The organism is Falsiroseomonas selenitidurans (genome assembly GCF_012103215.1).
Lineage (GTDB): Bacteria > Pseudomonadota > Alphaproteobacteria > Acetobacterales > Acetobacteraceae > Falsiroseomonas > Falsiroseomonas selenitidurans.
The window spans coordinates 1-91554 of sequence record NZ_JAAVNE010000020.1; the positions used below are offsets into that span (position 1 = coordinate 1).

Sequence of the window (91554 nt, forward strand, 5' to 3'; positions counted from 1 at the left end):
CCTCGAGCTTGAACTCGCGGCTGAATGTCCTTCGTCCCATGCAAGGGCCTCCGATTGGGTGAAAACCTTATCCAGGTGTCCACCAAACCGGCAGCAGGCCAGAGGTCGATCGGCCTCTGGCGCAATGCCGGCACCTGATCGTTCCGGACGCTCCAGTATAGTGCTGCCTTCGCCTGCACTCCGACCGGCCCGGTCGGCAATATGCCCACCATCACCTGGGTCCCGACACAGCGCTGCTGCAGAACGTCTCTGGGCCAATCCGGAGGCAGGCTGATCGTTGCCCAGAGGCAACCCCAAGGATAGAGACGCGCCAGATGCCCAGGGCGCGCTTGCCAGAACCGAGCATGAGCCCCTGCCGCGACAACCAGAAGGTCGAACTCCTGCTGCGTCCCGTTTGCCATTTGGGCTAACGCCGCGTCGGACAAGGCCGTTACATGCCTGACTTCACAGGCCGACAGAATGCGCGCCCCGGCGGCCGATGCTGCCCCATGGAGGGCGGACCAGATCGCCGGCCGCCCCAGCCCAAGTCCGTGCAACCCTGGCGCCAGATCCGCGTAACGCAGGTCCAACAGGACCCGGCCGTCGCTGGTACGACTATCAAGCCGCGTGATCCGCGCACCGCCTGCGACCAAGGCATCGCGCACACCAAGACGCTGCAGTATAGCCATGCCCGGCGGTTGCAGAAGCAGCCCGGCGCCGACTGGCCGCGGCATGACAGCGCGTTCCAGGACCGTCACACCATGGCCCTTCCTGGCGAGGAAGGCCGCCGCCGCCAACCCGCACAATCCGGCACCGACGATCCCGATCTGCAAGAGCGCTCAGTCCATTCCGTACCAGCAAGGGCGAGCTTGAGCGGAGGCGCTGGGGGAGGGCAAGAGCCTCAGCCACCCCAAATGCACCAAAACCCCTTGCGCGGCTTCCCGGCTTGCGTGACGGTCCCGCCATCTGTGCCGTTCCAGAAGGACCGAATCTTGGCCTATGCGCTGCAGCAACTGATCAACGGGATCAGCCTGGGGATGATCTACGGCCTCATCGCCGTAGGCTACACCATGGTCTATGGCATCATCGGCATGATCAACTTTGCCCATGGCGACATATTCATGGTCGGCGCCTTCATCTCGCTGATCGCCATCCTGATGCTGATTTCAGGTGGGATGATGGAGGGTCCGGCGGCCATCCTCCTGGTCCTGGTGATCTCCATGGCCTTCACCGCCCTGTATGGCTGGACGGTCGAGCGCGTGGCGTATCGCCCGCTGCGCGGCAGTTTCAGGCTGGCGCCGCTGATCTCGGCCATCGGCATGTCCATCGTGCTGCAGAACTTCGTGCAGGTCAGCCAGGGCGCCCGGGTCAAGCCTTTGGAGCCGCAGATCACCGGAGGAGTCGAACTGATGCGGGAGGGCAACTTCGTCGTACAGTTGTCCTACATGCAGATCCTGATCATCGTCTCGACGCTGGCGGTGCTGGCGATCTTTACCTGGCTGGTCACGCAGACGGCGCTTGGACGCGCGATGCGGGCCTGTGAGCAAGACCGCAAGATGGCGGCGCTGCTGGGGATCAATACGGATCGGACCATCAGCCTGGCCTTTGTCATCGGTGCGGCGTTGGCCTCCGTCGCCGGAACCCTCTACCTGCTGCGCTACGGCATCGCCGATTTCTTCATGGGCTTCATCGTCGGGGTCAAGGCGTTCACCGCGGCGGTGCTGGGGGGCATCGGCAGCCTTCCCGGTGCCGTACTGGGCGGGTTGCTGATCGGCCTGATCGAAACCTTCTGGTCCGCCTATTTCTCGGTCCAGTACAAGGACGTGGCCGCCTTCGGCATCCTGGTCCTGGCATTGGTTTTCCTGCCGACGGGCCTGCTCGGCCGGCAGGAGGTCGAGAAGGTATGACCCCCTCCGGGCTCGCCGCCCGCGTCCGCTCCGCCCTTGTGGATGCAGGCAAAGCTGCGCTGGTTGCTTTCGGCCTGTTTATCCTGATGGTTGGCCTGCGTACCGACGTGGCGCCGGCAGGGGAGTTGTTCCTGCGAACCCGATGGGCCGAGGTCGGGATGCTCTGCGCGCTGGTGTTCGGCCTGCGCCTTGCCACGGCGCTCTGGGTGCGGCCGCGGTTGTCGGAGGGCAACACGCAGCGCAGCGCCGCCCTGCTGTCGCAGGCGGGGTTGATGTTCGGCCCGGCGCTGCTTGCGGTCGCGCTGATCCTGCCCTTCGTCCCCGGGATCGGCCGATACGAACTGGATCTGGGCATCCTGGTGCTGACCTACATCATGCTGGGCTGGGGATTGAACATCGTGGTCGGCCTGGCAGGCCTGCTGGACCTCGGATACGTCGCCTTCTACGCGGTCGGTGCCTATTCCTATGCGCTTCTCGCACAGTTCTTTGGCCTGTCATTCTGGATCTGCCTGCCTCTGGCCGGCATTCTCGCCGCCTTCTGGGGCGTTCTGCTGGGCTTTCCCGTGCTGCGCCTGCGGGGCGACTATCTGGCCATCGTTACCCTGGCCTTCGGCGAGATCATTCGGATCGTGCTGCTGAACTGGGTCGAATTGACGGGCGGGCCTAATGGCATCTCCGGCATCCCGCGCCCGACCTTCTTTGGCCTGCCCTTCAGCATGGGGGGCGGACCCGGCAGTTTCGCGCATTTCTTCGGCATCGAGCCGAGCCCGTCGCACCGTGTCATCTTCCTCTACTATCTGATCCTTGGGCTCGCCCTGCTGACCAACTGGGTTGCCGTGCGGATCCGGCGCCAGCCGATCGGCCGTGCGTGGGAAGCGCTGCGGGAAGATGAGGTCGCCTGCCGCGCGTTGGGCATCGACATCACCAACACCAAGCTGACCGCCTTCGCGTTGGGCGCGATGTTCGCCGGCTTTGCAGGGGCCTTCTTCGCCACGCGCCAGGCATTCATCAGCCCGGAGAGCTTCACCTTCATCGAGAGCGCCATCATCCTGGCGATTGTGGTGCTGGGCGGGCTTGGTAGCCAGGTCGGCATCGCCGTCGCCGCCATCGTGATGATCGGCGGGTTCGAACTGTTCCGCGATCTGGATGAGTATCGGATGCTTGTCTTCGGCGGCGCGATGGTAGCGATCATGGTGCTGCGGCCGCGCGGCCTTGTCGGCTCCCGGGCACCCAGCGTGGTGCTTGGTGGGCGCAAGCGCATCGATGCCAGCCTGGTGGGCGAGGGGCGCGGATGAGCGAGGCGGCCATCCCCTCAGGCAGTGGCGCCATCCTGGACGTGGATGGGATCAGCATGCGTTTTGGTGGCTTGCTGGCGGTGGATACCGTGAGCTTCGCGGTGCAGCGTGGCAGCATCACCGCGCTGATCGGGCCAAACGGCGCCGGCAAGACCACGGTCTTCAACTGCATCACCGGCTTCTACCGCCCTACCTCCGGTCGCATCGCATTGCGCCGTGTGGATGGCAGCCTGGCGGCCCTGGAACGGCTGAAGGACCACCGCATCGCCCGCGCCGGTGTCGCCCGCACCTTCCAGAACATCCGGCTCTTCGCCGGCATGACGGCACTGGAGAACCTGCTGGTCGCCCAGCACCTGCCGCTGCAGCGCGCCACCGGCTTCGGCATTGGCGCCATGCTGGGCCTGTCCCGCTACAAGGCTGCGGAAGCCGAGGCGATCGAGCGTGCAGCCTCCTGGCTCCGCGCCATCAACCTGTTGGACCGCGCGGACGATGCTGCCGGCGAACTGCCCTACGGCGCGCAGCGGCGGCTGGAGATTGCCCGAGCCATGTGCACCGGCCCCGCCCTGCTTTGTCTCGATGAGCCCGCAGCCGGCCTGAATCCTCGTGAATCGGAGGAACTGGCCCGGTTGCTGACGACGATTCGCGACGGCACCGCCACTTCCAGCGCACCCACCTCGGTCCTGCTGATCGAGCACGACATGGGCATCGTCATGCGCATCTCGGACCATGTCGTGGTGCTCGACCATGGCAGGAAGATCGCCGAGGGACCACCCGACCTGGTGCGCAACGACCGGCACGTCATCGCGGCCTATCTCGGCGAGGATGAGGAGGCCTGATGGCGCAGACGATGCTGGAGGTGGACAACCTGGCCACTGGCTACGGCGCCGTGCAGGCGCTGAAGGGCGTTTCGCTGCATGTTGACAAGGGGGAGATCGTTACACTGATCGGCGCCAACGGCGCCGGCAAGTCCACCCTGCTGATGAGCATCTGCGGGGAACCACGCGCTCGCGCCGGCCGCGTGTTGCTGGATGGGGAGGACATCACGGCGCGCCCGACGCACGAGATCATGCGCGGGGGCGTGGCGCAGTCCCCGGAAGGCCGCCGCATCTTCCCGCGAATGTCGGTGCTGGAGAACCTGGTGATGGGCGCGCAGGCCGCTGGCCAGGACCCGGCCACGCAATTGCCACGCGTCTACGACCTGTTTCCCCGCCTGAAGGAACGCCAGGCCCAGCGGGGCGGGACGCTTTCGGGTGGCGAGCAGCAGATGCTCGCCATAGGCCGCGCCCTGATGTCCCGCCCGCGCCTGCTGCTGCTGGACGAGCCCTCCCTGGGGCTGGCGCCGCTGATCTCGCGCCAAATCTTTGCTGCGATCCGGGCGCTGAACGAAAGCGAAGGCCTGACGGTGCTGCTGGTGGAGCAGAACGCCAACCAGGCGCTGCGCCTCGCGCATCGGGGCTACGTCCTGGTCACCGGCCGAATCACCATGAGCGGCAGCGGGGCGGAGCTTCTGGCGCGGCCAGAAATCCGCGACGCCTATCTCGGCGGCAGCCACTGAGGATCAGTCAGGCCAGCCGGCCATGGCGCGCACCGCCGACGGGCTGATGCCCTGGGTCCGGAGCGACCGCAGCGCCGGCGCGCCATCGCGCTTCGCCAGACGCCGCCCCAAGGAATCCGCGAGAAGCGCATGGTGCGCATAGACCGGCGCCGGCCAGCCGAGCAACTGCTGTAGAAGGCGATGCAGGTCCGTCGCCGGGAGCAGGTCCGCGCCGCGCGTTACCAGCGTCACCCCATCCCGCGCATCGTCATGCGTGACGCAGAGATGGTAGCTGGCCGGCACCTCCTTTCGCGCCAGCACCGCATCGCCGAAGCGTGCCGGATCACAGCGGATTATGCCCTGCCCTGCCTCCTCGAAATCCAGCGGCGCCGGCAGCGTAGCCAGCGCCCGCGCCATATCCAGGCGCAACGCGAACGGCTCACGCGCCATGCGTGCCGCACGCTCCGGCTTGCCCAAGTGGCGACAGGTACCAGGGTAGAGTGGACCATCCGGCCCATGCGGTGCAGCGGCGCTGGCGGCGATGCCGCGGGCGATGTCGCTACGGGAACAGAAGCAGGGATACAGCAGGCCCTGTGCAGCCAGGTGGTCGAGGCTCACTCGGTAATCCGCCATGTGGCGGGATTGCACCCGCACCGGCCCATCCCAGTCCAACCCCAGCCAGGCCAAATCTTCCTCGATTGCCGAGACGAACTCCGGCCGGCAGCGCGTGGCGTCGATATCCTCGATGCGTAGCAGAAAGCGCCCGCCTGCCGCCCTCGCGCGGCGCCAGCCGGCCAGAGCCGAATGGGCATGGCCCAGATGCAGGAAACCCGTCGGGCTGGGCGCGAAGCGGGTGACGAGGGGCCTTGGCGCGGTCATCCTGCGCGCCCGTAGCCGAAGCGGGGGAGCCGGGGCAAGCATGACCGATTCGCTGGATGGCCCACGGTGGGGACCCGCCGAAGGGAAGCGCTGCGATGCGCTGGTCCTGTTGTTGCACGGGGTGGGCGCCGATGGCTTCGACCTGATTGACCTGGCGCCAGGCTGGGGACGCGCGGTGCCCGGCGCCCTGTTCATCGCACCGCATGCGCCGGAACCCTGCGACCTTGCATCCTATGGCCGGCAGTGGTTCAGCCTGACGGATCGGACACCAGCACGCATGCAGGCTGGCGTCCACGCCGCGACAACCTGGCTTTCGCCGCGAATCGATGCGCTGCTCCAGGAGTTCGGCCTGGACCGAGGTCGGCTGGCAGTGATGGGTTTCAGCCAGGGGGCGATGACCGCCCTGGCACTCGGCCTGGGCGACCGGCGCGGCTGCGCCGCCCTTCTCGCCTTCTCCGGCGCGCTGCTCGCACCACCTCTGCCGGACCTCGCCAATCCACCCCCGATCCTGCTGGTGCATGGCGAGGCCGATTTGGTGGTGCCGGTAGAGGCTGGAAGGCAGGCGGAGCAGACCCTGCGCGCCTCCGGCCATGCGGTGGAGGCGGTCTACCGCCCCATGCTGGCACATGGCATCGACGAGGTCGGCATCAGCCTTGGCGCTCTGGCGCTGCAGCGCGCCCTCGGCCCGCGCTGATGACCGCTGCGTGAAACGTCCCGAACCGCTGGTTGCGCCGCGGGGGCGGCACTGGCATGAAGAACCGGTCAACGCGGCGTTGCCACAGTATATGGGGCTTGCCTTCCGTTCGTGGCCCCAGTTCTGGGTGCGCCGCCATTCATAGGAGTGGCGCTTGCCTGATGGCGGACACTTCCAGATTGGGCAGGCTTTCCCCGCGCTCGTCCTGAACGCGGACTTCCGCCCGTTGTCTTATTTTCCGCTCTCCGTCTGGTCCTGGCAGGACGCGGTGAAGGCGGTGTTTCTCGACCGGGTATCGGTGCTGTCCGAATATGAGACGCTCGTGCACTCTCCGCGTGTGACCATGAGACTGCCGAGTGTCATCGCGCTGAAGGACTACATTCCCTCCGCCCGCCGCCCGGCCTTCACCCGCTTCAACGTGTTTCTGCGCGACAGCTTCGAGTGCAAATATTGCGGCGAGGGTCGGCCGACCCACGAACTGACCTTCGACCACGTCATTCCGAGGAGTCGCGGCGGGCGCACGACGTGGGACAATGTCATCACCGCCTGTGGCCCCTGCAACCTGCGCAAGGGCAACAAGCTGCCACGCGAATGCCGGATGTTTCCACGCCAGGTGCCGCGACAGCCCACGAGTTGGGAATTACAGGAAAACGGGCGCTCCTTCCCGCCAAACTACCTGCATGAGAGCTGGCGCGACTATTTGTATTGGGACAGCGAGCTGGAGAGCTGATCGGGCGCCACGGCGCCCTCTTGCGCCCAGCGTTTGAGGGGCACGAAAGTGAAACCTTCATGCGCCGGCTGTCAGACGCGTTCGCTGGCCTTGATTGCGACCTTGCAACCGGCCTTGATGGCTGCGCTCAGCAGTCGATAGGCTGGCGCCAGTTCCGCTTCGTTCTCCAGACCGATTTCCCGGTGCTCAAGTTCTTCCTGGCGGAAGCGCTCGATATCGGCCCTTAGCGTTGCTTCATCCTCCCCCAGATGGTCCAGTTGCGTGCGGTAGTGCTCGTCGATCGCCTCCTCGACCGCGACCGTGCAGGCCATGGCGCCGCGATGGCCGAGCAGGGCGGTGACGGCTCCGAGCGCGAAACCGGCGACATGCCAGATGGGCAGAAGAGCGGTAGGCCGGACCCTGCGCTTGGAGATCAGGGCCGTGAAGGTATCCAGGTGAACTTGCTCCTGCGCCTTCATGTGCGCCAGAACTGGGCCGTATTTTGTCCGACCAAGCACCGCAAGCTGGCCTTCATAGATACGCCGAGCCCCGTATTCCCCGGCATGGTCCACCCGAATGGTGCGGGCAACATAGGCCCTCGGGGTGGGATCGCCGGGCAGGCGCCCCTCAGCCGTCTCGCGTTTCGTCATCACACCCTCCGTCCGAGATCGCTCCCGCTCTGGCGCAGGGTCCAGACAGAGAGCAGCACCGCGTAGATCAGGTTCATGGCCGCGACGGAAAGGGGCATACCCCCAAACAGATATGCGGCCTCATCGCACGGCTTGGTGGGAGCCGGCGCCAGGCTTCGCAGGAGGTCATCCACGCTCATCGAGGGATCGACGCCGGGCGCCTGGCAAGCCGGCAGGGGCGATGGCCACCACCCCTGCTCCACCCCGACATGCAGCACCGCAATGGCGCCAGAAACGGCAACCGCCAGCGCCGCAGCGCGCAGCGCCCAGCGTCGCGCCGCGGGCGGCAGGGCCGCGGCGAGCAGCGCGATCGCCGCCGCAACCCAATAGGGCCATCGCTGCCACAGGCACAGCGCGCAGGGCGCAAGCCCTGGCCAGCGTTCGAAGCCCATGGCGAGAAGGGGGGCAGCCGCGGACAGGGCCGCGACGAGGAGGGGACCGGCCATGCACATCTTCTTCGGCCACATCGCGCCCGCCGGCAACTGGACCCGCGCCGCGCCGGGACCTACCGTTGCGGTGAAGCGGGAGGAGCTTGCCATGCTGCGGATCTGGGGCCGGGCCAATTCATCGAACGTGATGAAGGTGCTGTGGCTGTGCGAAGAGTTGGGGATTGCGTTCGAACGGATCGACGCGGGCGGTGCCTTCGGGCGGACGCGGGAGCCCGACTACCTGGCCAAGAATCCGAACGCCCTGGTGCCCACCATCGAGGAACCGGACGGCTTCACCCTGTGGGAGAGCAATGCGATCCTGCGCTACCTCGCGCGCAGCAGGGCACCCGGCCACCCGATCTACCCCACCGAGCTGAAGCTGGCCGCCGATTGCGACCGCTGGATGGACTGGCAGCTGGGCACCCTGACCGCGCCGATGACCACCATCTTCTTCACCCATGTCCGAATTCCGGAACCGGACCGCGACTACCCCGCCGCCGAGAAGGCGCGCGCTGCGGCGGAGACGCTGTGGGCCATGCTGGACGCCCACCTGACCGGGCGCCCCTTCATCACCGGCGACCATCTGACGCTCGCGGACATTGCGCTGGGGATCTACGTGCATCGCTGGTTCGTGCTGCCGATCCAGCGGGCCGAAATGCCGGCCCTGCGCGCCTGGTACGACCGCCTTCTGGCCCGCCCTGGCTGCGCAAAGCATGCCTCCGGACCGCTGACCTGACGGAGGGCTACGGTCTCCGCGCTATCGGCTGGCGCCGGGCATCCAGGTGACGTCCCGAGCGCCATTGTCGTTCAGGTGACGTGACAGCACGAACAGGTGGTCCGACAACCGGTTGAGGTAGCGCAGCACCGCCGGGTTCACCGCTTCCTCCCCCATCAGCGCCACCACGTCGCGCTCTGCGCGACGGACGACAGTCCGCGCCAGATGCGCGAAGCTGGCGCCGGGGCTGCCGCCAGGCAGTACGAAGCTGCGCAGCGGCGGCACCAGCGCGTTCATCTCAGCCAGTTCCGCCTCCAGCCGCAGGCATTGCCGATCGCTGACCCGCAACCGGTCCTCGGCCGTCCCAGGCACGCAGAGATCCGCGCCCAGATCGAACAGATCGTTTTGAATACGCACCAACATGGCGTCGGCCGCCGGCGCCTCCGCCAGGCGCAGGCGCAGCACGCCGATGACGGCGTTGGCCTCATCCACCGCGCCATAGGCCGCGACGCGCAGGGCGTCCTTTCTCACGCGCGAACCATCCCCCAGCGAGGTCTCCCCGCCATCGCCGCCACGCGTCATGATCACATCCAACCTTACCATCGTCGGTCTCCTTCAAGCTGGAACGTGATACCGACCAGCGTCGCCGCAAAGGCCGGAACGCCATCGGCCAGTGCGGGCTCGAACCGCCAGCGCCGGACGGCCTCCAAGGCAGCCCGGTCCAGATTCGGATGGCCACTGGAGGTGGCGACGGAGACACCTGCCACCCGACCGGTCGTGTCGATCTCCACCCGCAGGATCACCCGCCCCTGCTCCTGCCGCAGTCGACTGGCGTAGGGATATTCGGGCGGCGGGCTGTGCCGGCCCGACCGTTGTCGTGGCGGCGTAACCGCCCCGCGGGCTTCGCCACCGGATGCGGGAGCCGCCAGCGCCGCAACCTGCCCGGCGGCGCCACCTTCCGGTGCAGGCTCACGCGATCGGGCCTGGTCCACCGCGGCCGCCGCGGCGTTGGAACGCCTGACGGCAGGCGGTCGGTCCGACGGCGTGGTGGCGGCTCGCTGCAACGGGGGCGGCGGCGCCGCTGGGGGGGGCGGTGGCAAGGGTCGGTCCAGCAGTCCGGCCGGCGCGGCGTTGGCCGTCGGCGCCTCCGGCGCAATGTCCGGCTCCGCCTCGTCTGGCGGCGTCTGCGTGGCGGGCGCGGGTGTTGGCGCGGGTGCAGCGGGCTCCCGTCGGGCCGCTTCGGCCGGGGGCGGTCCGGCGATGCCGGCTTCAACCGGCAGGCTTTCCCCGGCGCCGGGAACCTGTTCCGCCCAGACCAGAGCCACCTGACGCTCCGCTGGTGGCGGCAGCGAAGCCCGCAGGTCCAGCAGCGCCCATGCCATCGCGCCGGCATGGAGCAGCACGGACACTGAAAATGCCACCCAGGCCGACACAGCGGCGCCGGCGGCCGGACGCCGCGCCTTCACAGCACCAGCACCCCGCGATGCTTTGCCTTGCCGTCCGGTTCGACATGAATGGTGATGACAGCCGAATCCAGGTGCGCCTTCAGGGCCATCTCGATGCGGTCGCAGATGTCATGCGCCGCGGTCACGGTCATGCTGCCCGGCACGACCAGGTGAAACTCCACGAAGGTGGTCGGCCCGGACCGGCGGGTTCGAAGGTCGTGCGCCTCGATCGCGCCTTCGGCATGAGCCGCGACCAGCGCACGAATTTCGCCGAGTTCTTCCGCCGGTGCGGCTTCGTCCATCAGCCCACCGAAGGATTCCCGGATCAGACGCCAGCCGGACACCAGGATGTTCAGAGCTGTCAGCGCCGCCAGAAGCGGGTCCATCCAGAGCAGGCCGGTCAAGGCCACCAGCAGGACGCCCACCAGCACGCCGCCCGAGGTGACGACATCCGACAGCAGATGCCGCGCATCCGCCAGAAGGGCGGGGGAGCGCAGGCTGCGGCCGCGCCGGAACAGCACCCAGGACCAGCTGCCGTTCAACGCAGTGGCAACGGCAGAGACCAGAACGCCGAGGCCGGGTTGCTCGATCAGCCGCGGGCTCTGCCATGTCTGCCAGGCTTCGCTCAGGATCAGCAGCGCAGCGACGCAGATCAGCACGCCCTCCAGCACGGCGGAGACGTATTCCGCCTTGGCGTGACCATAAGGATGGTCGGCATCCGGCGGCCGGGCCGCGAAGCGGATGGCGAGCAGCGCCGCGATGGCGGCAGCGACGTTCACCACACTTTCCAGCGCATCGGCGTACAGCGCCACGCTGCCCGTCACCCACCAGGCTGCCACCTTCAGGCCGAGCACCACCATCGCCACGCCGACGCTGACGGCGGCAAGGTCCTGTGCGCGACCCATCAGGCGCGCTGGCGGCGGGCGGGACGAGGGATCGGGCACACGGGGCCTCCAATGGCTCGGCGCTTGATGCCCCGCAGGGCAGGCCCGCCGCAACCCCGCGGCGCGGGCCCCGCCAGCCCGGGCCTCCGCCCCGGCACCTACGCGAACCAGGCCTTCAGACCGAGAAGTACTTCGCTCGCGGATGATGCAGGACGATGGCGCTGGTCGACTGCTCCGGGTGCAGTTGCCACTCGTCCGACAGGGAAACCCCGATTCGCTCCGCCTGCAGCAGCCGAAGCAGGCCCTCCTGGTCCTCTAGCCGCGGGCAGGCCGGGTAGCCGAAGGAATAGCGCCCACCGCGATAGCCCTGCTGCAACATGCGGTCCATGTCGCGGTCGTCTTCCTGCGCGAAGCCAAGTTCGGCGCGGATGCGCTTGTGCACATACTCCGCCATCGCCTCCGCCATCTCCACGGACAGGCCGTGCAGGTAAAGGTAGTCCTGGTAGCGGTTCTCCTCGAACCAATTGCGCGCGATGTCCGAGGCCTTCTGCCCCACGGTCACGACCTGCAGGCCGATCACGTCCCTCCCCTCAGGCCCATCGGCCACGTCGCGCACGAAATCGGCGATGCATTCGCCATCCGGCTTCGGCTGGCGCGGCAGGTTGAAGCGGGCCACCTCCGTCTCGCCATCCTCGGCGAAAAGGAGCAGGTCATTGCCCTGGCCGGCGCATTTCCAGTAGCCGTAGATCGCCTGCGGCCTGAGGATCTTCTGCTCCTCCGTCAGCGCCAGCATTCGCTTCAGCACCGGGCGAAGTTCCTGCTTCGCCCAGCCGAGGAATTCCTCCAGCGAGCGCCCGGCCTTCCGGAATCCCCACTGGAATTGATAGAGGCTGCGCTCGTTGATGAAGGGGATGATCGCCTTCGGCGGCGCCTCCACCACGCGGGCGCCCCAGAAGGGCGGCGTCGGCACGGCGCCTTCGGCGGCGACGCGTCGGCGGCGTTCCTGCGCATAGGCGAGGTCCACCGGCGCGAAGCCGCGCGGGTCCGCCTGGCCGAGGGTGCGCTTCTCGTTCTTCGCCTTTCCGGCGCGCTTGGCCTGCAACGCGGCCAGATAGTCCTCGAAGCCATTGCCCATCACCTTGTCCATCAGGTGCAGGCCGTCGAAGGCATCGCGCGCATAGGCGACGCGACCGCAGGCATAGGCGCGCACGCAGTCATCCTCGACATAGTTCCGGGTCAGTGCGGCGCCCCCCAACATCACCGGGATGTCGATGCCCTGGCGGCTCATCTCCTCCAGGTTCTCACGCATCACCACCGTCGACTTCACCAGCAGCCCGGACATGCCGATGGCATGTGCCTTGTGCTCCTTGGCGGCGGCGACGATGTCGAGAAGCGGCACCTTGATGCCGAGGTTCACCACCTTGTAGCCATTGTTGGTCAGGATGATGTCGACGAGATTCTTGCCGATATCGTGCACGTCGCCCTTCACCGTGCCGAGCACGATCGTGCCCTTCTCCTGGCCCTCCACCTTCTCCATGAAGGGTTCGAGATAGGCGACGGCCGCCTTCATCGTCTCCGCCGATTGCAGCACGAAGGGCAGCTGCATCTTGCCAGCGCCAAACAGCTCCCCCACCACCTTCATGCCGTCCAGCAGCACGTCATTGATGATGGAAAGCGGCGTGTTGCCCTGGTCCAACGCGACTTGCAGCTCCTCGCCCAGCCCCTTGCGGTCGCCATCGACGATGCGGTCCTTGAGCCGCCCCTCGACCGTCTCGGCACGAACCTTCTTGACGTTGTCGGCCGCCTTACGGCCGGAAAAGATCTCCAGAACCTTCTGCAGCGGATCGTAGCCTTCCCGGCGACGGTCGAAGATCAGGTCCTCAACGACCTCAACCTCCTCCGCCGGAATCTGGTGCAGCGGCTTGATCTTGGACACATGCACGATGGCGCCGGTCATGCCGGCCTTCACCGCATGGTCCAGGAACACGCTGTTCAGGACGTGCCGCGCCGCCGGGTTGAGGCCGAAGGAGATATTGGACAGGCCAAGGATGATCTGGATGTCCGGAAACTTCTCCCGGATCATGCGGATGCCATCCAGGGTCCAGACACCCAGCTTCCGGTCGTCCTCGTTGCCGGTGGCGATGGTGAAGGTCAGCGGGTCGATCAGCAGGTCGGATTGCGGCAGCCCGTATTTGGTGCAGGCGAAGTCCACCAGGCGCTCGGCAATGCGCAGCTTGTCCTCCGCCGTCTTCGCCATGCCGACCTCGTCGATGGTCAGCGCGATGACGGCGGCGCCAAACTTCCGTGCCAGCTTCAACCGGTCATGCGCTGCGCCCTCGCCGTCCTCGAAGTTGATCGAGTTGATGATGGGCTTGCCGCCATGCAGCTTCAGCGCTGCCTCGATCACTGGTGTCTCGGTCGAGTCGATCACCAGGGGCGCGTTCACGCTGCTGGTGAAGCGGCGGATCACCTCGTTCATCTCCGCCATCTCGTCCCGGCCGACAAAGGCCGTGCAGACATCGAGGCTGTTCGACCCCTCCCCCACCTGTTCGCGCCCGATGGCAACACAGCCGTCCCAGTCATGCGCCGCCTGGCGCTCACGCCAGGCCTTGGATCCATTGGCGTTGCAGCGCTCGCCGATCGAGAAGTAGCTGTTCTCCTGCCGCAGCGGGGTTGCGCCGTAGAGGCTGGCGACGGACGGCACCCAGATGGGGCGCCGCGCCACCGGTGCCGGACGGTGCCGCGCGCCGCCCAACTTGCGCAGCAGACTGTCCAGCGCCTGGATATGCGGAGTGGAGGTGCCGCAGCAGCCGCCGATCAGGTTCAGCCCATCCTCCTGGATGAAGCGCTCCATCCAGGACGCCAACTCGTTCGGACCAAGCGGGTAATGGGTCTTCCCATCGACCAGTTCCGGCAGTCCGGCATTGGGCTGCACGCTAATCAGCCCGGGCCAGTTCTGCGACAGCCAGCGGACATGCTCGGCCATCTCCTGCGGTCCGGTGGCGCAGTTCAGCCCCATCAGCGGCACATCCAGCCCATGGACCACCGTCGTGGCGGCGGCGATGTCCGGACCGACGAGCAGCGTGCCGGTGGTTTCCACCGTCACCTGAACGAAGATCGGGATGTCGGACTTTGCCTGCGCCCGCGCGATCTTGGCGGCATTGACCGCCGCCTTGATGAACAGCGTGTCCTGGTTGGTCTCGGTCAACAGGGCGTCGGCGCCGCCGGCTATCAGGCCCTGGCACTGCAACACCAGCGCAGCTTCCAGCGTGTCGTAGTCGATGTTGCCTAGGCTCGGCAGCTTTGTGCCCGGCCCGATATCGCCGATCACCCAGCGATGCCGCCCATCCGAGAAGCTCTCCGCCGCTTCGCGCGCCAGTTCCACCGCCAGGCGGTTGATCTCGAAGGCGCGGTCTTCCAGTTCGAATTCGGCCAGGGTGACGGGGGACCCGCCGAAGCTGTTGGTCAGCACCATGTCCGACCCGGCCTCGTAGTAGCCGCGATGGATTTCGCGGACCAGATCGGGGCGGGAAAGGTTCAGGACCTCGGTGCAGTTCTCCTTGCCCCAGAAATCGCGGTCCGTGTCCAGGGTCAGAGCCTGAACCCGGCTGCCCATGCCACCGTCGCAGAGCAGCACCTGGTCCTTGAGCGCGTCGAGAAGATGCGGACGAGACATTTTCGGAATTCCCCTAGCGGGCCAGGACGGATCAGCGGGACGGGATCGAAGCGGCGATTGGCTGGCGCTGGGCCTGCCAGACCCGGACGGCAAGCGGACCGTCGATGCTGTGCCCCGGACGAAGCGCGCAGCCAGCGGCCCCAAGCCAGCCGGCGAGTTGCGCATCGTCAAAGCCCGGCCATCGATGGGCGAAGCGGCCCAGCAAGTCGGCACGCGCATGCGGCGCCAGATCGACCACAACCAGAACGCCACCGGGCCGCAGCACGCGCGCCGCCTCGGCCAGGGCTGCGGCGGGATCCTCGGCGTAGTGCAGCACCATCTGCAGTGTCACGGCGTCAAAGCCCTGGTCGGGAAGCGGCAGGCGGTACATGTCCGCCTGCCGTACCGCGCAATGGCTGAGGCCGCGCTCCGCCAGCCGGGCACGGGCCAGCGCCAGCATCTCCCGGCTGGCGTCCACGCCAAGCGCACTGCTGCAGCGTGGGGCCAGCACCTCAAGCAGCCGACCGGTACCGCTGCCTATATCAAGCAGACGATCCACCCGCTCCGGCAGGGCAGACAGCAGCGCTGCCTCGATCGCCGAGGCGGGAAGGTCCAGCGCGCGCATCTCGTCCCAATCCGCGCCGTGGCGCCGAAACGCGTCGGAGGCGACACGTGCCCGATCTGCCGCCAACCGCGCAGCGGCGCGTCGGTCTGCTGCCAACAGCGGGTCGTCCTCGTTCAGCCGCGCCAGAATCTGTCGGGCCAGGTCCGCGCCAGCGGGAAGCTGGAAAAATACATTGGCGCCTTCCGGCATCCGCTCCAGCAGCCCCGCCTCAACCAGAAGCTTCAGATGGCGTGAGAGGCGTGGCTGGGACTGGCCGAGAATTCCGCACAGGTCAGACACGCAGAAGGACCCGCGCCCACACAACGCCAAGAGGCGCAGCCGGGTCGGTTCGGCAGCAGCACGGAGCTGGGCCAGAAGGTCATCCATGGGTTGCAAATGACATAAAGATATCCTTATGTCTAGGCATGAGGTGGTCCCTGGATGCCCGAATCCCCCTGCGCCTCGTCAGACCAGCAGACTTGTTGGCGGCAATGCCGGCATCGGGCGCAGCGCTGCTGTTGGAGGCGCCGCTGGCCGTGCCGCCCGGGGCTGGAATCTCCGCCAGCTTTGACGGCAGAGGCGCGGCGCATCTGGCCGGCTGTGCCTGCTGCACAGGCCGATCCGCGGCGGCGCAGGCGCTGGACCAGCTGTTCCAGGCCCGCGTGCGCAACGCCGGCGCCTGGTTCGACTGCGTCCTGGCTGTGACGACCACCGACTCCGGGCGCGCCCAACTACACCTCGCCCTCGCGGAGGACAGCCTGACCCGTGCGCGCTTTCGTCCCGCCTGAGACGCCCCTTCAGGCGCAGCGTGCCTCCACCCGGCCGAGCGGACCGAGTGAGGCTGCCAGCGTGCCTTCTGCCGCGACCTCTGCCGTCAGCCCTGCCAGAACCAGCACGGCACCCTGCGGAAGGCCGCCGAGACGCCTGGCCGCCTGCGCTGCCTCCCCAAAACGGGCGGCTAGGTTGCAGGAGAGGGAGGGGCGGCGCGCTCCCTTCGGGCCTAATGCCGCTCGCACCAGACCCGGCGCCAGGGCCTTCGCACGGCCAACGACGACGAGCCCCAGTCGAGCCAGATCTGCCGAAACAACTGCATCATCCGATGGATCGTCGGCGAAGCGTGTTGCCGAGACGTCGATGGCGGCATGAAGGGCGGCAAGCACCGGCGCGACATCGGAATTCGGCAGCAGCGGCGCACCCAGCACCCCGACCACCGCCGCCGTGGCTCGCGGATGGCGCAGCGCATCCAGCGCAACCGGGAGGCCCGGATTGAGCAATCTTGCCTCCAACATGGGCCCGACCAATGGCGGCCTCGTCTCGCCACGAAACAGCAGTCGAAGACCGCAGGGGATAAGGCCCAATTCTTCCAGCACGGCGAGGGCGGTTTCCTCCCCTTCCGCCATGTCGCGCGGCGTCATGGTGCTCGGTAGCGGGGCCAGCGGATTTCCGCTTTCCAGCGCTTCCGCCAGCCAGCGCGCGGCCTGGGCCGGGCGATCGACCGTCTCGGGTTCGGACATGCTCAATTCAACGGCGGCAGGTCGGGCATTTCCGGCACAGCGAAGCCACCCTCCGGAATGGACATCAGATCCTGGACCGGGCCGCCCAGTGGCGTGTCGTAGAGATAGCTGGGCAGCCAAGTCGCGATGCCCGGAAAAATATAGAGCAACGCCATTGCCAGTACGACCAATCCCACGAAAGGCAAACAACCGGCGAATATCTGCGTCAGGCGCACCTGGGGTGGCGCCACGCCCTTAAGATAATAGGCTGCCATCGCCACCGGCGGTGTCATGAAACTTGTCTGCAAATTCAACGCCACCAGCACGCCGAAGAAGATGGGATCGACCCCGAAGGTGTCCAGCAATGGAAGGAAGATCGGCACGAAAATCAATACAATCTCCGACCATTCCAGCGGCCACCCCAACAGAAAGATGATGAACTGCGTCAATATGAGGAAGGTGACGGTGTTAAGGCTCAACTGCTCAACGAACAAATTTTCGATGATGTGGTGACCGCCTAGGTATCCGAACACTGATGTAAAGATATAGGCACCAACGAATAGCCAGCAAACCATCGCCGTGGTTCGGGCTGTTAGGAAGACACTTTCCTTCAGCTTTCCGAAGTCAAGCGCGCGATACAGTAGTGCCAGGAGGATGGCCCCCAGCGCGCCCATGGCAGCAGCCTCGGAGGGCGTGGCAAGGCCGAACAGGATGGCGCCAAGTACGGCACCAATCAGTGCCGCGAGCGGAACGAATGAGGTGACGAGGGACCACAGGATGGTCATGACCGGAACGTTGCGCTCTTCGACCGGCAGCCTCGGGGCCATTGCAGGCCGCAGCGTCGCGACAGCCAGGACGTAGAGCATGTAGAGCAGCGCCAGCCCGAGTCCCGGGAAGAAGGCGGCGGCATAGAGACGGGCAACCGAGGTGCCGGACGTCGCGCCATAGAGGATCAGCATAATCGAAGGCGGAATCAAAATGCCAAGGCACCCGCCAGCACAAGTCACGCCCGCTGCCAGCCGCGGATCGTAGCCCGCTCGCAGCATCGCCGGGAAGGCCAGCAGCCCCATCAGCGTCACCACTGCGCCGACGATGCCGGTTGCGGTCGCAAAAAGGGCGCAGGTCGCGAGCGTCGCCAATGCCAGCGCGCCGGGCAGCCCACCCGAGGCCATCTGCAAGGATCGGAACAACCGGTCGAGGATGTTCGCGCGCTCAATCACATAGCCCATGAAGATGAACAGGGGCACGGAGATCAGCACATCGTTCGCCATGACGGCATAGGTGCGCTGCACCAGCAGGTCGAAGATCCGCATCTCCAGAGTGAGATAGCCGAAGCCGATGCCCATGGCCATCAGCGTGAAAGCAACGGGAAAACCAAGCAGAATAATGAAGATGAAACTGCCCAGCATCACCATCCCAAGAACGGGGTCGCTCATCCTGCTGCTCGCTCCTGCGCCCGCCTGGCCTGTTCCAACGCGAGGACTTCCATCTCTTCGACATCGTTCAACTTCTGCGGCCAGTCTCCGTCCCGAATGCAAATCCAGCAGCGAACGATCTCCGCAACGCCCTGCAGGAGCACCACCGCAGCGGCGAAGGGGATGATGAATTTAAACGGCCACACCAGGGGCCCATCGGGGCTGACGGAGGATTGCTCGTTCTGCCCATAGGAAATCACGAAGAAGTCCCAGCCAAAGATGATCAGTCCGATCATCGCGGGAATGAAAAATATCACATAAAGAATCAGGTCGAGCATCGCCTGCCGGCGGGGCGTTTGCAGGCGGTAGGCAAAGTCGGCGCGGACATGCCCACCACGTGAGAGTGTATAGGCACCCGCCATCATGAATAGCGTTCCGTACATCATGTACGAGGCATCGAAAACCCAGGTCGTTGGAGCGCGAAACAGGTAACGCGCGAAGACCTCATAGCAAATCGACAAAGTGAGGGCCAAAATCAGCCAAGCGAAAAGCTTGCCGATGAAGGCACTGAGCTTGTCGATCCCGATCAGTATGGGCTGCACCATGCGCTCCTTCGGAGGCAAACCCGGTGGTTGGATGACGATGCCAAGCGGCGCCCGGCAGTCGACGGGATAGCGAAATCGGCCCCGGAGGGCCGATCCTAAGAGTCATGGTCCCTGCGGAAAGCTGCTGGCAACCGCTGGCCGGGGAGAGCCGATGCCGACCTCCCCGGCGTAGGCGCCTATCGCTGCGCGAAGAAATGCGTGAAGGACAGCGCGGCCGGGGCCTCATAGCGCAGGTAGAAGTTACCCACGCGGCGGCACCATTCGCGCTGACTGTCACAGACCTTCTTGAAGAAGGCATCGCCTTCCAGATTGCGGATCACCTGGTCCCAGGCCCGCAGCTGCGCCTCCAGCACCGGACGAGGGGTGGTGACCACCTGGACGCCCTGGCGCTGCGTCATCTCGATCAGGTCCTTGGAGTAGCGATCCTGCTGCTTCCAGGACATGTCGGCCGACGCCGCTTCGGATGCGTGGCGAATGATGGCCTTCACCTCATCCGCCATGCCGTCGTAGCGGGTCTTGTTGAACAGTATCTCAAAGCATTCCGTGTTCTGGTGGAAGCTTTGGATCATGTAAGTCTTCGAAACGTCCGGAAAACCCAGGACACGGTCGGAGGACGGGTTGTTGAATTCGGCACCGTCGATCACGCCGCGCTCCAGCGCCGGCACGATCTCGCCGCCAGGCAGCGCCGTCACGGCCGCGCCCATCACGTTGAACAGGTCGGTCGCCAGGCCAACAGTGCGGTAACGCAGGCCGCGGATCGCCGCCACGTCGCGCACTGGCTGCTTGAACCAGCCCAGCGGCTGTGTCGGCATCGGGCCAGACATGAAGCCGACCACGTTGACCTTGAGAATGTCCCGGATCAACTCGTTGTAAAGGGCCTCACCGCCGCCGTAGTAGAACCAGCCGAGCAGCTGGTGGGCGTTGCCGAACCAGGGCGGGGAGGTGCCGAACAGGCTGAACGCCTTGTTCTTGCCGAACCAATAGGCCGAGACGCCATGGCCGCCATCGAGGGTACCGGCCGCCACGGCATCGAGCAGCTGAAACGCGCCCACCACGGCGCCTGCCGGCAGCAGTTCCAGCCGCACCCGATTGCCGGCCATGGCATTGACCCGGCCGGTGAAATCCTGGGCAAACTCGTGGAAGATATCGCGCTGCGGCCAGGTGGATTGAAACCGCAGGACCAGCGTCTGAGCCCGGCTAACATTCGGAGTCGCCAGGACAGCCGTGCCCGCGGTACCCACTGCGGCAGCCTTGAGCAAGCCGCGACGGCCCGCTTGACGCGTCTCGATCTCGGTCATTTTTTCCCTCCCGACGCGTCGCCGTTCCCGCGATCGTGGACCGCCCGACGCCCTATCGGCGAAGGATATCGTTGGGGCTTATGGAAGCGCAATGCCTCGTTCAGCCGCTGGCCGAGGCGCCCTATTTCGTCACGAAAGCCTTCTCAACCACATAGGTTGCAGGCCGATTGTTGGCGCCTTCGCTGAAGCCGCGCGCCTCCAGCAAGGCGCGCATGTCGGCGTTCATCGCCTCGCTCCCGCACAGCATGGCCCGATCGGCCGCAGGCGACATGGGTGGCAGGCCGAGATCGGCGAAGATGCGCCCCGTCTCCACGAGGGTGGTCACCCTGCCCTGGGTCGCAAAGGGCTCACGCGTCACGCTAGGATAGTACAGCAGCTTGTCGCGCACCAATTCGCCCAGCAAATCGTGTTCCGGCAGGCTGCTGCTGATCAGTTCGCGATAGGCCAGTTCCGCAACCTGGCGCACCGTATGTGCCACCACCACACGGTCGAACCGGTCATAGGTCTCCGGCTCACGGATCAGGCTAAGGAAGGGCGCAAGACCCGTCCCCGTGGCAAATAGCCAAAGCGTGCCGCCCGGCACCAAATTCTCGGTCACCAAGGTGCCGGTCGCCTTGCGGCCAATCAGCACGCCGTCGCCGGGCACGATATGCTGGAGTCGCGACGTCAGTGGTCCATCCTGTACCTTAATCGAGAGAAACTCGAGATGCTCCTCCCAGGGTGCGCTTACCAGGGAATAGGCACGGACCAGAGGTTTGCCTTCCACCATAAGCCCGATCATCACGAACTGTCCGGCGACGAAGCGGAAATGCGGGTCACGGGTGCAGGTGAAAGAGAACAGCCGGTCGGTCCAATGATGGACCGACAAAACCCGTTCCAGGAAGAAACCGGGCGGCGGGGCGGCCTGGGCGGCAGGGGCGGAAGGGCTGGACATACGCGTCCTATGCGACATCAGCGCCCCTGCTGCAACGCGGTTGCGCAGCGCCGCGTCCTGCTCAGTCTCGTCGCACTGGCCAGGGTGCGGCATGCTGCCCGCCACGCCACCCAGCCCCCCCCGAAGCCACGGAGCCTCCACCCCGATGACCGCGCCCCCTGCGACAGACCTTCCCCTGGGCGGGCCTGTCGATACCACGCCCCGTCCCCTGCCCGCGCGCATCCCGCATCGCGGCCGATCGGTGACGCTGGAACCGCTTGCAGTGCGTCACGCGGCCGAGTTGTGGGATGCAGCGCAGGCCGATCGGCTGGGCACCGGCTGGACCTATCTGGGCTATGGCCCTTTCCCGGATGCGGAGGCGATGCGCCGCCACGTGGCTTCCTTCGCCGCACAGCACGACCCAATGGCGTGGGCGATTCGCCCCCATGTCAGCGGCACCGTCTCCGGCTGGCTGACGCTGATGGAGATCCAGCCGGCCAACGCGGCGATCGAACTGGGCCACATCTGGTTCGCGCCGGCGCTTCAACGCAGCCGGGCGGCCACGGAGGCCATGTTCCTGCTGATGCGTCACGCCATGGACGACCTTGGCTACCGCCGACTGGTGTGGAAGTGCAATGCGCTGAATGCGCCATCCCGCCGTGCGGCGGAACGTCTGGGCTTCCGCTTCGAGGGCGAGTTGCGCGCCCACATGGTGGTCAAGGGGCGTCGGCGGGACACCGCCTTCTACGCAATGCTGGCGGAGGAATGGCCGGCGCAGCGAGACCTGATCGCGGCTTGGCTGGACGATGCCAACTGGGACCACGCGCAGCGGCCGCGCCGTCCGCTTCGTGGACCGGGTTGATGCGCCATCGACAGACATGGTTGTCATTCGTCTCATCATGACGCAGGGTGCCGCCAATTCGGGATGGTAACGGAGGCATTGCCATGCCGCGTGCTTTTGAAGACCGGGTCGGCGCCTTCATGCCAGGCCCAAGGGTGGAACTCCTCGGGACGCCGGGTGGAGCGCTTTCCGGGCTGGATTTCGCGGTGAAGGACCTGTTCGACGTGGCCGGCGCCATGACAGGCTACGGCAACCCGGACTGGGCGCGTACCCATGCGGTGGCCGCGGCGACCGCACCCTGTGTCCTCTCGCTGGTCCAGGCAGGTGCCAACCTCCGCGGCAAGACCAAGACGGTCGAACTGGCCTACGGGTTGACGGGCGAAAACGTCTGGTATGGCACGCCGATCAACCCTGCGGCGCCGGACCGCTTCCCTGGCGGGTCATCCTGCGGCTCGGCATCCGCCGTTGCAGCCGGACTTGTCGACTTCGCCCTTGGATCCGATACGGGCGGCTCGGTTCGCATCCCCGCCAGTTACTGTGGCATCTTCGGGATCCGTCCCTCCTGGGGCGCCGTGAACCTGACGGGCGCCTGCCCGCTTGGCCCGAGCTTCGATACGGCCGGTTGGTTCGCCTCCCGTGCCTCCGTGCTGCGCAGGGTGGGTGATGTGTTGTTGCCGGCCGGTGGCGAAGGCCTTCTCGGGCCCTTGCTGAAGGTCCAGGAGGCCTGGGTGAACGCCGTGCCGCAAACGGCTACGGCACTGGTCGGCGCGCTTTCGAAGGTTGAGCGCGTGCTGGGACCGAGTCTGTCCATGCACCTGGCTCCCGAGGGGCTGGACCACCTCTTCGAGCATTTCCGCGCGGCCCAGGCCGAGGAGGCCTGGGCCAGCCTCGGTTCGTGGGTTGAGGCGATCCGCCCCAAATTTGGTCCGGGCGTGGCCGAGCGTTTCGCCGCTGCCAAGGCGAGTGACCCGGCCCGCGCTGCCGCGGCGCGCGCCTTCCGGGAAGTCTTCCGGCAGCGGGCGCGGGCACTCGTCGCAGGCGGCGCCGTGCTGGTCTACCCGACATCGCCGGTCCCGGCGCCGAAACTCGACATCAGTCTGGAGGCACAGCAGGCGGTGCGCGAACGGACAATGGGTGTCACCGCGGTCGCCGGACTGGCGGGCCTCTGCGAGGTGACACTGCCGGCTGCGCGAGTCGACGGTGCCCCGGTGGGCCTTTCCTTGGCAGCCGCCCCTGGCCGCGACCGCGCTCTCCTGGCGGTGGCGGAACGGGTGGCCGCGGAGCTTCGCCTGCCGGCCTAGCGGTCCATCGGAGCCACCGCCTTCGCATCAGATTTGTGCGCCTTGTTGGCACAGAATAGGCTGGTGGTGTCGACGAGACGTGACGGTCGGCACGGAAGCAAGTCCCTGGATCGGCGCCGAACAGCCCCCCAGCGGGCCGACCAAAGCGCTGCGACGTCCGCCGGTTAGGCTCATCTGCGGTTCCTGAAGCGGCCGTTCTTGTTGCCGGTCTCCACAATTTCACAGCGGTGCGTCAGGCAATCGAGCAGGCCATGGTCATCTTGGCGTTGCCTCGACACGCTCGGCCATTCACCAATGCCCGTTCTGGTGGTCACCAGCACCAAGGCCGGCTTGGAGAGACGGCTGACCAGGTGGAACAGCAGGTGCCCGCCCGACCGAGCGAGCACCAGGCAGCCGAGATCGCCGAGCACGACCGAATCAGTCCGATACGGATGGTCCGCCAGCCGTTCCCGGCGCCTGCTTCGGCTCTTCGCCCCGAGCCGGCTCATCAGATCCACCACAGTGTAGAACCACCCGCGCGCGCCGCTGCGGATCGGCACCCAGTGCCCGACCAAGGCCGACCGCGGTGGCCGCCCGTGGCGCTTCGCCGGGGGCTTTCGCTACGCGCACACCAGTTCAGGGGGCACCAAACTGGCCCGGAACAGGCATTGCTGGCCGCGCCAGCCGACCAAATCGCCACAACTCCTCGACGGGCGAACTGCGCCGCCGATCGGCCCACCGACCCAAGCGCGCGACGATTGACCGGTCCGTGGAAACGTTTCACCATATCAAGGCAGGTGCCCGAACGGGCTGCAAAGGGAGTGAGGGGCCTTGAAGCGCATCGGCATAGACGTCGGTGGGACCTTCACCGATGTCGTCCTTGTGGACGAGGCGGGGCGGGTTCACACCGCCAAGGTTCCAACCACGCCCCATAACCGCGTGATCGGCGCCCTCAACGGTTTTCGTCGCATCCTGGCAATCGCGGGATGCGGCGCGGCGGAGATCGGGTTCATCGGTCATGGCTCGACCATGGCAACCAACATGGTTGTGGAGCGCACCGGTGCGCGCACCGCCCTCGTCACCACGCAGGGCTTCCGGGATGTGCTTGAACTGCGCCGCATCGCCCGGCACGACCGCGCCGATCTGTATGACCTGCAGTTCGACAATCCGGACCCGCTGGTGCCGCGGCGCTGGCGCCACGAGGTGGCGGAGCGGATGGATTGGCGCGGCCAGGTGGACACGCCACTCGACGAAGCCGCGCTGCACGCCATCGCGGATCGCATCGCGGAAAGCCCGGTGGAGGCGGTCGCCATCGCCTTCCTGCACGCCGCGGCCAATCCGGCGCATGAAAGGCGCGCGGCGGACATCCTGGCACAGCGCCTGCCAGGCCACTTCATCAGCGCCTCGCACGAGGTCAACCCCGAAGTGGGCGAATACGAGCGCACCAGCACCACGGTGATGAACGCGATGCTCGGCCCACTCTGCGCGCGCTACATCGCCGCGCTGCAGGACGGGCTGCGCCAGGAAGGCTTTGCCGGCGAGCTGCTGTTCATGGGCTCCAATGGTGGCCTGGCGGATGCCGCGCTGGTCGCGGCACGGCCGGTGCTGCTGCTGGAATCGGGCCCGGCCGGCGGCGTCAGTGCGGCGATACGCCTGGGTGACCGGCATGGCTGGCCGGACGCGATCCTCGGCGACATGGGCGGCACCACCTTCGACGTCTCACTGGTGCGCGGCAGCCGCGCGGAGCTGCGCAGCCAGGTGCTGCTGCACAGCTATGCCGTGCGCGCACCAAGCATCGATATCGAGAGCATCGGCGCCGGCGGCGGCTCCATCGCCTGGGTCGATGCCGGCGGCGGCGTCCGCATCGGGCCGCAGAGCGCCGGCGCCGATCCCGGCCCGGCCTGCTACGGCCGCGGCGGCACCCGGCCGACCGTCACCGATTGCAACCTGCTGCTGGGCTATATCGATCCGGACACCTTCCTCGATGGCGGCTTCAAGCTGGATCGCGCGGCGGCGCAGCGGGCGGTGGAATTGCACCTGGCGCAACCGCTGGGCCTCGATACGCTGGCGGCGGCGCATGCCGTGCGCGCGGTGGCGAATGCGCTGATGGCGCAGGCGATCCGCCTGATGACGGTGGAGCGCGGGCATGACCCGCGCGGCTTCGATTATCTGTGCTTCGGCGGCGCCGGGCCGGTGCATGCGCTGGACCTGGCGCGATCGCTGGAGATGGCGCGCGTGCTGGTGCCGCCGGTGCCGGGCCTCTTCAGCGCGCTTGGCATGGTGTTGGCCGATCGGCAGGCGGATCTGCAGGCCGCGGTGGACCGCCCGCTCTCGGCCTGCGACGGCACGGAGCTCGAGGCCCGCTATGCGGAGATGGAAGGCGCGGCACGCGGCCGCCTGCCGGCCGACGCGGCGCAGTCCATCCGCCGGCGGGCCGATTGCCGCTACGCCGGGCAGCCCGATTCCATCATGGTCGACGTGGTCGATTGTGCACCGGTGGCGATCCGCGCAGCGTTCGAGGCCGCGCATCGGCATCTGTGGAATTTCACCAAGCCGGACCAGCCCGTGCTGCTCAACAATATCCGCGTCGAGGCCCGTGCCGCGACCGGGTGGCGGGGCGCGCTGCGCTTCGCCAAAGGCGACCCCGCACCGGCACCCTCCCGCACCCGACGCGTCCAGTTCGGCGGCGGCCAGGACACGGCGCGCGACCTGCCGGTCTGGCGTCGCGACGACCTGCCCGAGGGCCACAGGGTGGAAGGGCCGGCGGTGATCGAGGAAGCCAGCAGCAGCCTGACGCTCGGCCCGGGCGACGTCGCGCGGATCGAGGCGGGGGGCGTGCTCGCCATCACCCTGGCGGTGGAACCGCGGCCCGCACCCAGGCTCGAGGAGGCGCTGGCATGATGGATATCGTCACCTACGAGATCCTGCGCTCCAGCCTGTTCGCCACGGCGCGGGAGATGAAGCTGGCGATGATGCGCACCGCCGGCAGCCCCATCGTGCATTCCGGCGGCGATGCCTCTGCCGCAGTGTTCGATGCGGAGATGCAGCTTGTCGCGCAGGGCAACGACATCCCGACCATGCTGGGCTCCGCCGTCATCTCCACCCGCGCCTCAGTCGAGGCGATCGGGCGCGACCGGCTGCGGCGCGGCGATGTGATCGTCAGCAACGACGTCTATCTCGGCGGCGGCAACCACCAGCCGGACGTCCAGTTCACGCGGCCGGTCTTCCTGGATGGCGAGATCATCGCCTTCGTGATGACCCGCGGCCATTGGAGCGACATCGGCGGCCAATTGCCCGGCAGTTACACGACGCTGACCTGGGATGTCTTCGCCGAGGGCATCCGCATCCCGCCCGTGCTGCTGTACCGCGATGATCGGCCGGTAGAGGATCTGGTCACGCTGATCCTGCAGAACACCCGCGACCCGGCGGTGCGGCTTCTGGACATGCAGGCACAGTATGCTGGCTGCGTGGTCGGCGACCGCCGCATCGCGGAGATCGCGCGGCGCTACGGAAAGGAGGCGCTGGCAGCGGCAATGCGCCGCGCGCTGGACCATTCCGAGCGGCTGATGCGCGCTGCGCTGCGGGCCATCCCCGATGGCGTGTACGAGGCCGAGGACGCGATCGAGCCGGTGACCGGCCCCGCCGGCTGGTCGCGCGAACCGGTGCCGATCCGCGTGAAGATCACCAAGCAGGGCGACGGAATCCATTTCGACTATGCGGGCAGCGGCACGCAGGCGCGCGGCGGCATCAACTGCCCCTTCTCCGTCACCTGCAACAGCACCTGGTTCACGGTGAAGGCCATCACGGACGTCACCATCCCGATCAACCAGGGCTGCTACCGCCCGGTGACGATCAGCGCACCCGAAGGCAGCATCCTGAATTGCACCTTCCCCGCCCCCGTCGTCGCCGGCAATACCGAGACATCGCCCCGCATCATCGACCTGCTGCTGAAGGCGCTGTCCGCAGCGGTGCCGGAACGCGTGGTGGGGCAGAGCAATTGCGGCGCCTTCTCCGGCGTGTTCGGCGGCATGGACCCTGATGCGGCGCGCGTTGCCACCACCGGACGTCGCTTCGTCGGCATGATCGACCCGCATGCCGGCGGCATGGGCGCCCGCGCCACCAAGGACGGCGTGAATGGCGTGCGTGTCTATGTTGGCAATGCCGGCAGTTCCGCCGTCGAGATTATCGAGCAGACCTCCCCCGTGCGGGTCGAGGAATGGTCGCTGGTGCCGGACACCGGCGGCGCCGGCACCTGGCGCGGCGGGCTTACGTCCCGCCGCGTCTATCGCGTGGCCTATGACGAAGCGACCTTTACCGTCTGCGGCGAGCGCGGCATTCACCCGCCACTCGGCCAGTTCGGCGGCGCCGCCGGCGCCACCTTCCGTTGCGAGGTGACGCGCGATAGCCAGGTGACGCAGGTGCCGGCCAAAGGCGGGCACGAGATCGTCCACGCCGGGGACCGGGTGATGCTGCAACCAGCCGGCAGCGGCGGCTATGGGGATCCCGCTGGCCGCGACCGCGTGCGGCTGCGCGACGACCTGCTGGATGGCTATGTCAGCCCCGAGGCGCTGACGCGGGACTACGGGCTCAGCGGGGAAGCGGCCGCCGCGCTGCTGGCGGACCTGCCGCATGGCTGATGCCCTGCCCCTGGCCGGCCGCTTCGCGGTCGAGATCAGCCACAGCCTGGCGGGGCCCTTTGCCGGCGCCATACTGGCCGATCTCGGTGCCACGGTGCTGAAGGTGGAGGCAGCCGGCAAGGGTGACCACGCCCGCGACTGGGGCCCGCCCTTCGTCGATGGCGATGCCGCGCTGTTCCATGCCGTCAATCGCGGCAAGCTGAGCATCGCGGCCGATTTGCGCGATCCCGCCACGGTGGCGGCCCTGCGCCGCATCATCCTGGACCGCGCCGACATCGTGCTGCAGAACCTGCGCCTCGGCGCCATGGAAGCGGCCGGGCTGGGTGCGGAAGGGTTGCTGGCGGAAAAGCCCGGCCTCGTCATCTGCAACATCGGCGCCTTCGGTCGCACCGGCCCGAAAAGCGGCGCCCCGGGCTACGACCCTCTGGTGCAGGCAGCCTGCGGGCTGATGTCGATCAACGGCCATCCCGGCGCGCCACCCGCGCGGGTGCCGGTGGCCTTGAACGACCTCGGCACCGGCGTCTGGGCCGCGCTCGGCATCTGTACCGCGCTGCTGCGGCGCGAACGGGACGGGCGCGGCGGCGTGGTCGACGTGTCACTGTACGAAACCGCGCTGGCCTGGATGACGGTGCCGCTGTCCGACCACATGGCCGGCGGGCCGTTGCCGCGCCGCTACGGATCCGGCGTGTCCAACATCGTGCCCTACCAGACCTTCGATGCCGCGGATGGCACGCTGCTGATCGCCGCCGGGAACGACCTGCTGTTCCGTCGACTCTGCGCCGTGCTCGATGCGGCGGAGGTCGCGGCGGATCCCCGCTTCGCCACCAACGGTGAACGCGCCACGCACCGCGACGCGCTGATTCCGCTGCTGCAGGCCCGCATAGCGCAGCGCCAGGTGACCCAGCTTTCCGCGGCGCTGGAGGCGGCGGGCATTCCCTGCGGTCCGGTTGCCGACATCGCCCAGGCGCTGGAGGACCCGCAACTCGCAGCCCTTGGCATCATCGGCGAATTGCCGGGCCGCGCCATGCGTACCGTCGGCCTTCCGCTGAGCTTCGACGGCCAGCGGCCACCGCTTGCCGGCCCCGCGCCAAGGCTGGGCGAGCACCAGCATCTTCTCGAGCCGAGCCCGAAGGACGTTCCATGACCACGACCCTGACAGCCACGCCGTGGGAGACGCTGCTGGTCCGACAGCCGGAGGAGGGCGTGCTGCTGGTCACGCTCAACCGGCCGGAGCGGGCGAATGCCATGAGCACGCGGATGGGCGAGGAGATCATCGCCGTATTCGGGGCGCTGGAGGCGGACCTCGACCTGATGCGCGCCGTTGTCCTGACCGGCGCCGGTGACCGCGCCTTCTGTGCCGGCGCGGACCTGAAACAGCGCGACGGCATGGATGATGCGGCCTTCGCGCGCCAGCACTACCTGTTCGAACGCATGATGCGCACGCTGCTGGCCTGCCCGGTGCCGCTGATCGCGGCCATCAACGGCGCCGCCTATGCCGGTGGACTGGAAATGGCGATGTGCTGCGACTTTTCCTATGCGGCCGAAGGCGCGCGCTTCGCGCTGACCGAGGTGACGCGCGGCATCATGCCGGGCGGCGGCGGCACGCAGCTTCTGCCGCGGACCATCGGCGCCCGGCGCGCCAAGGAAGTGATCTTCACCGGTGAGCCCTTTTCCGCGGATCAGGCGCTGGCCTGGGGCGTGGTCAACCGGCTTTGCCCGCCGGGCACCGTGGTGGACCAGGCGCTGGCGACGGCGCGGCGCATCCGGGCCAATGCGCCGATCTCGATCCGCCAGGCCAAGAAGTCGATCGACTTTGGCGCCGGCACGGATCTGCGCACGGGCATGCAGATGGAGATCGAGGCCTACTACCAGCTCATCCCGACCCAGGACCGGCGGGAGGGAATCGCCGCCTTCAACGAAAAACGGACGCCCGAATTCAAGGGGCGCTGAAGTCCCATCCAGGGGAGGAAGACCATGAAGAAGAACCAGACCACCATCGGCCGCCGCGGCTTGCTGGCGGCCGGCACGCTGCTGCCGCCCGCCCTCGCCATGCCTGCCTTGTCCACGCCGGCGCTGGCCCAGGGCGCCTGGCGCGCCAGCCACGCCGTGCGCATCATCGTGCCCTTCCCGCCCGGTGGCGCGACCGACATGCTGGCGCGCCTCGTCGCCAGCGGTCTCGGCGAATCGCTGGGCCAGTCGCTGGTGGTGGAGAACCGCCCCGGCGCCAATGGCGTGGTCGCCACCCAGGCGCTGCTGAATTCCCCGGCTGATGGCCACGCGCTGATCCTGGCAACGGCGGACACGCATACCGTGCTGCCCGCCGCCAATCCCCGCCTGCCCTACAAGGTGGCGGATTTCGTCCCGGTCTCCGGCATGGCCAGCGTGGTTTTCGCGCTGGCGGTGCGCCCCGGCCTTCCGGCGGCAAATGTCGGCCAGTTCGTCGAACTCGCCCGCAGCGCCCGCCAGCCGCTTACCTACGCCTCCTACGGCTATGCCAGCGTCTCCCACGCCGCCGGCGAGATGTTCCGCGCCGCGATCGGGGCGGAGATGACGCATGTGCCCTATCTCGGCGCCGGTCCGGGCGTGCTGGCGGTCACCGCGGATCAGGTTGACATGATGATGGTGCCGGTCGCCGTCGCCAACCCACAGCGTTCCCGGCTCAAAATGCTGGCGGTGGCGAATGCCGAGCGGTTCGCGCTGGTACCGGATGTCCCGACGCTGCGCGAACAGGGCTTCGACCTGACGGCCGATGCCTGGATCGGTCTGCTCGGCGCACCCGGCACGCCGCGCCATGTGGCAGAGGCCATCCACGCCGCAGTCTCGCGGGTACAGCAGACGGACTCCTTCCAGCAGACGCTCCGGACCAACGGCTTCAGCAGCCTCGGCCTGGATCCCGCCCGCTTCGCCAGCTTCCTCGCCGCCGAATCGGAACGCTGGGGCCAGGTGGTGCGGCGCGGCAATATTCGCGTGGAGAGCTAGGGCCTGTGGCTTGCGTGGGCGAAGCGGCCATCCCTAAAGTCCCGGCGCCGGCTCCCTGCCGGACCGGGACCGGAGACTGCCATGGCTCGCCCACGCGCGGCGGAAGGACGCGCGCCGACGATCCGCGACGTGGCGGAAGCCGCCGGCGTCGGCCTCGGCACCGTCAGCCGCGTCATCAACGGCCATCCGAATGTGGGGGAGGCACTGCGCGCGCGGGTGCAGGCGGCGGTGGCGCAGCTCGGCTTCTCGCCGGATGCAGCGGCGCAATCGCTACGCAGCGGGCAGTCGCGCACCTTCGCCTGCGTGGTGCGCGACCTGACGGTGCCGGTGCTGGCCAGCTTCGCCGAGGGCATGCAGCAGGAGTTGGACCAGCGCGGCTATGGCCTGCTCATCGCCTCCTCCTACCACGCCCTGGCGCGGGAGCGGGATCTGCTGGCCAGCTTCGCGCGGCGCCGCGTGGATGGGCTGGTGATCGCCACCTCCTCCGAACGCGATCGGGCGCTGCTCAAGCTGCTGCGCGATGCGCCGATGCCCGTGGTGCTGCTGGACCGCGGCAGCCCCACCACGCTGGACAGCGTGCGGGTGGACCATGCCAGCGGAACGCAGCGGGCGATCGCCCACCTGCTGGCGCTCGGCCATCGGCGCATCGCAGTCATTTCCGGCGAGAACACCGTCAGCCCGGTGCGGGAAAGGCTGCGCGGGGTGGAACGGGCCTTCGCCGAGATCGGGCTGCAGCCCGACCCGGCCTTGGTGCGCCTGGGTTCCTTCTCCACTGGCTATGCGGCGCAGGCCGCAGCGGCGCTGCTGCAGCAGGCGCCGCGGCCCACCGCCTTCTTCGTCGCGGGAACGGCGCTGCTGCCAGGTCTGCTGCGAGCCCTGCAGGAACGCGGGCTTTCGGTGCCGCGCGACGTCTCGGTGATCGCTGGCGCGGAAAGCGAGTTGGCGGCCTTCCACTCCCCGCCCATCTCGGTGGTGCGCTGGGACCATGGCGCATTGGGGGCCGCTGCCGCACGGTTCCTGTTGGCGCGCATCGAACATCAGGACCTGGACCCGCAGCGCGCCGTGGGCGCGACGGACTACGTCCCGCGCGGCTCCTGCGCGCCACCACGCTGATGGATCGAGGCGCGCCCGCATGGCGTTGATGGTTTTCCTCAACCGCATCCAGTTCGCCGAGGGGGCGCTGACCGAATTGCCGGCTGAACTCGCGCTGGCAGCCATCCGTCGTCCGCTGGTGGTCACCGATGCGGGCGTGGTCGCGGCGGGGCTGCTGGCGCGCCTGCGGGCCGCGTTGCCTGCCGACATGCCCTTCGCGGTGTTCGATGCCACGCCGCCCAACCCCACCGAGGCCTCGGTCCGCGCCGGCTGCGCGGCCTTCGCCGCGCATGGGGCGGATGGGTTGATAGGCCTGGGTGGCGGATCGCCGCTGGACCTGGCCAAGGCCGTGGCCCTGGCGGCAACCCATCCGGCCGGGTCGCTTTCCCGCTATGCGGTGGTGGAGGGCGGGCTGGCGCGCATCACCGCCGCCGCAGCACCGCTGGTGGCGGTGCCGACGACGGCCGGCACCGGGAGCGAAGTCAGCCGCGGTGCGCTGATCGTGCTGGATGACGGGCGCAAGGTTTCCCTCGGCAGCCCGCACCTGATCCCGCGCACGGCGATCTGCGACCCGCTGCTGACACTCGGCCTGCCGCCGCGCCTGACCGCCGCCACCGGCATGGATGCGCTGGCGCATTGCATCGAGACGCTGTGCTCGCCGCGGGAGAACCCGATCGCGGATGCCATCGCGCTGGACGGGCTGCGGCGCGGCTGGCGGGCGCTGCCGATGGCCGTGGCGGAGGGCGGCGACCGTCCGGCACGCGCGGCGATGATGCTGGCTTCGGTGCAGGGTGCGCTCGCCTTCCAGAAGGGGCTGGGCGCGGTGCACGCGCTGTCCCACGCGCTGGGCGCCCTGCCCGTCTCACCGCACCACGGCACGCTCAACGCCGTGCTGCTGCCGCATGTGCTGCGCTTCAACGCGCCGGAGATCGCGGGCGTGCTGCCGGTGCTGGCCGATGCGATGGGCATGTCGGACGGCGCGGCCGTGGCGGGTGCCATCACCGCGCGCAACGCCGCCATCGGCCTGCCTGCCGGCCTGGCGCAGATGGGCATTGGCGCGGATGTGCTGCCCGCCATCGCCGCCGCCGCGATGCGCGACCATCACCACCTGACCAATCCGCGCCGCGCGACGGAGGCGGAGTACCTACGCCTGCTGCGCGACGCCCATCCGGGAGGCGCCGCATGAGCGACGAGCCGCGCACGATGTTCGAGAAGGTCTGGGACCGCCACCGCGTGCTGGAGCGGGAGGACGGCCAGACCCTGCTCTATGTGGACCGCCACCTGCTGCATGACGGCACCGCGCCGGCCTTCGAGATGCTGCGGGTGCGCGGCCAGAAGATGCGCGCTCCCGGGCGCACCTTCGCCACGCCCGATCACTACATGCCGACGAACACCCGCATCGCGGCCGAGATCCCGGACCCGGCGCTGCGCGAGATGGTGCTGTCGCTGGAACGCAACGCGGCGGCGGAAGGCTTCGCGCTGTACGGCCTGGACGACCCGCGGCAGGGCATCGTGCATGTGGTGGGGCCGGAGCTCGGCCTCAGCCAGCCCGGCATGATCATCGTCTGCGGCGACAGCCATACCTCGACCCATGGCGCACTCGGCGCGCTGGCCTTTGGCATCGGCATGACGGAGGTGGCGCATGTGCTGGCAACGCAATGCCTGTGGCAGCGCAAGCCGAAGACCATGCGGATCGGTATCGAGGGTGCGCTCGGCGCCGGCGTGACGGCGAAGGATGTGATCCTGCACGTCATCGCCACCATCGGCACTGCCGGCGCGACGGGCCATGTCATCGAATATGCAGGCTCCGCCGTGCGCGGCCTGTCGATGGAAGGCCGGCTGACGCTCTGCAACATGACCATTGAGGCCGGCGCACGGGCCGGCATGGTGGCGCCGGACGAAACCACCTTCGGTTTCCTCGAAGGCCGCGAGAACGTGCCGACGGGTGCCGCCTGGGATGCCGCCGTGGCGCGCTGGCGCAGCCTCGCCAGTGATCCTGGTGCATTGTTCGATCGCGTCGTGGAAATCGACGCCGCGGCGATCGCGCCGACCGTCACCTGGGGCACCTCGCCGCAGGAAGCGGTGGCGGTGGATGGCCGCGTCCCCGACCCGGCCACGGCCCCCAGCGCCGGCCGGCGGGCGGAGATGCAGGAGATGCTGGACTATATGGGGCTTTCGCCCGGCCAGTTGCTGGCGGAGGTTGCGGTGGACCGCGTCTTCATCGGCTCCTGCACCAATGGCCGCATCGAGGATCTGCGCGCCGCCGCCGGCGTCGCGCGCGGCCGCCAGGTGGCGGCGGGCGTCACCGCCTGGGTCGTGCCGGGCTCGGCGCAGGTGAAGCGGCAGGCGGAGGCCGAGGGGCTGGACCGCATCTTCCGCGACGCCGGCTTCGCCTGGCGGGAGGCCGGCTGTTCCATGTGCCTCGGCACCAATGGTGAGATCGGCGCGCCGGGCGAACGCATCGCCTCCACCTCCAACCGCAATTTCCGCGGTCGCCAGGGGCCTGGAGTGCGCACCCACCTGATGAACCCGGCGATGGCCGCCGCCGCGGCGGTGACCGGACACATCACCGATGTGCGCCGCCTGATGGAGGCCGGATGATGGAGCCCTTTCCCCGCCTGCGCTCCATCGCGGTGCCCTTCGCCCGCGACAACATCGACACCGACCAGATCCTGCCTGCGCGATTCCTGCATCTGGCGCGGGACGCCGACCACGGCGCCTGCCTCTTTCGGGATCTGCGCTACCGCGGCGATGGCAGCGAGGTGGAGGATTTTCCGCTGAACCGACCCGCCTGGCGCAGCGGGCGCATCGCGCTGGGTGGCGAGAACTTCGCCTGTGGATCGTCTCGGGAAAATGCGGTCTGGGCCATGCATGGGCATGGCTTCCGCGCCGTCATCGCACCCTCCTTCGGCGACATCTTCGCCCAGAACGGGCTGAAGAACGGCCTGCTGCCGGTGCGCCTGCCGGCGGCGACCGTCGCCGCCATGATCGCGCAGGCGGAAGCCATGCCGGATGGCGAGGTGACGGTCGATCTCGAAGCCCAGACCGTGACGGCGGCCGACGGCACCATCCATCCCTTCGAGATCGATCCCTTCGCGCGCAAATGCCTGCTCGAAGGCATCGACGAGATGAGCTTCACCCTCTCGCACAACGAGGACATCGCCGCCTTCGAGCGTCGCCTCGGGCGCGAGAACTTCTGAGGACAGCTAACATGCATATCGCGGTGCTCGCCGGCGACGGCATCGGCCCGGAGGTCACCACCCAGGCGATGAAGGCGCTGCGCGCGCTGGCCGCCAATGGGCCGCAATTCACCTTCACGGAAGCGCCGATCGGCGATGCCGGCTACGATCAGACTGGCGACCCGTTGCCGGAGGCCACCGCCGAATTGGCGGAGCGCGCCGATGCCGTGCTGTTCGGCGCTGCCGGCACCTATGAGAGCGACCTGCGCCCGCCCGAGGCGCGCGGCGGCCATGCGCTGCTGAGGCTGCGCAAGCGCATGGACCTGTTCGCCAATTTCCGCCCCGTCTTCGCCTTCCCCGAGCTGATCGGCGCTTCGACCCTGCGGCGGGAGGTGATCGAGGGCGTCGACCTCGTGGTGCTGCGCGAACTGACCGGCGACATCTATTTCGGCCAGCCGCGCGGTATCGTGACGGAGGACGGCGAGCGTGTCGGCATCAACACCATGCGCTACACGGAAGGCGAGATCCGCCGCGTGGCCCATGCCGGCTTCAAGGCGGCGCAGCAGCGGCGGCGCAAGCTGTGCTCCGTCGACAAGGCGAATGTGCTGGAGACCAGCGCGCTGTGGCGCGAGGTGGTGATCGAGGTGGCGCGCGACTACCCCGACGTCGAGTTGACGCACCAGTATGTCGATGCCGCCTGCATGCTGCTGATCCGGCGCCCGCTCGATTTCGACGTCATCGTCACCGGCAACATCTTCGGCGACATCCTGTCCGACGCGGCGGCCATGCTGACGGGCTCGATCGGCATGCTACCCTCGGCGTCGCTGAACGCGCGCGGCCAGGGGCTGTTCGAGCCGGTGCACGGCTCCGCCCCCGATATTGCGGGCAAGGACCTGGCGAACCCGCTGGCCTCCATCCTCTCCGCCGCCATGATGCTGCGCCACTCGCTTGGCCAGCCGGAGGCGGCGACGCGGCTGGAACAGGCTGTGCGCCGCGTGCTGGCCGAAGGGCTGCGCACGCCGGACATCATGGAACCCGGTGCGACGCTGGTCGGCACCGAGGCCATGGGCGACGCGGTGGCGCGGGAGCTTGCGCGCATGGCGGACTGACCATCGCGACCGATGACAACAAAAGACAGGAGAGGAAACGACAATGACAATGACACCGACCCGCCGCACCCTGCTGGCTGCGGCCCTGGCCACGCCCGCCCTTGCGCGGAGCGCGCTGGCGCAGGGCGCCTGGCCGACGCGCCCGATCCGCTGGATCGTGCCCTTCGGCGCCGGCGGCGCCGCTGATACCGCGGCGCGCTCCATCGCCGCGACGATGCAAGACCTGCTGGGCCAGAACATCGTCATCGAGAACCGCACCGGCGGCAACGCGGTGATCGCCGCCAATGCGCTGCTGCAGGCGCCGCGGGACGGCTACACCTTCCTGATCGATGCCGCGAACCAGCTGACCAACCCGGCGCTGATGCGCGACCTGCCCTTCGACTACGCCACCGCCTTCATTCCGGTGACGCAGATCTCCGCCTTCCCGCAGGTGATCGCGGTGAAGACAGATTTCCCGGCGCAGGACATCGCCGGCTTCGTCGCGCAGGCCAAGGCGCGGCCGAATACCATCACCATCGGCACGCCGCCGGCCGCCGGCATGGCGCATCTGGCCTTGGCCTCCTTTGAGAAGCGGGCTGGTATCAAGCTCGTGCATGCGGCCTATCGCGGCGGCGCCGATGCGGCACGGGATATCATGGCGGGCAGCGTCGACTCCGTGCTGATCACCACCTCCTCCATCCGGCCGCCGGTTGTCTCCGGCAAGGCGCGGGTGCTGGCGGTGACCAGCCTGGAGCGGCCGCCTTCGCTGCCCGATGTGCCGACCCTGGCGCAGTCCGGCTTTCCCGGCTTCGACCTGAACGACTGGAATGGCTTGTTCGCAGCGGAAGGCACCCCGCGCATCGCGATCGACCGCATCGCCGCCGCTGCCGCCACAGCGGCCAAGGCGCCAGCAGTTCGTGCCCGCATGGATCCCGCCGGCGCAATCATGATCGGCAACAGCCCCGCTGCCTTCGGGGAATGGCTGGCAGGTCAGCGCAGCCAGGTCCTGGACCTGATCCGCGAGGCGAACATCACGCTCGGCTGAGCGCCGCCAAGGCTGGACAGGATCTCACATCCTCTCCTTACGCCACGCTCTTTCCCAAGGGCGTGGCTTCCCATGGTCATTGCCCTGTCTTCCAGGCTGCCGGCAGGCAGGATGTACCGTTGGCAAGTCTGTCAGACGTGGAAGCTCTCGCCGCAGCCGCAGCGGCCCTTCTCGTTCGGATTGGTGAAGGTGAAGCCGGCGGACATCGCCTTCACCTCGTAATCCATCACCGTGCCAATCAGGAACAGCGTCGCCTTGCGGTCCACGACCACGGTGACGCCCTTATCCGTCACGACCTCATCCCCCGGCCCCGGCCCATCGACCCAGGACAGGTCATAGGCCATGCCGGAACAGCCCTTGGTCTTCACTGCGATGCGTAGCGTCTTGCCCTCCTCCCCGCCGGCATAGAGCGCGCGCAGGCGCTCCGCGGCGGCGTCCGACAGCCCCATCAGCTGCGGCAAGGCGCGGCGCGGGCGGGTTTCGGTGGTGGTGCTCATCGCCAGGGCCTCCCTCAGTACATGTTCAACGCAAGGCGCGCGTCTTCGCTCATCCGGCTCTGGTCCCAGGGCGGATCCCAGACGACCTCGACGGTCACGTCGGTGACGCCCGGCACGGCGCGCACCGCTTCCTCCGCCTGCACCGGCAATTCCTGCGCCGAGGGGCAGGAGGGGGTGGTGAGCGTCATCTCCACCTTCACATGGCCATCATCGCCGATCTCGACGGCGTAGATCAGGCCGAGCTCGTAGATATCGACCGGGATTTCCGGGTCGAAGACGGTCTTGAGGACGGAGATCACCGCATCCTCATTCACCCGCACCGGCGGCTCCGTGCCGCCATCGGGGGTCCAGCTGCCGTGGACGGGGGCTGTCGGGGTCTCACTCACTGCTCGCCTCCTTCGCGCCGCCATCCAGCGCCGCGTTCAGCGTGTGCCAGGCCAGGGTCGCGCATTTCACGCGGCTGGGGAAATCATGCACGCCGGACAGGGGCGCCAGGCGTTCCATGTCCTCCGCGATCTCGCCGCCGCAATCCGGGCAGATGCCGGTCATGGCCAGCGCCCGGAAGTTCTCGCCCATCTGCCGTGCCTGCGCCTGCGTCTTGCCCTTGACCGTATCGGTCATGAGCGAGGCGCTGGCCATGGAGATGGCGCAGCCGCGGCCTTGGAAGGCCGCATCCTCGATATGGCCCTCCGGGGCGAGCTTGACGAACAATTCCATGCGGTCGCCGCACATCGGATTGTCACCGCGCGCCGTGCGATCCGCGTCATCGAGTCGCTTGAAGTTGCGCGGCTTGCGGCCGTGATCGAGGATCACTTCCTGGTACAGGTCGCGCAGGTCATCGAACAAGCCACCACTCATCGGAAGAACTCCCGCGCCTGGTGCAGCGCATCGGCCAGCAGATCGACCTCCGCCGGCGTGGTGTAGAGGCCGAAGGAGGCGCGGCAGGTGCTTTCCACGCCGAAGCGTTCATGCAGCGGCTCCGCGCAATGGCGGCCGGAACGCACAGCAATGCCGGCGCGGTCCAGCAGCGTCGCCACGTCATGCGCATGGGCCGTGTCGAGGGCGAAGGCGAAGACGCCGCCGCGGTCCTGCGCGCGGCCGAGCAGGGTCACGCCCTCGATCTGCGGCAGGCGGGCCATGGCGCGATCGACCAAGGCGCGCTCATGCGCCTCGATCGCGGCCATGCCGATAGATTCGACATAGTCGATGGCGGCGTGCAGGCCGATGGCCTCGATGATCGGCGGGGTGCCGGCCTCAAACTTTGCGGGGTAAGGCGCCCAGACGGAGCGTTCGAAGGACACTTCCGCGATCATGTCGCCGCCGCCCAGGAAGGGCGGCATCGCCTCCTGCAACGCGCCCTTGGCGTAGAGCACGCCGATCCCGGTCGGGCCGTAGAGCTTGTGGCCGGTGAAGACGTAGAAATCCGCATCGATCTCCCGCACATCGACGCGGCGATGCACGGCGGCCTGGCTGCCATCGAACAGCACCTTGGCCCCGGCCTCATGCGCCATGCGCGCGATCTGCGCGGCAGGCGTGACCGTGCCGAGCACATTGGACATGTGGGTGACGGCAACAAGCCCGACCTTGCCATCGGCAAGCTTCGCTGCGAGATCGTCGAGGTCCAGCTCGCCGGCATCGGTGATGCGGCAGACACGCAGCTCAATGCCATGCGCGTCGCGCGCCATCTGCCAGGGCACGATGTTGGCGTGGTGCTCCATCTCGGAAATCACCACCGCCTGGCTAGGCTGCATCACGCCGCGGCCGTAGCTGTGCGCCACCAGGTTGATGGCGTTGGTGCTGCTGCCGGTGAAGATGATCTCCCGCACATCGCCGGCGTTCAGGAAGCGCGCCACGGCGGCGCGGGCGGCCTCATAGGCCTCGGTCGCCTGCTCGCTCATATGGTAGGCGCCGCGATGGACGTTGGCATAGGCCGTCTCCATCATCCGCACCATCGCGCCAATCACCTGGCGCGGCTTCTGGGCGGAGGCGCCGCTGTCGAGGAAGGTGAAGGTCTTGCCGCGCACCTTCTCCGACAGGATCGGGAAATCTGCCCGAATCGCGTCCAGGTTCAGCGTGGGTGCGACATGCCCGTCCATCACGCGGCCTCGATCCCGCCCTGGATGCCCTGGCGCTGCCACCAGCCGGTGACGGCGCGCGACAACGCATCGCGGATCGCCTCATCCGCCACGGCTTCCACCGCCTCCGTCAGGAACGCCTCGACCAGGATAGCCTTCGCCTGTTCCAGCGGAATGCCGCGGGAGCGAAGGAAGAAGATCTGCTCGGCATCCAGCTCGCCGACCGTGGCGCCGTGGCTGCACTTCACGTCGTCGGCGTAGATTTCCAGCTGCGGCTTGCTGTCGATCTCGGCATCCGGCGACAGCAGCAGCGCCTGGTTCATCTGGTAGCCATCGGTCTTCTGCGCGATCTGCCGCACCAGGATCTTGCCCTGGAACACGCCACGCGACTTGCCGGACAGCACCGTCTTGTAGGTCTGGCGGGACGAGCAATCCGGCGCCGCATGATCGAGCGCCGTGGTGGTATCCGCATGCTGGCCATCGGCCAGAAGCTGCACGCCATTCATGTGGCATTCGGCCTTGGGGCCGCAGAGCGCCACATGGATCTCGTTGCGCGCCAGGCGCGAGCCGGCGTTCATCGTGAAGTTGTCGTAGGTGCCGCCCGCCTGCACGCGGGCATAGACAGTGGAGAGGAAGAAGGCGTCGCGGCCTTCCTGCTGCAGCCGCCCGTGGTTCATCCGCGCGCCCTCTGCCACCTCGATCTCGAAGACCGGGTTGTGCAGGTAGCGCGCGGTGGCGGGGCCAGCGGCGGTCTCCACCAGGGTCAGCGAGGCACCGGCGCCGAGCCGCACCAGGTGGCGCGGGTGGAAGGCGGGGGCGCGTTCGCTTTCGGTGGCGAAGGAGAACAGCTCCAGCACGCCGGCCTCGACGCTCTCCGGCACCGTCACCACCAGGCCATCCTCGAACAGCATGCCGTTCAGCGCGGCGAGCGACTGCTCCTCCGGCCGCGCCAACGCACCCAGGCGGGATTCCAGGCGCGGCAGCGCGCTGGCCAGATTCTCCACCGTGAAGGGCAGACCTTCCAGCGCGGAGAGATCGGCGCGGAAGCGGCCATCGATGAAGACGGCACGCGGGCCGGCAGCCGGCGGCAGGGCCAGCGCATCATCCACGGCGGTCAGCGGCTCGCCGAAGACCGAGGCGTTCACCACGGCGAGGTCGGTGTATTTCCACGCCTCGACGCGCCGCGTCGGGAAGCCCTGGGCGCGGAAGGCGGCGGCGCTGCGATCGCGCAGCGCCTCCACCCAGGGAAGCTGCGCGCCGGGTAGCCGCCCGCGCAGCCCCTCATGCCGGCCGAGGAAGGCGGCGGGGCCGGTGCTGCTGATCGCCGTCATGCAGCGGCGTCCTGGATGGCGCCGTAGCCGGAGGCTTCCAGCTCATGCGCCAGCTCGGGGCCGCCCGACTTCACGATCCGGCCGGCGGACAGCACATGCACGCGGTCCGGCACGATGTGGGTCAGCAGGCGCTGGTAGTGCGTGATGACGAGCGCGGAAAAGTCGGGGCCACGCAGGCTGTTCACCGTATCCGAGACCAGCTTCAGCGCATCAATGTCGAGCCCGCTATCAGTCTCGTCCAGCAGCGCCAGCTTCGGCGAGAGCAGAGCCATCTGCAGCATCTCGTTGCGCTTCTTCTCGCCGCCGGAGAAGCCGACATTCACTGGGCGCTTGAGCATGTCGTCCGGCATGTTCAGCACCTTCATGCGGGCGCGCGCCAGCTTGAGGAACTGGATGGCGTCGATCTCCGCCTCGCCCTTGGCGCGGCGCACCGCGTTCAGCGCCGTGCGCAGGAAGTTGGCGTTGCCGACGCCGGGCAGTTCGACGGGCGCCTGGAAGGCCAGGAACACGCCGGCCACGGCGCGCTCCTCCGGCTCCATCGCCAGCAGGTCGACCTCGCCGAAGGTGACGGAGCCTTCCGTCACCTCATAGCCCTCGCGCCCCGCCAGGACGTAGGACAGGGTGGACTTGCCGGAGCCGTTCGGCCCCATGATGGCGTGGATCTCGCCCGACGGAATCGTCAGGTTCAGCCCGTTCAGGATCTGCTTGCCGTCGACGGTGGCGTGCAGGTTTTCGATCTTCAGCATCATCAACCTCAAAAAGAGCCGGCCGATTCGGACCTCCGGGGCCTTGCGGCCCCTCCGGTCATCGGACGGCGTTAACCCACCGAACCTTCAAGACTGATCTGCAGCAGCTTCTGTGCTTCCACGGCGAATTCCATCGGCAGTTCCTTCAGCACCTCGCGGCAGAAGCCGTTGACGATCATGCCAACCGCGTCTTCCTGCGTCAGGCCGCGGGAGCGGCAGTAGAAGAGCTGGTCCTCCGCAATGCGGCTGGTGGTGGCTTCGTGTTCCACCTTCGCCGTCATGCAGCGATTCTCGATGTAGGGCACCGTATGCGCGCCGCACTGGTCGCCGATCAGCAGGCTGTCGCACTGCGTGAAGTTGCGCGCGCCGGATGCCTTCGGGCTGATCTTCACCAGGCCGCGATAGGTGTTCTGGCCATGGCCGGCGCTGATGCCCTTGCTGACGATCGTGCTGCGCGTGCGCTGACCGATATGGAACATCTTGGTGCCGGTATCGGCCTGCTGGCGGTTATTGGTAATGGCGACTGAGTAGAACTCACCCACGCTGTCGTCACCGATCAGGATGCACGACGGGTACTTCCAGGTGATGGCGGAACCCGTCTCCACCTGCGTCCAGGACACCTTGCTGCGCTTGCCGCGGCAGGCTGCGCGCTTGGTGACGAAGTTGTAGATGCCGCCCTTGCCCTCCGCATCGCCCGGATACCAGTTCTGCACCGTGCTGTACTTGATGCTGGCATCATCCAGCGCGACCAATTCGACAACGGCCGCATGCAGCTGGTTCTCGTCGCGCATCGGCGCCGTGCAGCCCTCGAGGTAGCTGACCGTGCTGCCCTCATCGGCGATGATCAGCGTCCGCTCGAACTGCCCCGTGCTCTTCGCATTGATGCGGAAATAGGTGGACAGCTCCATCGGGCATTTCACGCCCTTCGGGATGTAAACGAAACTGCCGTCGGTGAAGACAGCGCTGTTCAGCGCGGCGTAGAAGTTGTCGCCCTGCGGCACGACGGAACCGAGATACTGCTGCACCAGCTCGGGATGCGTCTGCACCGCCTCGCTGATCGCGCAGAACACGATGCCGTCCTTCGCCAGGCGCTCCTTGTAGGAGGTGGCGACGGAGACGCTGTCGAAGACCGCATCGACGGCGATCGGCATGCGGCCGCCCTCGGAGGGGCTGTCGCCCGCCCCCTCGACGCCCGCCAGGATGGCCTGTTCCTTCAGCGGAATACCAAGCTTGGCGTAGGTCTTCAGCAGTTCCGGATCGACCTCATCCAGCGACTTCGGGCCCTGCTTCGGGGCAGCGTAGTAGAAGGCGTCCTGGAAATCGATCGGCGGATGGCTGACGGCGGCCCAATGCGGCACTTCCATGGTCAGCCAATGGCGATACGCCTTCAGCCGCCATTCCAGCAGCCAGGCCGGCTCCTTCTTCTTCGCGCTAATGAAGCGAACGATGTCCTCGTTCAGGCCCTTGGGCGCGAAGTCCATCTCAATATCGGTCTCAAAGCCCCACTTGTAGCCGGATTCGGTGACCGACTGGACGGCTTCGATGGTTTCGGTGACGGCGGCCATCTGATCGTTTCCTACTCGGCGGCGTAAGCGGGCATGGGGGTGGCGGCAGCGGTCCGGGGGGCGGCGGGCGGCGAGGCGATTTCGCTGACCATGATGGCGGAGAGCGCACCACGGATCGCGGCATTCACCGGGTCCCACCGCCCGCGGACGGGGCAGGTATGCTCGGCCTCGCACAGGCCGAAGCCGCCATCGACGCAGGCGGTCAGAGCGATCGGACCATCCATCGCCACAATCACCTCCGACAGCGCAACGGAAGCCAGCGGCCGGAGCAGGCGGTAGCCACCCCGGGCCCCACGCAACCCCTCCACCAGCCCGGACTGGGCCAGCATCTTCAATACCTTGGCCACCGTCGGCTCGGCAATGCCGGTGCCGGAAGCCAGGCCGGGCGCGGTCTGCACCCCGCCCTCGGCCTCCAGCCGCGACAGCACCACCACGGCGTAGTCGGTGAATTTCGAGACCCGCAGCACGGCGGTTCACTCTCCTGCCCATTCAAAGGGGACCTTTTGGGTCCGGATTGCAGATGCGCTTGGCCCCCTGCCCTGTCAAGGCGCCCCCCGGCTTGCCGCGCGCGGATTCGGCCGGCACGATCCCGGCCGGGAAACTGGGATACCGACACCATGCCGACGCTGCAGACCGATGACGGGGTGAACCTGCACTACGAGGAGGCCGGCACCGGCACGCCTATGGTCTTCGTGCATGAATATGCAGGCGACCATCGGTCGTGGGAGGCGCAGATGCGCTTCTTCTCGCGCCGCTATCGCTGCATCGCCTATGCCGCGCGCGGCTACACGCCCTCGGACGTGCCGACGGACCCGTCGCAATACAGCCAGGACCGGGCGACGGACGACATCGCGGCCGTGATCATGGGGCTGGGCCTGGGGCCGACCCATGTGGTGGGGCTTTCCATGGGCGGCTTCGCGACGCTGCATTTGGGCCTGCGCCATCCCACGCTGGCCCGCAGCCTGGTCGCCGCCGGCGTCGGCTACGGCGCAGCGCCGGGCAAGACGGCGCAGTTCCATGCGGAGACAGACGCCGCCATCGCCCGCATCCGCGCGGAGGGGATGGACCGCTTCGGCCTGACCTACAGCCGCGGCCCCACCCGCCTAGTCTTCGAGGAGAAGGACCCGCGCGGCTATGCGGAATTCCAGGCCCAACTCTGCGAACACAGCACGGAAGGCTCCGCGCTGACCATGAACGGCGTGCAGCGCCGCCGGCCCAGCCTGTTCGACCTGGAAGCGCAGTTCCGCGCCATGACGGTGCCGACGCTGGTGATTGCCGGCGACGAGGACGACCCGACGCTGGAGGCCAGCCTCTACCTGAAGCGCACCATCCGCAGCAGCGCGCTGCTGGTGATGCCGAAATGCGGGCACACAATGAATCTTGAGGACCCGGACGCCTTCAACCGCGCGGTACTGGAGTTCGTGACCCAGGTGGATTGTGGCCGCTGGACCAACCGCATCCCGGCCAGCCTGGCCGGCGGCATCATCGCGGCGTCGGAGAAGTAGACACGGCGTGACCCCGGCCGAGGCTCACACCGCGCTGAACCGGCTGCCCCTGTTGGAAGGGGTACCGGCGGCGGTGCGCGCCCGCCTGGCCGCCTGCGCCCGGCCAGCGCGCTACGCCACCGGCGCCGTGGTGTTCCGCCGCGGCGACCCGGGCGCGGATGGCATGCTGGTGGTGCTGGACGGTCTGGTGCGGCTGCACCTGGCCACCGGCGCAGGGCGCGAACTGACCCTGGGCTTGGCCGGACCGGGCGAGCCGGTGGGAGAGGTTGCGCTGATCGATGGTGGGCCGCGCAGCGCGGATGCCACGGCGCTGACCCCGGTGCGCGGGCTGATGCTGCGCCATGCGGAGGCAATGGCGGTAGTGGCAGGCGATGCCGCCACGGCGCTCGCCCTGCTGCGGACGCTGGCCGCGCGGCTGCGGCGGACGACCGACCAGGTGGAGGCGGTGGGGCTACAACACCTGCCGCAGCGCCTGGCTTCGGCGCTGCTGGCTCTGGCGGCTGCCGATCCTTCCGGCCTGGTGCGGCTGCCGCAGGGCCAGGTGGCGGCGCTGGTCGTGGCATCCCGCCCCAAGGTGAACGCCGCGCTGAGCGTATTGCGCCTGCGTGGGATGGTGGAGCCGGTGCGCGCCGGGCTGCGCATCACCGACCCCACCGCCCTGCGCTTGGTGGCCGAGGGCGGCTAGATCCGCACGCGATCCGGCGCGACGGCGGCCAGCGGGTCCTTCCAGATCACCTGGGCCGGCGTGACCTCCTTCGACAGCTTGCCCATGCCGCGGAGTTGGTCGATGGCGAGCTGGAAATTGCCGACGCTGTCCGGCGTCAGGTTCATCTTGTACTCAACCTTGGTCATCAGCTCCGCGATGAAGGCGCGATCCTGCCGCAGGAAGCGGGCGACATGGCGGGCGGCTTCCGCCGGGCTGGCCGCGATGAATTCCTGTGCCTGCACCAGGGACCGCATCAGCCGCGTGGTGGCTTCCGCATTCGCCAGGCCCCAGGCCTTGTTCATGTAGACGAAGTTTCGGACGATCTGAATCTGGTCGTTGGAGACCAGGATCTTGGTGTTCGGGATGGCGCGCATGGCGCGCGTCGGCCAGGGCTCCCACACCGCGAAGGCGTCGATGTTGCCGCGCTCCAGCGCCGCCACCATCTCCGGCGCCTCGACATTCACGATGGTGTAGTCGGCCGGGTTCAGGTTGAGCTTGGAGACGACCGACAGCCAGAAGGTCTCGCTGCCGGTGCCGCGGGCAACACCGACGCGCTTGCCCTTCAGCCCTTCCATGTTCTCGATGTTGCGGCCGAGCACGCTGATCCAGCGCAGCAGCGCCGTGCCTTCGCACACCGCGACCACGTTCGGGTCCACGAGATGCGCGGAGACGCCGGCCTGTTCGGCGCCATAGGCCGAGTTGATCTGGTTGCCGATCAGGAAGGCCACCATGGCCGAGCCGGAGGGGCCGGTGTTGACCGTGCAGTCCAGCCCATTGCGCTCGAAGAAGCCGCCTTCCTTGGCGACGTAGTAGGGCGCGAAGGACGGATCCACGCCGGTCGCGATGGTCAGCTTGATCGGCGCGTTCTGGGCGAAGGCGGGCGCGGCCAGGGCGGCGCCACTGGCGGCGAGAAGGGTTCGGCGAAGCATGTTCTGATTCTCCCTGTTTGTCACATGGTCGGGTTGAAGCGGCCCGCGAAGGCGCGGATCAGCAGGCGGAAGGTGCGGTCCGTCGCGAAGCCCAGCAGGCCGAGCGAGATCAGGGCCACGAAGATGTCCTCCACCTGCATGAACAGCCTGGCGTCCCACAGCATCTTGCCGAGGCCGTCATTGCTGGCGACAAGCTCGGCGGCGACGATGGTGACGAAGGCGTTGGACATCGCCAGCCGCATCCCGGTCAGGATGTAGGGCACCGTCGCCGGCAGGGCGACGAGGGCGAAGACCTGAAAGCGGTTGGCGCCGAGGCATTGCGCGGCGCGGATCTTGTCCCGCCCCACCGCGCCGACGCCCGCCGCCGTCGCGATCACCACCACGAAGATGGTGGTGTAGGCGATGAGGAAGATCTTGCTCTCCTCCCCGATGCCGAACCAGATGACGGAGACGGTGATCATCGCCACGGCGGGGATGAAGCGGAAGAACTCCGTCCAGGGTTCCAGCAGCAGCCGCACCGGGCGGAAGCTGCCGATGGCCAGGCCGACCGGAATGCCGATGGCGCTGCCCAGCAGGAAGCCCTGGAGAATGCGGCGCATGGAGGCGATGACTGCTTCCTGCAGCAGCTGGTCCTCGATCAGCGCCCAGCCGCGGATGAAGACCGGGATGGGCGAGGGGAAAAGCACGGACCGCACCAGGTACTGGGAGGCGAGGTGCCAGATGGCGAACAGCAGCGCGAAGCCCAGCACATAGCCGGCGACGGTGGCGGTGCGGCTGTTCATCATGCCATCGTTCATTGGGGGTGGATCTCCGCATGGATCAGCTCATGCACCCGGCGGAAGCTGGCCATGAAGGCGTCGGAGGTGCGTTCGCGCGGGTAGGGCAGGTCGAGCGGCACCACCGCTTTCAGCGTGCCGCCCGGGCCGCGCTTCATCACGCCGACACGGGTGGCCAGCGCGCAGGCTTCCTCGATGTCATGCGTGATGAACAGCACGGTCTTCCGGTTCTCCGACCAGATGCGGGAAAGCTCGCCCTGCAGCACCGCGCGCGTCATCGCGTCCAGCGCGCCGAAGGGCTCGTCCATCAGCAGCATGCGCGGGTCGTTCGCCAGCGCGCGGGCGATCTGGATGCGCTGCTTCATGCCGCCGGAAAGCTCCGAAGGGTGCTTCCCGCCCTGCCCGGCCAGCCCCACCATGTTCAGGAAGCGATCGGCGATGGACCGCCGCTCTGCCCGGCCCATGCCGCGCAGGCGCAGGCCAAAGGCGATGTTGTCGCGCGCCGTCAGCCAGTCATACAGGCTGTCATGCCCCTGGAAGACCACGCCGCGATCCGCGCCGGGGCCGCGCACGGGGCGGCCTTCCAGGCGGATCTGCCCTTCCGTTGGCGCATCGAAGCCGGCCAGCATGTTCATCACCGTGGTCTTGCCACAGCCGGATGTGCCGAGAAGGCAAAAGAATTCGCCCTCGGACAACTCCAGGTTGAAATCCCGAACGGCCTGATAGGCACCGGTGCGGCCACGAAAGGTCATGCCGACCCCGTCCAGCTCCACGAAGGCCACCTCGTCCCCCACTTGTATCCAGGCTTGAGTTTAGGGCACTGCCGTGATGCGGCAACCCGGCTTCACGCCCTGGCGGCACCGGACTAGAACCGGGCTGCGCATTCAGGAGGCAACGGGATGATGCTGGAGGGCAAGGTGGCGATCGTCACCGGGGCCGGCGGCGGGATCGGGCGGGAAATCGCCCTCGCCATGGCGCTGGCCGGCGCGAGGGTGGTGGTGAACGACATCGGCGCAAGCCTGACGGGCGAAGGCCCGACCAGCGCCACGCCCGGCGAGCAGACGGTGGCCATCATCCATCAGCGTGGCGGCCAGGCGGTGGCCAATACCGACAGCGTGGCGGATTGGGCCAGTGCGCAGCGCATCGTGGCGCAGGCGATGGATGCCTTCGGCGGCATCGACATCGTGGTGAACAACGCCGGCATTCTACGCGATCAGATCTTCCACAAGATGACGCCCGAGGAGTGGCTCGCGGTCATCAATGTGCATCTGAACGGCAGCTTCTTCGTCAGCCGCGCCGCCGCCGAGCAGTTCCGCAAGCAGGGCCGTGGTGCCTATGTGCACATGACCTCCACATCGGGGCTGATCGGCAATTTCGGCCAGGCCAATTATTCCGCGGCGAAGCTGGGCGTGGCGGCATTGTCAAAATCCATTGCGCTGGACATGCAGCGCTTCGGCGTGCGGTCCAACTGCATCGCACCCTTCGCCTGGTCGCGCATGACCAGCTCCATCCCCTCCTCCACCGAGGCCGAGAAGGCCCGGGTGGCGCGGCTGCAGCAGATGACGCCGGACAAGAACGCGCCGCTGGCCGTGTTCCTCGCCTCCGGCGCCGCGAAGGACGTGACGGGGCAGATCTTCGCCGCGCGGCACAACGAGTTGTTCCTGTTCAGCCAGCCGCGGCCGATCCGCAGCACGCATCGCGGCGAGGGCTGGACGCCGGAAGCCATTGCCGAGACCGCCCTGCCCGCGCTGCGCAGTCACTTCCTGCCGCTCGATCGCTCCGGCGACGTGTTTTCCTGGGATCCGGTCTGATGGATTTCTCGCTCTCCGAGGAACAGGTCGCGTTCCAGGATTCGGTCCGCCGCTTTGCCGAACAGCACCTGGCGAAGGACGCGCTGGCGCGGGCGCATGATGAGCGCTTCCCCTGGGATGTCGCGAAGCTGATGGCCGAGAACGGTCTGTTCGGCATCATGGTGCCGGAAGCAGATGGTGGTCAGGGCGGCACGCTGTTCGACGCCATCCTGGCGATGGAACAGATCGCCTATGTCTGCCCGCGCAGCGCCGATGTGCTGCAGGCCGGCAATTTCGGTGCCTTCCGTACCTTTGCGGAATACGCCACGCCGGATCAGAAGAAGCGCTTCTTCGAACCGCTGCTGCGCGGCGAGACCATTGCCGCGGTCGGCATGACGGAGCCGGATGCGGGTTCGGCGCTGACCGACCTCAAGACCACCGCCACCAGGGTGCAGGGTGGCTATGTGCTGAACGGCGGCAAGGTGTTCACCTCGAACACGGAAGACGCAAATGTCTTCGTCATCTACTGCCGCTTTGCGCCCGGCGTGAACGGCATCGGCTCGGTCCTGCTGGAACGCGGGATGGAGGGTTTCCGCCTCGGCCAGCCCAGCCGCTACATGAATGGCGAGACCTGGTGCGCGCTGTATTTCGACGATGTCTTCGTGCCGGAGGAGAATCTCCTGCTCGGCGAGGGCGGATTCCGCAAGCAGATCTCGGGCTTCAACGTGGAACGCGCCGGCAACACCACCCGCGCCCTGGCGCTTGGCGAGTATTGCTTCCGCCAGGCCAAGGCGCATGCCGAGCAGAGGAAGCAGTTCGGCCGGCCCTTGATGGAATTCCAGGGCCTGCAATGGAAGTTCTCCGAGATGCGCGTCGCGCTCGATAGCGCGCAGCTGCTGCTCTACCGCGCTGCCGTGCGCGCCAAGGGCGGGCTGCCGGACCCGCAGGACGTTGCACTCGCAAAATACGCCTGCAACCAGGCGGGCTGGATGTGCGCCAATGAATCCATGCAGATCATGGGCGGCACCGGCTACAGCCAGGACCTGCTGATCGAATACTGCGTGCGCAAGACGCGCGGCTGGATGATCGCGGGCGGCAGCCTGGAAATGATGAAGAACCGCATCGCCGAGGGCATCTTCGGCCGCAGTTTCTCGCAGAGGCCGCCGAAGTGACGCCGCTGGCGCAGGCGCTTCTCAACCCGCGCCGCATCGCGCTGATCGGCGCCTCCGCCGATGACCAGCGGCTGACGGCGCGGCCGCAGCGCTATCTGCGCCGTCACGGTTTTGCGGGCGAGTTGTTCCCGGTGAATCCGCGCGCGGCGGAGGTGCTGGGCGAGCGCGCCTTCGGCTCGCTCGTCGACATCCCGGGCGAGATCGATTTTGCCTACATCCTGCTTGGCACCGACAATGTCGAAGCGCAGGTCGCCGCCTGCGCAGCGCGGAAGATTCCCGTGGCCTGCGTGCTGGCCGACGGTTTCGCCGAGGCGGGCCCTGAAGGCGCCGCGCTGCAGGCGCGCATACTGGCTGCCGCGCAGGGCAGCGGGATGCGTTTGCTCGGGCCCAATTCCATGGGCATCGTCAACCTGAATGCTCGCACCGCGCTCACCACCAATGCGGCGCTGGAAGCCGAGAACCTGCCGGCCGGGCGCGTGGCGCTGGTCTCGCAATCCGGCTCCATGATGGGCGCGCTGCTGTCGCGCGGCGCGGCGCGGGGCCTCGGCTTCTCGCATCTCATCGGCACGGGCAACGAGGCAGACCTGACGGCGGGGGAGATCGCATCCCTGCTGCTGGAAGATGCGGATGTGGATGTCGTCGCGCTTTTCCTGGAAGCCATCCGCGCGCCGGCCCAACTGGCGGCGGCGGCAGCCAAGGCGCGGTCGCTGCGCAAACCGATCGTGGCGTTGAAGCTCGGCCGCAGCCCCTTCGGCGCGGAACTGGCGACAAGCCACACCGGCGCACTGGCCGGCAGCGATGCGGCGGCAGATGCGTTCTTCCGGGCGCATGGGATCCTGCGCGTCTCCATGATGGAATCACTGCTGGAACTGCCGCTGCTGGTCGCTGGCCGCAGCCCGCCCGCCCGCGCGCATCGCGCCGTCGGCGTGATGACGACGACGGGCGGCGGCGGCGCGCTGGCGGTCGACGCGCTGGGCGTGCTGGGCATCGAGGCGCGCAAGCCGGATGCGGCAGCCGCGGGCCGGCTGGAAGCGGCGAAGCTGAACGCACATGGCCGGCTGCTGGACATGACGCTGGCCGGCACGCGGCCGGACCGCATCATGGCGGGGCTGGATGCGTTGCGCGCGGCCGAGGATACGGACCTGGTTCTGGCGGTTGTCGGTTCCTCGGCGCAGTTCCGCCCGAAGGATGCGGTGGGCGGGATCATTGAGGGCGCCAAGCTTGCCGGCAAGCCGGTGGCCACCTTCCTGGCGCCGCAGGCCGAGGCATCCCTGCGCCTGCTGGCGGAAGCCGGCATCGCCGCCTTCCGCACGGCCGACACCGCCGCCGACTCCATCGCCGCCTACTGCGCCTGGCGCGCGCCGCGCGAGACAGCGGACATTGCTGCGCCCACCATCGCCCTGCCGGCGCGGCCGGACGAGGCCGATGCGCGCGGCGTCTTCGCGGCACTCGGTCTCGATTCACCCTTTGCCGTGATGCAGGACACACCGCCGGGGGACATGCGCTATCCGGTGGCGTTGAAGATCCTGTCGCCGGACCTGGCGCACAAGACGGAAGTCGGCGGCGTGGCGTTGAACATCGCCGATGCGGCGGCGCTGCGCGAGGCGGCGGCGGCGATGCGCGCGCGCGTTGCCGCCGCCGCACCACAGGCGAAGCTCACCGGCATGCTGGTTCAGCCCATGGCGAAGGGGCTGGCGGAGGCCATTCTCGGCTTCCGGCGGGACCCGGAGGTGGGGCCGGTGGTGCTGCTGGGTGCCGGCGGCGTGCTGTCCGAATTGCACCGCGACATCGCGCTGCGGATGGCGCCCGTCGACCTGGAGACGGCGCGGGAGATGATCGCGGAAGTGCGGGCGCTGAAGCCGCTTTCCGGCTGGCGCAACCTGCCGCTGGGTGACCTGGAGGCGCTGGCGCGGGCGGTGGTCGCGGCGTCGCGCCTCGCCGGCGTGGCGCAGGTGGCGGAGGCGGAGATCAACCCGCTGATCGTCGGCCGGCCCGGCGAGGGCGTGACGGTCGCCGATGCCTGGGTGGTATTGCGGTAAACTGCGTGAGAGGCTGCGGGACATGGACACCGAGACCCTGATCCGCGCCCGCTTCGGCGCGCTGCCCTTCACCCCGCCCGCCGACATCCCCGCCGGCCTGGCGTTGCTGCTGGACCGGCGCGTGACCCGCGCCTACCGGCCCGACCCGGTGCCGGAGGCGCTGCTGGATTTGGTGCTGGCCGGCGCACAATCGGCGCCCGCCAAGTCCGACCTGCAGCAATTCTCCATCCTGGTGACGCGGGACGCGGCGAAGATCGCGCAGGTGGCGGATGCGATCGGCACGATGCCCTGGATCAAGCAGGCGCCGGTGCTGCTGCTGTTCTGCGGCGACATCCGCCGCGGCCGGCAGGTCTGCGCGGCGCAGGGCCGTGCCCACGCCAATGATAGCATCGACACCTTCCTGAACGCTTCCGCCGACGCCGCGCTGGCCATGGGGTTCTGCATCATGGCGGCAGAGGCGGCGGGGCTCGGCACCTGCCCGATTTCCTATGTCCGCAACAATCTGGCGCTGGTGCAGGGGTTGTTCGGGCTGCCGGAGGGGGTGTTCCCGCTGGCCGGGCTGACGCTGGGCTTCCCCGCGAAGCGCAACGAGACCTCGCCACGGCTGCCGCCTTCCGTGGTGGTGCATCGGGAGACCTATGACGACAGCGGCCTCGCCGCCGCCCTGCCCGCCTATGATGCGCTGCGCCCGCCGGGCAAGCCGCGCTACCCCGAGGTGCATGGGCCCAAGCCGGAAGGCTGCACCTGGTCCGAAAATGCGGCACGGCAGCTCTCCGTGCCGGAACGCGCGAATTTCCGCGCCTGGCTGGCGACGAGGGGCATCAACCTTGGCTGACGCAACCGCCGACAACCCCGGCGGCGCCGGCGACCTGGTCCCGGCACCGCGCAAGCGCACGGTGGTGCCACGCCACGCCGCCAGCCTGATCGTCTGGCGACAGGGTGCGGGCGAGCCCGAGATCCTGATGGGCATGCGCCATGCCAAGCACAAATTCATGCCGAGCATCCTGGTGTTCCCGGGCGGCCGCGTGGACCGCGGCGACCACGGCGTGAAGGCGCTGTCCGAGATGAAGCCGGAGACCTTCGGGCTGCTGGCACACCGGGCGAAGCCTTCCCTGGCGCGCGCCTTGGGGGTGGCGGCGGCGCGGGAATTGTATGAGGAAACCGGGCTGCTGTTGGGGGAGATGAAGGGCACGCGGCTGCTCGCCGACCTCGCACCACTGGACTACCTCTGCCGCGCCGTCACGCCGACGACGCGCAGCATGCGCTTTAATGCGCGCTTCCTGATCGCCCCCGCCGAGGCGGTGCGCGGCGAGATCGGCGGGTCGGGCGAGTTGGAAGGGCTGGCCTGGTATCCGCTGAGCCAGGCGCGGGCGGCGAAGCTGGCGGATATCACCGGCAAGATCCTGACCGAATTTTCGGAATGGCTGGAGGTGCCTGCGGCAAGGCGGGCAGAACGGCCGCGGATCGTATTTCGCGGGCAGGACAACCGGATGAGCGATGGGTAGACACCGGATCGTGTTTTGATGGCGCTCTGCTTCGGCTTTACGTCAAGGTAAACGCCGGGGGCAAGGTGCAACGATGGAACCTCTTGAGGCGTTTGAACCTCTTGCTGCGCAGGACCCAGGGCCGATGATCGTGCGCGACCCCATCAGCGGGCTTATCGACTACGAATGGATGCCTTTTTTCGGCGATAACGCGGTTTTTGTCGCTTCTGCCACGGATTATGATCTTGCAGGCGAGCATCCCTGGGCCGCCTACAGCATCAGGAACGATTTTTATGTCAGCGGTACCGTTGACACCTTTCGGCTTTACGACGTCGACATGTTGATGGATGACGGGAGTCGTTTCATCCTGAATTTACGGTACCTCAACGATCGGCTCGATTTCCGTCCCGATCTTCCAAGCAGTGTGACCTACACCCATCTCGATCCTCTTGGCCGCACCCTTTCGATCGACCATACTAACCTGAAAACCATTGCCGAGTTCGTCTTTGAGGAACAATACGACTTCCGCCAGCAGGGCACCGTCTACGATCCCGCCAGCGGCCAGGTCGATTATATCTCGACGCTGCATCACGATGGGCGTCGGGAATCCATCGATTACGATGTGAGCACAGGCCAGCGCGATTACCTGTTCACCCAGTGGGAAGATGGCAGCATGCTGGGCGAGGACTACAACCCGGCCAATGGCGTGCTCGACTACCGGCGATACGTCGGCACGGATGGCAGCAGCCTGGACGAGGATTACGACAGCCAGGGCCGGCTGAACTATGTCGTGGAGCGCCTGGCGGACGGCCAGATGCGGGTGACGGACTACGACCTGCTGAACGAGCACGCCTGGGCCAGCTACAGCATCCTTTACGCCGCCGGCGGCCAGATCGTGTCTGTCGCGGTTCTGTAGCCTCAGCGCGGCTCGAAGCTTTCGCCATCCCGCGCGGCCTGGCCTTCGGCCACCAGCTTCAGCAGATGCGCCAGCAGGCTGCGCGCCGCCGCCGGCACCAGACGCGGCTCCAGCACCGGGCCATAGACCGGCGGCACCAGGGCCAGCGCCGTCGCGCGGCGGGCCGCCCGCAGGGCGTCCAGAACCTTCGCCTCCCGCTCCAGCCGATGCGCGGCCAGCGCCGCGACGAAGGGCGCGGGGTTCGGCAGGGGCGGGCCGTGGCCGGGCAGGTACAGGCTGGCATCCTGTGCCGCCAATTTGGACAGGGAGGCCATGTAGGCCGCCATGTCGCCATCCGGCGGGCTGACCACGGTGGTGGACCAACTCATCACATGGTCGGCGCTGAACACCACGCCGTCGTCGCGCGCGAAGCACAGGTGGTTGGCGCAGTGGCCGGGCGTGTGGATCGCGGTCAGGCGGAATTCATCACCCTCCACCACCGCGCCATCGGCCAGCCTCACATCGGGGGTAAAGGAATGGTCGCCGCCCTCCCCGCCCTGGTCGGGCGGCGTCAGATGCGGGCCGAAGCCATGGCTCCGTGCGCCCGTGGCCGCCTGCAGCGCGGCGACGCCGGGGGAATGGTCGCGATGCGTGTGGCTGACCAGGATATGGGTGATGGTCTCGCCTTCCGTGGCGCGCAGGATGGCGGCGAGCTGCGCCGCATCCGCCGGCCCGGGGTCCAGGACCGCCACCCGGCCCTGGCCGATCAGCCAGGTGTTGGTGCCGCGCCAGGTGAAAGGCCCGGGATTGTCGCACAGGATGCGCCGCACGCCCGGTGCCACCGGCACCGCCTCCCCGGGCTTCACCGGATCGTCGCGCAGGAAGGGGATGCTCATCGTCTCGTCCCTCGGCGCACCATCTCCCGGTGCATGATGTAGAGGCTGGCCAGCACGATGGCGGCAGCGCCTGCCAGCGTCGAGAGGCCGGGCACGTCGCCGAAAACCGCCCAGCCGAACAGCACCGCCCAGAGCAGGGAGGAATAGGAATAGGGCGCGAGGAAGCTGACCTGCGCGCTGGCCCAGGCTTCCGTCAGCAGCACCTGTGCCAGCCCGCCGATCAGGCCGATGGCGATCAGCAGCGCCAGGTCGAAGGGGCCGGGGGTGACCCAGACGAAGGGCAGCCAGAACAGGCTGAACAGTGTCATCAGCAGCGACTGCCACAGCACGATGGTGCCGGAGGATTCGGTGTCCGACAGCGTGCGCACCAGCATGGTGGTGCCGGCCGAGAACATCCCATGCGCCAGCGCCGCCACCATGCCCCAATGCGCCGCACCGCTGTAGTCGCCGGTGAAGGCCCCCTGCCCCAGGGCGATGACCAGGATGCCGAGGAAGCCCGCTACCACCGCGCCGCTGCGGTGGATGCCGACCTTCTCCCCCAGCAGCGGGATCGACAGCAGGGTGACGAACAGCGGCGTGGTGTTGGTCAGCGCCGTGTGCTCGGCCAGCGGCAGCAGGCCCAGCGCGTAGAAGGAACAGCCCTGCGCCGCGGTGCCGGAGAGCGCCCGCAGCACATGGCCGGGGAAGCGCTTCGTGCGCAGCGTGCCGGCCAGGTCGCCGCGCAGGCCGATGCGGCGCAGCACGATCAGCATCACCACCGGCAGGGCAAAGGCGCTGCGGAAGAACATTTGCTCAAGGAAGGAGACGCGGCCGGCCAGCTCCTTCACCAGCACGCCCATGGCGGTGAACAGGGCGCAGGCCGCCAGCATGAAGATCACGCCGCGCTTCGGGTCGTGGCGAAGCGCCATCAGGCACGCCCCGCCGCGGCGCGATCCTCGCGTCGGCGAACCTGCTCGCGGTGCAGGTTGTAGAGGCCCGCGGCGATCACCACGCTGGCGCCGGCCAAGGTGTTCCAGGCCGGCACCTCCGCCCAGACCAGGAACCCGAAGACACCGCCCCACAGCAGCGTGGTGTATTCATAGGGCGCGAGCGCGGAGACCGGCGCGATGGCGAAGGCGCGGGAAAACAGCAGGTGAGCGAAGCCGTTCGCCATGCCCAGGAAGGCCAAGGACAGCACGATGTCCCAGGCCGGCAGCAGCGGCCCCAGCGGCGGGAAAATCGGCAGCAGAAGAAGGCCCACCGGCACATGCGCGGCCAGCAGCCAGAAGGCGATGGTCTGCGGCGTATCCGTGGCCGCCAGCACGCGGGTCCAGATCCGCGTCAGACCGAGCGTCGCCGCGCCGGCCAGCAGCATCCCCGCTTCCCAGCGCCACAACTCGCCGCCCGGCTGCAGGATGATCATCACGCCGGCGAAGCCGACGCAGGTGCTGGTCCAGCGCCGCCAGCCCACCTTCTCCCCCAGCAGGGGAATGGCCAGGATGGTCATGATGAGCGGCGCGGCGGCGCTGACGGCATAGGAGGCGCCGAGTGGGAAGGCGTTGAACCAGGCCAGGTAGAAGGCCACCGTCACCACGCAATGCAGGGCGGAGCGCAGCGCCAGCAGCGGCATGCGCACCGGGCGCAGGCCCTGGAAGCGCACCAACAGCGCGATCGCCAGCATGCCGAAGACGCCGCGCCAGATCATGGCCACCGCGACGCCGACCTCCGGCAGGGCCCATTTCACCGCCGCATCGGCAGCCGAGATCACCGTATAGCCGGTGACGATGATGGCAATGCCGCGCAGCGTGTCCTGCGCCAGAAGCGGGCGCAGCCGCGGGCCTTTTCCCGCCGCCACGCCCTGGGGTTGTTCAGGCAAGGGCGTCGGCCAACTCGGCTTCCGCCTGCATGCAGGTGGCGCCGGACTCGTCACGCGTTTCCAGCTTCACCTGCTCGCCTTCCGCCAGGGCCAGCACTGTCAGCGCCCGGCCGTCGAAGGCGGGGCGGCGGCCGCGGAAGGCGAAGCGGTGCAGGCGCCTGGTGCCGCCGGCCTGGTCCAGCGCCTGCTGCGCCATCAGCGTCGCCTGCAGCGGCCCATGCACCACCAGCCCGGGATAGCCCTCCTCCCCGGTCACATAGGGGTGGTCGTAGTGGATGCGGTGGCCATTGCCCGTTAGGGCGGAGTAGCGGAACAGCATCACCGGGTCCGGCACCAGGGTGGAGGTGGTGGCGCCGGGCCAGGCGGGCGCGGCGGGGGCGGGCTTCACGGCGGCGCCTTCCGCCCCGCGATAGACGATGTCCTGCTCCTCCTCTACCGCCAGGCCCGCAGGGCCGTGCAGCAGGTGGCCAACGGTGACGAAGACCAGCTGGCCGGACCCGCCGGACTTCGCCTCCACCTTCAGGATAGTGCTGGTGCGGGTCACCGTGTCATCGGCGCGCAGCGGCACCGGGTGGAAGCGCAGGCGGCCGCCGGCCCACATCCGGCGCGGCAGGTGGTGCACCGGGGGTAGGAATCCGCCGCGCTTCGGGTGGCCATCAGGGCCGATGCCGTCCGGCATCACCCAGTCCTGGAAGAACATCCAGTGCCACAGCGGCGGCAGGTCCGCCGGCACGGGGCGGCCCAGCGTCGCGGCCATGCCACGCAGCAGGCGGGGGTCCAGCCGGTCCTCGCGGGTTTCGGTGCGGCCGACATAGTCCTGGTACGACATCAATCCTCACGCAGATACAGGAGGTAGGTGTCCATGTGGACCACCCTTGTGTAGTGCCGCCAGCCCTCGGCGAAAGCCGGATGACGGGAGAAATAGGCGATCGGGTCGAAATCCTCCGCCCCGCATCGCGGGATGCCGGAATTCTTCGCCACCAGCACGCCGGCCGGCGGGGCGCGCGCGAAATCCTCCGCCACTGTGCGATAGACCAGGAATTCCGGGCGCGACATCTCCCACGGCTCGCGATAGCGGGGCGCGCCCTCGGGGCAGCCGGGATAGGCGCCCACCAGCAGCCAAAGATTCATCGTCCGCAGGGTGGAGCGTGCACGGGCGTAGTTCAGCGCCGGATAGACCGGGTAGATGTCGGGGGAGAGCACCAGCAGGCGCTCCCCGGCAACTTCCCGCTTGAGCGTCGCGGTCAGCCGGCCCTCGGCCAACACCCCGTACCAAATCTGCCGCCACGGGCTTTCGCCGCGCAGATGCACGGCGGAGACCGCCAGCACCAGGGCCAGCGCGATGCCCGGCGCGGCCGCCGCCGCGCGCCCGGCGGGCAGCATGCGGTCCAGCCAGCGCGCGGCCAGCCAGCCGGCCATCAGCGCGGTGGGCATGGCCATCGGCACCACGTGGTAGGACCAGCCCTTGTGCTGCACCCAGGCGGAGAGGAAGGCGCCGAGGCCCACCGCCCCCAGCATCCGCGGCGCCCAGCCGGCGCCGCGCCAGGCCAGCAGCGGCAGCAGCACAACGAGGGCGAACAGCGCCGGGCCCAGCTGGTTGGTCAGCAGCACGCCGAACAGGCCGATGCCGCCATTGGCCAGGTAGTAGTCCATCACCAGCGGCACGACGAAGCCGAGGTAGTCCGCGAAGAACACCGGCAGGCTGGCCAGATACAGAAGCCAGACGCCCAGCATCACCCACGGCAGGCGGTCCCGCAGCGCCGCCGCCGGCCCGACCCGCAGCAACACCAGCGCCTCCACCAGCGCCGGCACGGCCAGGAAATGCGGCTTCAGCGCGAAGCCCAGCGCCGCGGCGATGGTGACGGCCAGCGCAAGGCCGGTCGGCGTGGCCATGCGTTCGGCCCGCCGTGCCGCCAGCAGGGCATAGGGCAGCGCGAACAGGCCCATCAGGTGTTCCCGCTGGCCGACATCGTAGGCGACCATGACGATCACCAGCGGCACCAGCGCATCCAGCGCCGTGCGTTCCGCCACGCCCTCGCCGAAACCCTCCCGCAGCCGCAGGCACATCCGCCAGGCCAGGGCGCAGCACAGCACCACGCAGAGCAGCCACGCCTGCACGATGTCCAGCGGCGCGACACGGGCGATCAGTGCCGGGATGGCGGCCAGGGCGAAGATCAGCGGCGGGTTGACATCGATCAGTTCGCGGAACAGGGATTCCCCTGCCACCCAGCGCTCGGCGAAGTTCAGGATGGCGGCGACGTCGTGGTTCAGCGGCGGGGTCAGCGCCATCAGCAGAAAGCCCAGCGCCGGCAGCAGCGCCAGCGCCCGCAGCAGCCGCACGCGCAGCGCGGTGCCGGCCGCGGCGCGCGGCAAGGGCTCGGTCTCGGCCATCGGGCGTGCCGGTGGGGGGGCTCGGTGCGGGGTCATGGCGTCGGGGGCATGGCGGGGCGCATCCTCGGCGCGCTGGCTACAGGGTGCAACCGCATTGCGGCGGGGATGCGGCAAGGCTCCGCCCGCGGGCATCCCGCCGGCCCTGCCTTGGCTTCGCCGCAAGCCTGCCTTGCCCTCGCCCCGCGGGTTGTTCACAAGGGCGTGGTGGAACCCGCAGAATACGCATTGATGGACGCTGCCGAGGACGGCATGTGGTGGTTCCGGGCCGCGCATGCCCGGGTGCTGGACGCGTTGCGCGCCCGCCCCGGCGCGGAGGGCCCGGTGCTGGATGCCGGCTGCGGCACCGGTGGCTTCCTGCAACGGCTGGCGCAGGGCCTGCCGGGCCGCGGTGCCGTCGGGTTGGAATATGTGGCGGATGCCGCCCGCCGCGCGGCGCAGAAATCCGGCTGGCCGGTTGCGGCCGGGGATGCCAACCGGCTGCCTTTCGCCGATGCCAGCTTCGGCGCCGCCGTCTCCATCGACGTGATCTGCCATGCCGGGGTGGAACCCGCCCGCGGCATGGCGGAGCTGCAGCGTGTGCTGCGGCCAGGCGGCACCGTGGTGCTGAACCTGCCGGCCTATGAATGGCTGCGCAGCGCGCATGACGCCCGCGTGCACACCGCCCGCCGCTACACCGCGCGCAATGCGCGGCAGATGGCGGAGGCGGCCGGCTTCACCCGCGTCACCGCGCGCTACTGGAACGGCCTGCTGCTGCCGCTGATGGCGCTGCAGCGCAAGGTGCTGCATCGCAAGCCGGACGCACCCAGCGATGTCGGCGACTTCCCCCCCTGGATCGACACCACCCTGCATGCCGTCTCGGAGATCGAGCGGCGGATCGGCCGGGCGGGCATTGCCATGCCCGGCGGCGGATCCGTGCTGCTGATCGCCACGCGGCCCTGACGGAGAACGCGACGTGACCGAACATTTGGCCCGCCAGACCGCGCCCGTCACCGGGTTGGCCAGCTTCCTGCCACAGCCCGGCGGCACCGCCATCGGCCTGTCCATCGTCGTGCCGGTCTATCGCGGCGCCGCGACGGTGGGTGCGCTGGTGCAGGCCCTGTCCGCGCTGCGCCCGGTCGGCGGGCTTGAGATCGTGCTGGTGAACGACGGCAGCCCGGACAATTCGGCCGAGGTCTGCCGCGCCCTGGCCCGCAATGCCACCGTACCGCTGACCTACATCGAGCATGCACGCAACTTCGGCGAGCACAACGCCGTCATGTCCGGCCTGCGCCAGGCCCGCGGCGCCTACGTCATCACCATGGATGACGACCTGCAGAACCCGCCGGAGGAGGTGGTGCGGCTATACGACCATGCGCGCCTCGGCGGGTGGGACGTGGTCTACACACGCTACGCCAAGAAGGAGCATGAGGGCTGGCGCAACCTGGGCAGCCGCTTCGCCAATGGCGTGGCGGATTTGCTGCTGGACAAGCCGAAGGGCCTGTACCTGTCCTCCTTCCGCTGCATGTCGGCGCTGGCGGTGCGGGAAGTGGCGAAGTACAGCGGCCCCTACCCCTATGTGGACGGGCTGCTGATGCAGGTGACGCAGCGGCTGGATTCCATCGAGGTGAAGCACCTGCCGCGTGCCGAGGGCCGGTCCAACTATACGCTGAAGCGCCTGGTGCTGCTGTGGCTGAACCTCGCCACCAACTTCTCCGTGCTGCCGCTGCGCATGGCGATCCTGGCCGGCGCCGCCATGGGCGTGCTGGGCCTGATCGCCGCCGCCGTGGTGGTCTTCGAGGGCCTGAGCGGGGAGACCCCCTCCGGCTGGGCCTCCATGATGACGGTGACGCTGCTGGTCGCGGGCGTGCAATTCCTGATCCTGGGCGTGCTGGGCGAGTATGTCGGCCGCGCCTTCCTCTCTGCCAACGGCAAGCCGCAGGGCGTGGTGCGGGAGGTGGTGACGGCGCGGCCGGATGCCGCCGAGGCCGCGCCGATGCGCGCGGCATCCTGAGCATGATCGCCGCCTGGGTCACGCTGGCCGCCGCCATCACCACCTCGCTCATTGGGCAGATCCTGCTGAAGGCGGGGGCCAGCGGGTCCGTCGCGGCGGAGGCCGGATTCCTGGACCAGCTGTTCCGCTGGCAGACGATCGTGGGGCTCGGCTGCTACGGTGGCGCGGCGCTGCTGTACATCATCGCACTGCGGAAGATCCCGATGTCGGTCGCCTTGCCCTGCACGGCCGCCAGCTACGTGGTGATCGCGCTGATCGGCTGGGGCATGTTCGGCGAGAGCCTGGGCATGGCGAAGATCGCCGCCATCGGGCTGATCTCCGCCGGCGTGGTGCTGCTGGCGACCACCGCCTGAGCGCCAGCCGGAAAGGGGCGGCGCCGCCGCCCTGGCTGGTGCTGGCCGCGCTGGGCATCACCCAGATCCTCGGCTGGGGCACGGCCTATTTCCTGCCCGGCGTGCTGGGCGCGGCGATCGAGGCCGATCTCGGCCTGCCCGCCGGCACCGCCTTCGCCGGCATCGCCATCCTGCTGGGCCTGGCCGGGGCGCTGGCGCCGCGCGTCGGCCGCGCGATCGACCGCCATGGCGCCCGCCCCGCCATGGCCACCGGATCCTGCGCCTTCGCCGCTGGGCTGGTGCTGCTGGCCTTCGCGCAGGGGCCGGCGCAGGCGGTGGCGGCCAGCCTGGTCATGGGCGTGGCCGGTGCGCTGGCGCTGACCGAAGCCGCCAATGCCGCGCTCGCCGCCCTGGGGGCGGAGGGCGCGCGGCGCCGACTGGGCTTCCTCGCCCTGGCTTCCGGCCTGAGTTCCGCCGTCACCTGGCCCGGCCTGGCGGCGCTGGAGGCGCTGTGGGGCTGGCGCGGTGCGGTGCTGGCGGCGGCGGCGATCCACCTGGCGGTGGCGCTGCCGCTGCACCTGCTGTGCATCCCGGCCGCACCGCGCGGCGCCCGCCCTGCGCGGGCGCCGGCCACGGGGCCGCTGCCGGTGCGGCTGCGCTGGCTCTCCGCCGCGCTCACCCTGCAGGTGCTGGTGGGCAGCGCCGTGCTGGCGAACATGGTGGCACTGGTGCAGGCGCTGGGGCTGGAACGCGGCAGCGCCATCTGGTGGGCGGCGCTGATCGGCCCGGCGCAGGTGGCGGCAAGGCTGCTGGACGTGCTGGGCGGTGGGCGGTTCCGGGCGGTGACCACCGCCTCCGCCGCGCTGCTGCTGATGCCGGCGGCGCTGCTGCTGCCGCTGGTCGTCGCCGGCTCGGCGCCGGCCTTCGTCCTCGCCTATGGGCTGGCCTCCGGCGTCATGTCCGTGATGCGGCCGGCCTGCCTGATCGAGTTGCATGGGACAGAGGGCTACGCCACGGTGGCCGGCCGGGTGATGGCGCCGGTGACCACCGCCATGGCCCTGGCGCCGGCCGCCTTCGCGCCGCTGCTGGCGGCGCTGGGGGCGGAGGTGGCGCTGGCGGTCGCCGGCCTGGGGTCGGTGGGCGCCTTCCTGCTGCTTCGCATGGCAGCGCGGTCGACGTAGGCTTGTCGGATGAAGCGCCTCACCATCCTGCTTGCCGCCCTGCTCGCCGCCGGCTGCGCCGCCGGGCCGCCGGATTCGTGCCCGGCCGGGCTGACGCCGGGGGTGCGGGCGGAAGCCTTCTTCGGGCGTAGCGCGGCAGGGGTGCAGGTTGTGGACGATGCCGGCTGGGCTGCCTTCCTGGACCAGGTCGTGACGCCGGCCTTCCCGGATGGGCTGACCGTGCTGGACGCGGCCGGGCAATGGCGCGGCAGCACCGGCCAGGTGGCGCGGGAAGCCGCCAAGCTGCTGGTGGTGGTGCTGCCCGGCGCCGATGCGGCGCAGGCGGCGGACCGCCTGGCGCCGGTGGCGTCCGAGTATCGCGAGCGCTTTGGGCAGGAGAGCGTGCTGTTGCTGGCGGCGCCGACCTGCCTGCGGTTCTAGGCCGCGCCACGCGGCGGGTGGGCACCGGCCTTCATTGCCTCCCCCGACCCTCACCCCCCCTGTGGGTGGAGAGGGTTCTTGGGCGGGGCTATTCCGGCAGGCGTGTGGCGTAGTCCGCCTTCAGGCGCTGCCAGCCGCTCCAGAAATCCGGGGCCGGGCGGCCCGTCGCGCGTGCCTCCAGCATGTCCAGGTGTCGGTGCCAGCCGGCGCTGACGTTCAGCAGGCTGGCGCGGTCCGGCAGGCGCTGGTGCAGGATGGTCAGCAGCACCTGGTCGCCCTGCGCCGCCAGGGTGAAGCGGACGGCGCTGGCCGTGCCCCAGGTGATGTCGAGCCGCCGCGGCGCGTCCACCGCCGTCACCTGGCCGCGCATCCGGTGCTCCGCCGGGAAGCCCTCCGGGCGCTGGCCGGGGGTCTCGTTCAGTTCGTCATTGCGCCAGACCAGTTCGAACCCGGTGCCGGGCTCCAGCACCATCTCGCCGGCCGCCAGCCATTGGCGGCGCAACGCGCTTTCGGTGAGATACGCCCAGACCCGCTCGATCGGGCCGGGCAGCAGCCGGGCGATGCGCAGGGTGTCGGGGCCGGTCAGCTCGCCGTGGTCGGCCAGCATCGTCGCAAGCGCGGTCATGTGTGCTCTCCTCCTTCGGGGGTGGTTGGCGGGTCCGCCTGGCGCAGCAGGCGGTCGAGGACATCGAGGCGGCGGGTCCAGAAGGCCTCGTAGAAGGCCAGCCAGTGATGCGCGCCAGCCAGCGGAGTGGGCTCCAGCCGGCACAGATGGGTGCGGCCGCGCACCTCCCGCCGGATCAGCCCGGCGGCCTCCAGCGTGCGGATGTGCTTGGAGGCGGCGGCCAGCGACATGGCGCAGGGCTCGGCGAGCTGCCCGACACTGCGCGGCCCCTCCGCCAGGCTGCGCAGCATCCGGCGGCGCGTGGCATCGCCAAGCGCATGGAAGACGCTGTCGAGATCGGCGGCCATGCATTGTGATTCAACCATATGGTTGAACATCAGGCGCAGCGGCCGGAATGTCAACTGAAAGGTTAAACATTGGTCCGGGATGCCGAATGGTTGAACCGGCCCGGCGGCGGCTGGCCGCAGCCTGGCCAATCGCGCTAGCGTGGCGTGCCAGGACAAGGGAACGGATCCGCCATGCCGACCACGGTCAAGGAGATGCTCGCCGCCGCCAACGACGCCGTGCCGCGGATTGCGCCGGCCGAGGCGAGGGCGATGGCCGAGCAGCCGCAGGTGGTGCTGCTGGATGTGCGCGACGCGGCGGAGGTGAAGGCCTCGGGCAAGGCCAAGGGCGCCGTCGCCGTCTCTCGCGGCCTGCTGGAGTTCCGCGCCGACCCGGAAAGCCCGCTGCACGACGCCGCCTTCGACCGCGCCAAGACCATCATCGTCTACTGCGCCTCGGGCGGCCGCTCCGCCCTGGCGGGCAAGACGCTGCGGGACATGGGCTACAAGGACGTGCGCAACCTGGGCGGCTTCAAGGACTGGGTTGAGGCGGGCGGCGAGGTGGAGAACGCCTGACGCGGCAAGCCGCGCTCAGGGCATCCGCGGCGGCAGGCCCGGCGCGGATGCCGGGCTCGGGCTGCGCTCGATCTCCGCCACCAGGGCGCGCATCTCGGCGATCTCGCGCAGCTGGGTGGCGATGATCTGGTCCGCCAGGTGGCGCACCCGCTGGTCCTGAAGGGTGGCCCGCGCGCTGGTCAGCACCGCGATGGAGTGGTGCGGGATCATCGCCTTCATCCAGGCCACCTGCCCCACCGTCGCCTGGCTGCGTACCAGCCACAGCGAGCCGCCGAAGACCAGCAGGCTGGCGGCCAGGATGGCGCCGTTGGCACGGCGATTCGGATACATGCCCAGCATGAACAGCATCATGATGAAGGCCATGGTGGCCCCCATCAGCAGCGCCATCCACAGCCTGGTCTGGCTGAAGAACACATGTTCCACCGCCCAGGTGTTCAGGTACATCAGCCCGAACATGACGATCGTGGAGGTGGCGATCATCGCCGCGAAGCGCCCGTAGCCCATGGTCCTGCCCCTTCCGGTCCTGGGCAGAACGGCAGGCAGCGGCGCGGGTTCAGCCGAAGGCGCCGACCTCGTGCACGATCACGGCGGAGCATTCCCGCACCAGGGCGAACAGCCGGGCCATGGGTGTGAACAGCGCCGCGTGCTCGGCGGCGTAGGAAGCCCCGCCGCGGCCCGGCGCGGGTTCGTGGAAATCCAGCCCGGTGGCGGGGTCCGGCCGGGCAGGGAAGACATCGGCCAGCAGCGACAGGGCGCGTTCCACGTCCAGTTGCAGGATGCCGCGCACCAGCGCCTCCCGCGTCGCGCCGTGGCGCGGGCTGAATTCCGGGATCTGCACGGCCAGCAGCCAGATGCGATGGATCAGCGCCAGCCGCAACGCATGCAGCAGCACAAGCCGGTCCGCCATGCGCGGCAGCGCCGGCCAGGCAGCGCGCAGCGCCAAGTGGTCCGCTTGCAGGCGGCGGAACATGCGCCGCACATCCGCTGAAAGGCCCAGCCTTTCCAGCGCCGCGGCCACGTCCATCAGCTCCTCCCGCCGCCCGGGGCGGGTGGTGGCGCCGGCGCGGTCCAGCCAGGGGCCGGGGTCCAGCGTGTCCACCCCCGCGCGCAGCACGCCGAGGTCCGAATACGCCGCGGCGCGGGCGGCCATGGCAACGGCGCGGGCGAAGCGCGGGCTTTTCGCCAGCATGTCGGCGAAGCCGTCCGGATTGGCGGCCACCGCCGCGCCCAGCCCGTGCAGCGTGTTCGCCAGCCAGCCCATCTGGTGCAGGATGGCGTTGTTGGGGATGGCCCGCAGCTGCGACGGGTGGCTGATGCGCGCCGGCCCGCCCATGTCCGACTGCCGTGCCGCGGGGCGCGACCCGGTGCGGTCCAGCAGGCCGGGGCCGAAAGCGCCCAGCAGCGCGGCGTAGCCGGGATCCTCCACCAGCACCTGCATCTCGCGCCGGATGGTGGCGAAGAAGTCGGCGCCGTAGTCGCTTTCGGCATAGATCGGGTCCGGCTCCGCCGGTGGGGCGGCAAAGGCGTGCTCGGCGATGCGGGCGATGGTGGCGATGGCCAGCGCCGGGGTGCCGAACAGCAGGTAGCCGTCGCCGCCCTGGAAGCTGCTCTCCTCCCGCAGCTTCAGCCCGGCACGGCCCAGTGCGGCGCGGGCCTGGGGCGGGGAGAGGTAGGCCAGCCGATCCGCGAGGCTGTCCGGATGCCCGCCGCGGCCGATGCTCTCGCCATGCGTGTCGAACAGCACCAGCTCGATGTCCGAGAGCCCGTGCCGGCGCAGCTGGTCCGCCAGGCGCAGCTTCAGGCGCTCCGCCAGGTAGCTGGCGGGCAGCTGGCCGACATAGCGGCCGGAATCGGAATAGCCGAATTGCAGGCACAACCGGCCATGGGCGCGCAGATAGTCGCGGAAGACGGGGCTGCGCAACGCCTCCTCCACCACCTTGTCGCCGCGCTCCAGCGCTTCTGCCGTCTCGAACAGGGGCGAGATCTCGATGTGCTGGTCGATGCCCAGGCGCTTGGCCAGCCAAAGGGCGCCGAGCAGCGTGTAGCCGCTTTCGGTCTCCGCGATCAGGAAGCGCACGGGCTGGCTGGCATCCACATGCTTGACGATCTGCGCCACTGTCATCATCAGCCGCACGGCGGAAGCCTGTTCCGCCATCAGCGCGCCGAAATCCACCGGCTGCGCCTGCACCTCGCCCAGCGCCGCATTCATCGCCGCCAGCAGGCCGCGGCGGCTGGCCATGTCGTCCGGGCTGGCGGTCAGCCCCAGGCGCTGGCGCAGCGCGTTGTGGATCTGGCTGGCGTTGAGCCGCGTATGCGTATGCGCCAGCGCCAGGCCATGCGCCGCCAGTCCCGCCCGGGCCACGGCCAGCGCCCGGCAGGCGGCCTCGTCCGCCGCCGCCGCCATGGCGGCGGGGAACAGGCCGAGCAGCGGCCCGGGATCGGTCAGCGCCGCCGCCCGTTCGCCGATCAGCACCGCAGCGAAGCCCTGCACCGCCTCCGGAACCGGGGTCTGCGGCAGGGCTTCCAGCTGCCGCGCCACCGCGGCCTCGGCCTCGGCCACCCGGCGGGCAATCGGCGCGGCGCAAGGGCCGATGGCGGCCAGTTGCGCCGCCAGCCGCTGCAATTGCAGACGCTTCATGGTCAGCCGCAGGCCAATCGTGTCCCACCAGCCGATATCGGTGCGGCCATCCGTGTCGTAGCCGACCCAGGAGGTCAGCAGGATCGGCGCCGGCAGCAGCGCCTGCCAGCGGTCGCCCCAGATGCCGCCCGCCGCGCGCAGCAGCGCATCGTTCAGCGCATCCAGGGCATCCCGCCCGCGCTGGATGGCGGAAGCGGCCTGAACGAATTCCTCGGTCAGCGTCGGCGCTGCCGGGCGATGCGACAGGCCGCCGGGGAAATTGGCGCCGGAGGCCGAAGCCGCCACCGCCGCGCCAGTGGCCGGCGGCAGGGAGAAGGTGGGATGCGCGGTGAAGACGGCGGCGAAGCGCGGCCGCTCCACCATCTCCCGGAAGGTGGCGAAGGGCACCGGGCTGTCCTGCGGATCCGGCCGCACCAGCCGCGCCGCAAGCGCTTCCAGCGCCGGGCCGCCGCGGTCCAGCCCGACATAGGCGGCAAGGCGCCGGGCGCGTTCCGCCGCGGCACCATCGGCCAGCCGCGCGAGGATGACGGCGACCGCCTCCGCATCGAGGCGACCATCATCCAGTCGCCGGCTGATCGCCAGCGCGATCAGCAGGACCGGGTCGCCAAAGGGGTCGGTGGCCGCAGCCTCCCGCGCCTCACGCAGGCGCAGCAGCAGCTCGGCGATGGTGTCGCGGGCGGGATCCGCCGGGGGGGCGTCGTTCATGGCCAGCCCATGCTGCATCTGCGAAGGGTGCTTTCGCCAGCGGATTTTGCAGCGCGGCAGACGGCGGCACGAAGGCACCCTCAGCGCGGTTCAGGCGGTGGCTGGCGAGGCCGGGCGCAGCGCCGCGACGATCCAGGCCAGGCCGATCGCCACCAGCCATGCCTCCCACGCCATGAAGGCGATGGGCGCGGCTTCCACAACCGGCAGGGCGGGCAGGCCGGCGGCCAGCGGTTCGCTCAGCCCCAGCAGCCACAGCGGCAGCAGCAGCAGGCCGAAGGCGGCCAGCCAGGGCTGGCGCGGGGCCAGGGCCAGGGAAAGCCGCAGCGTCCAGGCACAGAGCAGCACCTGACCCAGCACCTCCCCCACCCCGGCGCCGGCGAACTGGTGCAGCGCGATATAGGCGGCTGCCATGGCCACCTGCGTCACCTCCGTCGCGCCCGGCGCCTGGTGCGCGGCGGCCAGCACCGGCACGGCGACCACCCAGCGCAGCAGGCCCGCTGCCATGGCCAGGGCGGCGGCGGGGGCGAGCCAGCCCTGGCCCGAAAGGCCGGCGCGGCGTTCTGCCATCGGCCCGATCCAGGCAAAGGCCAAGGCGCCGGCGGCAAAGGCGATCCAGGCCACCACCAGCGCCGGACCGGCGGCGTGGAAGCGGGCCATCACCTCGCCCGGCGGCAGGCGCAGCACGTCGTCATAGCCGAACAGGACGGACAGCACAGTGAAGGCGGCGTTCAGCACCAGGACGAGGAGGATCAGCGCAAGGCCGGGGATCATGGCGCGTCCTCCGGCGCCGGCCCGTAGGCACGGTCCACCAGGAAGGCCAGCGCCGCGTCCAGCCGCGCCTGGCCCTCCGGAGTCGCCAGGTCGAGGCCCGCGAAGCGGCCCATGCTGCGTCTCGCGAGCGTCATGTAATGCAGTGCCGCCAGCAGCACGGCGTTGACGGCCGGCGCGTCGACGCCTGCCGGCGGGCTGCTGCCGCGCAGCATCCCGCCCACCCATTGGCCGAAGGCGGCGCTGCGGGCGGCGTCCAGCTTGCGCAGCGGGGCGCCGGTCTCGGCCAGCTCCCAGGCCAGCAGCCGCTGCAGGGCGAGGTCGCCGCGCAGGCCCTCGGCATAGGCCGAGAGCAGCGTGCCGATGCGGTTGCCGTAGGCAGCGCCTTCCGGCAGTTCGGGCGGCGGGCCGGCGAGCCAGAGGGCAATGTCCTCGCCCAGCGACTCCAGCAGCCCGTCCATGCCGCCGAAATAGCGGTAGATCAGCTTCTTGTCGCAACCGGCCTCGGCGGCGACGGCGTTCGGGCCGAGCGCGGTGAAGCCGTCCCGCGCCAGGACTCGGATTGCGGCCTGCATCAGGCCGCGGGCGGTGGCATCGCGGTCGCGCGACCGCGGGGTGGCGGCGTCGCGCGGCCGCGGGGTGGGTGCCGGGCTCATCGGGCGTCGGCCCAGTTCTGCGGGCGGCGCGGCAGCTGGGCAGCCAGGGCGGCGGCGTGGCGGGCCAGCGCGGCGCGCGCATGGCCATGTGCGCGATAGTAGTTCAGCGGCCCGCCGAGCCAGGGCGTCGCGTTGCCATGGGTGGACAGCGCCGCCAGGCGCTCGCCGGTGGTGGCGTCCACCACCTCGGCCTCGGAAGCCGCGCCGCCGCCGGTGACCGGGCCGATGAGCAGCGTGGTCGCCAGGTTCAGCCTGACATTGGCCCGCTCGTAGCCGGTGATGGCGGCGCGCACGCGCAGCGACTCTGCCGGATTGGCCGGCGCGGCGTCCAGCAGGAGGTAGTTGCGGGCGGCGAAGGCCTCCCGCAGCGCGGCGCGGTAGCTGGCGCGCAGCGCCGCGAGCTCGGCCGCATCCGGGGCCTCCGGCGCGCCGGCGCCGGGGCTGAAGGCGACCTCCTCCACCCAGACGCTGCGATAGCCGCGCAGGCGGTCCGGCACGGCGGTGAAGGCGCGGCTGCCATCCTCGGCCGCGGGCGGCGGGGCGGCGAGGAAGCCGGTGGCGGTGGTCTGCTGGCCGGCGCAGGCGGCGAGGAGCAGCAAGGCGGCCAGGGTGGCGGAACGGCGCGGGATCATCGGGGGTCTCCAGGAATTGTCACTGTGTGGAGACATTCATAAGTCACCGATTGGGGACATGCAAGCCCCTTTTCGCCGCCCGCGGTTCAGGGCAATCAGGTCCGCACAGGATCCGGAGGATGACCCGTGGCTGAGACCGACACCCCGCATGACCGTCAGGTCCATGTCGACCGCAACCTGGCGCTGGAGCTGGTGCGCGTGACCGAGGCGGCGGGGCTGGCGGCCAGCCGCTGGATGGGCCGCGGCGACAAGAACGCCGCCGACGGCGCCGCCGTGGAAGCCATGCGCCGCGCCTTCGACACCGTCGCCATCTCCGGCACCGTGGTGATCGGCGAGGGCGAGATGGATGAGGCGCCGATGCTCTATATCGGCGAGAAGGTCGGCCTCTATGCCAAGGCGGGCGGCGGGCCGGAGGTGGACATCGCGGTGGACCCGCTGGAAGGCACCACCATCACCGCCAAGGGCGGCCCCAACGCCATGGCCTGCGTGGCGCTCGCCCAGAAGGGCGGCTTCCTGCACGCGCCCGACATCTACATGGACAAGATCGCCGTCGGCCCCGGCCTGCCGGACGGCGTGGTGGACCTCGATGCCTCGGTGGAGGAAAACCTCCGGAACCTGGCCCGCGCCAAGGGCCGCAGCGTCACCGATCTCGTCGTCTGCCTGCTGGACCGCGACCGGCACAAGGAGATCGTCAAGCGCTGCCGCGCCGCCGGCGCGCGCATCATGATGATCCCCGATGGCGACGTCTCCGGCGTCGTCGCCGTCTCCCAGATCGATACGGGCGTCGACATCTACCTCGGCTCCGGCGGGGCGCCGGAAGGCGTGCTGGCGGCCGCGGCGCTGCGCTGCATCGGCGGGCAGATGCAGGGCCGCCTGATCTTCGAGAACGAGGACCAGGTGCTGCGCGCCAAGGAAATGGGCATCACCGACCCGCAGCGCGTCTATTCCATGACCGACATGGCCAGGGGCGACGTGATGTTCGCCGCCACCGGCGTCACCACCGGCCCGATGCTGCGCGGCGTGCGCGACTTCGGCAAGGGCGCCATCACCCATTCCATCGTCATGCGCTCCAAGTCCGGCACGGTCCGGTACGTCGAAGGGCACCACAATTTCGCGCTGAAGCCCGCGGCCTTCGCCGGTTGAACGACGCCGCCACCCCACCCGCTGACAACCTCGCGCCCGGCGTCGCCCGCAGCGCCAGGGCGTCGGGCCGCGCCGTGGTGACCGAACGGGCCGTGCTGGCCCGCATGGAGCGCTCGATAGGGTGGTCGAGGCGGCTGCGGTCATTCTCCGCCTCGAACACCTGCAACAGGCGCGCAACCATGTGACGACGGTTGCACGGCGCCGATAGGCCGCGCAGCAAACGCCGCACGGGGCGGCATCCGCCCGTAACGCCGCCGAACGAGATTGCCGTCCGTCATCAGGACGCACGGAGATCCCGCCATGCCCATCATCCTCAACCTCGGCTATTCGAAGCCAAAACTGAACGACACGCTGGACGGCGGCGCGCTCGACGATCTGCTGGATGGCGGGGCCGGCCACGACCTGCTCAACGGCCTTGAAGGGGCTGATACGCTGATCGGCGGCACCGGCCGCGACACGCTCCTCGGCGGCGAGGGCAACGACCGGCTCGACCTCACCCACGCCGCCACCGGCGACACCCTCGAGCGCGCCGAAGGTGGCGCCGGCAACGACCTGCTGATGGGCCATGCGACCGCGGTGGCCACGGCGAACGTGTTCCTGATCGGCGGCGCCGGCAACGACACGATCCAGGGCTTCGGCGTGCGGGACAACATCGCCGACTACGCCGACCGCACGCAGGCCATCAACGCCCGGCTCGGCAATGCCAGCTCCACCAGCGGCACGGCGAAGATCGGCACCGAGACCGACGTGCTCGACAACGTCGTGCGCATCCGCGCCACCGCCTTCAACGACACGCTCTATGGTGGCTGGCAGGACGAGACCTTCATGCCCGGCCACGGCGCGGATACGATCAGCGGCGGCAACGGCCAGGACTGGCTCGACTATTCCGACGAGACCGTCGCCGTCACCGTGAACATCGCCACCGGCAAGGCGGTGGACGGCAGCGGCGCGACCGACGCCTTCAGCGGCATCGACGCCGCCTCCGGCGGCATGGGCAACGACACGCTGACCGGCAATTCTAAGGGCAACGTCTTCCGCGGCCTCGGCGGCAACGACAGCATCGACGGCGGCGGCAGCTGGGACTCCGTCCGCTACGACGGCAGCCACCTCGCGCCGATGGCCGCCACGGGCATCGTTGCCAATCTGCAGACCGGCATCGTCTCCCAGGACGGCTACGGCGGCACCGATACGCTGGCCAATATCGAGGAGATCGCAGGCTCGCGCCTGAACGACGACATCACCGGGCGCGACACCGGCAGCAACACCCACATCAAGGGCCTGGAAGGCAACGACACGCTGCGCGCGCCCTTCGCCGACAGCCGCGTCCTCGCCGACTACCGGGAGAGCCCCGGCGCGATCGAGATCAACCTCTCCGCGGTGGACGCCGTCTCCTCCTTCGGCAACCTGATCGAGGCGGGCACCGGCCGCGACGGGCACGGCTACGTGGACAGCTTCGACAAGATCCAGGGCATCATCGGCACCAACCAGGGCGACTGGATCCAGGGCGGCGACCAGCCCTGGGAATATGGCGAGCGCCTGCTCGGCTGGGCCGGCGACGACACGATCATCGGCGGCTGGGGCGACGACACCATCTTCGGCGGCCAGGGCGTGGACGTGCTGGTCGGCAGCAAGGGCATGGATTTCCTCTCCTTCGCCGCCTATGCGGAGAGCGAGGGCGTGCAGACCCAGGGCGCCGTGGCCAGCCTGCTGACCGGCGTCATCGCCAATGATGGCTGGGGAAATGTCGAATTCCTCGGCATCGGGCCCGACAACGAATTCGAGGTGCTGTTCGGCACCGCCTTCGGCGACGATTTCGAGGGCAAGAAGATCGACGATGCCGGGGTGATCAGCGAGCAGATGGAATGCCAGCTTCGCGGCAGCCAGGGCGCCGACACGCTGCGTGCCGCCGAGGGTGACGAGCGCTGGGTCTCGGCCGACTACCTGACGGACGCGGATCTGGACGGCGACGGCTACGGCGTCACCGTCGACCTGGTTGCCCAGACCGGCATCGATGGCTGGGGCACCACCGACACGCTGGTGAACATCGGCGCCACCCGCGGCAGCCAGTTCCGCGATCTCCTGCTCGGCAACGACGGCGACAACTGGTTCCGCGGCGAAGGCGGCAACGACACCTTCCATGGCGGCGAGGGGGTGGACCTGGCGAGCTGGTTCAGCAGCACGACCGGCGCGGTGGTGGACCTCGCCGCCGGCACGGCGCAGGACGGGCTCGGCGGCACCGACACCTTCACCTCGATCGAGCAGGTGGTCGGCTCGAAGGCGATGTCGGACACGATCTACGGCTCGGATGTCGCGAACCGGATTTCGGGCTATGGCGGGAACGACCTGCTGGACGGCCGGGCCGGGCAGGACACGCTGTATGGCAATGACGGCGCCGACACGCTGATCGGCGGCGACGGCGCCGACAAGCTCACCGGCGGGGCGGGGGCGGACCGCTTCCTCTGGGGCAATGCCTTGCAGGGCGGCGACACCGTGGCCGATTTCACGGCTGGCGACCGCCTCGCCTTCTCCAGCGCCGGCTTCGACCCGACGCTCTCGCTGGGGGCGCTCGACGCATCCCGCTTCGTGGCGGGGAACGGGGCGGTCGGGACCGGCAATCTGGGGCAGTTCGTCTACGACACCGCCAACGGCCAGCTTGCCTGGGACGCGGACGGCGCCGGGGCGGCGGCGGAGGTGCTCATCTGCACGCTCACCGGCGCCCCGGGCCTCGCGGCGAGCGACCTGCTGATCATCGGGTAGGCCCGGGGCATCGCCACCCGTCGGGAACGGCGTGGCGATCCTCCCAGGTGGGACGGCATCCGACCTGATGCTGGCGGCCAGGGGTCGGAGGGGCGGCTCCGGCCGGGGGTGCCCTTCCACCGGTCAGGGTGCTGCTATAAGTCATGGCGAAGGCGTGGAGGATGAGACATGGCCGAGCATGACCGTCAGGTCCATGTCGACCGCAACCTGGCGCTGGAGCTGGTGCGCGTGACCGAGGCGGCGGGGCTGGCGGCCAGCCGTTGGATGGGCCGCGGCGACAAGAACGCCGCCGACGGCGCCGCCGTGGAAGCCATGCGCCGCGCCTTCGACACCGTCGCCATCTCCGGCACCGTGGTGATCGGCGAGGGCGAGATGGACGAGGCGCCGATGCTCTATATCGGCGAGAAGGTCGGCCTCTATGCCAAGGCGGGCGGCGGGCCGGAGGTGGACATCGCGGTGGACCCGCTGGAAGGCACCACCATCACCGCCAAGGGCGGCCCCAACGCCATGGCCTGCGTGGCGCTCGCCCAGAAGGGCGGCTTCCTGCACGCGCCCGACATCTACATGGACAAGATCGCCGTCGGCCCCGGCCTGCCGGACGGCGTGGTGGACCTCGATGCCTCGGTGGAGGAAAATCTCCGGAACCTGGCCCGCGCCAAGGGCCGCAGCGTCACCGATCTCGTCGTCTGCCTGCTGGACCGCGACCGGCACAAGGAGATCGTCAAGCGCTGCCGCGCCGCCGGCGCGCGCATCATGATGATCCCCGATGGCGACGTCTCCGGCGTCGTCGCCGTCTCCCAGATCGATACGGGCGTCGACATCTACCTCGGCTCCGGCGGGGCGCCGGAAGGCGTGCTGGCGGCCGCGGCGCTGCGCTGCATCGGCGGGCAGATGCAGGGCCGCCTGATCTTCGAGAACGATGACCAGGTGCTGCGCGCCAAGGAAATGGGCATCACCGACCCGCAGCGCGTCTATTCCATGACCGACATGGCCAGGGGCGACGTGATGTTCGCCGCCACCGGCGTCACCACCGGCCCGATGCTGCGCGGCGTGCGCGACTTCGGCAAGGGCGCCATCACCCATTCCATCGTCATGCGCTCCAAGTCCGGCACGGTCCGGTACGTCGAAGGGCACCACAATTTCGCGCTGAAGCCCGCGGCCTTCGCCGGTTGAACGACGCCGCCACCCCACCCGCTGACAACCTCGCGCTCGGCGTCGCCCGCAGCGCGCTCGGCCGCCGCTGGACCTGGCGCCAGGGCGATGCGCGCATCGGCCTTGGCATCGCCCAGCGCCTGGGGCTGCCGGAGCTGGTGGGGCGGCTGCTGGCCGCCCGCGGCGTGGGGGTGGAGGCGGCGGCGGATTTCCTGGAACCGACGCTGCGCGCCCTGCTGCCGGACCCCTCCTCGCTGCGCGACATGGATGCCGCCGCCGCCCGGCTGGCCGATGCGGCGCAGGCGCAGGAACAGGTGGTGGTGTTCGGCGACTACGACGTGGACGGCGCCTGTTCCGGCGCGCTGACCGTGCGCTTCCTGCGCGAGATCGGCTGCCGCGTCACCCACTACGTGCCGGACCGGATCAATGAGGGCTACGGCCCCAATACCCGCGCCATCGCCACCATCTGCGACCGCGGCGCGACGCTGATCGTCACGGTGGACTGCGGCATCGCCGCGGCGGTGGCGCTGGAGGCCGCGCGCGGCCGGGCGGACATCGTCATCCTGGACCACCACAAGGCGGAAGGCCCGGTGCCGATGGTGCGCGCCGCGGTCAATCCCAACCGGCTGGATTGCCGCAGCGGCCTTGGCCATCTTTGCGCCGCCGGCGTCGCCTTCCTGGCTGCCGTCGCCACGGTGCGGGAAATGCGGCGCCGCGGCGCCTTCGCCAGCCGGCCGGAACCGCGACTGCTGGACCTGCTGGACCTGGTGGCGCTGGCCACCGTCTGCGACGTGATGCCGCTGACCGGGCTGAACCGCGCCCTGGTGGCGCAGGGTCTGAAGGTGATGGCCCGCCGTGGCCGGGCCGGCATCGCCGCGCTGCTGGATGTGGCATTGGCCAAGGATGCGCCCAGCGCGCACACCCTGGGCTTCCTCCTGGGCCCGCGAATAAATGCCTCCGGCCGCATCGACGAAAGCGACCTCGGCCTGCGGCTGCTGCTGGAGGATGACGCGATCGAGGCCCGTGCCATGGCGGAGCGCCTGGACCTCGTGAACAAGCGGCGGCAGGAGGTGGAGGCGGATGTGCTGGCCGCCGCCATGGCGGAGGCGGAACGCCAGGCCGGCCATGGCCATCCGGTGCTGCTGGTGGTGGGCCAGGGCTGGCACCCCGGCGTGGTGGGCATCGTCGCCGGGCGGATGAAGGAACGCTTCAACCGCCCAGCCTGCGTCGCCGGGCTCAATGAGGGGCTGGCCAAGGGATCCGGCCGTTCCGTCGCCGGGGTGGATCTGGGGGCGGCCATCATCGCCGCGCGCCAGGCCGGGCTGCTGGAGACCGGCGGCGGCCACGCCATGGCCGCGGGCTTCAGCTTTCAGGCAGCGCGGGAGGGGGAGTTCCACGCCTTCCTCGACGAACGCCTTTCCCACGCCGCGGAACTGCCCGGTGCGGCGGACCTGTGGGTGGAAGGGGCGCTGACGGTGCCCGGCGCGACGGTGGAGGTGGCCAGCCAGATCGCGCGCCTGGCCCCCTTCGGCGCCGGGAACGAGGAACCGGTCTTCGTGCTGTCCCGTGCCCGGGTGGTCCGGGCCGACCGCGTCGGCAAGGAGGGCGGGACCATCCGCGCCTTCCTCGAGGGCGAGGGCGGCGGGCCGCGGCTGAAGGCCATCTGCTTTCGGGCGAAGGAGGGTCCGCTGGCCGCCGCGCTGCTTGGTGGCGGTGTGTTGCACCTCGCCGGGCATCTCAGGGCGGAAAGCTGGAACGACACGGTGAGCGTCGGCTTCCATGTGGTGGATGCGGCGCCCGCCGGGTGACGACCGCCGGGGTCGTGACGCGCCGTAACTTTGCCGGACCCTTGAATGGAAACCCGGGCCGGGCAACATCATGGTCCATGGAAACGCACCGAACCCCGCCCGTCCTGGACATGACGCCCGAGGGGGAGTTCCGGCACCCGCCGGCCCCGCCCCAGCCGGGCTGGCTGGACCGCACCCTGGCGCGCGTCGGCGGCGTGGCGCTGCTGATCGCCCTCATTGCCGGCGGCCTCGTTCTGGCGTCGCTGGCCGTGGTCTTCGTCGGCCTGATCCTGCCGGTGCTGCTGGTGGCCGGGCTGATCGGTGCCGGGTCCATCTGGTGGCGGCTGCGCCGTGCCCGCCAGCAGGGCCGGCCGGTCTTCGTGGTGATGCGCCGCTGACGGAGAAGCCGTTCCGGGTCGCCACGGACCGGCTCTATGAGGTTTCCCCCCGCGGCACCCCCTGGACCGAGGGCGATGCCGGCGCGGCCGCGGCAAGGCAGCGGCGGATGCGCTGGCTGTTCGGCATCGGGGTGGCGGTGAATGCGCTGACCTGGACCGGCGCCGGTGCCGCGCTGGTGCTGGGCGGGCCGGCATGGGGCGCGGGGGCTGGCCTGCTGGCGGTGCTGACGGCGCCGCTGCTGGGCCTTCCGGCGCTGGGCGAGGCCGTGGGCCGACACCGCGCGCGGCAACGCCACCGTCGACGCCCGGCCCGCTTCGATGCGCCGCGCGATGCGTCGGGCGATGGCGCCTGACCGGGTGCGGCGCCGGTGCTGTTCAACCTGGCGTGTCGGATTCGCCGGCGAAGGGATTGGCATAGGCCAGGATCACCGCGTCGCCATAGTTGTAGTGCTCGATCTCGCGGTCCACGAAGCGGCCGGTGCGCCGGCCATTGGCGCCGGGGAAGGGAAAATACGGCTCCATCGCGATGACCCTTCCCGGCCCGTTCGGCCAGATCACGTTCATATGGGCGAAGCCGGTCAGGTGCTTGAAGGCGATGCAGACCGGCGTGGGGCCGATCGGCAGGCGGTCCAGCGTGGCGTGGGGGGTCTTGAACACCATGGTGCCCATCTTCAGCCGCTTGTCCCGCGACCAGGCGGTGACGAGGTATTGCGGCTGCATCGCGCCGTTGTCGTCCACGCTGCGCCAGTAGATGTCGATGATCTCGCGCTGCGTCCAGCTCGGCCGGCCGCCGGCCACCGCCTTCAGCCACCAGGCAAGGCAGGCGGCCCAGCAGGAATTCTCATGCAACTGGCCCATGCTGGGCGTGGTGCGATAGCTCATCGGTGGACCTCCGGCCGTCGCCGAGGGGCGCCGGTGGCGCAGCAGGCGCCGGGCGGCGTCGGAGGGTCAATGAGCCGGCACGTGGCGTGAAGCGCCGCGAAACCGTGTTGCGTTCAGGCCGCCTCGGCGACCCGCAATGTTGCAACCGCCGCCGCCAACAGGCGGTAGCTTTCCTGCCGCGCGGCCGCGTCGTGGCAGGGGCTGAGCACGGCGATCTCCTCCACCCCATGCGCCTCGGCCAGCGCGGCCAGGCGTGTCGCCACCTGTTCGGGGGCGCCGACCAGGGCGCGGGCGCGCATCCGGGCCACCCGCGCCGCCTCCTCCGCCGTGTAGGGATAGGCCTCGGCCTCCTCCACGCTGGGCAGCGGGGCGAAAACGCCCTGGTCGCGCCACAGCCGCGACAGGGCGCGGGACTGGAACAGGCGGAACGCCTCCGCCTCCGTGCCCGCGGTCAGGGCGAAGACGGCCAGCGCGCCCTGCGGTCTCGCCAGCCGGCCCGCCACGCCGGGATGCGGGCGGAATCCCTCCCGGTACAGTGCCATGGCGCCCTCACTGCCGCGCCCATCGGTGATGAAATGCGCGAAGCAGTAGGGCAGGCCGAAATAGGCGGCGAGCTGGGCGCCGAAATCCGAGCTGCCGAGGATCCACAGCTCCGGCCGCGTCGGGATCGCCGGGTTGGCGGCGACCATGCGGAAGGGGTGGCTATCCGGCAGCCCGTCGCCGAGCCAGCCCATCAGGTCCTGCACCTGCTGCGGAAAGCGGTCCGCCGCGGCCGCCGCATCCGGGTTCAGCGCATAGGCGGTGCGGCCATCCGAGCCGGGGGCGCGGCCGACACCGAGGTCGATGCGGCCAGGCGCGATCGCCTCCAGCACCCGGAACTGCTCCGCCACCTTCAGGGCGGAATAGTGCGGCAGCATCACGCCGGCGGTGCCGATCCGGATGCGCTGGGTGGTGGCGGCGATGGCCGCGGCCAGCACCTCCGGCGCCGTGCCGGCATGGGCCTCGCTGTTGTGGTGTTCGGCCAGCCAGTAGCGGCGATAGCCCAGGCCATCCGCCAGCCGGGCCAGCGCCAGCGTCTCCCGGATCGCCGCATCGGCGCCGCGGCCGGAGGCGATGGTGGACTGGTCGAGAATGGACAGAGCAAGCGGCATCGGGAACCCTCCACCTTCGCAAGGTGGGGCCTTCGCCCCGCCACGTCGAGGGACCGCCATGACGGACGAGGCAGCGCACGCGGTGACGGACGAGGATTTCATGCGCCAGGCCATCGCCCTGTCGCGGCGCGGCATGGAAGGCGGCGCGGGCGGGCCCTTCGGCGCGCTGGTGGTGGCGGAAGGGCGGGTCGTGGCGGAAGGCTGGAACCAGGTGACCAGCACCAACGACCCCACCGCGCATGCGGAAATCGTCGCGATCCGCCGCGCCTGCACCGCGCTCGGCCGGTTCGACCTGCGCGGCGCCACGGTGTTCACCAGCTGCGAGCCCTGCCCGATGTGTCTGGCCGCGCTGTACTGGTCGCGCTGCGACCGCGTGGTCTACGCCAATGGCCGGGCGCAGGCCGCGGCGATCGGCTTCGACGACGACGTCCTGTACCGCGAGGTGGCGCTGCCCATCGATTCCCGCCACCTGCCGATGCGCCGCCTGCTGGCGGCCGAGGCGCTGGAGGTCTTCGCCGAGTGGGCGGCGAAGCCGGACCGCATTGCCTATTGAGGCTAGTGCCATTTCACCGACGGCGAGGACGGTGAAATGGCTCTACCTTTTTGTTCCGACGCATTTTCCGAGTCGCCTTGCGAAGCCGCAAGGCTCGAAAATGCTTTAAATCACCGATCGCCGGCGCGCAGCCGCCGCATAACGGCGAGGTAGACGCTGTCAATCAGGGCCAGCAGGGGATCGCGGGAGGGTGTGGTCATGTTCCTGTGTTTCCTTGGACGCGAGACCAGGATCATGCAGGTCAATCCCCTATCAGCGACTTAAAGTGGTTTTTGATTTGGACGAGATCCCACGCGATGGAACATGAGTCGCCGCAGTTGACACCCCTGCCGGTTTTGCGGCGAAACGGTAAAGGAATCATTCAGAATCAATAGGGTTCCCGCCTGGCACGGCGGTTGCTGTCTGTCTGCCCGCAGCGCTCCTGCTGCCAGACAAGGGATCGACAGCCATGTTCAAGAACATTCTCGGCGCCGCGGTCGGCGCCATGGCCCTGATGGGCGTTTCCGCGGCACAGGCCGGCCCGGTGAGCTTCAGCATCCTCTCCGGCGGCTTCGATATCGGCTCCGGCTACGGCACGGGCAACGGGCAGCTCGACGCGACCTTCACGGACCTGGTCACCCCGCAATCCTTCAGCCTGAATCTCGGCGAGACGGAGTCCTTCCTGTTCGGCCGCGTGACGCTGAACGAGACCTGCATCAACCCGACGCTGTTCTGCGGCAGCTTCCCGTCGAACCTGCTCTCCAACGAGACCAACAATCTCGACGTCGTCGCCAACCTGACCTTCACCAGCCCGCTGTCGGAACTGGTGCAGGTGGTGGCCGCCACCGGCGCCTTCAGCGGCCCGGTCGATGACCTGCTGGAGAACATCCCCGGCGTCAGCATCACCGACTTCTTCATCGACTTCGATCCGGTGGCGGTGAACTTCGGCGATGGCGGCAGCTTCGTGGTCGATGTCGGCGACATGTACTTCGCGGAGAACGGCTCCATCACCAACGGCGCCAATGTGACGCTGACGGCGGTGCCGGTGCCGGAGCCCGCCTCCCTCGCCCTGTTCGGTGCCGGCCTGCTGGGCCTGGGCATGGTGCGTCGGCGGCAGAACCGCGCCGCCTGAGCGATGCGGCTGAAGCGGCCGAACCCCGTGGTCCCGGGTTCGGCCGCGCTCCGTTTCCGCTACACGGCGACGCGGCCGAACAGGGCCGTCAGCAGGGCGAACAGGGTGCCGCCGACCAGGAAGCCCACCAGCGTCCCGTTCATCCGCACATATTGCAGGTCGCGCCCGACGCGCAGTTCGATGCGCTCCGTCACCGTCGCGGTGTCCCAGCCCCGCACCACGCTGGCGATGAACTCCGAAAGCTGGGTTCGGGCGCGCGGCAGCAGGGCGATCAGGGCGCGCTCCGCCGCGCGATTCAGCCTTTCCCGCGCCGCCGGGTCCTCGGCCAGCATGGTGCCGAGATTGCCCAGCGCCCCGGCCAGCGCCTGCACGGTGCGGCCTTCCGGATTGGTGGCATCGGCCTCCAGCGCCGCGCGCAGCCGACCCCAGATATCGCCCAGCCAGGCGGCGACGGCGGGATGCGCCAGGGCGTCGCGCAACGCGCGGCCGACGGCGGCGGCGCGTTCCGGATCCGTCTCCAGCCGCGCGATCTCGCCACGGATCCAGGCCTCGAAGGCGGCGCGCAGGTCGCTGTCGCCGGGCTGCACCCGGTCCAGCTCCGCATTCAGGGCCGACAGCACGCGCCGCGCAATGCCGGCGCCGGCGATCCAGCCAACCAGCGCGCCGCCTTCCGCCCGCACCCGCGCGGCGATCGCGGCCTGCAACTGGTCCTCCTTCGCCACCAGAACGGTCTTGAGCTGGCCGATCGCCAGGTCGAACACCTCCTGGTGCCGGCCGCCCTCGATCAGCGCGGTCAGCGCGCGGGCCAGGACGCGGGCGGCCCCGGGGCCGCCGGCGATGCGCGGCAGCAGCCGGCCGAGCAGGCGGCGCGCGCGGCCATCCTCCAGGCTCGCCAGGATGCGCGGCATGGCACGGGACAGGGCCGCGGCGGCCGGTTGCACCGCATCGGGGTCAGAGAACCAGTCGCGCAGCACGCTGGCGAGATCCAGCCGCGCCAGCACCCGCGCCACCTCGGCCTCGGTGAAGACATGGTTGGCAACGAAGCGGCCGAGCCCGGCGCCCAGCCTTTCCTTCTGCATCGGGATGATGGCGGTGTGCGGGATGGGCAGGCCGAGCGGGTGGCGGAACAGCGCCGTCACCGCAAACCAGTCGGCGATGCCGCCCACCACGCCGGCCTTGGCGGCCGCCTGCAGCAGGTCCGTGGCATAGGAGGGCGGCAGCGCGTAGCTGCCCAGCAGCAACCCGCCCATGCCGGCCAGCAGGCCGGTGGCGGCCGCGCGATGCCGGCGCAGGCCGCGCCGCAGCGCGATCTCGGGGTCCTCGGCTTGGGGAAGGCGGGGCGGATGTGGCAAATGGGCGGGTCTGTCCTGCATCGCCTGCGCAGGTAGTCCGCCGCAGGGGCTTTGCCCAGGGCGACGCCGAACGCTATAGAGGGTGTGACGTTATAAGGTAACCATGCGCCTCCCCCTCCCCCAGTTGCCGCGCGACCCGCTCGACCTGTCCTCCGGCGCCGCTGCGCGGCTGCTGCTGGCGGCCGGCGTGCTGGCGGCGCTGTGGGCCGCGGTAGCCTGGGCCTTCGCCGCATGAGCGCCGCGCCGCGCGGGCCGGCGGTGGAGCTGGCCAACCTGACGGCGACGCATCAGCGCCACCCGGCGGTGCATCACGTCACCGCGCGCTTCGCGCCGGGGTCTCTGGCGGCGATCGTCGGGCCGAACGGGGCGGGCAAGACCACTCTGCTGCGCAGCATCGCCGGGCTGCACCGGGTGGATGAGGGGCGTGTGGTGCTCTCGGGCAGCCGGGCGCGTGTCGCCCTGCTGCCGCAGCAATCCGGCATGGACCGCAGCTTTCCCATCCTGTGCCTGGACGTGGTGCTGCAGGGGTTGTGGTCGCGGCTGGGTGCCTTCCGTGCCGCCGGCGGGGCGGAGCGCGACCGCGCCCAGGCGGCGCTGGAGGCCGTGGGGCTTGGCGGCTTCGCCAGGCGCCCGGTCGCCGCGATGTCCGCCGGCCAGTTCCAGCGCCTGCTGTTTGCCCGGCTGCTGGTGCAGGATGCCGACCTGATCCTGCTGGATGAGCCGTTCAACGCCGTGGATGCCCGCACCGCCGCCGACCTCCTGGCCGTGCTGCGCCGCTGGCATGGCGAGGGCCGGACCGTGCTGGCGGTGCTGCACGACCTGGACCTGGTGCAGCGTGAATTCCCCGATTGCCTGCTGCTGGCGCGGGAGGCGATTGCCTGCGGCCCGACGGCCGAGGTGCTGTCCGCCGCCAACCGCCTGCGCGCGCGGCGGATGGCGGAAGCCTGGGACGAGGCGGCGCCGGCCTGCGCGGCCTGACGCGGTGGAGTTCCTGTTCGGCCCCTTCCTAGAATTCGGCTTCATGCGCCGCGCCCTGGTGGGATGCCTGGCGCTGGCCGTGGCGGCGCCGCTGCTCGGCGTGTTCCTCATGTTGCGGCGCACCAGCCTGACGGCCGAAGTGCTGGCGCATGGCGTGACGCCGGGCATCGCCGCCGGATTCCTGATCGCCGGCCTGTCGGTGCCGGCCATGTCGCTGGGCGGGCTGGTGGCGGGATTGCTGGTGGCGGTCGGCGCCGGCGCGCTGTCCCGCGCCACGGGGGGGCGGGAGGATGCGGCGCTGACGGCGCTGTACCTGATTGCGCTGGCGCTCGGCGTCACCCTGGTGTCGCTGCGCGGCGGGGCGGGGGATCTGACGCATCTGCTGTTCGGCCAGGTGCTCGGGGTGGATGACCAGGCCCTGCTGCTGATGGCCGGCGTCGCCACCCTGACCCTTCCGGCCCTGGCGCTCGCCTGGCGGCCCCTGGCGCTGGAGTGCTTCGACCCCGGCTTCGCCCAGGCCGAGGGCGTGCGCGGCGGGCTGTGGCACGGGCTGTTCCTGGTGCTGGTGGTGCTGAACGTCCTGGCCGCCTTCCAGGCCATGGGCACGCTGATGGCGGTGGGGCTGATGATGCTGCCGGCCGTCGCCGCGCGGCACTGGTCGCGCGAATTGTCCGGCATGGCCTATGCCGCGGTGGGGCTGGCGGTGGCCGCCGCCGGCGCCGGGCTGCTGGCCAGCTTCCACCTGGACCTGCCCTCCGGCCCCGCCATCGTGCTGGCGGCCGGGCTGTTCTGGGCGGTGTCCGTGGTGGCGGGCCCGGTGGACGGGCTTTGGGCGCGGCTGGCGCGGCGGCCGCACCTGGCGGGCTGATCACGTCGGCCAATCAGGTTGGGCGGATCTCGAACCAGGTCTTGGCGTCGCGGGTGAAGCCGGCGGATTCGTAGAAGCGCAATGTCGATTCCTGCCGCGAGCCGGTCGCGAGGCCGATCCTGTAGCAGCCTGCCGCCCGCGCCTGCGCCACCGCCGCATCCAGCACGGCGCGGCCCAGCCCCTGACGGCGGTGCGCCTCATGCGTCACCACATTCTCGATCAGCGCATAGGGCCGCGCGCCCCGCGTCAGGTTCGGCACGATCACCAGGGTGCAGCTGGCGACCAGCGCCCCCGCCTGCTCCGCCACCAGGATGTGGATCAGCTCCGAGGCCAGCAAGGCCGCCCACGCCGCCTCCGCCGCTGCCGGCGCCGGGGTCGGGTCCGCCGGGCTCAGATGGCGGAGGAGCGCCAGAAGGCCAGGCAGATCCTCCGCGCATGCGGCTCTGACGATAGCCATGCTCACGCCCTCTTCGTCAGCCGGTCCAGCACGCCCAGCGCCACGGCGCCGGCCACGAACATGCCATGGATGGCCAAGCCCCAGGCCACCTGCCGGTCCTCGTAATTCTGCACCTCCATGAAGATCTGCAGCAGGTGGATGGAGGAGATGGCGATCAGCGCCGAGGCCAGCTTGATCTTCAGGTTTCCGGCATCGACCTTGGCCGCCCGGCCGCCACCCTCCGGCTCCTCCGACCGGTCGAGGCGGGAGACGAGGCTATCGTAGGAGGAGATGGCGACGGTGACGACCAGGGAAGCCACCAGCGCCGCGTCCAGCAGGTGCAACAGGTCCAGCAATTGCTGCGTGTCCCGCCCGGCCAGGGAATTCGAGGCGAAGCTCCACAGTTTCTTCAGGAATCCCACGGCATAGGCCGCCAGGGCCACGGCCATGCCAAGGAAGAACACCACCAGCAGCCAACGGCTGGCCAGGACGGCTTTGTCGATCAGGGCCTGCATGTCACCCTCCGCGCAGGCCCCGGTCATGCCCGGTGCCGCGTCGGTTTGGAAGGGGAAGGATCGCGCATGATCACGCGGATGGCGGAGGAACAGCGGCTTTCGGGCGCGGTGGCGGGGGGCGGCCTGGTGTGGCTGGCCGGCCAGGTGGCGGATGACGCCAGCCTGGATGCGGAAGGCCAGACGGCGGATATCCTGGCGCAGATCGACGCATTGCTGGCGGAAGCCGGCACCGACAAGCGGGCGCTGCTGAGCGTGACCGTGGTGCTGGCCGATATCCGGGACGCCCCGGCGATGAACCGCGCCTGGGATGCCTGGATGGACCCCGCCGCCAAGCCGGCGCGCATGACCATCCAGGCCGCTCTGGTCGATCCGCGCTGGAAGGTGGAGATCACCGGGGTGGCGCTGGCGCCGGGCTGAACGCTTCATTCGCCGGGTCCCGCGACGGTCGATTTTCACCATTCGCCATCGCGGGGCCTGGACGGGGCCGCCGGACTGCCGCAATCCGGCGCGACAACGCCACAGACGGCTCGGGACTGGGACGCAGGAAGATGGATGGCTGGCGCGGCAAGCGCGTTTTGGTGACCGGCGGCGCCGGCTTCCTGGGCAGCGGGCTGTGCCACGCCCTGGCGGCGGAGGGGGCGCGCGTCGTCGCCCTCGATGCGATGGAGCCGGATGGCGGCGCCAATCCGCTCAACCTCGAAGGCAGCAACGTGATGCTGGTGCGCGGCGATATCCGCGACGCCGAGCTGCATAGCCTGTGCAACGGCATTGACGTGCTGTTCAACATGGCGGCGCAGACCAGCCACATGGGCGGCCAACGCGACCCGGTCTCCGACATCGCCATCAACGCGGTGGCGCAGGTGCGGCTGATCGGCGTGATGCGCGAAGCGGCGCCGAAGGCGACCGTGGTGCACGCCTCCACCCGGCAATTCTACGGCCGCCCGCAATACCTGCCGGTGGATGAGAAGCACACGGTGAACCCGCCGGATGCCAACGGCGTCTCCAAATGGGCGGGGGAGCAGTACTGGCTGCTGGAAAGCCGGGTGCATCACCGGCCGGTTGTCTCCCTGCGCCTGACCAATTGCTACGGCCCGCGGCTGCGCATCAAGGATGCCAAGCAGACCTTCCTCGGCATCTGGATCCGCCGGGTGCTGGAGGGCGAGCCCTTCGAGGTGTGGGGCGGGGAGCAGCTGCGCGACCTGACCTATCTGGACGACGTGACGGACGCCTTCCTGCGCGCCGGGCTGCAGGCGGCGCGGCCGGAGGTGAATGGCCGTGTCTTCAACCTGGGCGGCCCGCCACCGCTGTCCCTGAAGGAGCTGGCGGAGCGGCTGATCGCCGCCAATGGCGGCCAGGGCAGCTATGTGAACAAGACCTTCCCCGCCGACCGGGCGCAGATCGACATCGGCAGCTACGCCGCCGACGACCGCGCCTTCCGCGCCGCCACCGGCTGGTGGCCGCGGGTGGATGTGGATGAAGGGCTGCGACGCTCACTGGACTGGTATCGCCCGCGACTCGCCGAATATATCGCCTGACACGCGCCAGAGAATTGTTTGCCTGAGCAGGAGGCATGTCCATGAACGCCACCACCATCACCGTGCCCCAGGCCGACCCGGGCGCCGGCTACCGCGCCCAGAAGGCCGAGATCGACGCCGCCGTGGCGCGCGCCCTGTCCTCCGGCTGGTACATCCTGGGCCAGGAAGGCGCGAGCTTCGAGAAGGAGTTCGCCGCCTGGCAGGGCGCGGGTCGCGCCCCCGGCGCGCGGGACATGCGCGCCGTGGGCTGCGCCAATGGCACGGATGCGCTGATGCTGACGCTGCGCGGCATGGGCATCGGCGCCGGCTGCACCGTGGTCACCGTCTCCCACACTGCCGTGGCCACCGTCGCCGCGATCGAGATGGTGGGTGCGACGCCGCTGCTGGTCGATATCGACCCGGATACCTTCACCATGGATGCGGAGGAGCTGGTGGCGGTGCTGGCGGACCCGCCGCCGGGCCTGCCGCCGATCCGCGCCATCATCCCGGTGCATCTCTACGGCCAGGCCTGCGACATGGACCCGATGCTGGCCGCCTGCCGCGAACACGGCGTGATGGTGATCGAAGATTGCAGCCAGGCGCATGGCGCGACGCTGGGCGGCCGCAAGGTGGGCACCATGGGCGATGCTGCCTGCTTCTCGCTGTACCCGACCAAGAACCTGGGTGCGCTGGGCGATGCCGGGGTGATGAGCACGGAAGACGCGGCGCTGGCCGACCGCATCGGCGCCATCCGGCAATATGGCTGGAAGGAACGCTACATCAGCGACGGCGTCGGCGTGAACAGCCGGCTGGACGAGGTGCAGGCGGCGATCCTGCGGGTGCGGCTGCCGCTGCTGGACGCGGCCAATGCCCGGCGCGGCCAGGTGGCCGCGGCCTATGACGCGGCGCTGACCCAGGGCGGGCGCATCGCCCCGCCGGCGCGGCGGATCGATGCCGGCCATGTCTTCCACCAATATGTGCTGCGGGTGCCGGATCGGGCGGCGCTGATGGCGCGGCTGCGGGCGGAGGGCATCGCCAGCGCCATCCACTACCCGGCACCGGTGCATCTGCAGCCGGCCTATCGCGGCCGCACCCCGCTGGGCCCGGCCGGCTGCGCCGAGACCGCCCGCGCCGTGGGCGAGGTGATGAGCCTGCCGATGTTCCCCGAGCTGACGGACCAGCAGGTGGAACATGTCTGCGGCGTGCTGCGCCGGCTGTAGCCCCCTCGCCCCGGCCCACTCCCCGGGGGGGAGTGGGCCATGCAGGTCTACAGGGTTTCAATCCGGATCATCGCCGGCTTTTCCAGCACCGCTTCCAGCGCCTCGATCCGCGCGATGGCCGCCAGCATCTGCGATTCCTGGCAATCATGGGTGGTCACCACCACCGGCACCGCCTCGCCGGGCGCACGGCCGCGTTGCAGCATGCTCTCCAGGCTGATGGCGTGGTCGCGCAGCGCGGCGGTCACGTCGGCGATGACGCCGGGGCGGTCCAGCACCATCAGCCGCAGGTAGTAGGCACCCACCCGGCTGTCCATCGGGACGGAGGGCGCCTGCGAGAGGTCGCGCCCGGCCACGCCCCAGACCGGCGTGGCCCGGCCGCGGGCGATGTCGATCAGGTCCGCGGCGATGGCGCTCGCCGTCGGGCCGGCGCCGGCGCCGCGGCCTTCCAGCACCACCCGGCCGACGAAATCGCCTTCCGCCACCACGGCATTGAACACGCCGTCGACGCGCGCGATGGGATGCGCCACCGGCACCATGCAGGGATGCATCCGCGCCTCGATCCCCGCTTCGGTGCGCCGGGCGATGCCGAGCAGCTTGATGCGGTAGCCGAGTTCCTCGGCCAGCCGGATGTCGAGGGCGGAGACGCTGCGGATGCCTTCCACATGCACGGCGGCAAAATCCACCGGCCGGCCGAAGGCCAGCGCCGCCAGAATGGCCAGCTTGTGCGCGGCATCGATGCCGTCCACGTCGAAGGCCGGGTCGGCCTCCGCATAGCCCAGCTTCTGCGCCTCGCTCAGCGCCTGGGCGAATTCGATCCCGCGCTCCCGCATCTGCGTCAGGATGTAGTTGCAGGTGCCGTTCAGGATGCCCATCACGCGGCTGATGTCGTTCGCCGCCAGGCCTTCCCGCAGCGCCTTGATGGCGGGGATCCCGCCGGCCACCGCGGCCTCGTAGGACAAGACGACGCCCTTGGCCTCGGCCAGTTGCGCCAGCGCCGCGCCGTGCACCGCGAGCAGCGCCTTGTTGGCGGTGACCACGGGCTTGCCGGCGGCAAGCGCCGCGCGCACGAGGTCGGCAGCCTGGCCCTCGGTGCCGCCGATCGCCTCCACCACCACATCCACATGCGGGTCGTGGGCCAGCGCCACCGGGTCGTCGTACCAGCGCAGCCCGGCGATGGAGACGCCGCGGTCGCGGTTGCGGTCGCGCGCGGAAACGGCGGTGACGGCGATGGGCCGGCCGGCGCGGGCCGCGATGGTCGCCGCATTGTCGCGCAGCAGCGTCAACAGGCCGGCGCCGACCGTGCCGAGGCCGGCGACCGCGACGGAAAGCGGCTTGGTCATGTGCGAGATTCCAATCAAGCGATCAGGCCGCGTCGGGGGTCTCGATGGGGACCTCGACGGGGCCGGCATTGTCGGCGGTGAGGAAGCTGCGGATGCCGCGCATCGCCTGGCGGATGCGCTGGCTGTTCTCCACCAGGGCGATGCGGACATGGCCGTCGCCATGCTCGCCGAAGCCGATGCCGGGGGCGACCGCGACCTTTGCCTTGGCCAGCAGCAGCTTGGAGAAATCGACGCTGCCCAGGTGGCGGAAGCGATCGGGGATCGGTGCCCAGAGGAACATGGAACCGTCCGGAGAGGGCACCTTCCAGCCGGCCGAGGCCAGGCCCTTCACCATCACGTCGCGGCGTTCGCGGTAGAGTTCGCGCATCTCCGCCACGCAGTCCTGCGGGCCGTTCAGCGCCGCGGCGGCGGCGATCTGGATGGGGGCGAAGGCGCCGTAGTCCAGGTAGGACTTCACCCGCGTCAGCGCCGAGATCAGCCGCGGATTGCCGGCGGCGAAGCCCATGCGCCAGCCGGGCATGTTGTAGGTCTTGGACATGGAGGTGAATTCCACCGCCACATCCTTCGCCCCCGGCACTTCCAGGATGGAAGGCGGCACCAGCGTGCCGAAATAGATCTCGGAATAGGCCAGATCCGAGAGAATGAAGATCTCATGCTTGCGGGCGAAATCGACGATCTGCCGGTAGAAATACAGATCCGCCAGCATCGCCGTGGGATTCGACGGAAAATTCACGATCAGCGCGGTCGGCTTCGGCACGGAATGGCGCACGGCGCGGTCCAGCGCCGCCAGCATCTCGTCATCCGGGGTGCAGGGGATGGAGCGAACCGAAGCGCCGGCCAGCACGAAGCCGAACTGGTGGATGGGATAGGACGGGTTGGGCACCAGGATGGTGTCGCCCGGGCTGGTGATGGCGGCAGCCAGATTGGCCAGGCCTTCCTTGCTGCCCAGCGTCGCCACCACCTCCGTCTCCGGGTCCAGCTTCACGTTGAAGCGGCGGGCATAATAGCCGGCCAGCGCCTTGCGCAGGCCGGGGATGCCCTTGGAGGCGGAGTAGCGATGGGTGCGCGGGTCGGCCACCGCTTCGACCAGCTTGGCCACGATATGCGGCGGCGTCGGGCTGTCCGGGTTGCCCATGCCGAGATCCACGATGTCCTCGGCGGCTGCGCGGGCCTTGGCCTTGGCCGAGTTCACCTCGGCGAAGACATAGGGCGGCAGGCGCCGGATGCGGTGGAACTCCTCGGTCATCTTCGTACGGGTCCGTGGGTGGTCGGTTGGCCAGGATAGCGGAAGGGTTCAGTCCGCGCGAGGCGCAAGCAGGTCGGCGGGGGGCGGCGCCGGGGGGGCCAGCAGGTCCGGCGTCGGTGCCGCCGGCGGGCCGGAAAGCGGCGGCGGCGCAGCCTGGGAGGCGGCAAGCGGCGTGGCTGGAGCGGCAGCAGGCGGGGCAGCAGCAGGCGGAGCGGCCGGCGGCCTTGCGGCGGCGGGTTCGGCCGGCGGCAGCGGGCGTGGCTCGGCCATCAGCGCGCCCCCCACCCCCACCACCCTCCCCTCCCCCCCCGACAGCGCCCCGGCCCCATTGCCCACCACCCGCGCCACCTTCAGCCGCGCCGCCACGGCCT

The 91554-nt window shown here is 69.4% G+C and carries 95 protein-coding genes; 49 read left to right on the plus strand and 46 right to left on the minus strand.

Annotation, left to right across the window (positions count from 1 at the left end; all coding sequences use genetic code 11):
* A partial coding sequence (locus HEQ75_RS13490) for an FAD-dependent oxidoreductase (protein WP_168031362.1) occupies window positions 1-812 on the minus strand: 812 nt, incomplete at its 3' end.
* Between the two features lie 159 nt (window positions 813-971).
* Here HEQ75_RS13490 and HEQ75_RS13495 point away from each other — a divergent pair.
* Genes HEQ75_RS13495 through HEQ75_RS13510 form a run of 4 tightly spaced genes read left to right on the plus strand, consistent with a single transcriptional unit; the run spans window position 972 to window position 4736 of the window.
* Window positions 972-1886 (plus strand): branched-chain amino acid ABC transporter permease, encoded by a 915-nt coding sequence (locus HEQ75_RS13495; RefSeq protein ID WP_168031364.1) that lies wholly within the window; start codon window positions 972-974, stop codon window positions 1884-1886.
* Window positions 1883-3181 carry a high-affinity branched-chain amino acid ABC transporter permease LivM gene (gene livM / locus HEQ75_RS13500; RefSeq protein WP_168031366.1) on the plus strand — a complete coding sequence of 433 codons (1299 nt, stop codon included), beginning with the start codon at window positions 1883-1885 and terminating at the stop codon, window positions 3179-3181. Before HEQ75_RS13495 ends, livM begins: the two co-directional genes overlap by 4 nt.
* Before the next feature lie 56 nt (window positions 3182-3237).
* A complete protein-coding gene (locus tag HEQ75_RS13505; RefSeq protein WP_328733895.1) occupies window positions 3238-4017 on the plus strand; it encodes an ABC transporter ATP-binding protein in 780 nt (259 codons plus the stop codon).
* On the plus strand, window positions 4017-4736 hold the full coding sequence (locus HEQ75_RS13510) for an ABC transporter ATP-binding protein (protein WP_168031370.1): 720 nt from the start codon (window positions 4017-4019) through the stop codon (window positions 4734-4736). Before HEQ75_RS13505 ends, HEQ75_RS13510 begins: the two co-directional genes overlap by 1 nt.
* A 3-nt stretch (window positions 4737-4739) precedes the next feature.
* On the opposite strand, the gene gluQRS is transcribed toward HEQ75_RS13510, so the two are convergent.
* Complete coding sequence (gene gluQRS / locus HEQ75_RS13515) at window positions 4740-5594, minus strand: tRNA glutamyl-Q(34) synthetase GluQRS (protein WP_168031532.1); 855 nt, start codon at window positions 5592-5594, stop codon at window positions 4740-4742.
* 40 nt (window positions 5595-5634) lie between these two features.
* Here gluQRS and HEQ75_RS13520 point away from each other — a divergent pair, with 40 nt between their 5' ends.
* Entirely contained in the window at window positions 5635-6288 is a 654-nt protein-coding gene (locus tag HEQ75_RS13520) for an alpha/beta hydrolase (RefSeq protein WP_168031372.1), read from the plus strand.
* Between the two features lie 154 nt (window positions 6289-6442).
* Window positions 6443-7018, plus strand: a complete 576-nt coding sequence (locus HEQ75_RS13525) for an HNH endonuclease (RefSeq protein WP_209318533.1) — start codon at window positions 6443-6445, stop codon at window positions 7016-7018.
* Between the two features lie 71 nt (window positions 7019-7089).
* Here HEQ75_RS13525 and HEQ75_RS13530 read toward each other — a convergent pair whose 3' ends face one another.
* Both HEQ75_RS13530 and HEQ75_RS13535 read right to left on the minus strand, forming a co-directional pair.
* Complete coding sequence (locus tag HEQ75_RS13530) at window positions 7090-7647, minus strand: demethoxyubiquinone hydroxylase family protein (protein WP_168031374.1); 558 nt, start codon at window positions 7645-7647, stop codon at window positions 7090-7092.
* Window positions 7647-8132 (minus strand): disulfide bond formation protein B, encoded by a 486-nt coding sequence (locus HEQ75_RS13535; RefSeq protein ID WP_168031376.1) that lies wholly within the window; start codon window positions 8130-8132, stop codon window positions 7647-7649. Before HEQ75_RS13535 ends, HEQ75_RS13530 begins: the two co-directional genes overlap by 1 nt.
* On the opposite strand from HEQ75_RS13535, the gene HEQ75_RS13540 reads away from it, so the two are divergent.
* Window positions 8131-8850 (plus strand): glutathione S-transferase family protein, encoded by a 720-nt coding sequence (locus HEQ75_RS13540; RefSeq protein ID WP_235961595.1) that lies wholly within the window; start codon window positions 8131-8133, stop codon window positions 8848-8850. The genes HEQ75_RS13535 and HEQ75_RS13540 overlap by 2 nt on opposite strands.
* Before the next feature lie 21 nt (window positions 8851-8871).
* Here the strand turns inward: HEQ75_RS13540 and HEQ75_RS13545 are convergent, their stop codons facing one another.
* The 5 genes from HEQ75_RS13545 to HEQ75_RS13565 form a co-directional block, all read right to left on the minus strand.
* Entirely contained in the window at window positions 8872-9432 is a 561-nt protein-coding gene (locus HEQ75_RS13545) for a cob(I)yrinic acid a,c-diamide adenosyltransferase (protein ID WP_168031378.1), read from the minus strand.
* Window positions 9426-10238: an energy transducer TonB gene (locus HEQ75_RS13550; RefSeq protein WP_168031380.1), complete on the minus strand. Its 813-nt coding sequence runs from the start codon at window positions 10236-10238 to the stop codon at window positions 9426-9428. Before HEQ75_RS13550 ends, HEQ75_RS13545 begins: the two co-directional genes overlap by 7 nt.
* Window positions 10239-10291: 53 nt before the next feature.
* Complete coding sequence (locus tag HEQ75_RS13555) at window positions 10292-11179, minus strand: cation diffusion facilitator family transporter (protein ID WP_168031382.1); 888 nt, start codon at window positions 11177-11179, stop codon at window positions 10292-10294.
* A 154-nt stretch (window positions 11180-11333) separates the two neighbouring features.
* Complete coding sequence (metH, locus tag HEQ75_RS13560; protein WP_168031384.1) at window positions 11334-14834, minus strand: methionine synthase; 3501 nt, start codon at window positions 14832-14834, stop codon at window positions 11334-11336.
* Window positions 14835-14865: 31 nt separating this feature from the next.
* Entirely contained in the window at window positions 14866-15804 is a 939-nt protein-coding gene (locus tag HEQ75_RS13565; protein ID WP_168031386.1) for an ArsR/SmtB family transcription factor, read from the minus strand.
* 104 nt (window positions 15805-15908) lie between these two features.
* Here HEQ75_RS13565 and HEQ75_RS13570 point away from each other — a divergent pair, with 104 nt between their 5' ends.
* Window positions 15909-16205, plus strand: a complete 297-nt coding sequence (locus HEQ75_RS13570; RefSeq protein WP_168031388.1) for a hypothetical protein — start codon at window positions 15909-15911, stop codon at window positions 16203-16205.
* A 9-nt stretch (window positions 16206-16214) separates the two neighbouring features.
* Here HEQ75_RS13570 and HEQ75_RS13575 read toward each other — a convergent pair whose 3' ends face one another.
* From HEQ75_RS13575 to HEQ75_RS13595, 5 genes are all read right to left on the minus strand, one after another.
* Complete coding sequence (locus HEQ75_RS13575) at window positions 16215-16931, minus strand: hypothetical protein (RefSeq protein WP_168031390.1); 717 nt, start codon at window positions 16929-16931, stop codon at window positions 16215-16217.
* A 2-nt stretch (window positions 16932-16933) separates the two neighbouring features.
* The gene (locus tag HEQ75_RS13580; protein ID WP_168031392.1) at window positions 16934-18346 is read right to left on the minus strand and encodes a TRAP transporter large permease; all 1413 of its coding nucleotides are present in this window, start codon (window positions 18344-18346) and stop codon (window positions 16934-16936) included.
* Window positions 18343-18927, minus strand: coding sequence for a TRAP transporter small permease subunit (locus tag HEQ75_RS13585; RefSeq protein WP_168031539.1), 585 nt, complete (start codon window positions 18925-18927; stop codon window positions 18343-18345). Before HEQ75_RS13585 ends, HEQ75_RS13580 begins: the two co-directional genes overlap by 4 nt.
* A 179-nt stretch (window positions 18928-19106) precedes the next feature.
* Window positions 19107-20228: a TRAP transporter substrate-binding protein gene (locus HEQ75_RS13590; RefSeq protein WP_168031394.1), complete on the minus strand. Its 1122-nt coding sequence runs from the start codon at window positions 20226-20228 to the stop codon at window positions 19107-19109.
* 121 nt (window positions 20229-20349) lie between these two features.
* Window positions 20350-21162: a ferredoxin--NADP reductase gene (locus HEQ75_RS13595; protein WP_235961613.1), complete on the minus strand. Its 813-nt coding sequence runs from the start codon at window positions 21160-21162 to the stop codon at window positions 20350-20352.
* Window positions 21163-21307: 145 nt separating this feature from the next.
* Between HEQ75_RS13595 and HEQ75_RS13600 the strand changes: the two genes are divergently transcribed.
* Both HEQ75_RS13600 and HEQ75_RS13605 read left to right on the plus strand, forming a co-directional pair.
* On the plus strand, window positions 21308-22003 hold the full coding sequence (locus HEQ75_RS13600; RefSeq protein WP_168031396.1) for a GNAT family N-acetyltransferase: 696 nt from the start codon (window positions 21308-21310) through the stop codon (window positions 22001-22003).
* Between the two features lie 83 nt (window positions 22004-22086).
* Window positions 22087-23283, plus strand: a complete 1197-nt coding sequence (locus HEQ75_RS13605; protein WP_168031398.1) for an amidase — start codon at window positions 22087-22089, stop codon at window positions 23281-23283.
* Window positions 23284-23453: 170 nt separating this feature from the next.
* Here the strand turns inward: HEQ75_RS13605 and HEQ75_RS13610 are convergent, their stop codons facing one another.
* Window positions 23454-23822, minus strand: coding sequence for an ATP-binding protein (locus tag HEQ75_RS13610; RefSeq protein WP_168031400.1), 369 nt, complete (start codon window positions 23820-23822; stop codon window positions 23454-23456).
* Window positions 23823-24144: 322 nt separating this feature from the next.
* Between HEQ75_RS13610 and HEQ75_RS13615 the strand changes: the two genes are divergently transcribed.
* The 11 genes from HEQ75_RS13615 (at window position 24145) to HEQ75_RS13665 (ending at window position 37282) form a co-directional block, all read left to right on the plus strand.
* Entirely contained in the window at window positions 24145-26163 is a 2019-nt protein-coding gene (locus HEQ75_RS13615; protein ID WP_328733939.1) for a hydantoinase/oxoprolinase family protein, read from the plus strand.
* Entirely contained in the window at window positions 26160-27899 is a 1740-nt protein-coding gene (locus tag HEQ75_RS13620) for a hydantoinase B/oxoprolinase family protein (protein WP_209318535.1), read from the plus strand. Before HEQ75_RS13615 ends, HEQ75_RS13620 begins: the two co-directional genes overlap by 4 nt.
* A complete protein-coding gene (locus HEQ75_RS13625) occupies window positions 27892-29043 on the plus strand; it encodes a CaiB/BaiF CoA transferase family protein (RefSeq protein ID WP_168031404.1) in 1152 nt (383 codons plus the stop codon). The genes HEQ75_RS13620 and HEQ75_RS13625 overlap by 8 nt, the downstream gene beginning before the upstream one ends.
* The gene (locus HEQ75_RS13630; RefSeq protein ID WP_168031406.1) at window positions 29040-29849 is read left to right on the plus strand and encodes an enoyl-CoA hydratase/isomerase family protein; all 810 of its coding nucleotides are present in this window, start codon (window positions 29040-29042) and stop codon (window positions 29847-29849) included. The genes HEQ75_RS13625 and HEQ75_RS13630 overlap by 4 nt, the downstream gene beginning before the upstream one ends.
* 24 nt (window positions 29850-29873) lie before the next feature.
* A complete protein-coding gene (locus HEQ75_RS13635) occupies window positions 29874-30878 on the plus strand; it encodes a Bug family tripartite tricarboxylate transporter substrate binding protein (protein WP_168031408.1) in 1005 nt (334 codons plus the stop codon).
* Window positions 30879-30959: 81 nt separating this feature from the next.
* Window positions 30960-31991, plus strand: a complete 1032-nt coding sequence (locus tag HEQ75_RS13640; protein WP_168031410.1) for a LacI family DNA-binding transcriptional regulator — start codon at window positions 30960-30962, stop codon at window positions 31989-31991.
* A 19-nt stretch (window positions 31992-32010) separates the two neighbouring features.
* Window positions 32011-33156 carry an iron-containing alcohol dehydrogenase gene (locus HEQ75_RS13645; RefSeq protein ID WP_168031412.1) on the plus strand — a complete coding sequence of 382 codons (1146 nt, stop codon included), beginning with the start codon at window positions 32011-32013 and terminating at the stop codon, window positions 33154-33156.
* Entirely contained in the window at window positions 33153-34571 is a 1419-nt protein-coding gene (gene leuC / locus HEQ75_RS13650; protein ID WP_168031414.1) for a 3-isopropylmalate dehydratase large subunit, read from the plus strand. Before HEQ75_RS13645 ends, leuC begins: the two co-directional genes overlap by 4 nt.
* Complete coding sequence (gene leuD / locus HEQ75_RS13655) at window positions 34571-35170, plus strand: 3-isopropylmalate dehydratase small subunit (RefSeq protein ID WP_168031417.1); 600 nt, start codon at window positions 34571-34573, stop codon at window positions 35168-35170. The genes leuC and leuD overlap by 1 nt, the downstream gene beginning before the upstream one ends.
* An 11-nt stretch (window positions 35171-35181) precedes the next feature.
* A complete protein-coding gene (gene leuB / locus HEQ75_RS13660) occupies window positions 35182-36258 on the plus strand; it encodes a 3-isopropylmalate dehydrogenase (RefSeq protein ID WP_168031419.1) in 1077 nt (358 codons plus the stop codon).
* Window positions 36259-36301: 43 nt separating this feature from the next.
* Window positions 36302-37282 carry a Bug family tripartite tricarboxylate transporter substrate binding protein gene (locus tag HEQ75_RS13665; RefSeq protein ID WP_168031421.1) on the plus strand — a complete coding sequence of 327 codons (981 nt, stop codon included), beginning with the start codon at window positions 36302-36304 and terminating at the stop codon, window positions 37280-37282.
* Between the two features lie 131 nt (window positions 37283-37413).
* Here the strand turns inward: HEQ75_RS13665 and HEQ75_RS13670 are convergent, their stop codons facing one another.
* From HEQ75_RS13670 to HEQ75_RS13705, 8 genes are all read right to left on the minus strand, one after another.
* Window positions 37414-37779, minus strand: a complete 366-nt coding sequence (locus HEQ75_RS13670) for a HesB/IscA family protein (protein ID WP_168031423.1) — start codon at window positions 37777-37779, stop codon at window positions 37414-37416.
* Between the two features lie 14 nt (window positions 37780-37793).
* Window positions 37794-38189 carry an SUF system Fe-S cluster assembly protein gene (locus tag HEQ75_RS13675; protein WP_168031425.1) on the minus strand — a complete coding sequence of 132 codons (396 nt, stop codon included), beginning with the start codon at window positions 38187-38189 and terminating at the stop codon, window positions 37794-37796.
* Window positions 38158-38637 carry a Fe-S cluster assembly sulfur transfer protein SufU gene (gene sufU / locus HEQ75_RS13680; protein WP_456237391.1) on the minus strand — a complete coding sequence of 160 codons (480 nt, stop codon included), beginning with the start codon at window positions 38635-38637 and terminating at the stop codon, window positions 38158-38160. The genes HEQ75_RS13675 and sufU overlap by 32 nt, the downstream gene beginning before the upstream one ends.
* A complete protein-coding gene (locus tag HEQ75_RS13685; RefSeq protein WP_168031427.1) occupies window positions 38634-39875 on the minus strand; it encodes an aminotransferase class V-fold PLP-dependent enzyme in 1242 nt (413 codons plus the stop codon). Before HEQ75_RS13685 ends, sufU begins: the two co-directional genes overlap by 4 nt.
* Window positions 39875-41185, minus strand: coding sequence for a Fe-S cluster assembly protein SufD (sufD, locus tag HEQ75_RS13690; protein ID WP_168031429.1), 1311 nt, complete (start codon window positions 41183-41185; stop codon window positions 39875-39877). Before sufD ends, HEQ75_RS13685 begins: the two co-directional genes overlap by 1 nt.
* On the minus strand, window positions 41182-41931 hold the full coding sequence (gene sufC / locus HEQ75_RS13695) for a Fe-S cluster assembly ATPase SufC (protein WP_168031432.1): 750 nt from the start codon (window positions 41929-41931) through the stop codon (window positions 41182-41184). Before sufC ends, sufD begins: the two co-directional genes overlap by 4 nt.
* A 71-nt stretch (window positions 41932-42002) precedes the next feature.
* Window positions 42003-43496: a Fe-S cluster assembly protein SufB gene (gene sufB, locus HEQ75_RS13700; protein ID WP_168031434.1), complete on the minus strand. Its 1494-nt coding sequence runs from the start codon at window positions 43494-43496 to the stop codon at window positions 42003-42005.
* A gap of 11 nt (window positions 43497-43507) precedes the next feature.
* Complete coding sequence (locus HEQ75_RS13705) at window positions 43508-43963, minus strand: Rrf2 family transcriptional regulator (RefSeq protein WP_168031436.1); 456 nt, start codon at window positions 43961-43963, stop codon at window positions 43508-43510.
* Between the two features lie 150 nt (window positions 43964-44113).
* Between HEQ75_RS13705 and HEQ75_RS13710 the strand changes: the two genes are divergently transcribed.
* Both HEQ75_RS13710 and HEQ75_RS13715 read left to right on the plus strand, forming a co-directional pair.
* On the plus strand, window positions 44114-45001 hold the full coding sequence (locus HEQ75_RS13710; protein ID WP_168031438.1) for an alpha/beta fold hydrolase: 888 nt from the start codon (window positions 44114-44116) through the stop codon (window positions 44999-45001).
* Window positions 45002-45008: 7 nt separating this feature from the next.
* Window positions 45009-45686 (plus strand): Crp/Fnr family transcriptional regulator, encoded by a 678-nt coding sequence (locus HEQ75_RS13715; RefSeq protein WP_168031440.1) that lies wholly within the window; start codon window positions 45009-45011, stop codon window positions 45684-45686.
* Here the strand turns inward: HEQ75_RS13715 and HEQ75_RS13720 are convergent.
* The 3 genes from HEQ75_RS13720 to HEQ75_RS13730 are packed head-to-tail and all read right to left on the minus strand — an operon-like array spanning window position 45683 to window position 48206.
* On the minus strand, window positions 45683-46636 hold the full coding sequence (locus HEQ75_RS13720; RefSeq protein WP_168031442.1) for an ABC transporter substrate-binding protein: 954 nt from the start codon (window positions 46634-46636) through the stop codon (window positions 45683-45685). The genes HEQ75_RS13715 and HEQ75_RS13720 overlap by 4 nt on opposite strands.
* A gap of 20 nt (window positions 46637-46656) precedes the next feature.
* Window positions 46657-47418, minus strand: a complete 762-nt coding sequence (locus HEQ75_RS13725; RefSeq protein ID WP_209318536.1) for an ABC transporter permease — start codon at window positions 47416-47418, stop codon at window positions 46657-46659.
* A gap of 11 nt (window positions 47419-47429) precedes the next feature.
* Window positions 47430-48206 carry an ABC transporter ATP-binding protein gene (locus HEQ75_RS13730; protein ID WP_168031446.1) on the minus strand — a complete coding sequence of 259 codons (777 nt, stop codon included), beginning with the start codon at window positions 48204-48206 and terminating at the stop codon, window positions 47430-47432.
* A 105-nt stretch (window positions 48207-48311) separates the two neighbouring features.
* On the opposite strand from HEQ75_RS13730, the gene HEQ75_RS13735 reads away from it, so the two are divergent.
* From HEQ75_RS13735 to HEQ75_RS13760, 6 genes are all read left to right on the plus strand, one after another.
* On the plus strand, window positions 48312-49223 hold the full coding sequence (locus tag HEQ75_RS13735) for an SDR family NAD(P)-dependent oxidoreductase (RefSeq protein ID WP_168031448.1): 912 nt from the start codon (window positions 48312-48314) through the stop codon (window positions 49221-49223).
* Entirely contained in the window at window positions 49223-50374 is a 1152-nt protein-coding gene (locus HEQ75_RS13740; RefSeq protein WP_168031450.1) for an acyl-CoA dehydrogenase family protein, read from the plus strand. Before HEQ75_RS13735 ends, HEQ75_RS13740 begins: the two co-directional genes overlap by 1 nt.
* On the plus strand, window positions 50371-52413 hold the full coding sequence (locus HEQ75_RS13745; protein WP_168031452.1) for an acetate--CoA ligase family protein: 2043 nt from the start codon (window positions 50371-50373) through the stop codon (window positions 52411-52413). Before HEQ75_RS13740 ends, HEQ75_RS13745 begins: the two co-directional genes overlap by 4 nt.
* A 22-nt stretch (window positions 52414-52435) precedes the next feature.
* Window positions 52436-53248 carry a nitroreductase family protein gene (locus HEQ75_RS13750; protein ID WP_168031454.1) on the plus strand — a complete coding sequence of 271 codons (813 nt, stop codon included), beginning with the start codon at window positions 52436-52438 and terminating at the stop codon, window positions 53246-53248.
* Window positions 53241-53918 carry an NUDIX hydrolase gene (locus HEQ75_RS13755; protein WP_235961598.1) on the plus strand — a complete coding sequence of 226 codons (678 nt, stop codon included), beginning with the start codon at window positions 53241-53243 and terminating at the stop codon, window positions 53916-53918. The genes HEQ75_RS13750 and HEQ75_RS13755 overlap by 8 nt, the downstream gene beginning before the upstream one ends.
* A gap of 124 nt (window positions 53919-54042) precedes the next feature.
* Complete coding sequence (locus tag HEQ75_RS13760) at window positions 54043-54813, plus strand: hypothetical protein (protein ID WP_168031457.1); 771 nt, start codon at window positions 54043-54045, stop codon at window positions 54811-54813.
* A gap of 2 nt (window positions 54814-54815) precedes the next feature.
* Here HEQ75_RS13760 and HEQ75_RS13765 read toward each other — a convergent pair whose 3' ends face one another.
* The 5 genes from HEQ75_RS13765 to HEQ75_RS13785 are packed head-to-tail and all read right to left on the minus strand — an operon-like array spanning window position 54816 to window position 59934.
* A complete protein-coding gene (locus tag HEQ75_RS13765; RefSeq protein WP_168031459.1) occupies window positions 54816-55688 on the minus strand; it encodes an MBL fold metallo-hydrolase in 873 nt (290 codons plus the stop codon).
* Window positions 55685-56596, minus strand: a complete 912-nt coding sequence (locus HEQ75_RS13770) for a DMT family transporter (protein ID WP_168031461.1) — start codon at window positions 56594-56596, stop codon at window positions 55685-55687. Before HEQ75_RS13770 ends, HEQ75_RS13765 begins: the two co-directional genes overlap by 4 nt.
* Window positions 56596-57543: a DMT family transporter gene (locus tag HEQ75_RS13775; RefSeq protein WP_235961601.1), complete on the minus strand. Its 948-nt coding sequence runs from the start codon at window positions 57541-57543 to the stop codon at window positions 56596-56598. The genes HEQ75_RS13770 and HEQ75_RS13775 overlap by 1 nt, the downstream gene beginning before the upstream one ends.
* A complete protein-coding gene (locus HEQ75_RS13780) occupies window positions 57536-58372 on the minus strand; it encodes an FAS1-like dehydratase domain-containing protein (protein ID WP_168031463.1) in 837 nt (278 codons plus the stop codon). Before HEQ75_RS13780 ends, HEQ75_RS13775 begins: the two co-directional genes overlap by 8 nt.
* Window positions 58372-59934: a hypothetical protein gene (locus tag HEQ75_RS13785; protein WP_168031465.1), complete on the minus strand. Its 1563-nt coding sequence runs from the start codon at window positions 59932-59934 to the stop codon at window positions 58372-58374. Before HEQ75_RS13785 ends, HEQ75_RS13780 begins: the two co-directional genes overlap by 1 nt.
* A 228-nt stretch (window positions 59935-60162) precedes the next feature.
* Between HEQ75_RS13785 and HEQ75_RS13790 the strand changes: the two genes are divergently transcribed.
* From HEQ75_RS13790 to HEQ75_RS13810, 5 genes are read left to right on the plus strand one after another with little or no spacing between them, the layout of a single operon-like run.
* Entirely contained in the window at window positions 60163-60873 is a 711-nt protein-coding gene (locus HEQ75_RS13790; RefSeq protein ID WP_209318537.1) for a class I SAM-dependent methyltransferase, read from the plus strand.
* Between the two features lie 13 nt (window positions 60874-60886).
* Entirely contained in the window at window positions 60887-61924 is a 1038-nt protein-coding gene (locus HEQ75_RS13795) for a glycosyltransferase family 2 protein (protein WP_328733922.1), read from the plus strand.
* Window positions 61925-61926: 2 nt separating this feature from the next.
* A complete protein-coding gene (locus HEQ75_RS13800; protein WP_168031467.1) occupies window positions 61927-62277 on the plus strand; it encodes a DMT family transporter in 351 nt (116 codons plus the stop codon).
* Between the two features lie 38 nt (window positions 62278-62315).
* Window positions 62316-63437 carry an MFS transporter gene (locus HEQ75_RS13805; RefSeq protein ID WP_168031469.1) on the plus strand — a complete coding sequence of 374 codons (1122 nt, stop codon included), beginning with the start codon at window positions 62316-62318 and terminating at the stop codon, window positions 63435-63437.
* A gap of 9 nt (window positions 63438-63446) precedes the next feature.
* Window positions 63447-63857 carry a DUF3574 domain-containing protein gene (locus HEQ75_RS13810; protein ID WP_168031471.1) on the plus strand — a complete coding sequence of 137 codons (411 nt, stop codon included), beginning with the start codon at window positions 63447-63449 and terminating at the stop codon, window positions 63855-63857.
* Window positions 63858-63945: 88 nt separating this feature from the next.
* Here HEQ75_RS13810 and HEQ75_RS13815 read toward each other — a convergent pair whose 3' ends face one another.
* The gene (locus HEQ75_RS13815; RefSeq protein ID WP_168031473.1) at window positions 63946-64482 is read right to left on the minus strand and encodes an SRPBCC family protein; all 537 of its coding nucleotides are present in this window, start codon (window positions 64480-64482) and stop codon (window positions 63946-63948) included.
* Window positions 64479-64829 (minus strand): ArsR/SmtB family transcription factor, encoded by a 351-nt coding sequence (locus HEQ75_RS13820; protein ID WP_209318538.1) that lies wholly within the window; start codon window positions 64827-64829, stop codon window positions 64479-64481. Before HEQ75_RS13820 ends, HEQ75_RS13815 begins: the two co-directional genes overlap by 4 nt.
* Before the next feature lie 171 nt (window positions 64830-65000).
* On the opposite strand from HEQ75_RS13820, the gene HEQ75_RS13825 reads away from it, so the two are divergent.
* Window positions 65001-65381, plus strand: a complete 381-nt coding sequence (locus HEQ75_RS13825; protein ID WP_168031477.1) for a rhodanese-like domain-containing protein — start codon at window positions 65001-65003, stop codon at window positions 65379-65381.
* Window positions 65382-65396: 15 nt separating this feature from the next.
* On the opposite strand, the gene HEQ75_RS13830 is transcribed toward HEQ75_RS13825, so the two are convergent.
* From HEQ75_RS13830 to HEQ75_RS13850, 5 genes are all read right to left on the minus strand, one after another.
* Entirely contained in the window at window positions 65397-65885 is a 489-nt protein-coding gene (locus tag HEQ75_RS13830) for a DUF305 domain-containing protein (RefSeq protein WP_168031479.1), read from the minus strand.
* 49 nt (window positions 65886-65934) lie between these two features.
* Window positions 65935-68724, minus strand: coding sequence for a phosphoenolpyruvate carboxylase (locus HEQ75_RS13835; RefSeq protein ID WP_168031481.1), 2790 nt, complete (start codon window positions 68722-68724; stop codon window positions 65935-65937).
* 90 nt (window positions 68725-68814) lie between these two features.
* Window positions 68815-69495, minus strand: a complete 681-nt coding sequence (locus HEQ75_RS13840; RefSeq protein ID WP_168031483.1) for a DUF4386 domain-containing protein — start codon at window positions 69493-69495, stop codon at window positions 68815-68817.
* Window positions 69492-70148, minus strand: coding sequence for a TetR/AcrR family transcriptional regulator (locus tag HEQ75_RS13845; protein WP_168031486.1), 657 nt, complete (start codon window positions 70146-70148; stop codon window positions 69492-69494). The genes HEQ75_RS13840 and HEQ75_RS13845 overlap by 4 nt, the downstream gene beginning before the upstream one ends.
* On the minus strand, window positions 70145-70780 hold the full coding sequence (locus HEQ75_RS13850; RefSeq protein ID WP_168031488.1) for a DUF3313 family protein: 636 nt from the start codon (window positions 70778-70780) through the stop codon (window positions 70145-70147). The genes HEQ75_RS13845 and HEQ75_RS13850 overlap by 4 nt, the downstream gene beginning before the upstream one ends.
* Window positions 70781-70906: 126 nt before the next feature.
* On the opposite strand from HEQ75_RS13850, the gene glpX (HEQ75_RS13855) reads away from it, so the two are divergent.
* The 6 genes from glpX (HEQ75_RS13855) (at window position 70907) to HEQ75_RS13880 (ending at window position 78370) form a co-directional block, all read left to right on the plus strand.
* Window positions 70907-71923: a class II fructose-bisphosphatase gene (gene glpX / locus HEQ75_RS13855; RefSeq protein ID WP_168031490.1), complete on the plus strand. Its 1017-nt coding sequence runs from the start codon at window positions 70907-70909 to the stop codon at window positions 71921-71923.
* Between the two features lie 300 nt (window positions 71924-72223).
* Window positions 72224-74680 (plus strand): calcium-binding protein, encoded by a 2457-nt coding sequence (locus HEQ75_RS13860; RefSeq protein ID WP_168031492.1) that lies wholly within the window; start codon window positions 72224-72226, stop codon window positions 74678-74680.
* Between the two features lie 168 nt (window positions 74681-74848).
* Window positions 74849-75853 (plus strand): class II fructose-bisphosphatase, encoded by a 1005-nt coding sequence (gene glpX, locus HEQ75_RS13865; RefSeq protein ID WP_168031494.1) that lies wholly within the window; start codon window positions 74849-74851, stop codon window positions 75851-75853.
* Window positions 75850-77640, plus strand: a complete 1791-nt coding sequence (gene recJ / locus HEQ75_RS13870) for a single-stranded-DNA-specific exonuclease RecJ (protein ID WP_168031496.1) — start codon at window positions 75850-75852, stop codon at window positions 77638-77640. The genes glpX (HEQ75_RS13865) and recJ overlap by 4 nt, the downstream gene beginning before the upstream one ends.
* 77 nt (window positions 77641-77717) lie before the next feature.
* Window positions 77718-78017, plus strand: a complete 300-nt coding sequence (locus HEQ75_RS13875; RefSeq protein WP_168031498.1) for a hypothetical protein — start codon at window positions 77718-77720, stop codon at window positions 78015-78017.
* Window positions 78018-78124: 107 nt separating this feature from the next.
* Window positions 78125-78370, plus strand: a complete 246-nt coding sequence (locus HEQ75_RS13880) for a hypothetical protein (protein ID WP_168031500.1) — start codon at window positions 78125-78127, stop codon at window positions 78368-78370.
* 22 nt (window positions 78371-78392) lie between these two features.
* Here HEQ75_RS13880 and HEQ75_RS13885 read toward each other — a convergent pair whose 3' ends face one another.
* Both HEQ75_RS13885 and HEQ75_RS13890 read right to left on the minus strand, forming a co-directional pair.
* Entirely contained in the window at window positions 78393-78899 is a 507-nt protein-coding gene (locus HEQ75_RS13885) for a hypothetical protein (RefSeq protein WP_168031502.1), read from the minus strand.
* 113 nt (window positions 78900-79012) lie between these two features.
* On the minus strand, window positions 79013-80050 hold the full coding sequence (locus HEQ75_RS13890) for an LLM class flavin-dependent oxidoreductase (protein WP_168031504.1): 1038 nt from the start codon (window positions 80048-80050) through the stop codon (window positions 79013-79015).
* 58 nt (window positions 80051-80108) lie between these two features.
* Here HEQ75_RS13890 and HEQ75_RS13895 point away from each other — a divergent pair, with 58 nt between their 5' ends.
* Both HEQ75_RS13895 and HEQ75_RS13900 read left to right on the plus strand, forming a co-directional pair.
* On the plus strand, window positions 80109-80603 hold the full coding sequence (locus HEQ75_RS13895) for a nucleoside deaminase (protein ID WP_168031506.1): 495 nt from the start codon (window positions 80109-80111) through the stop codon (window positions 80601-80603).
* A 448-nt stretch (window positions 80604-81051) separates the two neighbouring features.
* Window positions 81052-81714: a PEP-CTERM sorting domain-containing protein gene (locus tag HEQ75_RS13900; protein WP_168031508.1), complete on the plus strand. Its 663-nt coding sequence runs from the start codon at window positions 81052-81054 to the stop codon at window positions 81712-81714.
* Between the two features lie 59 nt (window positions 81715-81773).
* On the opposite strand, the gene HEQ75_RS13905 is transcribed toward HEQ75_RS13900, so the two are convergent.
* Entirely contained in the window at window positions 81774-83066 is a 1293-nt protein-coding gene (locus tag HEQ75_RS13905; RefSeq protein WP_235961604.1) for a DUF445 domain-containing protein, read from the minus strand.
* Between the two features lie 103 nt (window positions 83067-83169).
* On the opposite strand from HEQ75_RS13905, the gene HEQ75_RS28790 reads away from it, so the two are divergent.
* From HEQ75_RS28790 to HEQ75_RS13915, 3 genes are read left to right on the plus strand one after another with little or no spacing between them, the layout of a single operon-like run.
* Window positions 83170-83301: a hypothetical protein gene (locus HEQ75_RS28790; protein WP_268887754.1), complete on the plus strand. Its 132-nt coding sequence runs from the start codon at window positions 83170-83172 to the stop codon at window positions 83299-83301.
* Window positions 83298-84044: a metal ABC transporter ATP-binding protein gene (locus HEQ75_RS13910; protein WP_168031513.1), complete on the plus strand. Its 747-nt coding sequence runs from the start codon at window positions 83298-83300 to the stop codon at window positions 84042-84044. Before HEQ75_RS28790 ends, HEQ75_RS13910 begins: the two co-directional genes overlap by 4 nt.
* Before the next feature lie 43 nt (window positions 84045-84087).
* The gene (locus HEQ75_RS13915; protein WP_168031515.1) at window positions 84088-84912 is read left to right on the plus strand and encodes a metal ABC transporter permease; all 825 of its coding nucleotides are present in this window, start codon (window positions 84088-84090) and stop codon (window positions 84910-84912) included.
* Window positions 84913-84925: 13 nt separating this feature from the next.
* Here the strand turns inward: HEQ75_RS13915 and HEQ75_RS13920 are convergent, their stop codons facing one another.
* Both HEQ75_RS13920 and HEQ75_RS13925 read right to left on the minus strand, forming a co-directional pair.
* Window positions 84926-85369 carry a GNAT family N-acetyltransferase gene (locus tag HEQ75_RS13920; protein WP_168031517.1) on the minus strand — a complete coding sequence of 148 codons (444 nt, stop codon included), beginning with the start codon at window positions 85367-85369 and terminating at the stop codon, window positions 84926-84928.
* A gap of 2 nt (window positions 85370-85371) precedes the next feature.
* Window positions 85372-85863 carry a YqhA family protein gene (locus HEQ75_RS13925; RefSeq protein ID WP_168031520.1) on the minus strand — a complete coding sequence of 164 codons (492 nt, stop codon included), beginning with the start codon at window positions 85861-85863 and terminating at the stop codon, window positions 85372-85374.
* 66 nt (window positions 85864-85929) lie between these two features.
* On the opposite strand from HEQ75_RS13925, the gene HEQ75_RS13930 reads away from it, so the two are divergent.
* The 3 genes from HEQ75_RS13930 to HEQ75_RS13940 all read left to right on the plus strand — a co-directional run bounded on the left by HEQ75_RS13930 (window position 85930) and on the right by HEQ75_RS13940 (window position 88597).
* Window positions 85930-86280, plus strand: a complete 351-nt coding sequence (locus HEQ75_RS13930) for a RidA family protein (protein WP_168031522.1) — start codon at window positions 85930-85932, stop codon at window positions 86278-86280.
* 131 nt (window positions 86281-86411) lie between these two features.
* Window positions 86412-87398, plus strand: a complete 987-nt coding sequence (locus HEQ75_RS13935; RefSeq protein WP_168031524.1) for an NAD-dependent epimerase/dehydratase family protein — start codon at window positions 86412-86414, stop codon at window positions 87396-87398.
* A 41-nt stretch (window positions 87399-87439) separates the two neighbouring features.
* On the plus strand, window positions 87440-88597 hold the full coding sequence (locus HEQ75_RS13940; RefSeq protein WP_168031526.1) for a DegT/DnrJ/EryC1/StrS family aminotransferase: 1158 nt from the start codon (window positions 87440-87442) through the stop codon (window positions 88595-88597).
* Window positions 88598-88644: 47 nt separating this feature from the next.
* On the opposite strand, the gene HEQ75_RS13945 is transcribed toward HEQ75_RS13940, so the two are convergent.
* From HEQ75_RS13945 to HEQ75_RS27860, 3 genes are all read right to left on the minus strand, one after another.
* On the minus strand, window positions 88645-89937 hold the full coding sequence (locus HEQ75_RS13945; protein WP_168031528.1) for a homoserine dehydrogenase: 1293 nt from the start codon (window positions 89935-89937) through the stop codon (window positions 88645-88647).
* 22 nt (window positions 89938-89959) lie between these two features.
* Window positions 89960-91183 carry an LL-diaminopimelate aminotransferase gene (locus HEQ75_RS13950; RefSeq protein ID WP_168031530.1) on the minus strand — a complete coding sequence of 408 codons (1224 nt, stop codon included), beginning with the start codon at window positions 91181-91183 and terminating at the stop codon, window positions 89960-89962.
* Between the two features lie 48 nt (window positions 91184-91231).
* On the minus strand, window positions 91232-91554 hold a 323-nt coding region (locus tag HEQ75_RS27860), incomplete at its 5' end, for a hypothetical protein (RefSeq protein WP_209318539.1).

What these genes read in the sequence shown, in the direction of transcription:
- HEQ75_RS13555 (WP_168031382.1), bottom strand. Translation starts at nt 11,179, where the DNA reads ATGGGTCGCGCACAGGACCTTGCCGCCGTCAGCGTCGGCGTGGCGATG.
- metH (WP_168031384.1), bottom strand. Translation starts at nt 14,834, where the DNA reads ATGTCTCGTCCGCATCTTCTCGACGCGCTCAAGGACCAGGTGCTGCTC.
- HEQ75_RS13810 (WP_168031471.1), top strand. Translation starts at nt 63,447, where the DNA reads ATGAAGCGCCTCACCATCCTGCTTGCCGCCCTGCTCGCCGCCGGCTGC.
- HEQ75_RS13840 (WP_168031483.1), bottom strand. Translation starts at nt 69,495, where the DNA reads ATGATCCCCGGCCTTGCGCTGATCCTCCTCGTCCTGGTGCTGAACGCC.
- HEQ75_RS13740 (WP_168031450.1), top strand. Translation starts at nt 49,223, where the DNA reads ATGGATTTCTCGCTCTCCGAGGAACAGGTCGCGTTCCAGGATTCGGTC.
- HEQ75_RS13850 (WP_168031488.1), bottom strand. Translation starts at nt 70,780, where the DNA reads ATGATCCCGCGCCGTTCCGCCACCCTGGCCGCCTTGCTGCTCCTCGCC.
- HEQ75_RS13580 (WP_168031392.1), bottom strand. Translation starts at nt 18,346, where the DNA reads ATGAGCGACCCCGTTCTTGGGATGGTGATGCTGGGCAGTTTCATCTTC.
- HEQ75_RS13600 (WP_168031396.1), top strand. Translation starts at nt 21,308, where the DNA reads ATGACCGCGCCCCCTGCGACAGACCTTCCCCTGGGCGGGCCTGTCGAT.
- HEQ75_RS13530 (WP_168031374.1), bottom strand. Translation starts at nt 7,647, where the DNA reads ATGACGAAACGCGAGACGGCTGAGGGGCGCCTGCCCGGCGATCCCACC.
- HEQ75_RS13545 (WP_168031378.1), bottom strand. Translation starts at nt 9,432, where the DNA reads ATGGTAAGGTTGGATGTGATCATGACGCGTGGCGGCGATGGCGGGGAG.
- HEQ75_RS13900 (WP_168031508.1), top strand. Translation starts at nt 81,052, where the DNA reads ATGTTCAAGAACATTCTCGGCGCCGCGGTCGGCGCCATGGCCCTGATG.
- HEQ75_RS13830 (WP_168031479.1), bottom strand. Translation starts at nt 65,885, where the DNA reads ATGGGCTACGGGCGCTTCGCGGCGATGATCGCCACCTCCACGATCGTC.
- HEQ75_RS13790 (WP_209318537.1), top strand. Translation starts at nt 60,163, where the DNA reads ATGGACGCTGCCGAGGACGGCATGTGGTGGTTCCGGGCCGCGCATGCC.
- HEQ75_RS13645 (WP_168031412.1), top strand. Translation starts at nt 32,011, where the DNA reads ATGGCGTTGATGGTTTTCCTCAACCGCATCCAGTTCGCCGAGGGGGCG.
- HEQ75_RS13785 (WP_168031465.1), bottom strand. Translation starts at nt 59,934, where the DNA reads ATGGCCGAGACCGAGCCCTTGCCGCGCGCCGCGGCCGGCACCGCGCTG.
- HEQ75_RS13760 (WP_168031457.1), top strand. Translation starts at nt 54,043, where the DNA reads ATGATCGTGCGCGACCCCATCAGCGGGCTTATCGACTACGAATGGATG.
- leuB (WP_168031419.1), top strand. Translation starts at nt 35,182, where the DNA reads ATGCATATCGCGGTGCTCGCCGGCGACGGCATCGGCCCGGAGGTCACC.
- HEQ75_RS13510 (WP_168031370.1), top strand. Translation starts at nt 4,017, where the DNA reads ATGGCGCAGACGATGCTGGAGGTGGACAACCTGGCCACTGGCTACGGC.
- HEQ75_RS13720 (WP_168031442.1), bottom strand. Translation starts at nt 46,636, where the DNA reads ATGCTTCGCCGAACCCTTCTCGCCGCCAGTGGCGCCGCCCTGGCCGCG.
- HEQ75_RS13825 (WP_168031477.1), top strand. Translation starts at nt 65,001, where the DNA reads ATGCCGACCACGGTCAAGGAGATGCTCGCCGCCGCCAACGACGCCGTG.
- HEQ75_RS13750 (WP_168031454.1), top strand. Translation starts at nt 52,436, where the DNA reads ATGGACACCGAGACCCTGATCCGCGCCCGCTTCGGCGCGCTGCCCTTC.
- HEQ75_RS13800 (WP_168031467.1), top strand. Translation starts at nt 61,927, where the DNA reads ATGATCGCCGCCTGGGTCACGCTGGCCGCCGCCATCACCACCTCGCTC.
- HEQ75_RS13670 (WP_168031423.1), bottom strand. Translation starts at nt 37,779, where the DNA reads ATGAGCACCACCACCGAAACCCGCCCGCGCCGCGCCTTGCCGCAGCTG.
- HEQ75_RS13630 (WP_168031406.1), top strand. Translation starts at nt 29,040, where the DNA reads ATGACCACGACCCTGACAGCCACGCCGTGGGAGACGCTGCTGGTCCGA.
- HEQ75_RS13895 (WP_168031506.1), top strand. Translation starts at nt 80,109, where the DNA reads ATGACGGACGAGGCAGCGCACGCGGTGACGGACGAGGATTTCATGCGC.
- gluQRS (WP_168031532.1), bottom strand. Translation starts at nt 5,594, where the DNA reads ATGACCGCGCCAAGGCCCCTCGTCACCCGCTTCGCGCCCAGCCCGACG.
- HEQ75_RS13620 (WP_209318535.1), top strand. Translation starts at nt 26,160, where the DNA reads ATGATGGATATCGTCACCTACGAGATCCTGCGCTCCAGCCTGTTCGCC.
- HEQ75_RS13640 (WP_168031410.1), top strand. Translation starts at nt 30,960, where the DNA reads ATGGCTCGCCCACGCGCGGCGGAAGGACGCGCGCCGACGATCCGCGAC.
- HEQ75_RS13765 (WP_168031459.1), bottom strand. Translation starts at nt 55,688, where the DNA reads ATGAGCATCCCCTTCCTGCGCGACGATCCGGTGAAGCCCGGGGAGGCG.
- livM (WP_168031366.1), top strand. Translation starts at nt 1,883, where the DNA reads ATGACCCCCTCCGGGCTCGCCGCCCGCGTCCGCTCCGCCCTTGTGGAT.
- HEQ75_RS28790 (WP_268887754.1), top strand. Translation starts at nt 83,170, where the DNA reads ATGCGCCTCCCCCTCCCCCAGTTGCCGCGCGACCCGCTCGACCTGTCC.
- HEQ75_RS13925 (WP_168031520.1), bottom strand. Translation starts at nt 85,863, where the DNA reads ATGCAGGCCCTGATCGACAAAGCCGTCCTGGCCAGCCGTTGGCTGCTG.
- HEQ75_RS13635 (WP_168031408.1), top strand. Translation starts at nt 29,874, where the DNA reads ATGAAGAAGAACCAGACCACCATCGGCCGCCGCGGCTTGCTGGCGGCC.
- sufU (WP_456237391.1), bottom strand. Translation starts at nt 38,637, where the DNA reads ATGAGTGGTGGCTTGTTCGATGACCTGCGCGACCTGTACCAGGAAGTG.
- HEQ75_RS13770 (WP_168031461.1), bottom strand. Translation starts at nt 56,596, where the DNA reads ATGGCGCTTCGCCACGACCCGAAGCGCGGCGTGATCTTCATGCTGGCG.
- HEQ75_RS13945 (WP_168031528.1), bottom strand. Translation starts at nt 89,937, where the DNA reads ATGACCAAGCCGCTTTCCGTCGCGGTCGCCGGCCTCGGCACGGTCGGC.
- HEQ75_RS13710 (WP_168031438.1), top strand. Translation starts at nt 44,114, where the DNA reads ATGCCGACGCTGCAGACCGATGACGGGGTGAACCTGCACTACGAGGAG.
- glpX (WP_168031494.1), top strand. Translation starts at nt 74,849, where the DNA reads ATGGCCGAGCATGACCGTCAGGTCCATGTCGACCGCAACCTGGCGCTG.
- HEQ75_RS13835 (WP_168031481.1), bottom strand. Translation starts at nt 68,724, where the DNA reads ATGAACGACGCCCCCCCGGCGGATCCCGCCCGCGACACCATCGCCGAG.
- HEQ75_RS13675 (WP_168031425.1), bottom strand. Translation starts at nt 38,189, where the DNA reads ATGGCGGCGCGAAGGAGGCGAGCAGTGAGTGAGACCCCGACAGCCCCC.
- sufB (WP_168031434.1), bottom strand. Translation starts at nt 43,496, where the DNA reads ATGGCCGCCGTCACCGAAACCATCGAAGCCGTCCAGTCGGTCACCGAA.
- HEQ75_RS13940 (WP_168031526.1), top strand. Translation starts at nt 87,440, where the DNA reads ATGAACGCCACCACCATCACCGTGCCCCAGGCCGACCCGGGCGCCGGC.
- HEQ75_RS13735 (WP_168031448.1), top strand. Translation starts at nt 48,312, where the DNA reads ATGATGCTGGAGGGCAAGGTGGCGATCGTCACCGGGGCCGGCGGCGGG.
- HEQ75_RS13685 (WP_168031427.1), bottom strand. Translation starts at nt 39,875, where the DNA reads ATGGACGGGCATGTCGCACCCACGCTGAACCTGGACGCGATTCGGGCA.
- HEQ75_RS13565 (WP_168031386.1), bottom strand. Translation starts at nt 15,804, where the DNA reads ATGGATGACCTTCTGGCCCAGCTCCGTGCTGCTGCCGAACCGACCCGG.
- HEQ75_RS13845 (WP_168031486.1), bottom strand. Translation starts at nt 70,148, where the DNA reads ATGAGCCCGGCACCCACCCCGCGGCCGCGCGACGCCGCCACCCCGCGG.
- HEQ75_RS13860 (WP_168031492.1), top strand. Translation starts at nt 72,224, where the DNA reads ATGCCCATCATCCTCAACCTCGGCTATTCGAAGCCAAAACTGAACGAC.
- sufC (WP_168031432.1), bottom strand. Translation starts at nt 41,931, where the DNA reads ATGCTGAAGATCGAAAACCTGCACGCCACCGTCGACGGCAAGCAGATC.
- HEQ75_RS13570 (WP_168031388.1), top strand. Translation starts at nt 15,909, where the DNA reads ATGCCGGCATCGGGCGCAGCGCTGCTGTTGGAGGCGCCGCTGGCCGTG.
- HEQ75_RS13575 (WP_168031390.1), bottom strand. Translation starts at nt 16,931, where the DNA reads ATGTCCGAACCCGAGACGGTCGATCGCCCGGCCCAGGCCGCGCGCTGG.
- HEQ75_RS13595 (WP_235961613.1), bottom strand. Translation starts at nt 21,162, where the DNA reads ATGTCCAGCCCTTCCGCCCCTGCCGCCCAGGCCGCCCCGCCGCCCGGT.
- HEQ75_RS13875 (WP_168031498.1), top strand. Translation starts at nt 77,718, where the DNA reads ATGGAAACGCACCGAACCCCGCCCGTCCTGGACATGACGCCCGAGGGG.
- HEQ75_RS13535 (WP_168031376.1), bottom strand. Translation starts at nt 8,132, where the DNA reads ATGGCCGGTCCCCTCCTCGTCGCGGCCCTGTCCGCGGCTGCCCCCCTT.
- HEQ75_RS13505 (WP_328733895.1), top strand. Translation starts at nt 3,238, where the DNA reads ATGCGTTTTGGTGGCTTGCTGGCGGTGGATACCGTGAGCTTCGCGGTG.
- HEQ75_RS13885 (WP_168031502.1), bottom strand. Translation starts at nt 78,899, where the DNA reads ATGAGCTATCGCACCACGCCCAGCATGGGCCAGTTGCATGAGAATTCC.
- HEQ75_RS13780 (WP_168031463.1), bottom strand. Translation starts at nt 58,372, where the DNA reads ATGTCGTACCAGGACTATGTCGGCCGCACCGAAACCCGCGAGGACCGG.
- HEQ75_RS13590 (WP_168031394.1), bottom strand. Translation starts at nt 20,228, where the DNA reads ATGACCGAGATCGAGACGCGTCAAGCGGGCCGTCGCGGCTTGCTCAAG.
- leuC (WP_168031414.1), top strand. Translation starts at nt 33,153, where the DNA reads ATGAGCGACGAGCCGCGCACGATGTTCGAGAAGGTCTGGGACCGCCAC.
- HEQ75_RS13930 (WP_168031522.1), top strand. Translation starts at nt 85,930, where the DNA reads ATGATCACGCGGATGGCGGAGGAACAGCGGCTTTCGGGCGCGGTGGCG.
- HEQ75_RS13880 (WP_168031500.1), top strand. Translation starts at nt 78,125, where the DNA reads ATGCGCTGGCTGTTCGGCATCGGGGTGGCGGTGAATGCGCTGACCTGG.
- HEQ75_RS13915 (WP_168031515.1), top strand. Translation starts at nt 84,088, where the DNA reads ATGCGCCGCGCCCTGGTGGGATGCCTGGCGCTGGCCGTGGCGGCGCCG.
- HEQ75_RS13920 (WP_168031517.1), bottom strand. Translation starts at nt 85,369, where the DNA reads ATGGCTATCGTCAGAGCCGCATGCGCGGAGGATCTGCCTGGCCTTCTG.
- HEQ75_RS13665 (WP_168031421.1), top strand. Translation starts at nt 36,302, where the DNA reads ATGACAATGACACCGACCCGCCGCACCCTGCTGGCTGCGGCCCTGGCC.
- HEQ75_RS13625 (WP_168031404.1), top strand. Translation starts at nt 27,892, where the DNA reads ATGGCTGATGCCCTGCCCCTGGCCGGCCGCTTCGCGGTCGAGATCAGC.
- HEQ75_RS13935 (WP_168031524.1), top strand. Translation starts at nt 86,412, where the DNA reads ATGGATGGCTGGCGCGGCAAGCGCGTTTTGGTGACCGGCGGCGCCGGC.
- HEQ75_RS13605 (WP_168031398.1), top strand. Translation starts at nt 22,087, where the DNA reads ATGCCGCGTGCTTTTGAAGACCGGGTCGGCGCCTTCATGCCAGGCCCA.
- HEQ75_RS13725 (WP_209318536.1), bottom strand. Translation starts at nt 47,418, where the DNA reads ATGAACAGCCGCACCGCCACCGTCGCCGGCTATGTGCTGGGCTTCGCG.
- leuD (WP_168031417.1), top strand. Translation starts at nt 34,571, where the DNA reads ATGGAGCCCTTTCCCCGCCTGCGCTCCATCGCGGTGCCCTTCGCCCGC.
- sufD (WP_168031429.1), bottom strand. Translation starts at nt 41,185, where the DNA reads ATGACGGCGATCAGCAGCACCGGCCCCGCCGCCTTCCTCGGCCGGCAT.
- HEQ75_RS13820 (WP_209318538.1), bottom strand. Translation starts at nt 64,829, where the DNA reads ATGGCCGCCGATCTCGACAGCGTCTTCCATGCGCTTGGCGATGCCACG.
- HEQ75_RS13520 (WP_168031372.1), top strand. Translation starts at nt 5,635, where the DNA reads ATGACCGATTCGCTGGATGGCCCACGGTGGGGACCCGCCGAAGGGAAG.
- HEQ75_RS13540 (WP_235961595.1), top strand. Translation starts at nt 8,131, where the DNA reads ATGCACATCTTCTTCGGCCACATCGCGCCCGCCGGCAACTGGACCCGC.
- HEQ75_RS13950 (WP_168031530.1), bottom strand. Translation starts at nt 91,183, where the DNA reads ATGACCGAGGAGTTCCACCGCATCCGGCGCCTGCCGCCCTATGTCTTC.
- HEQ75_RS13815 (WP_168031473.1), bottom strand. Translation starts at nt 64,482, where the DNA reads ATGACCGCGCTTGCGACGATGCTGGCCGACCACGGCGAGCTGACCGGC.
- HEQ75_RS13890 (WP_168031504.1), bottom strand. Translation starts at nt 80,050, where the DNA reads ATGCCGCTTGCTCTGTCCATTCTCGACCAGTCCACCATCGCCTCCGGC.
- HEQ75_RS13910 (WP_168031513.1), top strand. Translation starts at nt 83,298, where the DNA reads ATGAGCGCCGCGCCGCGCGGGCCGGCGGTGGAGCTGGCCAACCTGACG.